Here is a 115,343-nt window from a genome sequence, read left to right on the forward strand (position 1 = left end):
TTAAACAAAAAATAAGGAGCCGATAAGCTCCTTATTTGTTTTTGCATTACCCCCGCTTGGGGGTTGTTTTGGGGGTTAACCTGGCGTAAAGCCCCTAAAATACGTGCGATAAGTGACCCCGGAGGGATTCGAACCCCCAACCGTTGGAGCCGAAATCCAATATTCTATCCAGTTGAACTACGGAGCCATTTCTATGAGTAATGAGTAATTATTTAATACGTAATCATTGCAAATTGCTCATTACCCATTATTCATATTTAGAACGTAATCTTCACACCTCCCAAAACCTGTGCACCGAGAACCTTATATCCTTTGTACGTCTGGTATTTCGAGCTCAGAAGATTATTTCCGAGTGCAAAAATACTAAAATTTTTGTGAACTTTATACTCTGCAGAAAAATTTATATCGGCATACCCCCCAACTTTGTCGTTGGTATCCTCGGCAGACCGGTACATCATCGGACTGCCAACTCCCTCAATCATAAAGGAATTCGTCGTTCTGTCGCTGGCAAAAAGCCCCTTGAAACCGAGCAATAATTTTTTATCCAGCATGGTATATTTTGCCCCGATTGTAGCTGTCAGCAACGGAACATTGTAAATATTTTCATAATTTTTAAGGTCGAACTTGGTAAATTTCACCTCTCCGTCCACGATTAAATTGGCTAAAGGGAAATATTGTAAGCTTCCTTTGATGTCACTGACATTCCCGTCATCGTATATGGCGGAAAAAGTGTTGGCATAATCATAGGCCGAACGGTTAAGGGTATAATTGTTATCGAAGAGGCTGTTGCCTTTAAAGAACATGATGTCCCGCATTTTTCCATAACCTGCCGCAACGTCGTATTTGAAAGTTTCATCGATATCCCCTCTTAACCCTACATAAAAGTGGTATTTGGTCTCCGTTGGCCTCAGGTACTGGTCAGACAGCAGAAACGGGTTCTGCTGCAGCAAATCGGCGTAGGTATTGATCTTCAGGCCGCCGTCTACCCCACCGTAAAATTTGAATTCTTCAGCAGCTGCAACCTGGAATTCCGCTTCCGGGAACCAGTAGGCTTTGTTGTTCTTCATCTGCTCCGCCATCAGGTCGTTGTTGTTCTTGCTGTTCAGGAATGAAAACTGAGAACCTAAACGTAAATACGAATCCCCTTTACGGAAAGTCACTTTCGGATTTAAATTGGTATTGAAAAAATTCGAGTTGTTCTTATCGCGGATGGCAAATTCGGTTTTCACTGTTTCCAATCCCACGCCCAGGTCAGCATTCAGGTCGATTCCCGATTTTCCGATCTCTACGCCATGCTTGGAAAAATTCGCCAATACGGAAGCCTGATTTTCCTGTGCATCGAAATGGTCTTTCAGGAAGGAAGATTTTACCCGTACGTCGTTTAAAATTTCATTGGAGTAGAAATCGTAGTATCCGTTTACCTTGAATTGGTTCACCCTCTGGTCAAGATCCACATCGCCTGGGCTCAAAGCATAAATGCCGTAGTAGTTGTAGCTGTTCAGCCCGTATTCCGCATTCAGATTAAATTTGCCCTTATCGCCGTAAGAATTCAGGTAAGCCCCCAAAGTCGTGGAACTTTGCTTGGAATCCCAGTCGTATTCTTTTTTCAGGCCCTGGGTCGAAAGGAAATGGGCATCAACGCCGACTTCAATTTTGTTTTCCAGTGTTTTCGAAATGTTTGCATCTCCCAGGATTTTCCCGTAGTTCCCCATTCCGAACTGAAGGTAATTGTTCTGCGCGGAGCCGTCAAACTTCGGCGTCACGTCCTGTCCCTGGATGGTGGAAGTCTTGAAATCCGAAACGGCCGGTACATCGGTAATCGTGTACTGTACCGGGTTTTGTGATTTCTCTTCCGGCGGATAGTTCTTGATGGTTTCCACCGAAGTTTTCTTTTTTTCGATCTTCCGTACTTCCGGCTCCCTTTTTTTATTGAGGATCAGCTTTTCTTCTTTGATCTGGGAAAACGCCACCGACGAAATTCCTAAAAATAACAGGGATAATATTTGAATTCTTTTGTTCATTTTTTTATAGGTATTAATGTATAATGTCGGATGTATCATGTATTGCTACATTTTACTTTTTACATTCTACGCTGTACATTTTATACTTTTACTTTTTAATCTGCTTTTTAACCTCCTTCGCTTCTGCTACGATCTCCGGGAAATCCTTATAATTCTCGATGATCTGGTCGCAGGTATAGCTTGCCTGGTAATTGTCTTTCAGGCCGATGTAGTTTTTCGCCATCAGCACCAGGGCTTTTGCGCCCCAGTATTCTTCGGAAGCATAATTGTTGGCGAGTTTAAAGATCGTTTCATTAGAGGATTTGTACGCTTTTCCTTTATTCTGGTAATACGCTTTCGCATACAGGGATTCCGCAGCTACCGAAGTATTGGAAGACTTTTCAAGCGCCGCATAAGCCGACTGTGCATCCTTATCCTTCCCTGAATTCATCAGGCTCCGGGCTTTGATGACTTTAGCCGTCTCAATAACCGCCGAAGCGTTTTTGCTGTTGGCAATTACTGCATCCGCCAGTTTTTCCGCCTGGGCGAAATTCTTTTCGTCTGCATAGATCTTCATCAGTTCCACATTCGCGTAGTTTTTGATATTCACATCCGATGAGCTGGTCAGGTTTTCAAGATACTTCTTCGCTTCCTGCTTATCATCCTGAGCGATGTAGATCTGGGCCAGACGGGTCTGGGCATCATCCTGGTAATCGTTCGGAACATTCGCTACCTCCTGTAAAACCAGCAGGGATTTTGTCGTGTTTTTGGTCTGGTAATAGCTTTCCCCCAGTTCGTATTTTGCCTGGTAAAGCCCCTCCCCGGTAGGATTCTGGGTTAAGTATTTCTCGTAATAGGAAATCGCGTTTTTGTAATCTTTTTTCGTGAAAAGCTGTTTCGCTGTCGACAGATTGATTTCATCAATTTCCGAAGCATCAATATTCACCCCGGCGTTCCGTGCAAAAGTCTCATAGCCCGAAACATCGCCGTTTTTCGTGAAAATCGGTTTTGCTGCCTGAACGATTTTCTCTGCGTAAGCCGTGTTCTTATACTGTTCGGCAAGCGATCTCAATTCAGATAATGCTTTATCGCCCTGGTTCTGGTCGATGTAATTCTGCGCCCTGTAAATAGATGCATTGGCAACGAGATCTTTATCGGCAGAGGTTTTAACGACTTTGTTAAAATAATCATTGGAATTGCTGAAATCGTCCTGTGCCGCATACGCGGTTCCGATTTCGTACTGGGCATCGTCGTAATAATCCGAATCGGGATATCTGGACAGCAGGTTTTTCAGGCTGGTGATTTTCGCCTGGGTATCGCCTTTGAATCCTAAAGCCATTCCTTTCTGGTATAAAGTATAATCCGTGGCATCTTCGTTTTTATCGTAGATCGCGATCGCTTCGTTCAGGTTGTTATTGGCGTAATTGATATCGCCCAGGCGGAGTTCCGCATCATTCCTGAATTCAGGTTTCGGATTGGCTAAATATTGCTTGAAATACTTTTCAGCTTCATCGAATTTTTTAGATTTAAAATAAGCATATCCGAGATCATACGGCAACTGCTGCTTCTCAGGGAAATTTTCGTTAAGCAGCTTTTCGTAGCGGGCAATGGCGGAAGGGTAATTCCCTTTCTGGTAATACACCTGCCCCAGCCAGTATAAAGCCCGGTTGCTGAATTCCTTATTGAGGTTGAAGCCTAAGCTTCTTAACAAATACTGTTCTGCCTGATCATAGTTCCCTTTGTTGAATTCTTCTGTACCCAACAGATAAGAAACTTCCTGGTCGATTTTATCGATTTCCGGAGTTGAATTCTGTAACCTGTCGATGGCATTCAGCGTCTCTTTGTAATTTCCGGAATACAGATAGGATTTTATCAGAAGCGCTCTCATTTCAGGTGCATTCGATTCATTCTGATTATCGTTGATGTAATTCTGGATAACGGTGGACGCGCTTTCAAACGGGTTTCCGATGTCGTAGCTTAATTTGGCATACTGCTCATGCGCCAGCTTCTTTACCTTCTTGTCATAATTCATCTGATAGGCCGAACGGAATGCCGATAAGGCTTCCTGTTTCTTACCTACTGCCAGGTAAGCATTTCCAAGCTGATAATAGGCATTCTGGGCCAGGGCCGAACTGCTGTTCAGCAGCTGGTTGTAATAAGAAACCGCTTCGTCGTATTTTTTGAGCTGTGCTGCGACAAATCCCATTTCATAAAGATCGTTCTCCGATGGGTTCTGCTGGACGCTCAGGTAATCTTTAAGATGCGGATAAGCTGAAGTGTAATCATTTTTCATGAAATAGCTTTCCCCGATGATCTTATGGACTTCCGCTTTATAGGCCTCGGAAATATCTTCATTCAGAAGGGCTGTTCCTTCGGTAATGGCTTTATCGTAATCCTTATCGTTATAATACATCTGCACATAATAAGGACGGACCAGTTTTGAATATTTCGCCTCCTCCTTTATCGAATCGAAATACTGGAAAGCCTTGTCATTCTGCCGGTTTGAATAATACAAATGGCCCAACATATAGGCAATATCCCCTCTCTGCGACTGGTCTGCTGTTTTGTAGGCTTCCTCCAGTGCGTCGGTCGCTCCTTTGGAATCACCCATCATAAATTTGGCGTACCCCAGTTTCAGGATGTATTGGGTATTTTCTTCTTTTGAAAGCTGGTACTGGTTTACTTTTTTCAGGGTTTCCAATGCTTTTTCAAAATCTTTTTTAGCCAGATAATAATCCGCCAGCGGTAAGCTTGCCTGCGCAAAATAAGCTGAATTCGGGTATTCTTTCATAAAAGCTGCCAGCCCTTCTTCCGCATGGTTTTTCTGAAGGATGACGCCGATCACGTTATCAAAAAACTGCGCTGCCTCCTTTTTCGAACGCGACAGATGCTCGTTGTAGAAATACTGTCGGGCATATTCGTATTGGGAAGCGTTGTATATTTTGGTCTGGTAAAGGTTTTCAGCTAAATTGAACCGGTAGTTTTCTTTTTGGGTAAAGTACTGAGACTGTTGCGCATCGGAGATCCCGAAATACATTACAGCAGCCGCTAAAAGTATTTTTCTAGATTTCATTAATTTTAAATTTTAACATGGAAAAGCCTGATATTCAGGTTCAAATATTTAAAATTACGGGAATTTTTATCCACAATTTATCAACGAAAATATTGAAAAGAAATTGTATAAACAAGCCTTTTAACACATTGTTAATAACTGAATATTTTTTTAAGACTTCTTAACTTTCTTGGGAAGAAACCTTAAGAAAATAAAAATTATTTCGGAGAAATAATTACATTTGCTTTTCTTGAATCAAATATAGAATTGAATGAATCAACTTTTTAGAAGGAAAAACTATTCAGATACCGATACATCCACTCATTTACTGAGGGTATTGGGCGTCTGGGACATCGTATTTTTTGGTATTGCGGCAATTATAGGAGCAGGAAGTTTCAGCAGTTTGGGAGAGGCCGTTTTCAGAGGAGGTCCCGGCGTGATCTTACTATATTTGATCTGCGGATTTGCCTGCGGGTTTACGGCCCTTTGCTATGCGGAGTTCGCGAGCAGGATCCCGACGGCCGGTTCCGCTTATACCTATGCTTATGCCAGTTTCGGGGAACTGATTGCCTGGATCATCGGCTGGGCCCTGATCATGGAATATTCTTTCGGAAATATTTACGTTGCCTTCTCCTGGTCCGATTATTTTACCAGCTTTCTTCACCGGTTGGGTATGCATATTCCGGATTACCTGACCTGCAGTTATACCGAAGCGAAAAAAGCCTTTATGAACGGCTCTGAAAATAAAGAACTGATTAATGCCTGGACCAACGCACCGTTGATCGGAAGCCTGAAATTTATTGTGGATGTTCCCGCCCTGGTTATTAACGGCCTGATTACCTGGCTGTGTTATGTTGGGGTAAAGGAAAGCAAGAATTTCAATAATGCTTTGGTAATTCTTAAACTGGCTGTGATTATTCTTGTCATCCTGGTGGGTTTTGCTTACATCAATACCGATAACTGGACCCCGGTAAATCCTGAAACCCAGGTTTCATCATTTATGCCGAACGGTTTTGCAGGTGTGATGAGTGCTGTTTCGGGGGTTTTCTTTGCCTATATCGGGTTTGATGCCTTAAGCGTGCTGTCCGAAGAAACAAAAGACCCTCAGAAAACGCTGCCGAAAGGAATGATTATTTCTTTGGTGCTGTGTACCTTTATTTATATTGCCTTAACCCTGGTTTTAACGGGAATGGTAGATTACAGGAAATTCGACGGTGTCGGAGATCCGCTTTCCTTTATTTTTGAAAGATCCAATGCCAATGTAGCCTGGATGGAGCTGGTGGTTTCTTTCGTAGCCATTGTAGCGATTACCACGGTCCTTTTGGTTTTCCAGATGGGGCAGCCGAGAATATGGTACGCCATGAGCCGCGACGGGCTGATGCCGCAGAAATTCCAGGAAGTGCATCCGAAATATAAAACGCCGGCTTTTGCTACCGTTGTTACAGGAATTGTAGTGGGAATTCCGATCCTGTTTACCGATAAAAGCTTCATCCTGGATTTTACAAGTATCGGGACGATTTTCGCCTTCGTGCTGGTATGTGCAGGGGTTCTGATGCTTCCGGCCAAAGAAAAGATCAAAGGCAGGTTCCACCTTCCTTATATTAACGGTAAATTTATTTTTCCGTTTATCTTCATCGGAGGAATTGTTTTCTTCTACTTCTGGCAGCCGGACTTCTTCCATACGCTGATGGACTGGAAAGATCCGAAAGAAGGTGAATTCAGGGCTTCCATATTCTTTTTTATCCTGATTAATATCGTTTTGTGTGCAGTAGCTTTTATTAAAAACCTGTCGCTGATCCCACTGATCGGGCTTAGTTCGTGCCTTTATCTTTTAACGGGAATGAGCCATGACAACTGGTTCTGGTTTGGACTGTGGTTTGCTGTAGGTTTAGTCATCTATTTCTGCTACGGATACCGGAACAGCAAGCTTAGAAATGCTTAACTATTGATGAAATATTTTTGGTTTTGTCTGTTGCTTCTAATCTTCAGCTGTAAAAAGACAACCGGGCATGCTTCGGGACCGGGTCCGGAAGAAAAGAGATTAACTTATAAAGAGCTTTTAAAATCAATCGGTGAAAAGAACAGAAGCCAGAGGAGCAATTATTTTTTCAGATTCATTAATAATGACGTACCTGAATACTGGCACGGTACGCCGTGGTCTTTCACAGGAACGTCACGGGAACCGAAGAAGGGAAGCATTGCCTGCGGCTACTTTGTAACCAACACCCTCTCTGATTACGGTTTCGACCTTAACCGGACGTTTCTTGCCCAACAGGCATCTTCGGTGATGATCAAAAAGCTGTGCACGGACATCCGGTATTTTACCAAAAGGCAGGAACTGGAGAAATATATTCTAGGAAAAAAGAAAAACCAGGCATATATCGTTGGATTGGATTTTCATACAGGATATATCACCCGCGAGAATAAAGACATTTATTTTATTCATTCCAATTACCTTCAACATCAAGGGGTAACCAGGGAACTGACTAAAAATTCAAAGGCATTGAATGCATCAAAGACTTTTATGATCGGAACTTTAAATTACAGATAATCATGGCTGAAAGAATAAAAACATTTAACGAATTTTATCGGTTTTATTTAACCGAGCACAGTAAAACAGGAACCCGGATTTTGCATTTTATCGGAACGTTGCTGGTCTTTTTTGTGATCGGCTACGTGATTGCTTCGGGAAAAGAGCGGTTCCTCTGGTATGTGCCTATATTCGGCTACGGGTTTGCCTGGTTCAGCCATGCGGTGGTTGAAAGGAATAAACCGGCCACTTTCAGATATCCTTTATGGTCTCTGATCTCGGATTTCCGGCTGTTCTTTGAACTTCTGACCGGAAAACAGAAATTCAGGGGAATTCCGGCACCGAAAGCTCAGGAGAAATCTGATGAATAGGCGGGAGAAGGAAGCTGGAGGATGGACATTTCTTAATTGACCGTTTTCATGAAATACTACAGGCTTCAATAAATGTACTATTTCTAAATTTAAAGTAAGCAGATAAAAATTTCGGCTGGTTTGCAAGCAAACCAGCCGAAATTTTGTTTTTACAATCGGATATCAGCGATCATTAATATTAAAAGATTCTTTTTCTTTCATTCAAACTTTCATCATTCGGACAAAAAAATTTAATCAGTCAGTAGCGAAGTGAATTTCAAACTTTCCCATCATCCCGATCCTTACTTTAATCATTCTGCTTTCCCTATTTAAACTTTTTCTTAAAGCTGTACTTCAGCATATTCATAAATCCGGGTTCAATAATATCGATCCCCAATCCGAAATTGCTGTCGGCAATGGTATGGTGATCGGCCCTGAACTTCTCAAATGCTTCTTCCGGGATCTCAAGATTGACCAGCGGCTTGAATTCGATGTTTACGGCAGCTCCGTTCTTAGTTACTTTTTTACGGCTTGAAAAATCAAAGTACGGATTATGAATCGTACTTTCCTGGGTGGTGTATTTCTCTTCGGTATCGATTTTCTGGTCCGTATACAGGCTGATCTCATACTTTTCGCTGTCGAAATTATGCCAGAACGGAAGGTCTTTGTGAATAAAATCCCGTGCACTGGCCTTCACCACGTTCCTGTCGAAGTACATCAGGAAACGGTCTCCCTTCGGATCGGTATAATACGGGTTATTGACGGAGGCTTTGTACTGTATTTTAAACTCATTCAGCTTCCGGTCGTCGCTGACCATATCGATGGCTGCATCCGTAAAGACATTCCGGACATCCGTTCCGTTGCGGTCGCCGGAATAATTCAGGCTATAGAACAGGAAATTGTTCCAGCTGTCGATCACTTCCCGCTTGTTGGTATTTTTGAAATACCTTCTCATGGCATTGGCGCGGTTGCCTTTATAAGTCGTCGTAAGCACCAGCTTCCCGGTTTTGTCCTGTACGTTGAAGTCTACTTTTTCATCGATGCAGAAATATGGGTATTTATACGGCTTTCTCTGCTTCAGTTCCTGGTCAGTTTTCACTTCAAGATAATGCATAAAGTAAATAAACCCCCGATTTTCCAGCAGCCCGAATTCATCGCGTACCGTCGCATCGATGAAATACTCCTCCCCTTTATGATTGATCTTTACAATCGCATGGTTGAACGTCAGCAGTGAAGGCAGGTAATATTTGATATAAAAATCGGTATGAAAATTCACGAGCACAATAGAGGAATCCACGCCGATATAATCCAGGATCACTTTCAGCAAAACGGATTTTGCCTTGCAGTCGCCCTGTTTGTTTTCATAGGTAACCGCAGGTGCCTGCGGCTTATGGCCGTTCATCTCATCGGCATTAAAGATATAGTAGATGTTGTTCTGTACATATTCGATGGCAAACTGGATCTTTTCATCCGGGTCTGCAATGGCATCCACCTTTTCGATAAGGTTTGGGGCAAAATCCCGTAAAGATGCCTGACTGAATATTTCGCCGTAGATCGGCGCAACGTAGTTGGAAAGCTCCTTCCAATTGCTGTCCGTTGCAAAATCGATGTACGGAAAAATCTCACGGCTGGCATCCACCGGATTGATGTAGTTTTCTAATTTAAAAACAAATTCTTCCCCTTTATTCAGGTAATGGGTTTCCGGAGCCAGGACGGTTCCCGCTTCATCACGGAAGAATGTTTTTTTACAGGCTATCCTCTGTTCGCGGTCGTTGATGAAGGTAAAGGTATAGCTTCCGTAAGCCCAATAGTTATCCGGGCTTACCCAGACGTATTTCGCAAATTCCTTTCTCAGGAAATCCCGTTCTTTAAATACCTTCACTCTGGAATCTTCCATGATGAGGATATCATTGAGCCTGAGGTCTTTTATGGTAATATTGATTTTTTTATTGCTGCTCAGGATGCCGCCGCTGCTCTGGTTCTCACTGTCGAGTACCTTTATTTTGGTATCGGAAATTTTATCGATCAGTATACCGTCTCTCACGACGCTGATGCGGTGGATATGGTAGACTTCGTTTTCTTCCACAACGATATCGGAAACCGATGCCCTTTCAAGATTAGCCGGCTCATTCAATGTGTAGGCCATACAGACATACTCACTGTTCTCAGTATTGCCGGTGCGGTATTTTTTATCTAAAAAGTAGCAGAAATCCTTTCCCTGATCAATCTGATGTTTGGCGAATTCAGATTCCCTGATCCGTTCCATAAGCTCATGATCCTCCATATTTCCTGCCCATGCTTCCGACTTTCCGATCCTGTAATTTTCAATTTCAAGTTGATTATTCATATTCTTATTGCTGATTATACACTTTGGTATTTTTAAAAAGGAAGATCAAATTAGGGATTAAATCGCAAAAAAACAAGAGTAAAAAACTGAAGATATTTTTTATGCCTTATTGTCTTTTATAACAGAAAAAATCCTTTCCAGCATGCTGAAAAGGATCAATTCGTTATTCACAGACAACAGTTTACCATATTGTTCTAACGGATGCCATTCGGTTTTATCATTAATTAACCATTGATTTCCAGGCCTGTTTCATCATGAGAACGATTTAAAAATCTTTCTTCTTTGCCGGGTCAGTTACCGGGACATATTCGTCCATTTTCTGGGTCGCAGCCATGGAAACCACAAGATCATTCAGCATGGAACTGGCTGCGGTAGGCGAATTGGGAAGAAGCACAAGGTTGCTCCTGTTGTTGGCTCCTATAGCACTTAACGTGTCGTAATGCTGGGTTACAACAATCAGTGCCGACGCTTCCTGAGCGTTGATATTGGCGGCATTCAGCATTTTCACCGATTCTTCCAGCCCTTTCGCAATTTCCCTTCTCTGGTCGGCAATTCCCTGTCCCTGCAGCTTCTTGGATTCCGCTTCGGCTTTGGCTACGGCAACAATCCGTATTCTCTGGGCTTCCGATTCATATTCGGCCGCTGTTTTTTCCCTTTCGGCAGCATTGATCCGGTTCATGGCATGTTTCACCTGCTCATCAGGATCGATATCGGTGACCAAAGCTTTAATGATGTCATATCCGTAACTCTGCATGGCATCCTGCAGCTCGCTTTTTACAGCAATGGCGATGTCGTCTTTCCTTACGAATACATCATCCAGCCTTGTTTTCGGCACCTCGGCGCGCACCACATCAAATACATAAGAAGTAATCTGGTTTTCCGGATTTTCCAGCCGGTAATAAGCATCCCTTACATTTTCCCGGATCACCTGGTACTGTACGGAAACTTTCATTTTGATAAACACATTGTCCAAAGTCTTGGTATCAATAATAACATCCAGCTGCTGGATCCTGAGGTTCAGCCGTTTGGCAATCTGATCCAGAAAAGGGATTTTCAGATGCAGCCCTGCATGGCTTACTTTTAAAAATTTCCCTAACCGCTCTACGATAGCGGCCGATTCCTGTTTTACGGTAAAAAATGAAGCAAATAAAGTAATAAGACCGATAAAGGCTAATATTCCTGCGTACACCATAATGTTTTCTTTTATTGGTTTGCTGTAAGATAGGGATTTATCGTCTAAAAATCAAATAAAAGGCTGGTTTTACAGGGATCGCGAATAGTGAATCCGCTGCGCTTGTCAATTTTTAGGCTGTTTGTTTGCTTAACGCAAGGGCTTTTCTGATAACATTGAGAATATTTTCATTCGCAAGGGCTGAACTACGTTCCTGAACTTTCGGTTTATAGGCAGCAAATGATAGGTCTGGATATATAGATTAAAAATGATTCCTTATTTTCAAAATCATAAGCATTCAAAAGCTTAGCGTCTTTGCGCATTCCAACATGAGCCGCAATTTAAGATTGATCGTTCACCATTCAGTTGCGGAGCAAAATTCACCTATCGCAGGACCACCCTGTCAAAAATTCTTTCAGAATTTTCGCCAACCCTCCAAAATTCGGAGGGAAATTGCGGTAAAGGTAGTAGCTTCGGGCTTTTGATGGTTGTGGTCTTGTCGGGAGGCAAATGCAAGATTGACCATTGACCATTCACTTGCCAAGAAAAATTCACCATTGACCTTTTACACGGTCATCCCGATATCGATACCTTTGATTTTACGGTACAGATCGGTGGCGTAATTGTCTGTCATTCCGGAAACGAAATCGATCACGCCCAGTACTTTCTGGTAGTCGGTTCCGTTGTCGTAAATAAACTGCTTAGGAATCAGCTTTAATGCTTTGGTATCATAGGATTTTCTTTCTTCTTTTGATTTGAGAATGGATGGAATAAAGTGGTCGAGCAATTCATACATCACATTATAGCCTGCATTTTCAATTTCCACGACGGCTTTGTGGTTGTATATTTTTTCAATGGAAAAACTTTCGATATCCTGAAGGGCTTTGTTTTCATCTTTATAAAGATCCAGAAGGGCTTTGTCCAGGTTTCCGCTCAGGATCTTTTCAAAATCCTTCTTGTACCTTTCCATCGAGGTGTTGATCAGGGCATTGATGACCTTGGCCCGCAGGTAAGAAATCTGCTCGTTTTCGTTGGATATGGAATTCAGCTTGCTCTCAATTCTTTTTACATCGTCCGTTTCGGATTTTACCAATTCAAAAAACAGGTTTTTACAGTCGGCTGTGGAAACGATTCCCAGACGGTGGGCATCTTCCATATCGATGATGTTGTAGCAGATGTCGTCCGCTGCTTCTACAAGCCATACAAACGGATGCCTTTTGAAGATATGCGGTTCCTCGCTTTCTGGAATCAGTTGAGTTGCTTTTGCAATTTCCAGGAAAATATCCTTTTCGTTCTGGAAAAAGCCGAATTTTTTCCGGTGCACCACACCCTTTGTTTTGGCAATGGCTTCACACGGATATTTGGCAATACTGGCAAGGGTGGAAAACGTAAGCTGGATGCCTCCCGCATCCTTCCCCTGCTGCTGCTGGGCCAGCACCCGGATCGCATTGGCATTTCCTTCAAAGTTCACCAGATCGGCCCACTCTTTTTCATTGAATTTCGGTTTCAGATCCGGTTCGTTCCTTTCGAAATAGCTGGCAATGGCATCTTCGCCGGAATGTCCGAAAGCGGGGTTTCCGACATCATGGCACAGGCATCCTGCCGCAATGACGTTTCCCAGGTTGTGAAGGTAAAAGCTTTTTGCCTCTTCGGTTAAGTCGTTTTTAAACTGGTCGTGGATGAACTCCCCCATCACGCTTCCCAGGCTTCGTCCCACCGATGAAACTTCCAGCGAATGTGTCAGGCGGTTGTGCACGAATACACTTCCGGGAAGCGGAAAAACCTGCGTCTTGTTCTGCAGCCTTCTGAAAGCCGATGAAAATATAATTCGGTCGAAGTCTCTCTGGAAATCCGTTCTGGAAGCTTTGGTGTGCGGATTGTTGCCTGTACGCTGATTCGTGAAAATCTGGTTTAAGTTCATCATGCTTCAAAAATACTTTAAATTTTATTTTCTTCTGATAAAATATTCGAATATTAAGTGAATTTTCAGTGCCGGAAGACCAAGCGTACATACTTTTTTAATTATTGACTGCTTTAAGTTTCACACAGCTGCTTCGGCAAGTTTCAGCATAACTTTTTTCATTTATAAAAGACAACAGGAATTACGAGTTACAATAATTATAATTAGAAGAGTTTACAGCTTAAAAAAATTTCAGTAGTATTGTTTCAAATTTCCATCCATGAAAAGTCTTCTCGTATTGCTGTTTCCGGTATATCTGTTTTCTCAGGAAAACTGTTTCGATGATGGCCAGAAACATTATTCCGCTAAAGGGAAACTCTCCTATTACACCCAAATGACAGAATTTATCCTGCTGAATAATCCAAAACATATTAAGTACAGAGAAAACAGGGCAAACCTGAGTTATGAAGAAGATGAAAGGATGGATGAATATTCAGGCATGGCTTATGAACAGAGGATGTCGGAGGATTATAAAAAGTTTGAGATTTTCTACAAATATTTTAACCATCAATTCCATTATATCAGGCTTCAGAAAGCAGGAAATTCCTTATATGCGGTTGCTGAAAATCAATTCGGACACTGGCTGTTGGAAATAAAGGGACGGAAGCCAAAAGCCTATTATATCGGATTCAGTAAAAACACCTATATCAACAGAAGACAAAAGGACGGATTTATCAGGAACAATACCCTTTTCCTCGACGGCAGCTTTATCAGCATCAAAAAGGGAATACGGTTTGATGAATGGACAGCCGTAAAAGATTTCCTGACCTTTGAAATCAATCTTGATGATATAAAAAAGGATTCCGATGGTGACGGGTACAATGATCTCTTTGAAAACCTTATTTTCCTGAATCCTGATTCCCGCGATACCGATGGGGACGGAATTTCAGACTTTGAGGATTTAAATCCGCTTCACACTTCGGAAAGAAACAGGTTCACCGAACTCTTTAAAAGCATTATCGAGTCAGACCTGGGCGAAAATGAAGATGCAACCCGGGATTATTATTCCTTTGAAATCTATGAGTCCGACTGTAATTTTTTTCAGCGGATTCATCCTAAGGATACAAGAATACTGGTGCTCTCCGGTTCGCAGGCTTATCAGCTGGAAAATAATTCCCGGTCTTCGCCGTTCGGTACTTTTTACGGAAGAATCAAAAAAGGTCCGGATGAAAAAACATTTTACATCCCTTACTTCAAAAGTTCGAGCGGTGGCAGAATAATTGCTGAGTACAAGAACGAAAAATGGTCTGTTCTTGAAGACCAGGAATATAAAACATAAAGCTATGCCCGAAGGTCCTCCGGTTGTTCTGATGAAAGAAGACCTGCAAAAGTTTGCAGGCGAAAAGGTAATTGATGTCAAAGGAAGTTCCATCACGGAAATCTCAGATATCAAAGGCCATATTTTACGGGAAATAAGGACCCACGGGAAACAGACCTTTCTTCTGTTCGACAAGGAAAATATCCGGATCCACCTGCTGATGTTCGGTTCTTACAGCCTGAAGGAGAATAAAGCCCAGGCCCATACTTTAAAGCTCGGACTGGAATTCAAAAGCGGAGGCATGTATTTTTATACCTGCAATGTAAAGTTGGTAGACCCGGAATTTATCTCCGGTCTCGACTGGCAAGCCGATGTGATGAGCGATGCCTGGGATCCTGAAAAAGCGGAAAAGAAGCTGAAAGCCAATCCTGAATTGATGGTTTGCGATGCGCTGATGGACCAGGAAATTTTCGCCGGAGTCGGCAACATCATTAAAAATGAGGCCCTTTTCAGGGTCGGCATCCATCCGGAAACATTAACCGGCCATCTTCCGCCAGACAGGCTGAAAGCCATGATCGCTGAAGCCCGCATCTACAGCTTTGATTTCAAAAAGTGGAGAAAGGAAAATATACTGCGGAAACGCTTTGAGGTCTACCAGCAGAAAAAATGCCCGAAATGCGGCGAAGAAATCATTAAAAAAGAAACCGGACACGGGAAACGCACCAGCTTCTTCTGCAAAAACGACCAGAAACTTTACTGAAACTAACCTAACCATGAAACTAAATTATTTATTGCCATTTATTTTTACACTTACCTCCTGTATCACCGACCGGAAAGAAGATGCCTGTTTTGAAAATGATAAAAAAGAAAAGACAGCGTACCATGAATTCAGAATTGATACCCCACAGGAAATTCTACGGGCCAACCCTTCTCATGTAAAATTTACTGTCGATAACCAGCAGCTAAAGACTTATAAAGAAGAAACGGAAGATGGCCGGAAATTGTATTCAGAAGCAGAAGATAAAAAACGCCTCAAAGCTTATAAAGATACGTATGTGGAACTCATCAAAAATTTCGGTGACCAGTTTTACTATATCAATACAGAAAAAACCCATGGAGTCGTTTATGGAATCGGCGAAAATATTTTCGGCTACTGGTTTTTGGAAGTAAAAAATAATATTCCCGATGCCTATTATCTGGGACTAAGCCGATTCACCCATCTCAGCAAAGAACAGCCGGAACATTTCATTTCGGGAAACAAGCTCACAGCGTACGGCAGCTTCATACGGATCCGTGAAAGCTGGGGTTATCCTTTCGGTCCGCAAGAAGAAGCTGTAAAAGACCGGCTGATGTTTGAAATTGATCTTAAAGCCGTAAGGAAGGATTCGGATAAGGACCGGTTCAACGACCTGTTCGAAAAGCTGGTTTTGTTAAATCCCAATTCGGCGGACACCGATCAGGATGATATACCGGATTTCACCGACCGTAACCCGCTGTACCGGTCGGAAAAATCGAAATTCACGGATCTTTACACAATGATCATCGATCGTGAATACGGGCAGAATGATTTTGCAAAAGCGAATTATTTTTTTGCCGGTTATTTTTCAGACTGTGAGTATTTCCATCACATGAATCCCATCCAGATAAAAGTCCTTATTTATCCTGAGAACAAAAGTTCCGAGCTTCAATCCGATTACCGGCTGGGCATGTTTCCTGAACACATCGGAAAAATCAGGAAAGATAAAGACAAAAACAGATTTTATATCGATTACGGAAGCGGGTCCGGCGGTGGTTTTATTGAAGCGCTTTTCAAAAACGGGCAATGGACCTTATCGAAACAATCTACTTATAGTATATAATCATTTCTTTCTATTTATAAGGTTTTTGTATAGTATAAGATATGTTCTTACAATTTTCGGCAACCTAATGCACTGTCTGATCATGTACAGTTTTTAAACATTAAAAATCACCAATCTCCGATTAACAGGAGAATTTGATTAATGAAATGTCTTATCTTTTTTTAATCATTTTTACTTATCCTTTCAATAAGGCTGCCACCCCTCTGAGACAGTTTTAATAAAAAACACAGTCTATAAACAACTGATTTATAGCTTAAAAATTATATTTTAAAATAAAACATTTACCAGATTTATCCGGATTCCCTGTTGTTATCATTGGAACGACGATCGTAAAAAGGCATCTTCAAACAGCCCAATAATAAGTTTTTGTAACATTCAATATCCATACAAGTCAAAAATAAGTGATATAATATTGTCTCAAAAGATGTTATTATGTATTGCATTTTTTCTTTTTTGGATTATCAACTTTTAAATGCAAGCGCAGAAATGATTAACAGATCAATAATTTTTTACACAAAACACAACAAAAGCCTTTATAAATTTTTAATTTTATATTAAATTAATGTAAACTATTTTTATCCAAAACGTAAACAAAAACCACTTAAAACACTGATATACATCATGATTATTTGTTTTGGAACCTCATCTGAAAGTCGTAATATTGCAAATGTAAAATCGACAATAATAAATCAAATAATTAAAAATTCAACAAAATGATCACTTACATCGGAATCGCAACATGTTTAGTAGTTTTTGCTTCTTATTTTGCAACTGTGAAGAGAGAACAGGGAAACTAATGAGATTTTCCGGAACTGATTATCAGTTTACGGAAAAACACAAATGAATGACATTGTATATGTTTTCAATCCGTCAGAAAGATTGACTGCTCTTTTGCCCATGCGGGTAAAAGGGCACCGAAAACATAGCAAAGATTTTACACTAAGGAAGACAACTTTTAATTTTTATAATAGCCGATAGAGTCGAACAGATATTGTTCGGCTTTTTTGTTGGATAAGCTTTATCTTTGCTGCCATAAATTGAAAGCAATGAACCTGTACAACCTCATTATCCAGGACAAGGAAGAAATAACGCTTGACGATGTATTCCTGTCGCCCCACAACAAAGAACAGTTTGTACAGCTCATCAAAGAAAACACCTACGCGAAGGAACTGCAGGAATACGGTCTCCCGGTCAACAACAAGGTGCTTCTGGAAGGAAGTTCCGGCTGCGGAAAAACCATGACGGCTAAAGCCGTTGCCCATGCCTTAGGCAAAAACATCATCATCCTTAATCTGAGCAACATCGTGTCTTCGCGGATCGGCGAAACGTCCCAGAATATCAAAATGATCTTCGACAAGGCCGCACGGGAACGGTCGGTCCTTTTCCTGGATGAACTCGACCAGATCGGGAAAGCCCGGGGCAGCGACGATAAAGATGTGGGCGAAATGAGGAGGCTCGTGAATACCCTGCTCCAGCTCATCGACTATTATCCCGAAAACGCCCTGCTGCTCTGCGCCACCAACCATCCGGAAATTATCGATACCGCTTTGATCAGACGGTTCCAGCTGAAAGTTAAGTATGAAATGCCTTCAAAAGAATTCCTTGACACCTTCTACAATCAGATTCTGGAAGCATTCCCGGAAGATCTCTGCAACATCGAACGGGAATACGGCATTTCCTTTGCCGAAGCGAAAGACCATGCTTTTACGGTAATGAAAGGGAAGTTGATTAAGAAGCTGGAAGAAAATGCTCTGAAAATATAATTCAGCTTTATGAAATCGAAGCTTTTAGTAATTCTTCTCACCATTTTATTTTCCTGCTCCCAAAAATATACGGGAGAAATTGTCTTTAAAAACTGCAAAGTGGATTATCCGTTGCATAATGAGGAAAAAGAAATAGAAACATACTATGGAGCCGTTACCAATCAATGGGAATACGAATCTGCTTTGCGAGAATTGGCCCTTTGTCTGTGCGACCGGTACGATAAGAAACCTGACGAAGAAATTAAAAATAAAATTATCGAAATCGCTCAATACAAATTTGAGTTTTACCCTAGAGATGCGTCATTTAAAAAAGTAAATTTCGATTCTATTTTAATGAAGAGAAAAGAAATCTTTGATCCTACGATTATTATTGATTAAAAGATATTGTTTTATATTTGAAACTAATTTCAAACAAAACATTAACCTTATGAAAACCAAAAGCCTGTTTGTTGCTTTATCATTATTTACGTTCAGTTCAGTATTTTCCCAAAAAATCTTTAATGCTATTGAAAGCCGGGATTTTGAAAAGGTCAATAAATTACTGGAGAAAGGCGAAAATATAAATCAGAAATCAAAAGAAGGCATAACGCCATTATATTCGGCAGTCGGAACAGGAAATGTAAAGTTGGTTGAACTTCTTATACAGAAAGGTGCCGACGTCAATATGCCTTTGGAAAGCACCGCTACTCCACTGAATTATGCATCACAAGAAGGATTTGTAAAAATTGTTGAATTACTTTTAAATCATCAGGCCAATCCGAATTTTCAGGATGTTAACGGATGGGCCGCTTTACGGTTCGCTACAAGAAATAATAAAATAGAGGTTGTAAAGCTTCTTGTGGAGAATAAAGCTAAAGTAGATACGAGAGCAAACGATCTTGCAACCCCTTTTGCAAGCGCTATTGGGAAAGGTTATCTGAATATCGCAGAATACCTCATCAAAAATGGTGCTGACATTAACAATATTGATAGTGATCATGAAACACCGATTATGTACTGCTCGCAAGGTGGAAATGTAGAAACCGTAAAATTCTTACTTCAATATAAGCCTGATTTAACGGTTAAAAACAAAGACGGAAAAACCGCCATGGACTTGGCTGAAGAAAAAAACAATACGGAGATCGTAAAGCTTTTACAGTCATCTTAATCCGTAGATGATTGAATATAATAGTTTGTTGAATATTAATTAATATAAGATGAAAATTGGTCGGGAAATAGTTGAGAGTTACCGGATGATATTGTTTCTACTACAGCCCTGTGACGCACACGGTGGCTGAGGCACTCGAAGCCACGTCTTGATAGGTGAAAACCTGTGGGAGACTTTTCTGGAAGCACAAACGCGAATCTCTCCATACGATATCTTAATACTATGTCGGGATCCCTACGGGATGACAAAACGGAGTGCTGAAATCTTTTCGGTCGTTAGTTTTTATACTGAGCAATTTAAATAAATAGTCATCCCGGTGGCTGAGGCACTCGAAGCCACTCCTGTCTTTGAGAGACTTTAATTTAACGGTAATATTTTGTAATCCTAAATCATTAATACGAGAAGGATATTTTATTCCCAAAGAAATTTTTATCCTCATCCATATTTTTTTATCTTTACTCTTAATTTTTCTAACACTCAAACGTAAGGCGGCAAATGGAACAGAAAATACATCAGGGACGGAATGTAAAACGGTTCAGGGAAATGTTGGGCATCAAACAGGAAGCCCTGGCTTTTGACCTCGGCGAAGACTGGAACCAGAAGAAAATTTCGGTGCTGGAACAGAAAGAAGTCATAGAAGAATCGTTACTGCAGAAAATATCCGGAGTCCTGAAAATCCCGGTAGAAGCCTTCCGTAATTTCGATGAGGAACAAGCCATTAATATTATTGCTAATACTTTTCAAGATGATGCAGTAGCTTATGCTGAACAATATAAATGCACAATAAATCCTCTTGATAAAATCATCCAGTTACACGATCAAAAAATAGCTCTTTACGAAAGAATGCTGAAGGAAAAGGACGATATGATGACGAGATTGGAGAACCTGATCAGGTCTAAATAAAAACTCAGATAAAACTTCTATTAAATTCAGGGTATAATTTCTATCCTGGTGAGCCACGGGTGTGACGCCCGCGGCAGCACTGAAAGAAATACCATAACCGAAAATAAAAACTAATACCATAAAAACAGACAGCCAAAATATCCCCGTACGGAATGCCGGAATAGTCCTGTTAAGCCCATTCATTCCCCGGTTGCTTGAACGCCTGAACTTCACTGCTGACGGTCACTTTACCCATCAGCAAAACCGGGAAAAGGCAGCCTTGTTTCTGCAGTATGTGGTAACAGGAAAGCAAAGCACAACAAATTCTGAATTAGCCTTAAACAAGATCATCTGCGGCCTTTCTCCTGAAGCCATATTATCCGAAAATATCGAAATTACCACCGAGGACACAGCTTTCAGCGATCAGGTTTTAAACGCCTTAATTTCTAATTGGCGTGCGCTCGGCAGCACTTCCATAGGAGGACTAAAAGGAAATTTTCTGATAAGAGAAGGCCTTCTTTCTGAATCCCCGGAACACTGGAAACTGAACATAGAACGAAAAGCTTTTGATGTTCTGCTTAATCAATGCCCGTTTTCCTTTTCTCTTATTAAATATCCGTGGATGGAGAAACCGCTTGTGGTGGAGTGGGGTTCTTAATAAAAACAAAATATGAAACTATTTCAATTATGACAAAGAAACCTGCACTCATTTTAATATATATTTTTTTAATCTTCAATTCTTGCCAAAAGAAATCAGAACAAAATAAATCTTCCGAAAATGTTATTATTTTCAGAGATAAATTGGGACATAGCCTATCAAAGAATGATTTACAAAACACAACGGGACAAGTAAATTATGAAATTATGGACAATCAAAATATAAATGCAGCTGCTGATCAATTACACAAGGAAGCCAGACAGTTGGGCCAGTCAGGAAAATATGATTTGGCAATTGCTAAACTCCAAGAAGCTATAAAAATCCAACCGGATTGGGCATATCCTACCTATGATTTAGCTTTTACCTACCTCCTGAAAGGAGATTTCGAAAATGCCTTAAAGTTTTATAAAAAAACAGATGAATTAGCTCCGAAAGGATTTTTTACAACTAAAGTCGCCCTTTATACTTTAGAAGGAGAACAGACTGGAAAATTTCCAAAAGGTTTATATCTTGCCTATCTACAAATTGAATGGACAGATAATAAAGAACAGAAGTTAGAGATCGCAAAAACTTTAACGGATAAAGTTCCCGATTTCGCGCCTGCCTGGAAAGAACTTTCGAATCTTTTAAATGGTGATGCAGAAAGACTTGAAGCTATCGAACAGGGTCTTTTAAAAAATCCTGATGCCGACACTGCCGGAATGTTAAAAATAAATAAAGCAATACTTTTGAACAATGCGGGAAAAGGTGAAGAAGCTAAAAACCTTTTAGGAAATCTTATTTTTTCAGCGGATTCCACTACAGGTACTATTGAAATGGCAAAATTTGCTTTAAAATCGATCTCGTAAAATAAATTTAATTAAATCCTTTTAACTCGTATTTAACCTGAATCATTAAAAATTCCAGGAATCAATCTGACGTATTTCGCCGAATTGAATAAAGCAATAAGATTATCTGAATATTATCAACAAAATAGAAATCTTAACAAAAAAATCCCTCTCAGTCACGAGAGGGATTCATATTATAGATCAGATTGAATTACATATAAGCTTCAATTGGCTCGCAGGTACAAACTAGGTTTCTATCTCCGTAAGCTTCGTCTACTCTGGAAACGGTTGCGAAGAACTTGTGGTCTCTTACCCACTCCAATGGATAAGCGGCTTTTTCTCTGCTGTATGGTTTATCCCATGAATCGGAGATCACCACCTGCTCGGTGTGCGGCGCATTTTTTAATACGTTATTGGCAGCATCAGCTTCACCGTTGGCGATTTCATCGATCTCATGTTTGATGGCGATTAAGGCTTCTGCGAAACGGTCGATTTCAGCTTTGCTTTCGGATTCGGTCGGCTCGATCATTAACGTTCCGGCTACCGGGAAAGAAACGGTTGGGGCGTGGAATCCGTAGTCCATCAATCGTTTGGCCACATCAGCTACTTCAATTCCTAGAGACTTGAACTGTCTGAAATCGACGATACATTCGTGAGCTACTTTTCCGTTTTCGTTGGAATATAAGATCGGGAAATGTTCCGCTAAGATTTCTTTCAGGTAGTTGGCGTTTAGGATCGCATGTTCCGTTGCTTTCTTCAATCCAGAAGTTCCCAGCATCTTGATGTAAGCGTAAGAAATGTTCAGGATCAGTCCGGAACCGTAAGGCGCTGCCGAAATCCCGTCGATCGACTCATTCCCTCCTACTTTGATGTTCGCGTTGGAAGGCAGGAAAGGAACCAGGTGTTTCGCCACACAGATCGGGCCTACTCCAGGACCTCCTCCACCGTGAGGAATCGCGAAAGTCTTGTGAAGGTTCAGGTGACAAACGTCTGCCCCGATATTTCCAGGACTGGTATACCCCACCTGAGCGTTCATGTTGGCTCCGTCCATGTATACCTGACCGCCATGTTCGTGAATCAGAGACGTGATTTCTTTAATGTTGGCATCGAAGAATCCGTAAGTAGACGGATACGTGATCATCACACACGAAAGGTTTTCGGAATGCTGTTCGGCTTTGGCTTTCAGGTCCTCGAAATCGATTTCCCCGTTCTCCAGGTTTTTCACGACAACGATCTTCATTCCGGCCATGGCAGCAGAAGCCGGGTTGGTTCCGTGCGCCGACTGTGGAATCAATACCACGTTTCGGTGACCTTCGCCTCTTGCGATATGATATTCCCTGATCACCATCAGTCCTGCATATTCTCCCTGGGCCCCTGAATTCGGCTGAAGGGAAGTTCCTGCAAAACCGGTAATTTCCGCTAAGTCTTTTTCCAGCTCACGGATCATTTCCTGATATCCTCCGGCCTGGTCTACCGGTACAAACGGGTGGATGGCACCCCAGTTGTCCCATGAAAGCGGAAGCATCTGGGTAGCGGCGTTCAGCTTCATCGTACATGATCCCAAAGAAATCATGGAATGCGTCAGCGATAAATCTTTTCTTTCAAGACGCTTGATGTAACGCATCAATTCGGTTTCCGTATGGTATTTGTTGAATACTTCTTCGGTAAGGATTTCGTCTTTTCTTAAATTCTCTTCCGGAATGCTGTATCCTTCTTTGATTTCCAGTTTGAAAGTCTGCTTGTCCTTGAACTGGGCGAAAGAAGCCATCAGGTAGTTCAGCTTCTCCAGAGTCGTACTTTCGTTGATCGCAATGCTTACCACCCCTTCCGTGAAATAGTTCAGGTTCAGCTTGTGGTCCAGCATCATTCTCATCAGCCTTTTCTTATCCTCTTCATTGATCGTGATTTTTACCGTATCGAAGATCGGCTCTTCCACGATTTCGTAACCTAATGCTTTCAGTCCGCCTTTTAAAGCGTTTGCTTTGAAGTGGATCTGGTCAGCGATATAATTTAATCCTTTCGGACCGTGGTAAACGGCATACATTCCGGCCATTACCGCCAGAAGAACCTGAGCCGTACAGATATTGGACGTTGCCCTTTCTCTTTTGATGTGCTGCTCTCTGGTCTGCAACGCCATTCTCAGGGCACGCTTTCCGTAAGCATCCTGGGAAACCCCGATGATTCTTCCCGGAATATCCCTTTTGTAATCTTCCTTACAGGAGAAAAATGCCGCGTGAGGCCCTCCGTAACCCAAAGGAATCCCGAATCTCTGCGTCGTTCCTACGGCACAGTCGGCGCCCATGGATGCAGGAGATTTCAATTTCACCAAAGCCATCGGGTCGCAGGCAACCACCACCTGAAGGTCTGATTTTTTATATTCGGCAATATCTTCTGTATAATCCAGAACAATCCCGTTTTTCCCCGGATACTGCAACAGTACCCCGAAGTAAGAACCGTCAAGCTCATGCGTTTTGTGATCCCCTTCTACGATCTCGATTTCAAGACCTTCCGCCTTTGTTTTCAGTACGGAAACCGTCTGAGGCAATACCAGATCCGAAACGAAGAACTTGTTGGCCCCTCCTTTCTTCTGGTCTTTCGTCCGGTTGTTGAAGAACATGTGCATGGCTTCCGCAGCTGCCGTAGATTCATCAAGCAATGAAGCGTTGGCCAAGGCAAAACCGGTAAGGTCGCACACCACCGTCTGGAAATTAAGAAGCGCCTCCAGTCTTCCCTGGGCGATTTCCGCCTGGTAAGGCGTATAAGCCGTATACCAGCTCGGGTTCTCGAAAATGTTTCTCTGAATAGCTGACGGCAACAGGGTATTGTGATATCCGAAACCGATGTAGCTGGTGTAATCCGTATTCTTGGACGCCAATTCCTTGGAGTGGTTCATCATCTCATACTCGGAAAGCGGGGCTGAGATGTTGAGATCCTTTTCTAAACGGATAGAGGAAGGGATGGTTTGAGAGATAAGCTCTTCGACACTTGAAACGCCAATTTTTTCCAGCATCGCCTGTTTATCGGCTTCGTTCATGGAAATGTGACGGCTCACAAACTGTTCTGTATTCATTTTTATTTATTAGATTTTGTTTGTAAAAAAGATGGGTAAAATTACGATTTTTTGGAAAATTGTACAACTAAATCGAAATCATAAATAAATAACGCAAAGTATTCTATCTTATTTAAAATTAAGCCGTTTTTATTGCTATTTTAAGTATAAATTAATCCAAAACCGGTTTTATCATCAAAAATAATTCACAATCCGCATTTGAAAAATTCACAAAATCGACTATTCATTTTTTCTATACGGGAGAATACTAAAAACGGTTAATGTTTTTTATGAGAGTTCACAAAAGCACGGAAAATGATAACGTAAACAATTAAGTGTTAAAAGAATAAATATTTTCAGATTTTATTATCTGTATTTATTCTAAATTAATATATTTGCATCATGAATATGATCGTTCCTTTCAAAGTACCGCCGTTGGCTCCTGCTTTCTCAATGAATACCGAAGAAATTTATTGCGGCGAAAAGAAATCCTGCTGCAAGAAATTCAAAAAAGGGAAAAGATGCAAAAAGTGTCCGGGAAATAAGAAACTGGCTTGATTGTAAGAGGGAAGCTGGTGGCTGGAAGTTCTATGCAGCAATACTGCCGTTAGTGTCCGAAACTTTTAATCAGAAAGTAGACGGCCACGATCAGCATCACAATTCCTACGATAAGTCTCGCTATCTTAGGCTGCCCGGTTGGATTGGCAACTGTCCGGGGCTGGGATTTGAATAATTCTTCCGCTTTGTCTTTGAATTTTTCCGTATTGGTTTCAAAAACCTCGGTGATGGTAATACCCTGAACCGCCGTTTTATGCAGCAGCGAATTGGTAGCATGAAGCAGGATCTGGAATTTCCCGTCCTTAAATTCTGTAATTTTAAAGGCCCTTTCTCCATACGCTTTTTCCAGGCCGAAAGGCAATACCTTTACCACATCCGCATTCTGGGTCTGCCAGGTAATGATGATCTCCTCCCCTTTTTTCGCATGGACCTTATTGGCCGAAAAGGTCTTGATGGAAGGCGGAACCGTATACCGGAAACTTTTCTGATGGCTCTCTAAATTCTGGTCGTACGTATACCGGCTGCTTTTATCGCTCAACGTTTCGTACGCTTCCTGGATTTCCCGGAAACGGTCTGCGAAGAATGCGTCGTTTTCATTTTTGTCCGGATGGTATTTTAAAGACAGTTTCCGATATGCCTTTTTGATGTCTTCTTCCGAAGCATCGTTTGAAATCCCGAGAAAATAGTAGTAATCTTTCATTGAGCCTTACAAAAATAAGGATTTATTTTCTTTGCCGGTAAATTTTTAACGCAACGATCGCCAGGATTTTCTGTAAACATTGAGAATATTCTTCGTCCGCTAGGGCGCTTCACTCAGCAATGATAGCAGAGTATCTTTTTTAATAAAACAAATGACTACCCGGTGGCTGAGCGAAGCCGAAGTCACATTATCATCTAAGAACATCTATGTCAATCTTTGGGAAAATTTTATCCTTTTAAAGAAATCAAAGTCCACAATTTTCGATATTGATCGCCGATACTATATTGAGATTGCCTGCGGCAATGACAAAACGCGGTATTGAACTTGTGATTCATAATATATATATGACCAACGACCCGGTGGCTGAGGCTACTCGAAGCCACATTGCAGCCCCTGAGTTGATAAAAGCCCAAGCTTAAAGCTGCGTGAGACAACATACAAAAAAGTTGGGTTCGGAAAACTTTGCTTTCCAAACCCAACCCAACAATTTCAATTTAGCTGCTTTTATTTTACGCTTCGGCGGTCGGTTCTTTCTCAAACCTTCTGTGGCCGCATTTGGAAGCGAATTCTTTTTTGAATTTCCCTTTCAGTTCCTGATAGTCCTCCTCGTTCATTTCACGGATTTTATCAGCGAGTCCGAACGGCGATTTTTCCCTGATCCCGTATTCCTCAAAAATACCTTTGACGAATCTTTTCCGCTGAATGGCTTTTTTGGCAATCATGGCGATGCCTGCCACGGCTAAGGCTCCGAGAGCCCCTCTTACTACTGAATTTTTCATTTTCTTAAATTTTAAATTTTACTACTTCTTTTTATAAAGACGAACACCCCTAAACTTTACTTTACTACTTCTTAAAATTTCGGCTATCCGTTTGTTTTTCTGTTTCTGCTGAAAAAACCGTTTTCACATCTGCTTCTCCAGACTTCTTTAAACTTTTCCCGCTCTTCCGGAGACAGGTTCATCATCTTTTCCCTCATTTTCCGCTCCTTGAAATCCCGCATTCCTTTTCCGAAATGGAAACCCCCGAAAAGGATCTTGCATAAAATCAGGATTCCCATTGCCTGCCAGTAGTTGACGGTCTTTACGCCTAAAATCTCAGGCAGCAGGCAGTTCCAGAGCGCCATCACGATCCAGGTGACGCCTAAAAAAATCAATGGCGGACAAAGTATTAAAAAAAACCAGCCCTTTTTATGTTTATGATTCATAATCTTATTTTTACTAACTGTTTAAATCTTCGTATAATCTTCTCAATCGGTTCCTTAAGTGCTTTACCGCATAATTTTTACGGCTGATGATGGTTTTGATATTTTCCCCATGCTCATCGGCAATTTCCTGAAGGGTCTTGTCATTAAGCTCATTTTCAACATAGACCAGCCGCTGCTTTTCCGGAAGTTCGTCCAGTGCTTCAAACAGCTTTTTCCAGATTTCGTCCTGAAACATTTTTACTTCCGGCCCGGCACTTTCATCCATCAGCAGGATGTCTTTAATGGAAAAGCTTCCGTCTTCATCTTCGTAAACAAAATCTTCCAGGTTCTCGGTTTTCTTTTTGCGGTACTTATCGGTGATTTTATTGGCCGTCACCCGGTAGAGCCACCCGCCGACATTCACAATTTCGGAGAGATTGGTCAGGCTGCTGAACTGATACCATACTTCCTGCAGGATATCTTCGGCATCTTCCGTATTCTTCACTTTCGGGCGAATGTAAGACATCAGCTTTCCTCCGTACTTTGAAACGGTCTGTGAGATGACATTATCTTTCTCCTTCTGTGGCATTGTTATTTCTTCGGCAACCTCCATACCTCTATGACGGTTGGAAATTTTGTTTTACTTTAATAAATTTAAAATATTTTTCGGGAAGGTAAAAATCTCCTACAGATTACATCGATTTTCACAGATGATAACGTGGCTTCGAGTGGCCTCAGCCCCCTTGAATCACCATTCCTGCTTCTTGAATTATACAATCAAAGATTTTCTTAAAATTTTTGTGCCCGTGTCAAAATATAGTATTCAGCTTAACGCCATAAGATTATCTTCTGTTAAACTTTGTGGTTAAATAAAAAGCTTTAGTACCTTAAATAAAAAACGGAAAGCCAAAGTGACTTTCCGTTGATTCATTATAAAAAGATATTGCTTTTACTTATTAAAATTCTGGGCAAAGAAACCGAGCATGGTTTTATAAAACTCGATGCGGTTCTGCTCTTTGCCGAAGCCGTGGCCTTCATCGTATTTTACCATGTACGGCACTTCAAAACCTTTGGCCCGTAATGCTTTTACGATCTGGTCGGATTCATTAATGTTTACCCTTGGATCATTGGCTCCCTGAACCACGAACAGCGGCTTTTTAATTTTATCGATCTGGAATACCGGCGAAACTTCCTTTGCGATCTTCGCTTCTTCGGGATTATCCAGGTCGTACCAGATCTGCTTTACCATTTCTTTATACGGCTTCCAGTATTCCGGGAAGGAACCGAAGAAAGTGAAAATATTGGAGACGCCTACATAATCGACCCCGCATGAGTACAGATCCGGGGTTTTGATCAGCCCCATCAGCGTCGCATAACCGCCGTGGCTTCCGCCATAGATCGCTACTTTGTCTTTATCGATCCAGCCTTGCGAAATGGCATATTTTACACCGTCTTCCACATCGTCCATGGCTTTCCTGCCGATCTGCTTATAACCGGATTTCTGGAATTCTTTGCCGTAGCCTCCTGAAATCCTGAAATTCACCTGCAAAGTCGCATAGCCGCGGCTTGCAAAAAGCTGCGTTTCGGGATTAAAACCCCAGTCGTCACGGATTCCCTGTGGCCCGCCGTGAGGATTTACAATCAGTGGTACTTTCTTACCCTGAACAGCCTCTTTCGGCAAGGTAATATAACCGTGAATGGTTACCCCGTCCCTGCTTTTGAATTCGATCGGGCGCATTTCCGCCATGTCTTCTTCTTTCAGCTGAGGCATCAGGTCGAAAAGAAGCTTGGTCGTATTCGCTTTGGTATCGTATTCGTAATATTTTCCATAGAGTTTATCACTGTCGACCACCACCAGCAGTTTCTCGTCTTTGTCATCGGAAGAAACAACGGAAAATTGTTTATCGCCGAATTCGGAAGCCAGCTTGTCATGAACTTCCTTATAATATCTGCTTACCGGAATGGTTTCATTCTTAATCCCGTTATAGCTGATGTAATCCAGTTCGTAATTCCTGTTCTTTCCCGCCAGACTGATGGAATTGACATCAAAATCCGGATGGGAATACACTTCTTTAATGGGTTGGTCTTTTTTTAAATCATAAAGAACGATTCTCGATTTATCACCGTTAAGGTCGGTCGCCACATAGGCTTCATCTTTATTGCCTGAATTTTCATTGAAACTGATGATCTGGAAACTGTCTTTCCAGTCGGTGGTTTTCAGCAGGTTGAATTTGCCGGTCTGCAGGTCTTTGTAATACAGTTTTGAAGTAAGGCCGTTTTCCAGGATGGTATATCCTCTCAGATTTCCCTGCTTGTCAAAAATATAATTGTCGATCGGGCTGTTTACATCCTTATTCTCATACAGCCGGGTCATTTCCCCGGTGTTGAAATCGATTTTATAAGGTTCGAAAATCTGCCTGTTGTTTTTGTTCATCGTAACGATCACGAACGGCGTATCCTTAATAATCCTTACGCTGTTTAACGTAATTCCTTCAAAAGGCGTAAGGTCTTTCAGGTTTTTTCCGTCAATGTCCGCAGCATACAGATGAATGTTTTCATTTCCGCCGCGGTCCTGGGTGTAAAACAGACGTTTTTTATCCAGCCAGCCGTAGCTTTTGATCAGATCATTTTTTTCTTCCAGGGCCCTGGTAATTTTTCCTGTGGTAAGGTCTTTTACGTAGACATGGTTTTTGCTGTCCTTGTCTTTTTCTTTGTAGGACAGGTACTTTCCGTCGGGCGAAATCTTAAACTGGGAAGCTTTCGGCCTTGCAAAATAATCTTCTACTCTGTATGTAAAATTTCCTTTATCGTAAGAAATCAGATTTTCGAAAGTCGCTTTTGTAGAAACCAGGGACGGATCTCCCGGCAGTTTGGTAGTGTTGGTCTGGGCGTTCATCATAATAGCGGATATGATCACTTGGGTTATCCCGAAAAATTTGGTGTTGATATTCATAATCTCATGGTTTGTGAAACGTATCTTTACCATAAGACGCTTTTAGCGGGCAGTTTGTTACATGCCCACTGCTAAAATTTAGTCTAAAAACAAAAAGAGAGTGGTATTTCCCTTGATTAGTTCAGGTAAATTCCGAAATACCAGGTCCATGCAATTAAGATCACCTGCATCGGAATTCTTTCTTTATACAGGTAAGCCATTCCCGGTCCTGTAAAATCGGCTTTGAAAATATTGATGTTTTTCCGGGATGAGTTGATGTTGGCAATAAAAACCAATAGGTAGAAAACAATTAACAAGACCGCTGTCAGCTCACGGATAGAAGGAATCATTACTCCGATCCCCGCAGCAATTTCCAGAACACCGGTGAAATAGACCCAGAACATTTTGCCGGGAATCCATTCAGGGATCATCATGGCCATTCCTTTCTGGAATTTAAAATGTGCCAATCCGGTAAAAATAATAAAGGCCGCCATTCCGAGATTTCCGGAAAATAAAAAATTCCAGTCTCCCTGAAAAATTTTTGTGCCCAGTAAACCTAAGATAAAGGTGACGAAGAGAATCGTTAATAGTTTCATATTTTATTTTTAATCACACAATGGTATGCATGTTATCGAAATTAAGCAAAACAAAGCAGCATTCGTACAGATAACAGAACAGAAAGTATTTAGATCATAACTTTTTTGCAAGCGACTTAATCCTCAGGCACATTTACTTTAAGCGGCGAAATCAGATGAAATTTTAATCACTTCCTGAAAAGATTATGATGTTTACTTTTTTGAACATTCTATCACATCATTTGTAAAAACAATTTTTACTTAACAACAGAAAACGGACTTACGCCGAGGTATGTATCCGTTTAATTTAGTTAAACAAGATAACACCCGGGTAAATCCGTGTTAATTTGTGATTCGTTATTTACAATGTGCTTTCGGCAAGGTTCTTTACGATTTCCAATCCTTTGGTAAATCCGGTATTGAGATCGTCCTCCCATTCTTTTTCGGTCTGGACCTCTGTATGGAGTTTGGTTTTCCCGTCATAATCAATAAGAATGTATTTTTCGAAACATCCGCTCCACTGTTTTACTTCCATGCTTTCGGCATCTTCATTACCGTCTTTATCCACCATTCCCAGATGTTTGAAAATAATCTGATCAGGTTCTTCAAGACTGTCGATAGTCGACACCATCCCTGCTCCTTCTGCATTGACAAAATACGTTTTGCCACCGACTTCCCAATCGGATTTCATTACGTTTCCGGGATTGAAAAACTGCGTCCATTGACTGTATGTCTTTTCGTTCCATAATACATCCCAGACTTTTTGTTTCGGGGCATCGATCACAATTTCATAAGATAAGGTTTCCATGTTTTATTGGTTGGGTTTGATTAGTATTCTATAACTGATTTTCGGAAAGATGTTTCACATTGGAAAGGGCATCCGGAAATTTTTCCTCAAAAAAAGATCTGAATTCTTCGGTAGTCTGAATTTCAACCTCCAAGTGGGTAATGTTCTCGTCTTCACTCAACAGATACCGTTCGGTAGCTTCTCCCAAATCCCGCGGTGTTTCCACGCCTTCATAGATTTCCCCGAGATGTAAAAATATGATTTCCTCATTCGGAACCAGCTTTGTAATTTTGCTGTACATCCCGTTGTTTTTGGGATCCAGGAATTTAATGGTGGCGCCTTCCTGCAGATCCCCCTGATAAAAAGAACCTTCGGTGAATGCGGAAGTCCACTGTCTGAAAGAAAAATCATCCCACAACACACTCCAAACCTTTATTGCTTCAGCTTTAATCTGAACATCAAAATGTAATTTTTCCATAAAAATTTATAAACTAGCTGTTAATTTCTGTGTCTACTCTTTACCCGCCTACAAAATCCCCGCCATTAATGTGGATAATTTCACCGGTTATAAAACTTGAATCCTGTGAAGCCAGAAATACGTAAGCCGGAGCGACTTCCGAAGGCTGTCCTGCCCTTTTCATCGGATTGTCTTTTCCGAAATCCGAAACATCATCGAATGTTTCCTTCACCAGAGGCGTCCAGATCGGGCCCGGTGCTACCCCGTTCACCAGAATATTCTTTTCTGCAATATTGGTGGCCAAAGAACGGATAAAGGTGGCGATTGCTCCTTTGGTGGATGAATAGTCTATTAAATGGTCGCTGCCGCGATAGGCCGTCACGGAAGTGGTACAGATCACCCGCGAACCGCTGTCCATGAGCTGCAGGCAGTCTCTCGTAAAAGAAATCATGGAGATAATATTGGTATTGAATGTCTCATGAATCTGTTCATCAGAAATGCTTTCCAGATCGTCTTTGGGAAACTGGATGCCTGCATTGTTCACAAGGATATCCAGTGACTGCCATTCGTTTTTGATTTTCTCCGTACATTGTTTCCGGAAATCTTTATCAGAAATATCCCCTTTCAGTAAAAGGCAGTTTTTCCCTTCTTTTTCCACCAGTCTTTGGGTTTCCTTAGCATCGTCGTCGCTTTCCTTATAAATAATGGCTACATCAGCGCCTTCACGGGCATAATGCACCGCTACGGCCTGGCCGATCCCGCTGTCGCCCCCGGAGATCAGCGCCTTTTTACCATGAAGCTTGTCGCTTCCTTTATAATTTTCACGGATGATTTCCGGATAAAGGCCCTCCTCAGGAACCTGCGATTTGGAATCTGATTGGTTCTTTGTTTTCATATTTAAATATTTTGTGGTGAATTAAATATCAAACGACAAGCCGAAGGAGGAAAAAGTATGGTACATAAAAGGAAACTTACGAATGATAAACCTTTTCTAAATCTTCGATGACAATCTTCTGCATGGTCATCATGGCCTGGACAACTTTCTGCGCTTTTTCCGGATCATGGTCGCTCATCAGCTGAATCAGCCTTTTCGGAACAATCTGCCAGCTGAAGCCGAACGGATCTTTGAGCCAGCCGCACATGCTTGCCCTTCCTCCATCGGCAGTCAGAGCATTCCAATACTTATCCGTCTGCTCCTGTGTATCCGTCATGACGACCATGGAAATCCCTTCGTTGAAATCAAATGCATGATCGTAAGAGTTATCCATACAGAAGAGGCTGTAGCCGTCAATTTCAAACTGTGCCTGCTGAATGTTGTCTTCCGGTTCCTGCATCGGATGGCCTTCACTGCCCTGACCGTATTTCAGAACATTCCCGATTTTAGAATTGGGAAAAGTACGGATATACAGTTCCATGGCCTGCATGGCTTTTCCATTGTTTCCGTGAATGAACATGAGGGCCGGAACCATCTTCTGGTCTCCGGATTTATCACCAAGATAGATCTGCCAGGTTACGCCGTACCGATCCTGTACCCAACCGTATTTTCTGCTCCACGGATAGGAATCCAGCGGCATCAGGACCATACCGTCTTCCGAAATCGGGTCCCAGTATTGCAGAACCTCGTCTTCCGTCTCGCAGATCACCATAAAAGATACCGAAGCATTCTTTCTGAAATGCGGGCCGCCGTTCAGCAGCATCAGTTTCTGGCCGAACAGATCAATATTCATCACCATGGGCGTATCGGCTGTAATTTTGCCGTTGAAAACTTTACAGTAAAATTCTGCAGATTCTTTAGCATCACCATCGTACCAGAGGCACGGGAAAATATCGTTATTCATAATTTTAGTATAGTCTAGTTGTTATCATTATCTTTCGACCACAGGTCTGTACGGATTTGACAGATGATGAGGTGGCTTCGGCTCCGCTCAGCCACCGATTATAATTTTATGTCTCTATTGATGTTTCAGAAAAATCATGTTCATTTTCCGTGAATGAAAAGTGATTTTCATTCATGTGACTTTTCAGTTTTTTCATGCTGACTTCTCCGAAACCCCGCATCTGCCGGATTTCATTTTCCGAATAGCCGGATAATTTTTCAAGGGAATCGATCTTCTCTTTTTCCAATGCTCTTCTTGCTGCCACAGCAATAATTCCCTGCAGAAAGCATCCTTCCGAGGTATGGTTTACCACGCAGACTGATTTCAGGCATTTCGCCATTATCACCAGATTGATCATGCTCCTGAAAAGTGTATTTAATTGTTTTCGGCGTACTTATGAAAATTATTCAGAATGGCGTACCATCCTTCCCGCTGCATTTCCACCGGGTTCTGCTTTTCCGGATCGAAGGTAATCTCTACCTTCGTGGCGGCAGCATCGATTTCATGAAACAGGATTTCAACCTTCCTTCCGTCTTCCAGGTGATACCGGATCTTTCTGTTGGGAATGATTTCGTCATACGTCCCTTCAAAATCGAAACCGAAACTGCCGTCCCGGGCTTCCATTCTGGTTTTGAGCCTTCCTCCAGGACGCATATCGTTTTCAGCCACCGGACAATGCCAGGTTTCATTCGCAAAATTCCATTGGACAATGTGTTCCGGACCGTTGTAATATTCCCAGACTTTTGTGACGGGCACCAACAGGGTAATGTCTATTTTAATAGGTTCCATAATTTATCATTTTGTGATGGGGTAAAAGGGCAACTTCATCAGCTGCCCATAACATATATAATGAAGTTTAAAGATAGGACTATTTCGGATATTCTTCATTATAATTCACCATCCAATGAGTACCGTATTTATCCCTGAAGCTTCCGAAATAATCGCCCCAAAACTGGTCTTCGATCGGCATTTCAATGTCCCCGCCTTCCGAAAGCCCTTTAAAAAGCCGGTCGGCCTCTTCTCTTGATTCCGGGAAAATTGAAACGTAGTTGTTGTTTCCAACCGTAAGCGTCTGTCCGAAGCCCGGAACAATATCGGAAGCCATCAGAAGGTCTTTTCCAACCGGAAGGGCAATATGCATCACCCGTTTCTTTTCTTCATCAGACAGATGTTCGGTTCCGGGAGCATTTCCCATTCTGTAAATTTCTCCCAGGAATTCACCACCGAAAACCGATCTGTAAAAGTTGAACGCTTCTTCTGCCTGCCCGTCAAAATTTAAGTAAGAATTTAATTTAGCCATGTGTTTGATGTTATGATTGATAAAGTATATGTGAATATGTAAAGAAAATATTTATATCACTTTCCTACGGTCAGCTGATAACTGAAAAGTCCCTGAATAAATATTCCGGTTCACTATAAAAATAAATACCTACTTTTATTCATTTATACCAGTGACTGATTCAGCTGCAATCTTTTAATTGACCCGCAGAATTTTAAAGATGTTCGGGCATTTGAGTAGGATCAGCAAAAATAACATTCCATCCATGCCCGTTGATGTCCCAGAAAGAATTCTGATACATCCAGCCATGATCCTGCGGCTCTTCATGCTGCGTTGCGCCGTTTTCAATTGCTGCATTCACTACCTGATCCACTTCTTCACGGCTGTTCAGGCCGACGGCAACCAATACCTGCGTGGTATCGCCTTTCGGAACCGGCCTTTCGGAAAAGGTCTGAAAATAATCTTCGGTAAGGAACATTACATAGATATGGTCTCCCATGATAATGCATACGGCATTTTCATCCGAGATCTGATCATTGGCAGAAAATCCGATATTCGTCCAGAATGTTCTGGTCTGCTCAATATTTTTTACGGGAAGATTTACATAGATCCGGTTCGCTTTCATAGGATCATTTTTAAGGTTACAATTTTAACCAAAATTACCGTATTGTCATGAAAGCCTGCTTGCCATAAGACAAGAATTCCTATTCTGGATGCGAAACAAGTTCCTTCCGGATCCGGCTTAAAGAGGTATCCGTTACGCCCAGGTAGGAAGCAATCTGCTTCAGGGGTGCCCACCTTACCACCTGGGGTTTCTGCTCCAGAAGATTTAGGTATCGTCTAGTCGCAGAAAGGGTAAACATTTCGGCCGAACGCTGCTTGTAAGCGAAAAGCTGCTGCGACATCCATGCCCTTCCCCACTCCCTGAGGTTCGGAATCTTATGGAAAAGCTCCTGAAAATTGTCAAAGCTTAGCTTCATGCACTCGCAATCGGTGATGCAGACAATATTTTCCTGTGTGGGAATCCGCTGAAATAAGGAGGACACTTCAATAACGATCTCGTTGTCTGCAAAAAAGTGGGTGGTTACTTCGTTACCGTTGAAGTCAGTGACAAATGAGCGGGCCAGCCCTTTTTCGAGGATGTAATATTCGTTGGCAGTCTTTCCCTCCTGTAAAATAATATCTCCTTTCCGGAAGCTTACTTTTTCATGGGCCTCGAATATCTCGTCAAGTTCTTCTTTCAGAAAGAACGGAAAATCATAGCAGATTTCCAGGGATGTCTTGCTCATCGGTCAGTGGTTTTCAGGTTTTAAAAATAAAATTTTATTTTAACATACTGAAAGTTTTTTTAACGCCAGGTATAGGATTAATGATCGCATAAAAATTATGGAGATCACGAAGTTTGTTATCTGATTTAAATTTTTAAAAGCAATCCTAAAATAAAGAAAGCTGGATCGGTTTGGGAGGTGATGGTTTCTGCGCATCCCCGAAAACAGTTTTTCCACCGAAGCGCCAGGAGTTCTGCCGCTCTTCTTCAATCACCTCCTGGATATCGAAATCCGGGGTAAAATCTTTTTCCGTTGCTTCAATGATCTGGTGAAGCTTGTTTAGGGTTCTCAGTTTATCCGAATTCCCCAATTTGGATTTTTCAATTCCGGACCTGATGATCTGCAGGCTTTCGTCATACACTTTTGTAGGAACCGGAAAAGGGTGACCGTCTTTGCCGCCGTGTGCAAAGGAAAACCTTGCCGGATCTTTAAATCTTGAGGGCGCACCGTGAATCACTTCACTCACCAAAGCCAGCGACTGCATGGTGCGCGGTCCTACCCCTTTCAGCATCAGCAGGTCTTCGAAGTTTTGCGGCTGCTGCTCCCGGGTGACATATAAAAGTGCTCCGAGACGCTTCAGATCCACATCCGAAGCCCGGACCTCATGGTGGTTGGGAAGAATCAGCCTTGAGAAATCGCTCATGATTTCTGCAGAATCGGTATGGGAAATTTCCAGGATGCCTTTACGGTTATCCGAAGCTTCAGCATCGGTTAAATTAAGGATTTTTCCTCTTGAAATCCCATTGATTCCGGTATGAGGTTCTTTCACAAAAGAAGTAATATTTTCAGAATGCCAGTGGTAACGCCTGGCGGTGCCGTCGGATTCATGCATGCCCTGCTGCACCACGCTCCAGTTTCCGTTGTCCGAAAGAATAAAGTTGTGAAGGTACAGCTGGTAGCCATCCTGAATAGCGGTATTATCCACCTTTGCAGAAAGCTTGCTGGCTTTTACCAGCTTGTTTCCGTCCAGTCCGGTTTTATCGGCAATCTGAAGCAGCTCGGAAGGCGTTTCGCGTGAAAATTTCCCTTTTCCACCACAAATATACAATCCCAGAGACTGCGAATTGGGATTGATCGAACGTTTCAAAGCTCCCATCACGGAAGTGGTAATTCCCGAAGAATGCCAGTCCATCCCCATTACTGCACCGAAGCTCTGGAACCAGAACGGATCTGCCAGCCGGCGGAGCACTTCGTCCTTACCGTAATCCATCAAAATCACTTCCACAATAGAAAGCCCGAGCACCGACATGCGTTCGTACAGCCACGGCGGTACTTTGCCATAGTGAAGCGGTAAATCTGCAGTTCCGGAACGTTTCATCCGGTAAAGGTAAGGGGAATCTTTGTATTTTTTATTGCTTTGAATCAGCATGTCGCGTTCAAAACTTTTTTATTAACAAATATGTATCTTATAATTAAACGGAGCTCCCGGAAACTGTATTAAAGTTTTTAGCACATAAGAAATCAGGAAGAGGCTATTATTGAAAACAGGAAGAACACATGAGAATAAAAATCGAAGATTTTTAATAGGTACAATCATCTGTGAAAATCTGCGTCAATCTGTGGTATAAAATTAACCAGGATCCCGGTGACTGAGCGGAGCCGAAGCCACGCAATCAGCCGTGCGATCCGTAGTTTAAAATCTAACTCTAATTATTAAATACAAAGCGTAAAAAAGCCCTGCAAAATTATTTACAGGGCTCCTAACTTTTATTATTGAATTATCTTACAGCAGATAATGCCGCTTCGTAATTAGGCTGGTCTGCAATTTCGGAAACCTGCTGCGTGTACACCACTTTGTTGTTTTCATCCGCTACGATCACCGCACGGCTAAGAAGTCCTTTAAATACGGAATCCGCGATGGTCACTTCATAATCGTCTCCGAAGCTGCCTCTGAAATCCGAAAGCGTCTCTACGTTATCCAGCCCTTCAGCTGCACAGAATCTTCCCAATGCAAATGGAAGATCTTTAGAAACATTGATGACCACCGTATTGTCCAAAGCAGATGCTTTTTCGTTAAACTCTCTTGCAGAAGCTGCACACACCGGGGTATCAACACTCGGGAAAATATTGAAAATTTTCTTTTTGCCTTCAAAATTTTCAAGCGTCTTTACATTCAGTCCGGAATCAACCAGCGCAAAATCCCTGATGGTTGTACCTACTGCCGGAAGCGTTCCTATGGTATGTACTTCATTTCCTTTTAAAGTGATTGTCGTTGCCATAAATTTATTTTTTTAATGTTTCAAATTTAGTTAAAATATAAAAGATAATTTCATATTTCTCAACTTATATAACCAGACACAATGGGATTTATTTAATAATTAACATTGCTCATTAAACTTAAGAATAAATTAAACCATTGTCAATTAATCCTGACTTAAAACAACAAAATTTAAAACAAAAAATCTTTTTCTTAAAAGGAAATTATCTATATTCGCAGACCTAAAAAAATTGTTTAACCATGAAAAAGAAAATTACTTTGCTTTTGTTCGGGGTTCCTTTCTTCGGATTTGCACAGTCAGCGATCGGGAGCATCAATTCCGGGGCGGTTTCTGCAAACGGCTTTAGCCATTCGGTGGGAGAAATTTATGTAATCCCTACAGATCCCGATCAGACGAGTTCCGGTACGATGGGAATGTTTTACCAGTCCGTTCTTCAGGTGTTGGGCGTTTCCGAACTTGAGAAGGACAACGTTAAGATCTATCCGAATCCAACCGCTGATTTTATTTACGTTAAATTAAGCTCAAAATCCAAGATTGAAGGCGCTGAAATCTATGACCTGTCCGGAAAACTGGTTCTCAGAACCAAACTGGAATCCGAACAGCTGGACCTAAGATCGCTCCCGCAGGGCGTTTATATGATCGTCTTCAAAAATTCCGACCTCAAACCCATTAAAATTATCAAAAAACCTTAAAAAACTAATTACATGAAAAAATTATACGCTACGATCGGATTATTCCTTGCTTCTTTAGTGAGCGCGCAGGTGCCACAGGCTTTCAGCTACCAGACCATTGCTTTCAATGCTGCCGGAGCGCCGATTGCCAACGGAAATGTATCTTTCAGAATCAGCATTCTGGATAACTCTGCAACAGGAACCGTTTTATATACCGAAACACAAACCAAAACCACCAATGCCAAAGGATTGGTGAATTTAAATATTGGCCAGGGAACCGCTGCTACCGGAAACTTCGGGGGCATCAACTGGGGAACCAATACCAAATTCGTTAAAGTCGAAATGGATCCGGCAGGAGGTTCCAATTATACCAATGTTGGGGTGAATCAACTGATGAGTGTGCCTTACTCACAGGTGAGTAAGACGGTGGTGACCGGCGCAGGACAGGGAATTACTCTTACCGCCCCAAATGGGACGGCCTATACTTTGGGCGTTGATAATTCAGGAGCTTTAAGCTTGCCAACGACTTCAGGATCCGGCAGTTCAATTCCGGTTAATTTATATTTTTACGGTTCTTATAATAATTTCAATGCCAGCGGAGCAGAATTACTGAGAAATATTTCAGGGAATATAAAAATGGGTTATAAATATCTCCCTGCTAATACACAATTCAAATTTATTGCAGCACAGAATTCATCTGCACAGGTATATGGATCAGGAACTCAAAGTACGGTGATAGCTAACGGAGCCAATCTGAATATTTCTTCTAACGGATTTTACAGAATTCATGTTGCTGATTATGGGACATCTGTTAATGTATTTACTGTAAATATTAATCCATCTATCAATTTAAATTATAGCGGTAACAGTAGCAGTAATCTTCCACAAATCTCTGCTACAATGTATAATGCATCAACCAATAAATTTACAATCAATTTAACTGGTGTAACTTCTGCAAATTTTTCAGGATTTAAAATAGACTTACCTAGTGGTAATAGTAGTAACAACTATCCGGAAACATTAGGTGATAACTTAAGTGATGCCAGTTTTGATATAGATGGAGCTAACATTATGATACCAAATTTAACTTCTACTCCAAAAAATTTCAAGATTGAGTTTAGTATTAATTTTGATGCATCCGGGACGTATACGATTACCCAGATCTAAATCTAAGAGGCACCCGCCTCTTTTTTTATGCAAAATATCCAAATAAACAATCATAATCACTAAATTTGTGTGTCTTAAAAAAATCAAATAATAAATAACAGTATAATGTCAGACAAATCAAAAATCTATTACACCCTTACGGATGAAGCTCCAATGTTGGCTACGCACTCGTTTTTACCGATTGTAAAAGCTTTTACCAAATCAGCAGACATTGAGATCGCGGTTCCGGATATTTCTTTGGCCGGAAGGATTCTTGCTAATTTCCCGGAATTTTTGAAAGACAATCAGAAAATCGGTGATGCTTTGGCTGAACTGGGGCAACTGGCCACTCAACCTGACGCAAATATTATCAAATTACCTAATATTTCGGCATCTGCTCCCCAATTGGATGCAGCGATTGCCGAATTGCAGGCGAAAGGATTTGCCGTTCCAGATTACCCGGCAGAACCTAAAAGTGAAGATGAAAAGCTGATCAAAGCCAAATACGCCAAAGTATTGGGAAGCGCCGTAAATCCGGTGTTAAGAGAAGGGAATTCTGACAGACGTGCTCCAAAAGCCGTTAAAAACTATGCCAAAGCAAACCCTCACCGCATGGGCGACTGGGCAGCTGACAGCAAAACTGACGTAGCACACATGGAAAGCGGGGACTTCTACGGAACCGAAACTTCCATGACGTTGGAGAACGCTGCAAAATACAAGATCGTTTTCAAAGGAAACGACGGTACCGAAAGCTTGCTGAAAGATTTCGCCGGCCTTCAGGCAGGAGAAGTAATCGATTCTTCGGTATTGAATTTAAATGCCTTGAAAGCTTTTGTCCAACAAGCAATCGACGAAGCAAAAAACAGAAACGTTCTTCTTTCCGCTCACCTGAAAGCGACGATGATGAAAATCTCCGATCCTATTATCTTCGGGGCGATCGTAGAAACATTCTTCAAAGAGGTTTTTGCCAAGTATGCAGAGACTTTTAAATCTCTGGACATCAACCCGAATAACGGACTGGCCGACCTTTTTGAAAAAATCAGAGGAAACGAGCAGGAAGCAAATATCAAAGGGGATATCGAAGCTTCTTTGGTGAATGGGCCGAGAGTGGCGATGGTGAACTCCGACAAAGGCATTACCAATTTCCACGTTCCTTCCGATATCATTGTTGATGCATCAATGGCCGCCCTGGTAAGAGGCGGAGGAAAAATGTGGAACGCGGAAGGAAAAGAGGAAGACACGGTTTGTATCATCCCGGACCGTTCTTATGCAGGTTTCTATCAGTCGGTGATCGATGATATGAAAGCACATGGAAAGCTGGATCCTACGACGATGGGTTCTGTGCCGAATGTCGGTTTAATGGCTCAGAAAGCGGAGGAATACGGTTCTCACGACAAGACCTTCCAGGCTTCTGCTGAAGGAACGATTGAAGTTCAGGACGAAAACGGAAATGTTCTTCTTTCCCAGAAAGTAGAAAAAGGAGACATCTTCAGAATGTGCCAGACCAAAGATGCACCGATTCAGGACTGGGTGAAATTAGCGATAAACCGTTCAAGACTATCCGATACACCGGCTATTTTCTGGCTGGATAAAGGAAGAGCCCACGACAGGGAGATCATCAAAAAAGTTGAAAAATATTTAGCGGATCATGACACGACAGGATTGGATATTAAAATCCTTGACGTAAAAGATGCCATGACCGAAACGCTGAGAAGAGCAAGAGAAGGAAAAGATACGATTTCCGTTTCCGGAAACGTACTGAGAGATTACCTGACCGACCTTTTCCCGATCCTTGAGCTGGGAACTTCAGCAAAAATGCTTTCGATCGTTCCATTAATGAACGGAGGCGGTTTGTTTGAAACCGGTGCGGGAGGTTCTGCTCCGAAACACGTTGAGCAGTTCATCGAAGAAGGCTATTTGAGATGGGATTCTTTAGGGGAATTCCTGGCTTTACAGGCTTCCCTGGAACACCTGGCACAAACCCAGAACAATACAAAAGCTCAGGTTCTGGCCGATGCTTTGGACGAAGCCAACGCTAAATTCCTGGCAACCGATAAATCTCCGGCAAGAAAAGTCGGACAGATCGACAACAGAGGTTCCCACTTCTATCTGGCGATGTATTGGGCAGAAGCTCTGGCTAACCAGACCGCTGATGCGGAACTGGCGGCTCAGTTTGCTCCGGTTGCCCAGGCTATGCAGGAAAACGAAGAGGTCATCAATGCCGAACTGATCGGCGCGCAGGGTAAACCTCAGGAAATCAACGGCTACTTTAAGCCAGATACGTATAAAACGTATGAAGCCATGAGACCAAGTACTGTTTTAAACGAAATCATCGACGGAATCTAGTTTCCTGTTCTTGTTATAAATAGAAGCTCCTTTTTAAGGGGCTTTTTTGTTTGTTTCGGCAAAGTGCTTTTATTTGAAATGTCTTTATTAAATTTTAAATGAGCAGCTTACTCATTATCATTCTAGCAGCCAATTACACATTCTGTTTTGTCGTTCCTTCAGGGAATCCAATATAGTTTAACAATAAGTCCGGAATCCGCGTCTGGATTCTTATGAACCGCAGAGGTTTCCCGTATATGATGATTTGGCTTCGACTCCGCTCAGCCACCAAATTACAACATAGAGTTTATCATTAATTGAGTTGAATCTACAATTTCCCAAACAAACCCAAACATAATATGGGAAATTCAGCCCGGATGAGAAATAACAATTCCGTATGTAAAGTAAAATCCGATTCCATCCGTCTTCATAAAAACAGATATCAACTTTTCAATTACTTATGCAATAAATCCTCCCGTCATAGGAGGATTTATTATTGAAAATGATATAGAAAATTTAAATAATCAAAGTTGAAATACAGGCTGAAGATAAATCATCATACTAAACATGGGCCTTTCTCCATTTAATCATGGTTAGGATAAACAGTCCTAACAATCCCAGCACGAAGTATCCTTCCGCCACCTGCAGCTGGATTTGGGGCCGGATTACCGCTACAATACCGTAGCTTAGGGCAGAAGTAATGATAAAGGCAACCCCACCCGTAAGACCGCCGGCAATTCCGGCAGAATTCGGGAATCTACCGATGCAGTACGAGAAATAATTATTGAAAATAAATCCGGCCGTAACATGAATTAAGAAGGCAAAGGCCACCAGGCTGTAAATATTGTTGGAAAAATAAGACGCAATGAACATAACAATAATTAAAAACAGCTGGATAAAATTGGCATTGCGGATTTTCGGCAGAAAAGCTTTATTAATTAATGCTTTTCCTAAAAAACCGCCCGTCATCCAGGCAAACCCGAGGATCAGGGAAACATAGCCCGCCACGACTTCGGAATACCCCATCTTGTGCTCAATGATAAAAGATCCGCACAGGTTGAAAAACATAATCATCGAATAGCTCAGTCCGCACATGATCATCCCGTAGAAAAAATCTTTGGCTTTGAACATAGAATTATACTCTTTGAGGAGGAATTCAAAGTGAAACGGATTGCGTTTCTTCAATGTTTCGCCTGAAAATACAAACTCCAAAATCAAAAGCAACAGGCTGTAGCCGGCCAGCATATAAAAATTCGACTGCCATCCGAAGCTTTTCTGAAGGTATCCTCCGATAAAAGGTGCAATAATAGGTCCTACCGACCAGACGATCGTCATGATGCTCAGGTAATGCTTACGCTCCTCCCCTTCATAGACATCCACGAAAAAAGCCCTTTTGGCGACCACGGCAAAGCCCGATAAAACACCCTGCAATATCCGCATTGCGTAGATCACAAAAATATTCTGGGTTGTTGCCGTAATCAGGAAAGAAGCCACGAACAAAGCCAGTGAAACCATCGAAATCCGGTACCTTCCGAATGAATCCACAATGCTTCCCGCAAAAAACTGCGTCAGTCCATAGCTGATTAAAAATATGGATAATGTAAGCTGGATGTTGCTTTCCGGCTGATGGAGTTCCGTGGCCATGCTCGGCATGGAAGGCAGGTAGATGTCCGTCGCAAGCCCGGACATCGGAATTACGGCAAAGGCCAGGATTGTCGCAATAAATTTATTTTTTTCTTTAAGTGTAACCATTGCTGTTGCTGAAAATTTTTATGGGAACTTCTAATCCCGGAAAAAGATCCGGGAACAGGTAAAATATTGTTTTAATTGTTAACCAACCGCATGGAACCCTCGCTGTATCTTTCTCCTACATTCGGGTATTTTTTCAGGATGGCATCGATGGTTTCCAGATCGGATGAGGAAAGTCCGATGTCTGCAGCCGCAATATTCTCTTCCAGATACTGGATGCGCTTGGTTCCGGGAATCGGAATAATGTCTTCACCCTGATTCAGCACCCAGGCCAAGGCAAGCTGTGTTCCTTTTATACCCTTGGAAGCAGCAAATTCATTGATTTCTTTTGCTAAATTCCGGTTGTTTTCGAGATATGCTTCCTGGTAGCGTGGCAGCGACTTTCTGAAATCTTCATCCCCGAAATTCTGGGCTTCATTGATATTGGAAAATAATCCTCTTGCCAATGGGGAATAAGGAACCAGCGTAATCCCTAATTCCCTGACGGTCGGTAAAATCTGCTGTTCGACATCTCTTGTCAGTAAAGAATATTCTGACTGTAATGCGGTAATCGGATGGATTTCGTTTGCCTTGCGGATAGATTCTGCGGAGGCTTCGGACAATCCCAGATATTTTACTTTTCCGGCCTGTACCAGGTCTGCCATTGCACCGACCGTTTCTTCAACCGGAATGTCGGGATCTATCCGATGCGCGTAATACAGGTCGATCTCATCAATGTTAAGCCGTTGCAGACTGAAGTCGACTGCCTTTTTGATCCATTCCGGCGACCCGTCAAAATAGGTTCCCGGAGCCCCGCTGTGCCCGGCTCTTCCGTCCTTGAACCTGAACCCGAATTTGGTGGCGATAAAGATTTTGTCGCGGTTCGGAACCAGTACCTTTGAAATCAGCTTTTCGTTTTCTCCGTTGGCGTACATGTCCGCCGTATCCCAGAAATTAATACCCAGATCCAGGGCTTTATGCAGGGTTTTGGTACTCTCCTGCTCGTCGGCAGGCCCATATGCAAAACTCATCCCCATACAGCCTAATCCGATGGCTGATAATTGTTTTCCTGTGTTTCCTAATGTTCTGAATTTCATAATCGCTTGTGATTTTAAATTGATGGTACAAAATTAGAACAGCCATCCATCAGTTTCAATATAGAATTCAAACAAAGAATTATAAAATTCAAACAACCGCCATTCTTACGGCATTAGGCGTCATTCCGGTCTGTTTTTTAAAATAATTGGTAAAATAAGCCGGCTCTTCGAAGCCCAGTCCGTAAGCAATTTCGGAAACGCTCCAGTCGGTATGCTTCAGCAATGCACGGGCTTCGTGAATAATCCTTGCCGCAATCTGCTGGCTGGTGGTTTTCCCGGTGATTTCTTTCACGGAACGGTTCAGCGAATTTACGTGAATCGAAAGATTTTCTGCATAATCCACAGGGCTTTTTAATTTTAAAAACCGCTCCGGGCTGTCAATCGGGAATTGTCTTTCCAGCAATTCCATGAATAAAGAGGCGATTCTCTGTGAAGCATTCTGATAAGGCTCAAAGCTTTCCGCAGGATGCATTTTCATTGTTTCGTGGATCAGCAGGTGAAGATATGCCCGGAGCATATCGTATTTATGCAGGTAATCCGACTGAATTTCGGTCATCATTTTCATAAAAATCTCAGAAACGGTTTTCTGCTGTTCTTCAGTAATAAAGAAAACCGGTGTTCCGCCGATTTTAAAAAGCTGTGAATCCTGAAGATTGCCCGGGCGGCTGCCTTCATACACGAACTGATCGGTAAAAAGACAGAAAAACCCTTTCTGATCGCTGTTCTCCGCTTCCCATGAATACGGTACAACGGGATTGGAGAACAGCAGCGCAGGCTGGTCTACATAAATCCATTTATCTGCATAGTGCAGCTTTCCTTTCCCGATAATCAGCGAAATTTTATAATAATCCCTCCTGCTGTACGGCGTAACGAGCGAACAGCTTTCCCGGGAAAAAACATTGAAATGCCCGACACCCGGCGTTTTGATACACTCCAGGCCGACACGCCGGTAAAAACCTTTTACTGTTTCATTGGATTCCATCATCCAAAATTATAAAATTCAAACAGAATAAAATATAAATCCTTTAAAAAATTAAAATAAAAACGGCTGATCTTACGACCAGCCGCTACTAATTTGCACTAATATCAAATATTTCTTTTAATGATGTCCGTTTCCGTGTTTTCCTTTATGCATCTTCATTTTTTTATCCATGTGCTTATAACGTTTGTCATTATTCTTATTGCGGTTATATACGGCCACCGGGTTCCGGCCTTTGTAATACTTGTTTTTGAACTTCATGTATTTTTCCCGGCCCATGATTCTTTCCAGCTCACCGTAACGGTCGGTTCTCCAACGATCCGGGTTATTGTTATAAGTCCTGTCCCAGGTATTGTAATCCCGGTAGCGGTCATTCAAAGCATAAATCTGGTTAGCCTGGGTGGCGGATAAAACCAGATCCGAAACCACACTTTGCCAGTTGACATCGGTAATACTTCTTTGGTAATCACTGTAATAGTCGGTCTGTGCATTCGACAATCCGAATGTTCCGATCAGCATTGCTGCTATTATTAACTTTTTCATAATCATCAAATTTAAATACCTTAGTATTTTCAATTAAAATGCCATATTATTCTAAATATTTTAAATTTCTGTTAAAATATGTGAAATCTCAGCCATCTGCAGTAAATTTCAGCAAAAATAACATTCATCTACAGTCTTTGAGTTTTTCTGAGGGTTAAAAATATTTTTCGACTATTAACTATCATTCTGTGTCTAATGTATAAGAAATACATCCGCTTGTTAAAATATATGCGAAAACTGTAAAGTTTTCATTTTTAATTTGTAATTTTAAAAAAGCTTCAGATCGTTTTTTTTAATCAACAAAATCTCAATAATATGGAAAATATAAAATTTGAAATAGCTCCGTATCAGGATGAACTGCAGATATTGATTGATGATAAAAAAGCGGGTTATATGTCCGTCAAAATAGACGGAAGATTATTAGCCGTTTATTATACCAAACTCGATGAACAACATGAAGGAAAGGGCTATGCCAAGATGCTTCTGGATGAGCTGGTACGGTATGCCGAGGAAAAAGATATGATGATCGATCCCGAATGCGATTTCGTAAGACAGCAGTTTGAGAATCATCCCGCACGCTACAGAGATATCTGGCACGCCTGAATTAATCTTCCCACCAGGCTTTAAAGGCATGATTGGCTTCGGATAAATCTAACTGTTCACCGATCATCGGGGTGAGAACGGTAAGATTTTCTGCTTTGCCGAGAGTTGTGACTTTCTGCAGCGGCTCATTCCAGGCATGAAGGGCCAGGGCGAATTTGGAAGAGTGAACCGGAATGATATTTTTGGCATTTACATCGATGCTCGCCTGAATCACATCTTCCGGCAGGGCGTGAATGTATTTCCACGCTTCATTGTACTGTCCGTTTTCAATAATCGCATAATCAAACGGACCGTATTTTTCGCCGATCATTTTGAAATGGGTATCGTAACCGCTGTCGCCGCCTAAAAACAGTCTCCTGGTCGGGGTTTCCAGGACATAAGAAGTCCAGAGTGTTCCGTTTCTTTTCACTTTCCGCCCCGAAAAATGCCGGGCCGGCGTAAAGATGATTCTGAGATTGTTTTTTAAGCCTGCTTCACCGCCCCAGTCTTCTTCGATCAGCTGTTCCGGCCGGTAGCCCCATCTTTCCAGATGTGCCCCGACCCCCAAAGGCAGGATGACTTTTGAAACTTTATCTCTGATCGCTTTTACCGTAGGATAATCCAGATGGTCGTAATGATCGTGGGTAATCACCAGATAATCCAGTGCAGGAATATCTTCCGGCTTAAAAATATCGGCTCCGGTAAAGGCTTTGTTGAAAAATTTAAACGGCGAGCCGTAAGCACTTAAAACCGGATCAATCAGAAACGAGACTCCATCCGTCTGAATATAATAGGAAGAATGCCCCAGCCAGACAAAGATATCCTGATCTTTAGGAAGGGATTTCAGATCGGTATGAATGGACGGAACATTTTTCAACGGTTTCAGCAGCGGATTTTTCTTTGTGAAAAAGAAATCGTACATCACCTTAGGCATGGAATATCCTTCGGCCAAAGAAGGCGTATCGCTGAGATTCTGAAACTGATGATTTTTATAATGTCCGGATTGCTGCATTCTCTTCAGCCGCTCTCCTTTTGCCTCCGAACCGAAAACTTCCTGTCCGGTGATAACAAAATAGAGAATAATGACTGAAACAAGGACTGCGATGATTATATATATCATTTTTAATATTGTAATGAATGAATTTATATTCTTGTGACGGTTCAGAAAAGGAATACCTTTATTTCTGATAAAAATTTTTCCCCCGATTTTACAAATTTATCCGGAACCGTATTCATTAATTGCTGTAAACTATTAAATTAGCTTTCAAAAAAAATTCAAAGTGCATTTAAAAAATTATTTTATTATCCTTGTCTTTGCCATGACCTCCTGTGTTTCGGTAAAGAAATATAATGAGCAGCAAAAAGTATGCATTCCTCCTGAAAAGCTGAAGGCGGACGTGGATTTTGCCTATTCCAGACTGAAGGAAACCCATCCTCAGCTGTATTGGTATATTTCAGAAAAGGATCTTGATTATAAATTTGACAGCCTTAAGCAGACTCTTACCGAACCCCTTACCCCGCTTCAGTTTTACTTTAAGCTGCAGCCGGTGATTGCAGATATCCGCGAGGGCCATCTGGCTCTGAGAATTCCTTCAAAGCGGATCAGCAAGAAAGAAATCAGGAACCTGGAAAACAAAAAAGGGATGTTCAGCCGTTTCGGATATTATGTGAAAGGCGACCGGCTTTACATCACAGAAAATAAAGATTCCATCCAGAATATACAGCCCGGAACCGAAATCCTGTCCATCGATCATGTTCCCGTTTCAGACTACATCAGAAAATACAGGAAGCTGATCAGCAGCGACGGTTTCAATACGACTTTTCATCCGTATTACCTGAAAGACGTATTCTTCGGTTATTATGTAGCGGAAAAAGGCTATGAAGACCGCGCTACACTGGAAACGATTTATAAAGGGCAGAAAAAGACCTACGAACTGACGCGGGAATCGAAATCCGAAGATGATCTCAAAAAAGAAAAAGAAAACGGAAAAAGAACCGAAGAGAAAAAAATAAACGATTATATTGCTTTCAGTGATTCCTACAACAGGAACTTTAAATTTCTGGACCGGGACAGTACAACTGCCTACATTAAGGTGAAAAGTTTTTCAAGTGATTATTCGGCTAAGTTTTACAAGGAAACTTTCGGGAAAATCAGAAAAGCAGGCTCGTCATATCTCATTATCGACATCCGGAATAATTACGGCGGTTCCCTGCAGGAGATTAACAACCTGTATTCTTACCTCAGTCCGGAACCTTATACGCTGATTAAACCTTCACAGGTGACTTCAGCAATATCGCCCCTGAAAACAAATTATTTCAGGAAGACGGGCTTCTTACCGTATGTTCTGAAGACCCTTGCCTATCCTGCCTTTTTCTTTGGACAGACTTTCAGCACTTATAAGAAAGACGGCCGGTTTTATTATAAAAACAAAGCCGACAAGCTATCAAAGCCCAACACAGATGTTTTTACGGGAAAAGTTTTTGTGCTGATCAACGGCAGCAGCTTTTCGGCCTCCTCGATCCTGACGGCCAAAATGAAAAATGATAAACGGGCGGTTCTTGTAGGTGAAGAAACCGGTGGAGCAAATGACGGAACAGTAGCCGGATTTTATTCCTATCAGACCCTCCCGAATTCAAAAATCGACCTGCCGATCGGCGTTCTTCTGGTACAGCCCAATATTGATTTTACCGGTACTCAAAGAGGGGTCGTGCCGGATGTAAAAATCTCTGAAACGCTGCAGGATATCCTGGATAAAAAAGACCCCGAAATGGATTGGGTGATGAAGGAAATTGAAAATGAAAAAACCGGAAAACAGCAGCACTGATTATATGGGCAGAAAATTTTTCAGATTTTTCAAAATCTTTGTTGCTTTCCTTCTGTTATGGTTTACCGCTCACTCCATGTACCTTATTGCAGACGGTATTTCCGATGAAGGCAAGAATGCGGATCTTGCCGTTATCTTAGGAAATAAAGTAAATGAAGACGGCACTTTATCGACGAGACTGGAAAAACCGCTGGAAAGCGGCATTCAGCTTTATAAAAGCCACCGTGTCCGGAAGATCCTGGTAAGCGGCGGACTGGGAAAAGAAGGCTTTTATGAAGGCGATAAAATGAAAGAATTCCTGGTTTCAAAAGGCATTCCCGATTCAGATATTATCATTGACAACAAAGGCGACAATACCCGGAAAACGGCTGAAAATACTTTGGAATTAAGATCTAAATATCATTTCCACAGCCTGATTGCCGTTTCCCAGTATTTTCATGTGACACGGACTAAAAAACTCTTCAGGGATAAAGGATTTCAGGAGGTAAGTTAAGTAAGCCCGGATTATTTTGAATGGAGAGACCTGTATGCTTTGGTCAGGGAATTTCCGGCTTATTATATACAGTAAGTATTCGGCGGGCCTTTGGCCCGCCGAATACTTACTGATTCAGCGCTTTAACAAGATGTTCAATCTGCTGAATGTATTTTCCATAAAACACCCGGAACCACCATCTGCAGATCACCAGCAGCAGAGGCATCGTCATAACCAGCGTCAGGATAAGGACAAATGCAATCTGAAAATCGGAAAGCGGTACCGGACGGGGGATGAATTCCAGCACAATAATCAGTTCACAGACCAGGAACGGGACAAAGGATAGATAAAAAGAAAAGTAATACTGCTTATTCAGATCAAACTGGTGCAGTAGATCCTTTAATCCGTCCAAGGTTTTCATTGCCGGATCTCCCATATTCCGGTACAGTTTGAAGAACTGGTTGTAGAAGAAAAAAGTAACGAAGACCATCGAACCAATAAGGATCGAGAGGTAAAATTTAAACTTAAAACTTCCTTCATACAAAGCAATTAACGCAAAAACAAAAACAAAAAAGCCTATTGTAGACCATAATTCGATCCGCATGTTCTTCCGGAGCTTCTCCAACGGAAGATTGATTTTATTTTTCTGTTCGATGCTGATTTCCGGTGTTCCCTCAAAGGAATCGTCCTCATTCCAGGCATTCTTCAGTTCGTCTATATTCATGATAAATAATTTAAAAGTTAGTATTATGGTTTTTGTAAGATATCTTTCAGTTTATTTTTGGCACGGTTCATTTTTACCCGCACGTTTCCTTCGGAAATACCCATCTGTTCGGCGATTTCCTTTCCGGAGAAATCTTCCAAGTAGTAGAAAATAAAAGCTTTATCAATGGGATTCAGCTGATGGATGGCTTTGTACATGGCATTCAGCTTTTCTTCCTTTTCATGATCGGGTTCTTCCTGAACGATTTTATAATTGGTAAAATCTTCGTTCCCGATAAAGCTCCTCCTTTTTTCATTTTTCAGGAAAATGATCGCCGTGTTGAGGGCAATCCGGTACAGCCAGGTCGAAAATTCACTTTCGCCTTTGAATCTGGGATAAGACTTCCATACCTGATAAGTGATCTCCTGAAAAAGATCGTCACGGTCGTCCTTGTCGTCCATGTACATTTTAGAAATCTTGAAAATGATTCCTTTATGCTTTTCGATCTTTTGTAAAAATTCCTGTTCTGTTGAAGCCATGATTTGTACTCTCTGTAGAGTTAGTTGCTTACTGAAAAAAATGTTACACGTTTTTTTGAAAAATAATATTTTTTTCAGGAACTATTTGAATTTAATGTGAATTAAAAGAGAATCAGGGCTGACGGGCTGGGAGAAGGAAGCCGGATGCTGGAGGTTCCAGTAAGTATCAGAATCAACCAGGTTAACCATCAAACGGTAATTTTTACCGGCTGCTGAAAAATTATTGTTACATGGGCAGATTAGACAAACTAATGACGAGGTTTAAATTTTAGTCGGTTTTGAAAACTAAATTTAACATGAATCCGATAATATTTATTCATTCTTCAGGGGCTTAAAGCAAACAGGGAAATAAAAATGATTAGGAATCTTAATAAAGTTTTCCTTTGTTCAATACAAAAAAATTGCTTTAATATTCAATACTTTTAGAAGTTTTGATGGGAAGGACTTCCAGCCTCCGGCTTCCCCCCTGCTGCCTTTCAATCTGGTTTCTGCTTCGAGTTCACGTTAAATTTAATCATGAAGCAGAATTAAGTTTCATAAAGGCTGTCTCAAAAATGATGTTGGTTTATTTTCTTCAGCTACCATATTATGGCTCAATATTTGAAATCCATGTTGTACACCAAAAATATCACTATGCCTTACATTACAAAACAGGACGACCGGAACGTCCAGCTTTACTACGAAGATTTCGGATCAGGACAGCCCATTATTCTTATTCACGGATGGCCGCTCAGCGGAAAGTCATGGGAGATGCAGATTCCTGTATTATTAAATTTAGGTTACCGCGTTATTACCTATGACCGAAAAGGCTTCGGAAAATCGTCCCCTACTGTGGATGGATATGATTATGACGGACTGACAAAAGACCTTCACGAATTGATTTCCCAATTGGATCTGAAAAACGTGATCCTGTTCGGTTTCTCTATGGGAGGAGGGGAAGTAGTACGTTATCTTACGAATTACGGATCTGAAAATGTAGATAAGATCGCTCTGATTTCATCGATCATTCCTGTTGTTAAGCAGAAAGAAGATAATCCTGACGGCGTTCCGCAGGAAAAACTGGATGAAATCCTGAATTCTCTGAAAACGGATCGAATCACCTTCCTTGAATCTTTCCATAAAGATTTTTATAATTATGGGATGCTGTCTAAGCCGGTAAGCCAGAAACAGCTGGATTACGATTGGGCCATTGCTTCCTTTGCCAACCCGATTGCCACCATTAAGTGTGCGGAAAGCTGGGCCAATACCGATTTCCGTCCTGAACTTCCGAACGTTAATGTGCGAACGCTTATCGTTCATGGGGATTCCGACAATGTCGTTCCTATTGATACGGCAGGAAAACAGGCAGCACAGGGAATTGCCGACAACGAATTTTTTATTATTGATGGTGCACCGCATGGCCTTAACGTAACGCATGCCGATGAGCTGAACAGTATTATCAGCAGGTTCCTGACGCAAAAGTAACTTTTCCACCAATATATGTCTTTTTGATTTTTACCAATCAAAAATCCGCAGCCTCAGTGAGGTTGCGGATTTTATTTTTGGCTTTCTCCACAGATTCCGGAACCTTCATCAGATCTTTCCCGAATGACGCAGATTTTACAGAGATCCCGGTGGCTTCGAGTAACTTCAGCCACCGGGATGGTTATTACTATAAACGTCCGGCCAAAAATCTCAGATTTTTGAAAACTTTTGTGCACTTGTGCAGATTCCAGCATTTAGCTTTTTATGCAGTATCAATATTTTTTGATCCTTTTGTGGTAAAATCTCCCACCGATTTTCACACTTTAAAACCAATGGCTTCGAGTGCCTCAGCCACCGGTGTGCAGGACTTTTCAGAACATAACAGTACATAAAGATCTCTGATTTTTTAATCTGATGTGATCTGAAATATGCGCAAAACCTACTCTTTAAATTTCATGTGACTCATGTGTTACAATCCGCTCAATTCCTAAGCTTTATAAATTTTAAAAAATATAATCGGTGCTCAGGAAATTGGAATCGTGATCCCGTACAATTGTATTAAGGAGGTTTTTATTGGAATCCGTTATTTTTGCGGCGACCAGGGATCTGATGGAGAATGACCGGAGCGCATCAAAAACGGAAAGTGTTCCTTCCGCACTGTCTTTTCTTCCGGTAAAAGGGAATACATCCGGGCCGCGCTGTGCCTGGCAGTTGATGTTGACGCGGCTCACCAGATTCACAAACGGATCGATCAGTTTTGAAACTTCCATTGCGTCTTCACTGAAAATACTCACCTGCATTCCGTGGGAAGCATGCACCTGGTAATCGATCGGCTCTTCGATATCTTCAAAAGGAACCACCGGAATCACCGGACCGAACTGTTCTTCATGGTAAAGCTTCATATCGCTGTTTACCGGATAAACGACTGCCGGGAAAACAAAAGATTCTTCGGTGAAACCGCCGTGCTCATTCAAAACTTTCGCGCCTTTGGCCAATGCATCCTCAATACATTCTTTAAGATAAGGCGGCTTGTTGACTTCCGGAAGCGGCGTAATCTTGACATCCTTTTCCCATGGAAGCCCGGGTTTCAGGGCAGAAACCGCAGCCGTCAGTTTCTGTGTAAATTCTTCGGCAATCTCTTTCTGAACGAAAATCAGCTTCAGTGCCGTACATCTTTGTCCGTTAAAGGAAAGTGCGCCTAAAATACATTCGCTTACGGCCACATCAAGATTGGCATGTTTGGTCACGATGGCCGCATTTTTTGCATCCAAACTTAAGATGGCCCTCAGACGGTTAACTTTCGGATGCAGTTTTTTAAGACCGTTGGCTACTTTACTCGAACCGATGAAGGCTAAGACATTCACTTTCCCGCTTTCCATAATCGGGGTGATGATTTCCGAGCCTTTTCCATACAGCGTGTTAACCGTTCCGGCAGGAAATGCTTCCTTGAATGCTTTCAGTAAAGGATAGTGGGCTAAAACTCCATGCTTCGGAAGCTTAAACAGGATGGTATTTCCCATGATCAGTGCAGGAATCAACGTGGTAAAGATTTCGTTTAGCGGATAATTGAAAGGACCCATGCTGAGCACGACGCCAAGCGGTGCCCTTCTGATCTGGGCAATGGTTCCTTCCGCCTGCTGGAAACGGGACGATTCCCGGTCCAGGTCTTTCAGTGCATCAATGGTCTGATTGATATAATCTACGGTCCTGTCGAATTCTTTGGTGGAATCAGCCAGTGTTTTTCCGATTTCCCACATCAGCAGTTTAATCACCAGATCCCGCTGCTGGATCATGACATACACAAACTTCTGCATACATTTGATCCTTCCTTCTACCGACATCGTCGGCCATGCTCCCAACCCGTTGTCATACGCTTTTACGCAGGCATCAAGCACCTTCATCGCTTCATCAGGCCCGATATCCGGAATGCTTCCCAGTAATTTTCTTTCCAGGCCGTTTTCCGTACGGATGCAGACCGGTGAATAAACTTCCTGTACGTTGCCGTTCCACGCTACCAGTTCACCGTTCAGTAGATATTCCCGCTGGTGGATTTCGGGAACTTTGTATTCTTCGGGAATGTCGTTTTCGGATTTGAATATTTCTTGAAAAGAATGGTTGTTTTCTGAGTTCATAATTTTTTACTTTTAATAGTCTGACTGGATTTGAATATTAAAGGTAATCCTAAATTCTGACTTTAAAAAGTACGGCGTCATAGATTTGTTCTATTTAAAAAAAGTTTAACATGACGGAACCGGAAAAACAATAATTTTGCTTAAAAATAATTTATGTATTCAAAATTCGCTTTCGGCGTTCTTCTACTTCTTTCGGCATTTGTTTTTGCCCAGAATTCTAAAGCGGCCAATACGGTGATGGCCGGTGGGAAACCGGTCCATACGTATGCCCAATTGCCGGCGGTAAACAAACAGGCTCCTGCGTTTACCCTGACGGACGTGGCCATGAAAGACCAGACGCTGGACTCCTACAAAGGAAAATACCTGATCCTGAATATTTTTCCGAGCGTTGATACCGGGGTTTGCTCGGCTTCGGTACGCCATTTTAATGAAGACGCTGCCAATCTTCCGAACACCGTGGTGCTTTGCATCTCCAAAGATCTGCCGTTTGCCCAGAAAAGATTCTGCGGAGCCGAAGGAATTAAAAATGTGGTGATGCTCTCTGATTTCCGTTCGGATTTCGGGAAAAAGTATGGAGTTGAACTGATGGATTCTGCCATGAAAGGGCTGTTGAGCAGAGCGGTTGTCGTTATTGATCCTTCAGGAAAGATCGTTTATGAAGAGCAGGTAGCGGATATTTCCCATGAGCCGAATTATGACGCGGCCATTGCTGCTTTGAAAAAATAAAAACATCTACACATCATACCAAAGACCGTTTTACAAACGGTCTTTTTAGGTCTGAATCAATCACCGTCTCCGCCTATTCCATTAAATTCTTTGGTAGAATAATGCAGGAACATCAGAACCAGTAAATCATCCGTAAGTTCATCTGCTTCTATATGAAAAACGGAATCCTTAAACCACCGCCTTTCTTCTCTGATCTCAATAAGAAGTCTGCCTTTTTCAGACAGGCGGTTTGTTTTCTTTAAATCAAAATGATAGATCCTCACCGCTTCACCGGATCTGATAATCCGCTCTTTCGCCAGATCGGTAAAATAAATAACCCCTTTGCTGTTGAACAGCTCCAGGTCATTTTTCATAAATCCCACATTCCGGATGTCATAACTCCGGCAGTTATAAATGATATAATGTCTTAAACTGAAAAGCGTGCTGTTATCAACGATTCTTCCGACTTCATGATGGTGTTCATCAAGCATCACAAACTGTTTCCGGTGACGACAGGCAGTATATTTTTTCAAGATTACCTTAATTTCTTTTTGTTTTTTTCTTTTTCGTCGTTACCAAAATTACTCCATTCATTCCTTTTGTGCCATATAAAGCGGTTGCCTTTTCATCTTTTAAAATATTTAAAGTTTCTATGGATTCAGGATCCGTTTTCTGCAATTCTTCCAAGGTAATTACCCGGCCATCCAAAACGGTCAGAGGTTTTTGATCTTCACGTAGAGAAGCATGGGCACCTCCGATCCGCAGCTGCTTTTCCGAATGGTTTTTCAAGGCAGGTTTTCCCACGACCCCCTGCAATGCTGACAATGCTTCTTTTTCTTTTTGAGTAGTGGTTGACTGATCATCACGGATCAAAGTCCCTCCGCCTGTTACTGAATTATCTTTTTTTGTGTGAAATCCTGTCAGCACCAACTCCTCGATCTTTTCTGATTTCAGCGTATCTGCTACATGCTGTTGCGCTTGTAAAGAAACAAAACCTCCGGCCGTCAGCATAAAACCGACGGCAAACTTTGTAAAAAGGGAATTGATGTAAGAATATCTTAAATCCCGGTTCAACTGGGATTCCCTTAAATTGCCGCAGATATTTTCCGGAGGGTCTGAAAAAGCACGGATCATTTCATCATCGGATGCATCGGTAAAATCCCTTACGGTTTTGGAGCATACGGAACAGAATCTTCCTTTTTCATTCGGAGTCATGGTATTCCAGTTTTCGTTACAGGGTGTCGGTATGGTTATTTTCATAATATCGCTTTTATTGATAAAGATGCATCATGCATCGAAAAGGTTGGAAAGGAGCAGATATATTTTTAAATCCGGATACTTCCCGGTCTGAAAAAATTCCCGATATTTCGGAAATCAAAACAACCCTGTGAACTTTTAAAGCAGCATGAAAGAAGAAAGCATCGACCGACTGAATAATTTGTTTTATAATTTAAAGACCGAAGAAGAGAAACTGCAGCACCGCCTGGCTAAGAAAAAGAGCGAAGAAGAACTTTTTCTGGAAGGGTTCAGGATGCTTTGCAAAAACTTTATCGATCCGAAAATGCAGGAGTTCCGGAGAATGCTGAGGGAAAATAAATTCGGCAGCAAGATCTCCATCGCCGAAGAAACGGCGAACGGATCGGGAATTCTTGCGCAGCCCCACATCAAACTCCAGATTTCAAGAAATGTGGATTCCAATTTTTATGCGAACGATAAATTTCCGCACGTGATGTTTGCAGCGGATAAAAACTTAAAAAGAATCGGGATCCATGTGGATACCATTTTCCAGAACGGTACGGGAACAGCTGCTCTAAAGCCTGATTTTTACACTTTGGAAACATTGGATGAGGATGCCATTGAAAAGGAAATTATTGAAGGGCTCGAAAAGATTCTGGTTAACCGTTAGTATTTACAGGCTGGAAGAGGGAAGCTGGATGCTTGAAGTTGTCCATATTAGTGACATCACCTCTATTTAATGATAAATCAATCCGGTCTAAAAATTTTGAAATAATCAATTTGCCTTTGACGCAAAGTTTCTTTTACTGCTGCATAATGCAAGGAGGCAGAGAATTGATCAGCAGGCTGATCTGATAAAGCGTCCGTCTGATCCATCCGCTTTATTGGTGGCTTTGCCAATCTACTTTGCTCCCTTTAAAATGTGCGCAATGATCATTAGGCTTTGCGTTAATTTATGCTATTTATCTTCGTGCAGACTGAAATCCAAACCGTTGACAACAGCAACGAAAGGCAGGTAATGCAAAGACCTGCTTTATAAAGGTCGTATGGAATAATCTCCGTTTTATAGGCAATAGAAAGAGCCAGGATCCCGAATTCCCCGGTCTGCGAAAGCAGGGCACCGCCGTACCAGCTCTCTTCCCAGTTGTATTTCAGTACTCTGAAAACCAGGGCGGACATCAGGCTGTTGCTGATCAGCACGAAAAAAGTGCCTAATAGAATGATCTCATAATGCTCATATATATATTCCAGGTCCAGCCTCAATCCTACCGATACGAAAAAGAGCGTAATAAAAAATACCTTGAAAGGAATCAAGGCGTGCTCAAGCCAGTTCAGCAGTTTTAATCTTCCGACCATAACGCCGGCAATAAAGCTTCCCAGCGCACTGCTCAACCCGATCAGTTCCGCCAGCAGACCGAATCCGAGACAGATGAGCAGTCCCGTGAATACCTGCAGGTCATGGTCGTCTTCAATATTCCGGAACAGCGGCGGCAATCTGATTTCCTGGACATTCCTTATTTTTTTGAACAGTAAAAATACGGCCATGCTGAAAAGAACAGGCAGCACGAGGTTCCGCAGATCCGACTGTTCCCCGCTCCAGGCTTTCAGCAGGGTAAGCACGGGCGCCAGCAGCAGGTCCTGAACAATCAGGATATTGAGCAGCGTGATTCCGAAAGCAGTATGAAGCGTTCTGTGCTTTTTAAGGAATTCGCTGACGACCGCGGTACTGTTGAAGGTAAACAGAATGGCAATCAGGATCGTGCTCCTGAAATCCAGACCGATGAAATACCCGATCAGAAAGGCAAAGCCAAGACTGAGCAGGATCTTGATGCCCTGCGCCACCAGCGGTTTGACGATAAGGCTGTGGTGGTTCGGGATATTGATTTCCATTCCCAGGAAAAACATCAGCAGGAGAATCCCCATCTCCCCGATCACTTCAATTTCATGGATTCCGGTAAATACTTTCAGAACATAAGGCCCCAGAAGAATTCCTGCGGCGATGTAAGCAATGAGATAAGGCTGCTTCAGTTTTTTCAGCACGAAAATAAGCCCTGTGGTAACCAGGCACAGAATGCAAATCGATAAAAGCAACGTATTCATGACGCACTGTTATTTAAATCTACATAAAAAAGAGCTGACAGAAATATTGGATTAGATTTCGTATGAGGCACCAATAACCGGTAACAACAATTGGTTTTCCTCAGGAAAACCAATTGCTTAAACTGTATTGAATTACTGAATCTCGATCAGTCTCGGTGCCTGCCGTTTGGCTTTTTCCGTTTTCGGAATCGTCAGTTTCAGAACCCCATTGTCGTATCGCGCCTCAATATGTTCTTCATCCACCACATCCTTGGCCAGCTCAAAGCTCCGCTGGAACGACTGGTAGCTGAATTCACGCCGCGTGTAATTGGACTTGGATTCTTCGGTTTCATTTTTCCTGGATGACAAAATGGTAAGCAGGTTGTTGTCCAGGGTAATCCTGAAATCCTCTTTTTCCATTCCCGGTGCCGCTACTTCCACTTCAAAGCTTTCATCGTTTTCCCGGATGTTCACCGAAGGAACGGTGGTTAATGTGGAAGAAAAATTGGTGTTGCCCCAATTAAAAAGTTCGCGGCTGAAAAAGTCATCGAACAGGGCCCGTGGGTTGGCAGGCAGTAAGCTGCCGTTGTTTCTTTTTACGATTGACATAACAAACGAATTTTTAAGGTTAAACATTAATTTTAATGAACACACTTCAACATTTTCAAAGCCTGTGCCAGGGCTATACGGCTGAAATCTTGTCACTTGAAATGAAAATTTGTCATTTCGGGAGGTTAAAATTGTCAGATTTTAAGAAACCGTTTCTTACAGTTTGCCCCTATTTTTGATATAACCTTCATTAAGAAACAAATCCAACTATCAATTAATAATAACTTTAATATAATGGACTTATCTGAACCTCATCTTGAAGAATTGCGCCAGGCCATGGAAATCCTGGAAAATCCGGGGATCGTTGCCAAAATTACCAACGTTATCGGTCAGCCACTGGAAAAAGCCCTTGAGTTTCTTCCCAAAAACCTGCATGAAAAAGTAGGAACCATTACGGAAGCCGCTTTGCTAAAAGCAGCAGATACGGCTATTTTTACGATGAAAGATACTCCGAACATACAGCCTTCCAACTGGTGGCATAAAATCGGCGTCGCGGCTTCCGGAGCGGTCGGCGGTTTTTTCGGACTGCCGGCGCTCGCGGTTGAACTGCCGGTATCCACCACCATCATGCTGCGCTCCGTTATCGATATTGCACGCAGCCAGGGAGAATCGGTGAAGGATCCCGATGTTAAGCTGGCCTGCCTGGAAGTATTTGCCCTCGGCGGCAAAAGTGAAGCCGACGATGCCAGCGAAAGCGGATATTTCGCTACCCGGATCGCCCTTGCCCAGACCATGTCTGAGGCGGCCAGACAATTTACCTCCAGGACCCTCGCCGACGAAGGCGCTTCGATGATCGTCAAACTGATCTCAAAAGTAGCCGCCCGGTTCAGCGTACAGGTTTCTGAAAAAGTAACCGCCCAGGCTGTTCCCGCCATCGGAGCGGCCGGCGGTGCCATCATCAATACGTTATTCATCAATCATTTCCAGGATATGGCAAAAGGCCATTTTATCGTCAGGAGACTGGAAAGAGTCTATGGTGAAGGAACCGTCAGGACAGCTTATGAGGAAATGCTGAGCAATTAAAGACTTTGTTAAAGCTAAAGTCTTTGACAAAGTTTTTACCGGTGAAAATACTGCGGATCGGGATACTGAAACTTAAAGTTCAGCTCTGAGATCATTTTTTCCGGGGAGATAATCCTTCCTGTATCAGTCCGGGTTCCGGAATACGGCAGGCCTTTCTGGGCATTGATGACTTCTTCCTTATTTGGATGAACGGGAGCAATAACATTATACACTTTCGATACCGAACGACTGTCTAACATCTTTTCAATCACTGAGCAGATGTCTGCATAATGGATATGGTTGACCAGCTGGTCCAGGTTGGAGATGTTGTAATTTTTCAGCAGCCGATCACCGCCCATCAGGCCTCCTAATCTCAGGATATTGGCCTGCGGAAATTTTTCAAGGATAAAGCTTTCGCTTTCCACTTGTTCCGCCGGCTGATCGTCCTCCGTAAATTCTTTTTCGGTATCCGGGTAAATTCCTGTTGAACTTGTATAAAAAAGCTGACCTTTAAAATCCCCGATAAACCGGAGCAGGTTCTGCCTTTTTCCCGTCATCGGAATTTTTGTTCCCCGCAATCCGGAAAAAGGAACAGCGATGATGATCGCATCCAGACCGGAAGCTACCTCCCACTGCTCCATTTCCGCATGGGGTTCGTCCGGAAATTTCACCAAAAAGGCTTGATATCCTTTGGATTTCAGACCGTCCAGTTTGGCTTCCGTCGTAGTCGTTGCAAAAATTTCATACCGGTCCGACAAATGTTCTGCGATATGCTTTCCCAACCAGCCGCAGCCGATGATTCCCAGTTTTTTCATATGTATTTTTTAGATTGTATTTGAATATTATGGCTGTAAAGATTTGTAATTTTCTTCGGGATCCTGATAATTCTGGATAATCCTGATGATTTTTAAGACCTCATCTTCTACACTGTAGACAAGTGTATTGTGTTTCGTAATTAAAATTTTATGATAGTCGCTGTCTTCATATTTTTGGAATACAACCTTTCCGTTACAGATAATTTGTACCTTTTCATCCAGTCTTATGAGAAAATCTTCTAGCACCCGGTCATTCCAATTCCTGAGAAGGTATTCTTCTATATTCAGCAAATCAGAAAGCGATTCATCAGAGAATTTTATTTTCATTTCTGTATTTTTCTAAACGTAATTTCGCCGCTTTCATCACTTCCTGATAATCGTGGACTCTTCCGTTTTTAAAATCCTCCTCAGAACGCTTCAAAGATTCCAGAATTTCCTCTTTCGTTTCATTGCGCCACTCTTTTACCTCTATGGTTTTTGAGATCACCAACAGTTCTTCCGGCGTAAACCTTTTTTCTTTCAGCTTCTTAAAAAACGTCGGCTTTTTAATTCCCGATTTCTCAATAATGTAAGACATCTTGAAAGGCGAATTTTTCAGGATCTCATCAATATTATTCCGGATCTCGATAAATTTCTCTATTTCAGCTATCATAATTTTATGTTTTTAAATATCGGTTTATGAGACAAATATAATAATTATTTATAAGGAGATCATTATGAAATATATTGTGTAAAAATCAAATAAAAGATTAACAGATATAATCCTCCGCTAGCGCGAGCTTCCAAGCTCGTGCTTTAAATAAACTCCGTACATTCCCCTTGCCCAATCCCACAATATTTTCTAAATTTACCCTTTACTAAATAAAACACCGGTCATGGAACAAAAAGTACATCAGGGACGCAACGTAAAAAGATTCAGGGAAATGTTGGGCATCAAGCAGGAAACACTGGCGTTTGATCTTGACATCAGCCAGCAGAAAATTTCGTTGCTTGAACAGAAAGAAAATATAGAAAGCGACATGCTGGAAAAGATCGCTGAACTGATGAAAATTCCGGTGGAAGCTTTTCAGAATTTTGATGAAGAACAGGCGATTAATATTATATCAAATACAATTACAAATCATGAAGGTTCCACGGGAATTGCATATAATTTTCACCCAACATTTAATCCCATTGATAAAGTAATTCAATTATACGATGAAAAAATTGCATTGTATGAACGTCTTTTAAAAGAAAAAGATGAAATGATGTTGAGGCTTGAAAAGCTTTTACAGAATAAATAATCTAAACCTGCCTTATGGCAGGTTTTCTTTTGAAACTTTGTCAAAGATTTTCAACTTTGGCAAAGTGTGGATAGCATGAGTATAGGAAGTACGGGAATTCCCCTCCTTCGGAGGGGTGGCAGAAATTCTCTGAATTTCTGACGGGGTGGTTTTATGGCGAAAGATAAGTTTCTGTAAGGGTTTTTCTTAAAAAGTAAAGTGTGGGATTTAAAGTTGTGTATCATTTTAAACCACCCCGTCAAAATTTTTTTAAAATTTTGCCACCCCTCCACAGGAGGGGAATTTCTATTGGGGCTAAATTTCCCTTTACACGAGTTTTAATGTTTATAATTAAAATAAACTCTAAAAAATAATTAAGCTGTACGAAAGAACGCTTCCACAGCAGAAAGAAATGATCGAGAAGCTTGAGAAACTTTTACAAATAAATAACTAAAACCTGCCTTGCTGCAGGTTTTCTTCTTTTTAAAACTTTGTCAAAGATTTTAACTTTGACAAAGTGATTGCCCAATCCCCCAATATTTTCTAAATTTACCCTTTACTAAATAAAAAACACCGGTCATGGAACAAAAAGTACATCAGGGACGCAACGTAAAAAGATTCAGGGAAATGTTGGGCATTAAGCAGGAAACACTGGCCTTTGATCTTAACATCAGCCAGCAGAAAATTTCTTTGGAGGAACAGAAGGAAATCATAGATAAAGATCTGTTGGAAAAAATAGCTGCAATTATGAAAATTCCTGTAGAGGCGTTTCAGAATTTCGATGAAGAAGCAGTAATCAATATTATTTCCAACACATTTAATAACCATGACCATGCAAGTCCCCAATTTGCCAGTGTGATTAATAATTCTCCATCATTTCATCCATTAGACAAAATGGTTGAGCTGTATGAAAGAATGCTTCAACAGCAGAAGGAAATGATCGAGAAGCTTGAGCAACTTTTACAGAATAAATAATCTACCACCTGCCTTAAGGCGGGTTTCTTTTTTGAAAACTTTGTCAAAGATTTCAAAGTTGACAAAGTGTGCGTATCATGAGTACAGTAAGTACGGGAATTCCCCTCCTCCGGAGGGGTGGCAGAAATTCTCTGAATTTCTGACTGGGTGTTTTTATGGCGAAAGATAAAGTTTATGTAAGGGTTTTTCTTAAAAGTAAAGTGAGGGGTTTAAAGTTGCGTATCATTTTACACCACGCCGTCAAAATTTTTTAAAAATTTCGCCACCCCTCCGTGGGAGGGGAATTTTTATCGGGGTTAAATTTTCCCTGCTACACGAGTTTTAATGTTTCTAATTAAAATAAACTTTAAAAAATAATTAAGCTGTACGAAAAAATGCTTCAACAGCAGAGAGAAATGATCGAGAAGCTTGAGCAACTTTTACAAATAAATAACTAAAACCTGCCTTGCTGCAGGTTTTCTTCTTTTTAAAACTTTGTCAAAGATTTTAACTTTGACAAAGTGATTGCCCAATCCCACAATATTTTCTAAATTTACCCTTTACTAAATAAAACACCGGTCATGGAACAAAAAGTACATCAGGGACGCAACGTAAAAAGATTTCGGGAGATGCTTGGCATCAAGCAGGAAGCACTGGCTTTTGATCTGGGTGAAGAATGGAATCAGAAGAAAGTATCAATACTAGAACAGAAAGAGGTCGTAGAAGAAACTTTGCTGCAAAAGATCTCCGAAGTTATGAAAATACCTGTAGAGGCTTTTCAGAATTTTGATGAAGAAGCAGCCATAAATATTATTTCAAATACATTTAATAACCACGACCATTCAAGTCCACAATTTGCCAGCATCATTAATAATTCTCCATCGTTTAATCCATTAGATAAAATGGTTGAGCTGTATGAAAGAATGCTTCAACAGCAGAAAGAAATGATCGAAAAGCTTGAGAAGTTGATACAAGATAAATAAAAACCTGCCTTAAAGCAGGTTTTGTTATTTTAGAACATCATTACGGATAACCGTAATTATTAAAACTTTTTGTTTTTTACATTTGAAAAATTAAATTCTAAGTCGTGCAAAAAACATTACTATTAATTCTATGTCTTTCGTCTCTTGTAAACTGTAAAAAAACCAATTCAGATATAAGTAATAATTTAAAAATTTCAAAAGTTGATTCACTAGAATTTGAAGAATACAATTCCGATTCGGAAGTTGTTTATGAGATAAAAGGTGAAAATATTTTTCTTAGAGACGGACCTGGAAAAAATTATAAAAAACTAGTTAATATAAAGGCCACTGATATACTTGGAGAAACTCATTATATGCAAGTAGATTACACTTGCACTGTTTCTATTGATGAAGAAAAAAATGGTTGGGCTAAAATAAGTGTTCTTGATCCTTCTCATTTATCAGCAACCCATCATGGATGGATTCCATTAAAAAGCATTATAAAAGATACAAGTCAAATTCCTGCTGTTAATTTAGCTAAATTAAATTATGATATCATTTCTATAACTGAAAATAATATCAGCAAGAACTATAATATATATCTTAATATAAATAATTTATCAAAAGATGAAATATCGAGTTTCATAAAACAATTTAGAGAAAAAAATTGTTCCACTTGTACAATAAGTATTTTTGACACAAAATCGATAAAAGATCTTATGGAGGTATATCCTTTAAGTAAAAGTGAATATTTAAATTTTGCAGATCATTTTGTTGCTTGGTCAACATTTGATGCTCCAAAAATGGTTAGTTTTTATCCTTTTCAGGATTCAAAATACAGAGAATATGGTGGTAAAAACTTTAAAGAACAAAAAATAGACTAGAGTTTTTAAAATAAAAAAGCCTACTTCAAAGTAGGTAATTTCCGTAGAAATACGTAAAAATATATAGTGGTAGTCTTGTATATTTGAAAATAGAATTATATTAAAAAATTTATGGCAAAAACATTAAGCATTTTTAATAATAAAGGAGGTGTAGGTAAAACAACCTATATGTATCATATTGCTCATTTATTAGCTAGAAGAGGAAGAAAAATATTAATGGTTGATTGTGACAGTCAGTGTAACTTGACTTCTTATTCTATTAGTATTGAAAATACTGAGATTGCTTGGCAACCTGATGGAAATAGTATATTTAGAATAATTGAACCAGTGTATGAAGGTATTGGAGACTTCAATCGACGTTCACCAATAGAAATTGAAAATAACTTATTTCTTACTCCAGGAGATTTAAATTTATCATTATTCGAAGATAAATTAGGTGATACTTGGAATAGTGCAAAAGGTGGAAGTAGGCCGGATCTTAGAATTCAAACAGTAATTTACAGATATATTGATTGGTGCATAAATCATTTAAATTTAGATTTGGTATTGATTGATTTAGGACCTAACCTTGGAGCACTAAATAGAGCTGTATTAGGAGGAAGTGATTTCTTTATAATACCAATTGCGGCTGATTTATTCTCACTAAGGGGAACAGATAATCTTGGAAATAAGCTTGTAATTTGGGCTGATGAATGGCGACAAATTAAAGAATCAAATGAAAGGAATGGGTTATTAATTCCAAATGGTAAACCTATATTTTTAGGTTATGTTGTTCAACAGCATAATATTAGAAATAATGCTGAAGGTATGACTCGTGGATGGCAGATTTTTGGCAATCAAATTAATCCTATTGTCAATCAGAATATCATTGATAGATTACAACCTATAGGACAAGTTATTGAAAGAGATAATTATAATTTAGGTCAGATCCCTAATTTTCACAGTCTTATTCCGTATTCCTTAAATGCACTCAAACCAGTTTTTGATTGTACTCATAGAGAAGGGCTTAATGGAGCTCATATAACTACAGCTAGAGAAAGTGTTAACCATTTTACTGAAATAGTAGATACAATTGAAGGTGTAATATAGAACATTAGAAAATAAAGCACTATTAAAGGTCTATGATCTGTGATATAACTCGATCTCGCGGATTTGCAATCCGTGAGCAAACACAATAAAGCACAGATTATAAATCCGCGCTATCATAAATATAAACCTGCCTCACGGCAGGCTTTTCAATATCTAAAAGTTTTTAAAACAAACCCTCATCCACAAAATTCGGCAGTGTAACTTTCAGATTCGGTTCTGCTTCCATGGCTCTTTTAATCGCAAAAACGGCACCTTCATTCCGGGCCCAGCTTCGTCGGGAGATTCCGTTGTTCACATCCCAGAACAGCATGGATTTTAATCTTCGGTCGGCATCGTCGCTTCCGTCGAGCAGCATCCCGAAACCACCGTTGATGACTTCGCCCCAGCCAACGCCGCCGCCGTTGTGAATGGAAACCCAGGTGGCCCCACGGAAACTGTCGCCGATCACGTTGTGGATGGCCATATCTGCGGTAAATCTCGAACCGTCATAAATATTGGAAGTCTCACGGTACGGCGAATCGGTTCCTGAAACATCGTGGTGGTCACGGCCCAGCACAACCGGTCCGATCTCCCCGTTTCGGATGGCTTTGTTGAAGGCTTCGGCAATCTTCATTCTTCCTTCGGCATCGGCATACAGGATCCTCGCTTGTGAGCCTACAACCAGTTTATTTTCCTGCGCCCCTTTGATCCACTGGATGTTGTCTTTCATCTGCTGCTGGATTTCTTCAGGGGAATTCTGCTGGATTTCCTCCAATACTGCACAGGCAATAGCATCGGTTTTCTGCAGGTCTTCCGGATTTCCGCTGGCACATACCCAGCGGAACGGCCCGAATCCGTAATCGAAGCACATCGGCCCCATGATATCCTGAACGTAAGAAGGGAATTTGAATTCTCTCCCTAATGTCGGATGATCGGCCATCACATCCGCCCCGGCCCGGGAAGCTTCCAGTAAAAATGCGTTTCCATAGTCGAAGAAATAAGTTCCTTTCTCTGTATGCTTATTGATGGCTTCGGCATGTCTTCTCAGGCTTTCCTGGACTTTCTCTTTGAACAGTTCCGGATCTTCCGCCATCATCCGGTTGGACTCCTCAAAGCTCTGCCCGGCAGGATAATAACCTCCTGCCCACGGGTTATGCAGCGAAGTCTGATCCGAACCGATATCGATTCTTAAATTTTCCTGATCGAATTTCTCCCAGACCTCAACGATATTTCCAAGATACGCCAGGGAAACGGTTTCCTTATTTTCCTGCGCGGTTTTTACCCGGGTAACCAGTTCATCCAGGTTTTCGTGGATCTCGTTCACCCATTTCTGTTCATGGCGGATTCTGGTAATCTTCGGGTTTACTTCTGCACAAACCGTTACGCAGCCGGCAATATTCCCGGCTTTCGGCTGAGCACCGGACATTCCGCCCAACCCTGAAGTAACGAACAATCCGCCCTTCGGTTCTTTATTGATTTTCCTGAACGCATTCAGCACGGTGATGGTTGTTCCGTGCACGATGCCCTGCGGACCGATGTACATATAGCTTCCCGCCGTCATCTGCCCGTACTGCGTCACGCCCAGGGCATTGAATTTTTCCCAGTCGTCCGGCTTGGAGTAATTCGGGATCATCATCCCGTTGGTCACCACGACCCTCGGTGCGTCTTTATGCGACGGGAACAATCCCATCGGGTGGCCGGAATACATTACGAGCGTCTGCTCATCGGTCATTTCCGACAGGTATTTCATGGTTAAAAGATACTGGGCCCAGTTGGAGAACACCGCGCCGTTTCCACCGTAAGTAATCAGTTCGTGGGGATGCTGCGCTACGGCATAATCCAGGTTGTTCTGGATCATCAGCATAATCGCTTTGGCCTGCCCGGATTTTCCCGGATATTCAGAAATCGGCCTGGCCTTCATTTCATAATCCGGACGGAAACGGTACATGTAGATCCTTCCGTACTGTTCCAGCTCTTCCCTGAATTCGGGCAGCAGTTCCGCATGAAACTGAGGCTCGAAATAACGCAGCGCATTTTTCAGCGCTAATTTTTTCTCTTCTTCCCCTAAAATCTCCTTCCGCTTCGGCGCATGGTTAATCTGCGCTTCGTAAGGTTTCGGCTGCGGCAGCTCGCCCGGAATGCCCTGCTGTATCTGTTCCTGGAATGTCATATCGTTTTGATCGTTGTTTATATCTGATAAATTTTTGTGGTTTTAAAGATATTCAAAATAAAAAATACGAAGCAAATTACGGATAAAGGAATTAAGAATCTATTTTCGGCATTCACTGAAAGTAAAATAAAATTGATGGCAAACATGATGAAATGTATTACGGAATAGTGAAAGTCCGTTATCCTTCTGATTAAAAAAACAACAGAATAACCCAGGAAATATCCTGTATAAGTTAAAATAAAGGCAGAAGCATTATAGACCGGATTTCCAAAAACCTCATCCATTAAGCCAAATTTTATTGTCCGGTTCCATCCGTACGATCCGGCACCCGTTCCGGAAGAAGAGAAAATAAAAAGTATTAAAACAATAAAAACCGGAAAAATAAATAGCAGAAACAGATACCGGGTAAACAGTTTTTTCATGAGTGCCATGCTGATTGAGCTGTAAATGTATTCATTTAGAAGGAGAATATAAAAAATTATCTATCCAAATAACAAATGTAGATTAAACTTCAGCACGACAAAAATTCCCCTCCGGGCCGGAGGGTTGGCAAAAATTCATAGAACTTTTGACGGGCGGTTTTGGGTTTTGCCTGGTTTCACCGTATTGTTTCCGGGTAAATATCCAAGCTTCGGCCTTTGGCCGAAGCCCCCTCTGATGAGGGAAATGGTGGTTAAAAATAAAAAAAGCAGCATGAATAAGAAACTTTTCTATGTTCTTCAAAAATAATTTTGCTGTAATTATTGCCTTTTTTTCAAAACAAAAACCCCACTGATCATTCAATGAGGTTTTATAAAGATCTGCTGTATCCGATTTAATTGTTGTTTTTTACCAGGATCCAGCCGGTAAAGGTTCTTCCGTCCGGAAGCGTAATGACGTACCAATAGCTGGAAGTCGGGATCGCCCTGCCTTTGAGGGTTCCGTCCCAGAAAAATTCGGTATTGGAACTCTGTTCAAAAATTAACGTCTGGTAGCGGTCGAATATTTTAACGTTTGACCTTCTGTTTCCGAATACGTTAAGATTTTTAACGATCCACTGGTCATTCATTCCGTCTCCGTTCGGGGTGATGGCATTTTTTATATCCAGCACAACGCCCTGCTGTTTTACGATACAGTCGCTGCCCGTATATTTCACATAGAAGGTGGTGATGCCCGTTGGCAGGTTGTAGAACATATTGGACGCCTGCCAGGTGATTCCGTCGATAGAATACTCGATCGGTTTTGTCCCTGTGGCATGTACCGTTACGTTGTTACCGTTGAATTCGAGGTTCTCGATCACCGGAACCTCATAATGTTTCACTTCAAAGGTATCCGTGTACGAACATCCGTTGCTGGCCGTCACCGTAAGGGTATACGTTCCTACTGCCTTGATTCCCGTGATGGTATCGGTCGTCGAGATCACCTGCCCCGAAGGATTCGTCCAGGTATAGCTTATGATCGTATATCCTTCCACTTTAACGGTGTAATCCAGGGAATCTTCCGGACAGAAATACAAAGTCGGAATATCGAATACCGGCGTATTTTTTAAAGATAGTTTTATTTCCGCCAAATTCGGGCATGAGCCGGGAACGCTTACTTTTACATAGACCGTACCGGAACCTGAACCCTGGGTATAGGTAAAATTAGCAGGTGTTGCGACAGCATTGGTTCCGGCATTAAGGTCTGCCAAAGACGGATAATAAGTAAAGGTAACATTAGCGCCGGTATAGATCTGAGCCTGGAACTGCGTCAGGTCTATATTCTCCGTACCATCGTTTCCGGTATCGCAGACGGCAAGCTGGAAGGGCCCGCTGTTCTGTAACGTAAGTTTGTTTCCAAAAACAAAGCTCACCGTAGCGATATCCTGGCAGCCCGGAATATTCTGAACCCTTACCCAGATCTGTGAAGGAAAAGGGTTTGCCGTAAAGTTGGAAGGATTGGCAATCGGGTTCGTATTATTCTGTGCGTCCTGCTGCGTCAGATAAAAGGTAAATACATTTGCCGGGTTTGGAAGATCCACCATCTGGCCGGTAAAGTTCAAGAGATTCACTTCATAGCTTCCATCTAAGTTTTCATCACATACCGTAACCGTAGAATTGATCGCTTTCGGCGGGAAATACGTATTCAGCTGAATCGGTGCTACCGAATAACAGCCGGTTGTTTTCGACTGGAACCTTGCCCATACCTGAACCGCAGAAACGTTGGCTGTAAAGGCATTCCCGATCTGGGCGGCAGGATTTCCGGCGTTGGCATCTGCAGAAGTATTGTAATACGTGATCGTCATATCAGACAATGCATATGTATTCTGTGATGCAGTAAACAGCTGCGGGACGGCATCATTCAGCGGAAAGGTTTCGCTAAGGTTGAAATCTGCATCACATCGGTTTAAAGTGGCATTATTCAGCACCACTGCAGGTAAAAAGGTCATGCTGATGTTCAGTTTCGATACCGAAAAGCATTCATTGCTGTTAAATTTAACCTTTACATAAACGGTTGCACTTCCTCCGGAAACTGCAAACTGGGTCGGGTTTGTAATTTCATTGGAAAAGGTTTGGGTAGCCGTGTTATAATTTAAATAATAGGTAAAGCTTACATTCGGACTGGATGAAATCTGGCTCTGCGCACTGGTCAGATTATAGTTTTCAGCACCGTCATTATTATTATCACAGATATTCGTTAAATTAATATTGACCGTAGGATTCACAACCGGAGTTGAGGTTAAGCTTACCGTAAACGGATACACCTGCTGGCAGTTGTAAGAATTGATTTTTACAAAAAACTGCCGGGTGCCGTTCAGGGTATAGGCATTTACCGGATTGGTACCGCTCGCCGCATCGGCAGCCGTCAGGTAAAAAGTTGTGGTGGCATTCTGATTTCCGATGATCGCCGGAGAAAACTGGGACAGCTGAATGTTTTCCGAATTGTTATTATTAAAATCACATACGGTAAAGCTGGACTGAACGATAACCGGGTGAACAAGATTTACATTAATCGCCCGTATCGTATAGCAGTCGTCCGAGTTTTCAAAACGCACATAGTAGGTCTGCGTTACAAAATTCCCGTTTGTCGTGATGGTCTGGTTCGGACTGATCGGGGCGGTTCCAAGGGTGGCCGCGGCAAAGGTGTTATAAAATTCTGTAACCGGAACGGTAGCCGGTGACAGCAGCATCCCGGTGGACAAGGTGTTTAAATTGATACTGATATCGTCGGTTCCGTTGAAACAGATGTACTCCGTTTTTTCATTAGCCAGGATTTTTGTAAAGGTGATGTTCATATTTACCGTCGCAACGGCAAAACAGCCGTTCGGGATCTGAACCCTCACATACACGGTATAGGTTCCTTCTTTAATGGTATTTAAAACCGTACCGGTCCCGTTGAACGCTTCATCATACGTAGCATAGGCTGCAAAAGTGGCACCCTGTGCCGTTGTGATCAGCGGCCCGATCGTCACCGGAAAATCGAAAGGTTGCTGGTTATCTGCGTTGATATCACAAACCGAATACGGAAAATTAATCGGTGAATTGATATTTGCCCCCGGCCTGAACTGGAAATTTACCGGACCTAAAATATAGGTACAGTTCCCGTTTACCAGCCTTACCCAGATCTGCGTATTTGCAGTAATGGTCGCGGTTGTAATGGGGCTGATGTTATTCTGCGCATTCGACTGCGTGGCAAAATAGGTAATCCCGGTAGTTCCGGAAGCAAAAAGTTCCGTATTTAACATGTTTAGATTGTAATTGGGCTCCGATCCGTCGTTGTTGGTATCGCAGACCTCTACCGTATTTTTCAGCAGGTTTTTTGTCAGGAGATTCAATGTAAGGACAGCCACCCGGTAACAGCCCGGAACATTCGGGTTCTGGATTCTGACGTATAATACCGTATTGGCATTTAACGTATAATTGTTCGGGAGCGCCCCGACATTATTCTGTGCATTCTGCAGACTGGTATGAAAGCTGAAAGTAAAATTGGCAGGATTCTGAGTGGTTATATTGGCCTGGAAGCTGTTTAACGTAAGGTTTACAGGCGTATTTCCGCAGAAATCCCGGGTGTGATTTTTAGCGGCAGGATACGTAGGATCAAAAGTCAGCGGAAAATCATCCGTTAAAGTAAGGTTGCTGGTTCCGCAGCTGTTGAAGGTGACATTTGCTGTAAAAACATCGCTCTGCGTCGGACATATCGTGGTCTGGATTCCCGTTCCTACCGTCTGCCCGGCAGAATTGGTCCAGGTTACCTGCGGCTGGATCACATTCCCAAGCGGATCGAACTTCCAGCCTTCCTGTAAAGCCTGCCAGGTGCCCGTATTTCTGCTGGCCGGGGAAACGCCCTGGCTTCCGTCGCTGTTGATTACTCCGATCAGGGCATTCGGAAATTTTCTTGTCGGGCACGGCGTATTTTTTTTATCCACAAATACTTCAATTACGTTTGTCGTTTCATGAAGAACGATCTGTGATGAAGAACGTTCGGTACATCCCGCTACCCTGCCTTCATAAAAACTGACGACAAATTTTCTGAAAGGAGCCGTACCGATCGTCGTATAATAAATCTCCGAAGGGTCATTCGCTGAAAAAACCATATCATGATAGACTCCAAAGATCGAATTTTTCGGTAAGCCGGCGTTTGGATTCTGCCACTGGATATTCGGGTAATTGATATTCCCTAGTTGATTAAGATTAAAGGTGACCATTCCGTTCGAACCAACAACCAGCGACTGGAAGTATTGATTATAGAAACAGAATTTAAAAGGCATATCCAGTTTTACAACAAAAAGATCGTCATAATTCGCATTTAGCGAAGTACCCTGGTTCATCGGAACCGGCGGACTGTAAGTTTCTGAAGATACTTCATATCCGGTCGTCTGCTTAATGACCGGATATTCTGCATGAAGCGTGACGCAGCCACTGGCATCAAGCCCCTGGGTACAGGTCACATTTAAACTCTCATTTCCTGAGCTATCTTTCACCCTGACGCTACCAGGTACTTGTGAAAATCCATAAACACTGATGAATACGGACAAAAAACGTAAAATCTTCTCCATAATGTACAAATGCTTTTTATTTTAAATATAAAATTAATACTTTTTATGATACATTCTTTAATCATAAGCATTTATTTATATAAAATTAATACCATAAAAATTTTATAAATTACATTTCAATAATTTAAATATTACGCATTGCATAAAAAAAACCTTACTTCGTAAAGTAAGGTTCACATTATTTTTGAAAAGAGTATGCTACGTTAAAACATCATCATTCTGTTCTTCATGATCGTCATCGTTATCACTTATGCTCCAATAGTTGTTTTCTTCATCCTCGGTGCCGATCTCTTCCATTTCGTCATCATCTTTAACTCCGGGAATATCGAGACCTTTATCTATCTTATCTTCATCGGTTTCCTCTTTTTCATTAAAGACCGGCTTTCCGTTGCCATCCAGAGGAATATGCTCCTCCTGATTGAAAATATCTTCACTGGGCATATAATCTTTCTGCTCCAGTCTTCTTTCCTGTTCTTGTTCGCTATTTTCAGATATCATACTGTTGTTGTTTAGTGTTGATAAACAAAAACAAAAATAATTCCAAGATTTCAAAAGATTAAGAATACACTTCCGGATTTACACAGGCCGGCATCGGTTCCCCTTTTGAAAAAGCGATCAGGTTTTCCGCCGCTACTTTTGCCATTCCGGTTCTTGCCTCAATAGTGGCCGACCCGATATGCGGCAAAACGCAGACGTTGGAAAGCTCAAGAATCGGATCTTCCTTAAAGATCGGTTCAGGATTCGTCACGTCCAGCCCGGCACCCCAGATTTTATGTTCCGCCAACGCATCGTACAGGTCTTTCTGATGATGGAATCCGCCTCTTGCGGTATTGATGAAAATGGCATTGCTCTTCATCTTTTCAAAAACAGAAGCATTGAAAAGTTCTTTCTGGTCCGCTTTAAAGTTGGCGTGAATACTAAGGACATCGGACTTTGCAATCAGCTCATCAAAAGAAACGTATTCCGCCTCCAATTCCTTTTCGGCTTCTTCGCTGTGGCTGCGGTTGTGGTAAATAATTTCCATTCCGAAAGCGGCCTTTGATTTTTTTGCCATTTCCATCCCGATCCTTCCCAATCCAAAAATCCCCAACGTCTTTCCGTACAGCTCCTGCCCCAGCGCATGAAGCGGATCAAAATCGCCCCAGTTGCCCGATTTCACTTTTTCAAAATTGTAGCTGGCCCTTCTTGCCACCGACTGCATCAGCAGAAAGGCGATATCGGAAGTCGCTTTGCTTAAAACGTCCGGGGTATTTCCTACCGGAACCTTTCTTGTAACAGCTTCTTTTACGTCTACATGATCAAAACCTACAGAATATAAGGCAATGGCTTTTACGTCCGGACATGCATTGAAAAAATCCTTATCATACCTGAATTCGCTGCCCACACTCAGGATCAGATCCGTGCTTGTGCAGTAATTCAGCCATTCTTCGTGTGATAAATTTTCGTGTTCGGGAATAAAAATTTCCAGCCCTGCCTCTTTCAGCATCCGGATTCCGTCTTCAGGGATTCTTTTGGTGATGAATACTTTCATTCTTTATTTTTATCTGGATTAGTTGATTTTATTATCATTTTCAGGCAACAAAAAGCAAACCATTCGATAAAGTTCCATTGATTTGAAACACGAGCCGTTCCGTATTTTGGGATCATTTATTCTTTTTCCATCAGATAGCCTGGCTTTTTAATATAGTATTCGGTTATACCGTTATTGACTTTTACAAAATTGAAAGTCTGTTTTGCCCTGTCGTCGTACATTAAGGTAAGCTTTCCGTTTTCTAGGGTATATTTTCCCGTAAGTTCTTCGTATTGTCCGAGATCGCCGTTGAGATCTACAAACCGGAAATCCCCGTTTCTGTTGAACCACATGGTTTTTTCTTTGTTTTTGCGATCCTTCCAGGTTCCCAATAGATTATTGATATTGGAAAGCGAGGGATCTTTTGTTACCATTTCTTTTCTGGAAGGCCGTTCAGTACCGGCCGGTTCAGTAGTAGTCTGTAAAAGCGAATCTTTTCTATTTAATTCCCTTTCTTTTAATTCCAGCTCCTTCTCCTTTAGTTCAAGTTCTTTCTTTTTGGCATCACAGGAAAATAGTGAAAAGGCCAGTACGGCCCCAATGAACATTTTATTCATGATTAAATTATTAGTTTTTCCAAATGTATAAAAATAAAATGTAAACCGGATGTTCTGACATACAAAACCCCGCTCCCTGATCAGGAATGAGGCTTTACTGAATATTTTTTAAATGTTATGTATTAAATTACTGATTGGTATTTCCCAGCATCGGAACAAATTTATAAGCTCCGAACTCCTCTTTCTCGAATTCGGTCTGGGAAGCTTTCGTAAAACGGTACAATACCTGCTCGTCGGCCGGTCCCAGAGGGATTACCATTTTACCCCCTACTTTCAGCTGCTTCAGCAATTCCGTCGGCAAGACGGAGGCTCCGCAGGTAACGATAATTTTATCGAAGGGAGCAAAGGTGGGAAGTCCCGCAAACCCGTCTCCGAAGCTCTGGAATTTAGGGTACAGGTTCATTTCTCGAAGCTTTTTCTTTGAGAAATCAAAAAGGTCCTTTTGCCGTTCAACTGTGTAGACATGGGCTTTCATTGCCAGTAAAACCGCGGTCTGGTATCCGCATCCGGTTCCTATTTCCAGTACTTTTTCGCCCGGTCTTACCTGCAGCAGCTCCGACTGTTCTGCTACCGTGGAAGGATGGGAAATCGTCTGGTGCGCCAGGATGGGAAAAGCCCGGTCTTCATAAGCAAAATCTTCAAAAATACTTTCGATAAAAAGGTGTCTCGGAACTTCATTCATCGCTGCCAGCACGTGCTCATCCGAGATTCCGATCCTGTTTCGCAGATAATCTACTAAAATCTTTCTTTTTCCTTTATGTACAAATGAATCCTGCATCATGGGCGCTGTTAGGTTTACGGAATAATTTTCGCAAAAATATAAAAACATTCACTACCTGTCAACCCCGAAAGCCCAGGGAGTATATTAAATTAATGTGTATGACCGGAACAAATTCGGTCTTGCTCATTCATTTGCAACGCAAAATTCACCATTGACCATTGACTATTCACTTCCGGATCCCGTTGCGATTTCCTAACAATATGCTTAAATATACGGTCAGAAGATTTTAAATGGTTATATTTTATTTCTCCGACCTAAAATCTATCATCCCGGCTGAACCCTTAAATTTATTATCTTTACCGAAATTTAATACAGCTATGTTAAAAGCAGGTTTGGTAGGTGCCGGACACTTGGGAAAGATCCATTTACGGCTTCTCAATCAGTCGGATAAATATGAATTTGTAGGGTTTCACGATAAAGATACAGAAAACGGAAGGAAACTGGAAGCCGAATTCGGATACCGGTATTTTGAAAATTTTGATGAACTGCTGGAGCAGATCGATATGCTGGATATCGTGACACCAACCGTTTACCATTATGATTATGCCTTAAAAGCCATCAAAAATGGCCTTCACTTTTTTATTGAGAAACCGGTAACCCAAACGCTGGAACAGGCTGAAGAAATCCTCATAAAATGTGAGGAAAAAGGCATCAAAGCACAGGTCGGACACGTTGAAAGGTACAATCCTGCCTTTATTGCAACCAAAGAATACATCAATAACCCGATGTTTATTGAAATCCACCGCCTGGCGGAGTTCAATCCGCGCGGAACGGACGTTTCGGTAGTTTTGGACCTGATGATCCATGATCTCGACATTTTATTGAGTATCGTAAAATCAAAAGTGAAAAACATCCATGCCAGCGGGGTCTGTGTCGTAAGCAAAACCCCGGATATTGCCAATGCGAGAATTGAATTTGAAAACGGCTGCGTGGCTAATTTGACGACTTCCAGAATTTCCATGAAAGCCATGAGAAAAAGCCGTTTCTTCCAGAAAGATGCATACATTTCGGTAGATTTCCTGGAGAAAAAAGCGGAAGTGATCCGGATGAAAGATGCGCCTGAAACCCCTACTCCATTCGATATGATCATTGAAAATGCGGAGGGCGAAAAAAATCAGATCCTGTTTGAATATCCGAATATCCAGCCGAACAATGCCATCTTAGATGAATTAAATTCTTTTGCGGATTCAATTACCGAAGACAAGCATGTGGAAGTTTCCATAGGGGATGGCACGGAAGCGTTGAAGGTAGCGCTGGAGATTATGAAATTAATCAGTTAGTAAAGAAAATTAAAATTTGAAAATAAAGCCTGCTTTTCACAGAAACCATTTTTCTTTCCTGCCACGAAGAGAAAAATGGCTGGGAAATAGATTGTGAATTTGAAAAAAGCAGGCTCCAAATGATGTCAGGTATGAAAACTACATCTGGACCATCTTTTCGCGGCCAGGTCAAGATTTTTCTCGGACAAGAAGAAGTTATCAACTTCTGAATCAGAATAATATAAAAACAGGAATCCTGTTTCCGTTCCATATCTTTCATTGCCGGATGACAGGTAACCAAGATTGTTATGAGAAAGGAACGAACAGGCTTATCCAGAAAAAATTTGGTGAAAACTGATCTTCCTTACGCTACATCGGTAACCAACAATTTGTAAAAGGCCATCCGGATGAAATTTTTCCCTACTCCGAATACGATATGACCGCAGGAATTTCTGATACATCTTCCGATGGTCAGTTTGATAAAATCCGCCGGCTGTATTCCTTGCAGTATCCTCCTGAAACCTATATTAAGAAACCATCCGGGAACAGTTCCTCAGCTTCATCTATTCTGACTAAAAAGGAGAAATCAAAGATTTATCGGTAGAAAGTAATTTTCAGAATAAAAAAAACAATATATTTGAAAAACAATTCAACAGACAATTGACAGATTTTGTTTTACATACAAAATGGATTCCTGCAAGAATCAATACCATCCATGCAGATGCTTACATGGATGTAAACATCAGTTACCATTAATAAATTATCCCTTAATATTTAAATAATTAAACCATTATGAAACGAGCCGTCCTATTATCCGCTTTTTTATTGTCTCAATTTGGGACATCACAGCTTTTAAAAACACAGGGTCAGAAAATTGTTAATGATAAAGGTGAAAATATACAGTTGAGAGGCCTGGGCCTTGGAGGTTGGATGCTGCAGGAAGGCTATATGCTGAAAACGGCCGATTTTGCCGGTCCGCAATACAAAATCAAGGAGAAAATTGCAGAACTGATCGGTGAAGCCGGAATGAATGAATTTTACAGAGCCTATCTGAAAAACGGCATTACCAGACAGGATATCGATTTCCTGAAAAAATCGGGATTCAATTCCATCAGGCTGCCTATGCACTATAATCTTTATACGCTACCGATTGAAAAAGAGCCGGTAAAAGGACAGAATACCTGGCTTAAAGAAGGTTTCGATATGACCGACAATCTTCTGAAATGGTGCGCTGATAATAAAATGTACCTGATCCTTGATCTTCATGCTGCCCCGGGCGGACAGGGAAATGATGTGAATATTTCCGACAATGACAAATCGAAGCCGTCGCTTTGGGAAAGCGAGGAAAACCAAAAGAAAACGATTGCGCTCTGGAAAAAACTGGCGGAACGGTATAAGGATGAGCCCTGGATCGGCGGTTATGACCTCATCAATGAGCCGAACATCAATTTTACCGGAAAAAACCCGAACGGAACGGATGAAATGTCCAATGCGCCGCTCTGGAAACTACAGAAGGAAATTACCGAAGCCATCCGAACGGTGGATAAAAAGCATCTCATTATCCTTGAAGGAAACGGCTGGGGTAATAATTATAACGGTTTAACACCGCTTTGGGACAACAATATGGTGTTCAGCTTCCATAAATACTGGACCTTTAACGATGATGCCGCTTTAAAACCAATCCTGGAGCTGAGAGAAAAACACAACGTGCCGATCTGGCTTGGAGAAACGGGAGAAAATTCCAATGTCTGGTTTACGGAACTGATCCGGCTGCTGGATAAACACAATATCGGTTACGCCTTCTGGCCGATGAAGAAGATCGACAACATTGCCGGCATTACCAACGTGAGAATTACGCCGGAATATGAAAAACTGCTGGAATACTGGAAAAACGGCGGTGAAAAACCTTCTAAAGAATTCGCTGAAAAAGCATTGATGCAGATTGCCGATAATTATAAGTTCAGCAATGTGGAGATTAAAAATGACGTGATTGATGCCATGTTCAGACAGACCACCGACGGCTCTACAAAACCTTTTAAAAAACTTCAGGCTCCCGGGAAAATCTCTGCTACGGATTATGACCTGGGCAGAATAGGCGCCGCCTATCTGGATCAGGATTTCATCAACCTGTGGGTAAGCGATCCGGCAAAAAGATCCGAATGGAATTCCGGAAACCAGCTGAGAAACGACGGCGTTGATATCTATAAAGGTAAAAACAATGAATACTACGTCGGAAAAACGGAAAGCGGGGAATGGCTTCAGTATACCGTTAACGCAAATTCCGGTAAAGCCTACACTTTCGGTATCAGCTATGCAAGCACAGGCCCTGCAAAGATTAAAATTACGGATGCTTCGGGAAAACAATTGGGCATTGTTACCCTGCAGCCGACGGGTGGAAATGAAGCCTGGAAAACAGCATCTCTGAAAGGGATTAACCTTAAAAAAGGGGAAAATAAAATCCGAATTTATTTTGAAAATGACGGGGTAAACCTGAAGAGTTTTGAAATGAAATAAGAAAAATCAAATTTGATAATCCCTTTTAATTTTTTAAGAGGGATTTATTTTTTAGAATTTATTAAATCTGTTTGTCTGTGGAAAGTAGCACCGGGTTTCACTTGGTGTTATTGTTCTTTCGTTTCTTCAGAGCTTAAGATTAAAGGAATTACAATCGGTCATACGTTCAAAACATAAAATTCATCTTTAAAGACTGAAAGAACAATAGATATATTTATGATTCACAACGATTTGAACAGCGTTATTTAAATACAATCATCTGTGAAAACCGGTGATATCTACAAAAAATTCCGGTGCTTCAATCATGACTACCGGCTGTTTAAGATTAAAAGCCTTATCTTTAAATTCAAATCTATTTAACAAAAAAATGAAAAAAACCATTCTTTTATGCCTTTTAATTTCAGTACTGGGTTTTGCGCAGCAGCAGAATCCGGATTCAAAGATCAATTCAATTATTCAGGATAAGAAAGCAACCGTCGGGATTTCGGTCCTGGGTTTTGAAAATGGTTTCAAGTATGATAAAAACGGGGATCAAAAGCTTCCGATGCAGAGTGTCTTTAAGTTTCATATTGCAGCGGCGGTTCTGGATTTTGTGGATCATGGAAAACTTTCCATGGATCAGAAAGTTTCTCTGAGTGCATCGAATTTACTGCCGGATACCTGGTCGCCGCTCCGGGACAAATATTCAACTGGCAGTGCGGCGGTTCCTTTAAGTGAGATTATTGAGTATACCGTAGCCAAAAGCGATAACAACGGCTGCGATATTCTTCTGAAACTGCTGGGCGGCACAAAAACCGTTCAGAAGTTTATGGATTCCAAAGGGGTAAAAGGTTTTCAGATTAAATACAACGAAGCGGAAATGCACCGGGACTGGAATGCCCAATATAAAAATTACAGTACCGCGGTTTCCGCCACCGAGGTCCTGAAAAAATTGTATGACGGAAAACTGCTTTCCAAAAAGTCAACTGAGTACCTGATGGATGTTATGCTCTCTACGTCCACGGGAATGAACAAACTGGTCGGACAGCTGCCGAAAGGCACTCCTGTGGCAAGAAAAACGGGAGCTTCCGGGAAGAATAATGCCGGATTAACAGGTGCTGAAAATGAAATTGCCATTGTCACCCTGCCCGATGGCAAGCATTATGCAATAGCTGTATTCGTCAGTAACTCAACGGAAACGCAGGAGGTGAACTGTAAAATGATCTCGGATATTTCAAAGTCGGTCTGGGATTATTTTAATAAGTAAAAATTTAAGCTTAATTTTAAAACCGTTAAAAATGAAAAAAGTATTAGCAACCATAGGATTATTCAGCTCGGTCTTATTTTTTGCCCAGAAAAGCGAAAACTATCTTCAGGTAGGATATGCCAGCGTGTGCTGCGGAACACCCTCCGATAAGCCGGTCATGGATTACCTGGCCCAGTTTAAAAATAAAAACAGAGTCAAGAATCTGGAAATTTACCAGCAGACGGGCCGTGGACGGGAAGGTGAATACAATCTGTATATCGGAACGGACGGATTATCCCGGACGCAGAAGTCTGCTTTTATCAAAGGCCTGAAAGCGACGGTTATCAGCCAGAACAAAACAAGGAAATCGGAAAGTACCGGTCTGGTGAACTTTGATGAGAACGAATCCGTAAAGAAAGCCGATCTGATGAACGCAAGGAATGTAACGCTGATATCAACGAATAAAATAATTAAAACTAAATAAGGAAAAATGATCAAAAACATTGTAGTTATCGGAGCAGGAACCATGGGAAATGGTATTGCACACACTTTTGCCCAAAGCGGATTTCAGGTAAATCTTGTGGATGTATCCCAGGAAGCTTTGGAAAGAGGACTGAAAACCATTACCACCAATCTTGACCGAATAATTGCAAAGGGAAACCTTACGGAAGAACAGAAATCGGAAACTCTAGGAAATATCTCCACTTTTACAGCGCTTCAGGATGCCGTGGGAAATGCCGATCTGATTGTGGAAGCAGCGACCGAAAATCAGGAACTGAAGCTTAAAATTTTCGGACAGATGGATGAATTCGCACCTGAAAACTGCATTCTCGCGACTAATACTTCTTCGATTTCCATTACAAAAATCGCAGCAGCTACCAAAAGAGCGGATAAAGTAATCGGAATGCATTTCATGAACCCGGTTCCGATCATGAAGCTGGTAGAAATCATTAAAGGTTACTCCACTTCCAAAGAGACTTTTGATGCAATTTACGAAATGAGCAAAACATTAGGAAAAGTGCCTGTGGAAGTGAACGATTATCCCGGTTTTGTAGCCAACCGAATCCTGATGCCGATGATCAACGAATCGATCGAGACGCTTTACAACGGCGTTGCTGGCGTTGAGGAAATCGATACGGTAATGAAGCTGGGAATGGCCCATCCGATGGGACCGCTTCAGCTGGCGGATTTTATCGGCCTTGATGTCTGCCTGGCGATTTTAAACGTGATGTACGACGGTTTCAAAAATCCTAAATATGCACCGAATCCATTGTTGGTTAACATGGTGATGGCCGGAAAGCTGGGTGTAAAATCAGGAGAAGGGTTTTATGATTACTCAGAAAGCAAAAAGGCGGAGAAAGTCGCCAAAATGTTTTCAAAATAAGGCATTGACGGGAAACAATGAATTGTGAGCCTCCGGAATTGACTGGCTTTGCAAAATTCATTACTTTTCCGCGATGAAAATTAAAGAAAAGAATATTCAGATATTACTGGTCATCATTACTTTAGTGATGACCATTTTTCGTTTTCTGCTTAATGAGAAAGGGCGGGTGAACCCGGATTCGATACGCTACATGCGTTTTGCGCATGTCTTACCAGCTATTGATAATACCACAACCCCTTTGGGGTATCCGGCGGCGATCAGGTTGTTTACCTGTTTCGGGCTTGATGAATTCTGGGGCAGCAAAGTGATCGGAATCCTGGCTTTTTTCTTCATTATTTTATTTACCTGCCAAAAGAAGTTTTTTTTCAGGGAATCTGTTGTCCTGTGTTCACTTTTCAGCTTTCTCTCTATTTTTTCTTTTACGATGAGCGAAACGCTGATTTTACCTTTTGTCTTCCTGTTTCTGTATGTTTCAGCATTGATTATTGAAGGCAGGCTGGAAAAAGGCAAAGCGGTGTTTTATCTTTCATTAAGTTTAATTGCACTGTACAATATCCGGTACAGTTCGCTCTTCATTATGGGTGGAACGGGACTTTTCGGATTGGTGTTTTTTAAAAGAACATATTCACCGGCGTTTATTATTTCCGGCATTATTGCCGGAGCCTTTGTGCTTTTGTATAAACTTCTGTTCATTGATTATTTTAATGAAAATTATGTCAAGCAAGCCCTTGAAATCGGCCTGCACCCTACTTCAAAACTGCTTGTTGAACTTTTCCAGGGATTGTGTACTGCTTTTAACCCGTTTATCCATATTTCGGATCCCGGCGGCGGAAAGATCAATTATGCGATTTACGGAATCGGGTTTCTGAATATAATTGCTATGGTTTATGTATTTGTAAAACATAAGCTTTCGGAAACCGGAGCTTTCTTTACCTTTGTAGGGGTTACCGGGATTGTCTGTTCGTATTTTATTCAGTATTTCTATTCGGTAAATCCAATTGATTACCGGCTCCTGGCCCCTTTCAGCATTCCCATCTGGCTCATCTACCTTAAAAAGCTGTTTCAGATCGCCGGCCTTAAAGCTTACGCCATCGGCTTCTTAAGCCTGGCTTCGGGAATGCTGTTTACCTGGCTTTCCAAAGGCAACTATCTGGAAAACAGAAAAGAAATGAAACAATTTCTGCAGTCTGAAAAGCTGGATCATGTTCCTCTGAAATTTTACCTTGAAACCACTGAAGATCTCGACAAGATTCAGGTTGCAGAACTGATAAGCACAGTAAATGCGAATGTATCCCTGACTTTCAGGCCGAAAGATACGCTCCAGAGAACTACGCTGACGAGGTATAAAGTTTTGCAAAAAATAAAGATTGACAGGAACAAATACCAATAATTTTATTATCTTTGATTTAAAGTTAAAACATTAAAAAAATGAAATTACCAAAGTTTTTATTAGCAGATAATTCGGAATTTCCAGAGGATTTGTTCGTAGTTCATACAGAATATCCAAGATTCATCCTTAACGTTGAGGAAGAAGAGGTTGAGTGGCTGGATGATCTGGAAGGTGATGATGAAGAAACCATGGCAGATGAGGCTACCAAAGTAGTGGAGGCTGCATTTAAATGGTGTGATGAAGAGTTGGCTAAGTACGACGAAGAAGAGGAAGAATAATAACGACCCGAATATAAAAAAAGGAACTCTGAAGAGTTCCTTTTTTGTTTTATTGTGCTTTATTGAATTTCAGGAGTAAAAGATTATCCTGGTACAACTCTAGTACATTTCCGGTAATCACATATTTGTTGGCTTTTGCCATCATATCCATGAAGTTCTTTTCCACGCTCATATTTTCACAAGCCATTTTTGTAGAACCCATCTGTCCGGCAGAGAAATTTCCGGTAGAAGGCTCTACCCTCGCTGTTCCGAAGTAGTTGTTGCACCCCGCATTCCCGTTTATTTTTTCGCCGTCGATATTCAGCGTAGGAATTTTGCCTTTCACATTATCGGCCAGTGCCCACTTCGTTCCGGAAAGTGCAGGCTGCGCCTTTCCTAATTTTGCAGAAGAACCTGCCGTTGCACCACAGGAAACCAAAACCGCTGCCATTCCTATACTTAAAAAAAGATTTTTCATTTTTTTCCTTTTTGATTTGAATCAAATTTACGAATTATTATGATGCAAACGGGCTTTCCCGGGATTTTATTGTCCTGAAAGTGGCTTCTATTACGGTAATTTACTGCAATTACCTGCAAATCCTGCCAGGGTTAAATTCCTGACAAGACTGTGCGCCGGACTGTTTTCTTTTCCTGAAACGTACTGACCGACAACCCAATTCAGGACAAAAAAAACGGACCGAAGTCCGTTCTTTGATATTTAAACTGATAAAGAATTATCCTCTCAATTCTGCATTAAATTCTTTCTGGAAAGATTTCACCAGAGAATCCATGACAGCAGCAATTTCTTTTTCTTCCAATGTTTTTTCCTCGTTTAAAAGCTCAAAGCTCATCGCGTAAGACTTTTTACCTTCGGGGAGATTTTTGCCCTCATAAACGTCAAATAAGTTGATGTTTTTGATGTAAGGCGATTTATTTTTTTTAGCGGTCTGATAAAGATCCTGATAATTTACACTCTTATCCAACAGCAAAGCCAAATCTCTTCTTATCTTATTGAATTTAGGAATGTCACTGAATTTAAGCTCATTTTTAGAACGCAGCTCCTGGGCAAATTCCAGTTCGATTTCGGCATAGAAACATTCCTGGTCGATATCAAAATCTTTAAGCATCTGAGGGGCTACTTTCCCGATTCTTACCAATGCTTTTCCATCCGCTTCATAAGCCAGCGCATCGGAGAATCTTTCGTCGGATAAAGCCACTTCGTTATAATCAACGGCCAGTTTTTCCAGCAACACTTTTACATAAGCTTTCAGATTGTAGAAGCTTGTGGCGGATTTCGGCTGCAGCCAGTTTTCAGATACTTCCCTTCCGGATACCAGGATGGCCAGTTGTTTTCTTTCCTCGTATTTTTCTCTTTTATGATAAATTTTTCCGAATTCGAAGAACTTGATGTCCTGGTTTTTTCTGTTGATGTTATAGATCGCGTTCTGTAAAAGCCCTTCCATTAGAGATTTTCTCATAAATGCCAGATCATTGCTCAGAGGATTCAGCAATTTTACGGCATCCGTTTCATCTTTTACGGAAGTTAATGAATTGTTCATCACTTCGTTGAAGCCTAAGCTTTGTAACGTTCGGGCCCAGTTGTTTTCCAGTTCGTCCTGATCCTGCGCACTGAGTTTCACCGGGGTAAATGATATCTTTTGCGGCGCATCGATCTTATTATAGCCATAGATTCTTAAAATCTCTTCAATGACGTCGATTTCCCGGGTCACATCGGCCCGGTATGCCGGAACAGAGATTTCATAACCGTTCTGAATTTCGTTCAGCACCTGGATTTCAAGGGCTTTCAAAATTTCTTTCACTTTTTCCCTGTGGATTTTTGTTCCTAAAATCTGTTCGATTCTTGAAAATCTGATGATAACATACTGATCTTCAATTTTCTTAGGATATTCCTCCAGCAGTTCACCGACCAGCTTTCCTTCTGCCAGTTCCTGAATCAGCTTAACCGCATGGGTAATGGCTGTTCTGGTGATATTCGGGTCTACGCCTCTTTCAAATCTGAACGAGGCATCGGTATTCAATCCGTGGAATTTTGCACCTTTCCGCACCGCTACCGGATTGAAGTAAGCACTTTCCAGGAATATGTTTTCAGTCTCTGCAGACACTCCGGAATCAGCACCGCCAAAAACTCCGGCAATACACATCGGCTGATCATTTCCGTCCTTGATAATGATCTCAGAACCGTTTAAAGTTCTTTCCACGCCATCCAGCGTCCTGAATTTTGTTCCTTCCTGTACGGTTCCTACCTTTACTTTTTTACCGGCAATCTTATCGGCATCAAAAGCGTGAAGCGGCTGTCCGTAGCCGTGAAGGATATAATTGGTAATATCGACCACGTTGTTGATCGGGCTTAAACCGATGGCTTTCAACCGGTCTTTCAGCCACGACGGAGAATCCGTAACTTTTACATTTTCAATAACCGCACCGATATACCTCGGGCATAGTTGTGCATCTTCCACTTCCAGCGTAAACTCATGAGAACCTTCATTATTTAAAACAAGAGAAGATACCTTTTCAAATTCTGAATTCTGCTTGTTGGTGGAAAGATAAGCGTGAAGGTCTCTCGCCACTCCGTAATGGGACATGGCGTCGGTTCTGTTCGGTGTTAATCCGATTTCCAGGACTTCATCGGTAGTCAGTTCAAAATAATCAGCAAAATTCTTTCCAACTTCATACTTCTCTTCATCCAGCACCATGATGCCCCCGTGATCGTCACCAAGACCCAGCTCGTTCTCCGCACAGATCATCCCCTGGGAAACTTCCCCTCTGATCTTGGCTTCCTTGATTTCAAAAAAGTTTCCGGTTTTATCATAGATTTTTGTTCCGACAACCGCCACCGGAACCGTCTGGCCGGCTTCCACATTCGGAGCCCCACAAACGATATGCAGCACTTTTCCGTTTGCTACCTCTACCGTTGTCTTTTTCAGCTTATCTGCATTCGGATGTTTTTCGCAGGTAAGAACCTTACCGACCACAATCCCCTGCAGGCTGCCTTTTATGCTTTCAAATTTTTCTATCCCTTCAACTTCCAGACCAATATCTGTAAGGAACTCACCGATTCTCTCCGTTTTCAATTCCGTTCTGATGTAGTCTTTAAGCCAGTTGTTTGATATTTTCATTGAATATATTTTGAATTTTTGTACAATTTTTACTGTACGGTTTTAAGCGTACAAATGTCGTGTTTTTTTGATAAATACAGAAATTTATAACAGATTTTAAGAGTTAAATTTTAACCCGAATATCTAGTTTTAACATTGATTATACCGGTATTTTTTTTAGATTAAGCATAAAAATTGGGAAGAAAATTAATGAAGTAAATCTGCATTCAATTCTGTGAGTATAAGGAGAAGTAAAGACATGTGAAAAGCTTTTAACGCTATCGACGAACAGACCCATTACATTCAGCAAATGACAGTTGTGAATATTATAAACCTTTCCAATTCAGATCAATTAAACTTTTTGTCTAATTTCTAAACTTTGTCACTGATCCTGGTTTTTCCGGCTTTTTAAATCCGTTGCATTAAAAAAGAGGCTTTGAAAATCAAAACCTCTCTCTGTATTTTATGCAAAATTGCTGTTACAATCCGATTACCGGCATCGACAGCATCAGGATGCTTTCATTATCTTCAAGACCGTCAAGAGGTTCAATGATTCCCGGTCTGTTTGGCTGGGACATCTTCATGGTAATATCGTCTGATCCGAGGATCGTCAGCATTTCCGTTAAAAATTTGGAGCTGAACCCGATGTTGATGTCTTCCCCATTGTAGTCGCAAGGAATCTGCATGTCCGCCTTGTTTGCATATTCCGTATCTTCTGCATGAAGATGAAGGATGTTTGCAGACAATTTAAACCTTACCTGGTTGGTCGATTTGTTTGACATGATCGATGCTCTTTTGATCGCGCCCAACAGAAGGTTTCTGTTGATTGTCAATACATTCGGGTTTTCTTTAGGAATTACTGCAGTATAGTTCGGGTATTTTCCGTCGATCAGCCGGCAGATCCAGACATGCTTACCGAAGGTAAATTTAGCCATGTTCTCATTGAATTCGATGGTTACGTCTTCATTTGAGCTTGCCAGTATATTTTTGAAAATGTTCAGCGGTTTTTTCGGCATGATGAATTCCATCGGCTCGGCGTTCATCAGATCCGTTCTTTTATATACCACAAGTCTGTGTGAGTCCGTAGACACAAAATTGGTTTCGTTTTCTCCGAACTGGAACAGGACTCCCGTCATTACAGGACGCAGGGAATCGTTGCTCGTTGCGAAAAGCGTATTCGTCAATGCTTCGGATAAAACCCCGGCAGACATGGTTACGCTCTGGGCAGCATCGAATTCCGGCAGTTCCGGATAATCATCTGCATTGTCCAGGGCCACGGCGAAGTTATCTTTTTCATCTAAAATCTCAAGCTGACTTCCCGTTCCTTCCGCATTATCCTTTACGACCAGCGTAAGCGGCTGTTCTCCGTAAGTCTTGATAAAATCCTGAAAAATCTTTGCAGGTACGGCAAATTTACCCGTATCATCAGATTTCCCCTCAAGAGAAGTCACCAGCGTTGTCTCGCCATCGGATGCAGTAATGGTAACCTGAGTTCCGTCTAATTCAAAAAGATAATTTTCTAAAATCGGTCTCGACTGAGAGCTTGATATTACGCCACTTACAGTTTGCAAAGCCTTCTGCAGTTCTCCACTTGAAATAATAAATTTCATAGATTTAAAAATAAGTTTTTACAAATATAATAAATAGAAAAGAGATGGAAAAGAATAATTCCGAGAGTTATTAACAACCATCAAAAGAATTTTACAACCATTTCTGTTTCCTGCCGATATCCCAAAGATATCTTTGCCGTACTAAGATAAGGATTTTCAACGATGAATTTAATTATATTTGCAGATAATCTTTCATTATGCGAAAACCACTTCTCCATCAAAGTTTCCTGAATGCTTTCCGTGGGATTTTCATGATGATAAAAAGTGAAAGGAATTTCCAGCTGGAGGTGGCCGCGTTTCTGATCAATCTGTTTTTAATTTTTTACCTGCATCTTTCAACACTTGATTCCCTACTGATCCTGATTGTCTCATCAGGTGTACTGGCAGCGGAAATTTTCAATACGGCTATTGAGAAAATCTGTGACATCATTCAGCCTGAATTTGATCAGCGGATCGGTTTCATCAAAGACATTTCTGCAGGCGCGGTTCTGCTGATGGCTCTGATTTCCGCTATTACAGGAATTTTGGTGTACTGGAAATACTTTTTTATTTAGGTTCTGGCTAACGCCCGACAGGATCATGTTCAGTAGAAACGGGCCAAAGCTGCTCCTATTGATCCCCTTACATATTTACCTGAACTGTTTTTAAGTCCTTTTTAAGACAGTGCCGTTTCAGAGATATTTTTCAATAATCTGAATCGCCATTTCTACCATGATTCCGTAGCCTTTTTCGTTGGGGTGGACGCCGTCTCTGGAAAGCAAAACCTCTTTATCGTCTACAAATCCGGAGTAAAAGTCCAGATAGTGCAAAGCATTTTCATCAGCAATTTCTTTCAGCACCAGATTGTATTTCAAAATATCCGCCGTGCTTCTCAATTTTCCGGATGCTACTTTAATACCATCTATTCTTTCGGCAACAGGAAGAATGCTGATCAGATAAATATCTTCCGCATATTGTTTTGCTTTCTGAACTGCCGTTAAAATATTTTCTTTAAAACGCTCCGGTTTTATGGCCTGCACTCCTTCCTTTATGGCCAGATCATTCGCTCCGTAACCGATGAATACTATATTTCCTTCCGAAGAATTACGTGCTTCCATTTCATTTGAAATTCTTTTGACAAGCCCTTCGGTTGTTTCACCTCCGATTCCCAGATTAAACACAATCAGCTCGTTACTTCCCTCATTGTATTTCTGCAAGGCATACCGCTTTAAAATATCCACCCATCCTCCGAATACGCCGTCGTACTCTCCATAGGTAATGCTGTCACCGAAAAATAATCCGTACTTCATTTATTGTTTGTATTAAATCAAGCCAAAATTAGCGTAATCTTTTGATGGGACTGTATAATTTCCACTAAAATTTCAAATAGGGTCTGCCCTTTCCCTGCCACCAGTTCATCCAGTTTATGCCGGATTAACATGACGTTAAACGGTTTTCCCTGTCTGATTTTGTTTTCATAAAACTCTTTAGTCAGATCGAATCCCAGCTCTTCCCTGGACTTCTGAGAATCTTTCCAGGTAATTTGCCCCTGAAATCCATACAGGATATCATCAAAACCGTCCAGCGTTCCGACTTTCCAGTCCTCGTCCTTCATCAGCAGCCGGGAAATCTCTTCATAGAATCCTTCCAGATCTGAAAAATGACGGCCGTTGATGACCGTCATAATGTGTTTGTTATTTTCTTTTTCCATTTTTGTTACCAAAAAGTACAACTTTTCGCTGGTTTTGATCAGTTTAAAGTTACAGCTTTCTTAATTTATAACAAATAATTCTATTGCTTAAAAATGGGGATGTATTGCAAATCACCAATATAAATAGGAGCACAGTTTCTATTTTAAATCTGTATTCCTCTCACCTTTAATCTGATGTTCAACTTTTTCATTGGGTTCAGAACGGATGCCCTGTACTGAATCCTTCACCGGTATTGCGGCAACGGTATCCTTTTCGGGTATATTTTGGTTAATTTGGTTGTGATTCAGTTTGGTAACGACCCGCCTTTCTTTTTCGTACTGTTCCACGTAAAGCCATACCAGACCTGCAATTGCAGCCACCAGCAGGACGGATAGAACAACGGTCGCAATTTTAAAAGGATCTGACCGGTCTTTATTTTCTTTTCGTTCGCGTTCATAATGGTAAAAATGATTTCCCGACTGTCTGAAAGATGCCGGTCTGGATGCCGGTCTCGGATCGGAAACCGTTGCCAGGTCAGGTATTTTTAAATCCCTGATATTTTCCGTAAAAACATTTTTATTTTCTTTATAAGCATTTCTGATGCTGTTTAAAGCCGAACTGTCTGCTGTTTTCAGCTGATGTAACAGTTCATCGATTTTCATCGAAAATGTCTGATAGACTTCATTGATCCGGGCCAGATTCTTTTCAGATTCTTCAATTTTTTCACCGTTTGCCGCGTGCTGCTGTTTATTTTTTTCAATTTTAGCTTTACAGTCTTCACGGGTTTGTTTTTCAGCATCTTTCAGCTTTATTTTTTCCTTTTCAAAGTCTTCAACGGCTTCCCGGATCTTCCGCTTCCTTTCTTCCGCCAGCCTACGGATTTCGTTTTCAAACCCGTCTTTCTGCACAAACTGGAATATGTTTTTCTGGTGGACGAGCTTTGCGACTTCCTGGTTCGACGTAAAATAAATCGTATCATACATATTGAGCAAATCGAGGGATCTTTTGAACATCGACTGTAATGCAGATGGATTTGTTTCACAATATACCATTAACTGTTTATTGGTTATTTCGGCAGAATCCAGCATATCGATTTTCTTCAGGTTGAATCTGACTTTATCAAAGTCGGAAAGTTTGCTTACTGAAAAGTTATCTGAATGATTAACGGAAAGCGTATCATTTTCCACATTTTTGCCGATCAGGTTTTCATGAAACTCATTCAGGCACCGGATGGTAATATTTTCCTCTGCAATTTCATCAATAAACAGGATGGCAGATCCGATAAAAGATCCTTCCCTTGCGGAAGTCGGTTCCTTCGCATAGGTATACACTGCGTAAGCAATCATAAACGAACCATCCCGGTATTCTTTCCTAATCGAATACAATGTACTTTCGGGATAGACCCGTATGGAACCTCTGATGTCAAAGGTTTTTACCAAAAGGGGATTTCCTGCAAAAAAGGTCTGGGTAAACCCGTTGGGGTTCCCGAATGTTCCGAAGGCGATTAAATTAACATTGCTCATCAATTGGTAAAGCTAAATTTTATACGTTCCCAAAAAGTCCCTTCATAGTACAGCGGATATCCTGAAATGCTTTCATAAAGCCATTCCGACAGCTTCTTGGCCCGGTCCAGATTCAATAAGGTCACTCTGTTGGTATCCTCATTTAGTTCGCCTACGGTATAGAATGTTTTCGCCAGGCTGTAGGTATCCATTGCAGTGGAAGTCATCGGAAGCCTCTCTCTGACGAATTCGTCCAGCTGTGTTGAATCCTCAACTTCTGTCCTACCGGATTTATCCCACTTGGAAATGACCAGAATAATATTGACGGATCTTAATCTCTTCTCGTATTTCTCGAGCTTATTTAAAAAAGTATTGATTAAAATATCATCTTTATGCGCACTTTCATAACTTGTTACAATAATGAAAGTAAGAGGCAAATGGGCTGAAAGATAAGTTTCTATACTGCTGTGATAGTTTCCTCCTCTCCTGATTTCGTTATGGTTTTCTCCCGAAGTTTCCAAAAAAGTAAGATTGATAGGATTTACTTTCTTCGATTTATTGTTCGGTTCAAAAACCAGGTCCAGTCTGGTTACCTGATCTTTAACCGTTCCTGCCGGCAAAATACCTTTGCTGATATTCTCAAAAAAATCGTACAGCAGACTTTCCGCCTCCGCTGTATTCGGCGTTCCTATTTTCGGCCTTATCACTCCCGCTGTTGAACGGAGGTAATACAGCATGGTAGCCAGTATCACCGACTTTCCGGAAGATGCCGTTCCGAAAAAGAAAACAAAATTGCTGTCCTTATTCTTAATTTCCGAGACATTTCCTTTAGCAATAGGTACAAAATGATCATCGGCGGTTTCTTTTTTATCATCAAATGACAACGGCCTTAGTGCATCGTCATCATCAAAATTCAGAGGTTTAAGTTCTTCATTGCCTTTATTAAAAGACAGTGGTTTCAGAGATTCGTTATTCCAATCCATGTTTTTCCCGTTTATCAGATTATTGTTTTTCCGCTGCGCCTGCTGTTAAAAATACTTTCATTCCGCCCTGTATTCCTGTTGTTTTCCGTCGGCATCAAAAGAATAATCAGCATGATCCCGAAATCCAGCAAAATGCATCCGGCAAGTACGACCAATGGGAACATTCCGAAATTTTTGATCGCATGGCTGAAGGCATATCCTATTTTCCCGACTTCCTGCGTTTCCGAATGTGCCGGTTCAAACTTCAGCTTGTCCCTTCCCAGAATCGATTCCGCTTTGCTGCCCAAACGGTTGTATTCCGTCAGGGAATTATCGATCTGGCCCTGCGCCATCCCATTGATCACATCCGGCGTCATCTGTAAAAGGCTCTGAATTTCTTTGTTCCATCGTAAGGAAGCATCATTGATGTCGCTCATCAGATTTTTCTCTTCGGGTGTCAGGTTGTATACCATCTGAACAACCTGTTCTTCCATCCGGTCTGCCAGATCGGCATATCCTTCCGGGGTTTCACTCACCGGGGTAAGCGGGGTTACTTTCTTACCGATCATCTTTTCGATTCTTGCCAGGATCTGTCTTGCCTCCGGGCCGATCCCCACGTTTTTGGGATCACTGATCTGGATTTTCAGAAGGTTCAGCTCGCTTCTTATGGCCTGCCGTACTTTAGCATCCGGTACCGAATAATTCAGCTTGGATTCAACATCAGTTTCCAGCCTGGTGAATTTTTCATTAACCTCCCGCAGCTCGGTCGTGTAAATATCGGTTTTCATGAAGCGGGTGTACAGCGCATTGAAATTTGCTACAAAGCAGAAGATGGCGAAGAAAAAATAAATCCATCCCAGGGATGATGCAGATCCTCCGCTGGTCTTCGCGCGCCTGATCTGCCAGAGAAGGAAAAGAAGAATCAGGGAAAGCACCAGGGCAACGATGAAGGAACTTCCTCCAAAGATCTGCTGCAGACCCATCCAGGTCTGATAAAAACTCACGCCGATCAGCATGACCGCCAGGATACCGAGAAACAGGTCGGTTACCGTAATCTTTGTATTCATAGTTAAAAGTTGTCTTGTTTTAGGTTCTTATTTAGGACGGCAAGGTATTGCGGTTTTCAGCATTTTCATTACGGTTTTCCGTAAAAACGGGAATATTTATGAGAATGAAAGTAAAGAAAAATGCCTCTGTTTTACAACAAAGGCATTCAGGGTATTTTATTTATCTGATTACTTATTTAAAGTATTCCACTCCATTTTTAAAGATGTTGTGGTAATTCGCCGTCGGGATGTTTTTCATCAATCCTTCTGCAAAACGTTCCGGGTGGCCCATTCTTCCGAAGATTTTTCCGTCCGGGCTGGTAACGCCTTCAATTCCGAATAATGAGTTGTTCGGATTGAACGGCATTCCGTGGGCGATTTTTCCTTCCAGATCCAGGTACTGCGTGGCAATCTGCCCGTTTTCATACAGCTTCTGGATTTCGGCTTCCGATGCCATGAAACGTCCTTCTCCGTGGGAAATCGGAATGGTGAATACCTGATCCTTCATTCCTTTCAGCCAAGGCGATTCATCGTTCACGACTTTTACGTTCACCATCTGGGAAATATGTCTTCTGATGGCGTTGTGAGCCAAAGTAGGAGAATTTTCATCCAGGTCCTTGATTCTTCCGTAAGGCAGCAGTCCTGATTTCACCAATGCCTGGAATCCGTTACAGATCCCGATGATCATCCCGTCTCTGTCTAACAATTCATGAACGGCCTTTCTCATTTTCTCGTTTTTCAAAACGTTTACAATGAATTTGGCAGAACCGTCCGGCTCGTCACCGGCAGAGAACCCTCCTGAGAACGCTAAAATCTGGGAAGAAGCGATTTCCTTTACCCATGCATCGATGCTTTCTTCCAGCAATTGGTGGTTGATGTTGATCAGCGGCAGACTGCTGATGGCTGCACCTTCTTTTGCAAAGGCATTCAGCGTATCATATTCACAGTTGGTTCCCGGAAATACCGGCGCGAATACTTTCGGCTGCGCAATTCCGTGGTTTTTGATGATGATATTTCTCGGATTGACGGAGTTTAATTTTTCATCCAGTTCAATCGTCAGTTTTTCTTTTTCAACCGTAGGGAAAAGGTTTTCAAAAGTATTGGTATTGGCTTCCGATAATTTCTCAATTGCAAATTCAGAATCATTGATTCTAATGCTGGCATCTTCCTTAACTTTCCCGATCAGCTGAAGATTAACGGAGCTCAGTTCTTCCGTAGATTCGATGATTAAGCTTCCGATGTTTTTAGATAACAGCGCTGCTTCATCAACCGTAATCTCGGCCCCTAACCGGTTTCCGAAGCTCATTTTCGCTAAAGCAACGGCTACTCCACCTTCTTTTACCGTTTTTACGGAAACAATTTTTCCGGCTTTGATGTTTTCAAAGATCAGTTCGAAAACAGTTTTTAAGGCATTGTAATCCGGCAGTCCGTTTTCCTGGGCGGTATGATTAAAGAAATAGATTTTATTTCCGGCTTTTTTAAATTCGGGAGAGATGATATTTTTCTTTTCTCCGTTGGCGCAGGCAAATGAAATCAGGGTTGGCGGCACATTCAGGTCCTGGTAGGTTCCGCTCATCGAGTCTTTTCCTCCGATCGCAGCCAGTCCAAGATTCATCTGAGCATCGTAAGCTCCCAATAATGAAGCCAACGGTTTACCCCATTTTTCAGGGTTTTGCCCTAATTTCTCAAAATATTCCTGGAAACTTAATCTGATGTTTTTATAATCACCGCCCATCGCTACGATTTTCGCCACACTTTCTACGACGGCATACGAAGCTCCCAGCAGTGAATTCTGCTTGGAAATTTCCGCATCGAATCCCCAACTTGCCAGAGAAACGGTTTCAATATCTTTTGCCCCGATGATTGGCAGCGTCTGAACACTTCCTTCCATCAGGGTCTGCTGGTATTTTCCGCCCAAAGGCATCGCTACGGTAGTCGCCCCGATGGAAGAGTCGAACATTTCCAGCAATCCTTTCTGGGACGCTACATTTTTATCACTTAGTGTTTTCAGGAAATTCTCTTCGCTGAAAACCTGAGTTTCTTCTTTTACTTCATTCAGGTGGGTAATTTTCACCTCCTGGGTTTTGGAACAACCGTTCGTATCTAAAAATGCTCTTGAAAGGTCTACAATTTTATCGCCTTTCCAGAACATCTGCATTCTTCCGGAATCGGTTACTTTCGCGACCTCAACCGCAACAATATTTTCTGCTTCACAGAATTTGACGAACTGTTCTTTATCTTTCGGATCTACCACAACCGCCATTCTTTCCTGAGATTCGGAAATGGCCAGTTCGGTTCCGTTTAATCCTTCATATTTCAAAGGCAGAACATCTAGATTGACTTCCAATGAATCGGCGATTTCACCGATGGCCACCGAAACACCTCCTGCGCCGAAGTCATTTGATTTTTTAATCAGCCTCGTTACTTCAGGATTTCTGAACAACCTCTGGATCTTACGTTCTTCCACCGCATTTCCTTTCTGAACCTCAGAACTCATGGTATGGATGGACGTTTCGTCCTGTTCTTTTGAACTTCCGCTTGCACCTCCAACGCCATCACGGCCCGTCGCGCCTCCAAGGATAATGACAGAATCTCCGGCTTCCGGCTTCTCTCTTCTCACCCAATCTACAGGAACGGCACCGGTTACGAAACCGACTTCCATTCTCTTGGCCTTGTAGCCTTCGTCATAAATTTCGGAAACCATGGTGGTTGCCAAACCGATCTGGTTCCCATACGAGGAATACCCGTTGGCTGCCTGTTTAGTGATGGTTTTCTGAGGCAGTTTTCCCGGTAAGGTCTGATCAACCGGTTCCAGAACGTCTGCCGCACCGGTTAACCTCATCGCCTGGAACACAAAAGAACGTCCGGACAAAGGATCCCTGATCGCTCCGCCCAGACAGGTTGAAGCCCCTCCGAACGGTTCGATTTCCGTCGGGTGGTTATGGGTTTCGTTTTTGAATAATAAATACCACGGTTCTTTCTTACCGTCGTATTCCGCTTCGATCTGAATGGTGCAGGCATTGATTTCATCGGAAACCACGAGGTTCTCCAGGTTGCCTGTTTTATGGAAATACCGGGCGCAGACGGTAGCCAGATCCATTAAGGAAATCGGCTTCAGCTCGCGGCCTAAGAATTTTCTTTTTTCGATATAGTCGTTGAAAATGGTTTCCAGCGTATGCTTGAACTGCCCTTCAAATTCAATATTTGAAAGCTCTGTTTCGAAAGTGGTGTGGCGGCAGTGGTCGCTCCAATAGGTATCGAGTACTTTCAGTTCGGTCTCCGTAGGGTTCCGCTGTTCGGATTTAAAGTATTCCTGAATGAATTTCAGGTCGTCCAGTCCTAAAGCAAATCCGTGGTTGTTGTAAAAGCTTTCCAGCTGGGCATCGTCAAAACTGATGAAATTTTCGTGGGTAATCACTTTCGACGGTGCTTCTTCTGCAGGAATATCCAAAACGGACAAATCTTTTTCCTGAGATTCCACTTTGTTGATCAGAAGGTCTTTGATTTTTGTAAGATCGTGTTCGGAAACCCCTTCAAATTCGATGAGCTTTCCACTTCTCACTTTGGATTTTTCATTTTCCGTGAGCAAAGCAATACACTGCTGGGCTGAATCGGCACGCTGATCGTACTGACCCGGCAAAAACTCCATGGCAAAATGGATGGACGCCGCCGGATTTTCTTCGTGCAGGATATCCGTTACCGGATCCACGAACGTACTGTTGACCGTTTTTTCAAATTCCCCGTCGTTCAGTCCGAAGATGTCGTACACATTGTACACTTTTACTTTCTGTATGGCAGGAACCACCGCTTTTACTTCATCAAAAATTTTTGGACTTTCCACATCGAAAATTCCTCTTTTTTCTACGAAAATTCTTTTGTTTTGAGACATTAGATGTCAGTTTTTATTTAGATTTATTTTTTATTTCGTCTTTATATCCGGCATTTGCCATTTGTGATTACAAAGATAGCATTCCTACGGAATGCATGTCCTATCCGATGCTATTTTTCTACACAGATTTCATTCCTACGGAATCATCATTAATGACTGCTTATTATCTGTAGAGTATTACCATTACAATATCGATAAAATTCAGCATCATTTCTGCATAGATTCCATTGTAGGAAATGAGTGAATGTTTCCCTTTTAATTAATTTATTTCTGTTTGATTATAATCTTTACAATATCCTATACTTATCCCGCAAATTTTAATTTTGCAAAATTTTGTTTATAGCTTTTACATAATATTTTTCAACTTCATCAGTTCCGTAGGAATTGTATCTGTGTAGCGAATGCGCTTATAACGGTAGGCATTCCGGAGGAATGCTACCTCCCTCTATCACGAAATTCAAAAGGATATTTATTTCTTAAATTCAATTTCAAAAACATTAATATCAAGAGACTCTATTCGTTTGAAAAATACTTCAATTTTACCATTTATTTAATTTATTCGGATTATCCGGATGTTCTTTCTGAAATTCTTCAGCCTGCTTGTACTGTTCTTTCAGCCATTTTGCAAAAGGAATTTTTTCATCATCAAATTCGAGGGCGAAAACTTCTCTTTTATCTGCTGAAACCAGAAATTTTAAACCGGACCATCCGGCTTCCGCTTTCCGGTAATCATAAGCATTCACCTGGTAAAACGGAAAATTTTCCTTTGGACGTTCAACGATTTCGAAATACAGTTTTTTATTTTCCTCCGATAATCTTTCATAATGATTGACGTAATAGATTTCCGAAAGCTTTTTATTCTGCTTATCAAAAAACTGAAGAACTTCTTTTTCTTTTTGGGTATAGGAAAAAGGATACGGATAATATTTTCCATCTATTTCAACCGTACTTCCTGGCTTCACTACAGGCTGAGTTACCTGACCTTTGAAATCCATGACTCCCCAGTTTCCGCCTGCGATCGCTTTATGTTCGTCTTCCGTTTTTTCCCAGTCGCAGCCGTCACAATAAGCTGCATAGCCATAATGAAAAGGTGAAGCAAAATCATATTTGGCTTCAATGATCATCATTCCATTTCTATCGACAAAGCCTACTTTCCCGTTCTTGACGAACCGCCTTACGCCTTCAGAGAAATAATCGGCTCCGTTGTCATAGAAAAATGGCCGGTACAGGAAATTTCCTTTCCGGTCATATACATAGCCCCAGGCATTTTTTTCTTTCGATTCGTCTTTTTTCGGTCCGTCAAAATAAATGGTTTCTCCTTTTACAGGTTCACCGTCTTTCAAAAAGGAAAATACTTCGAACTGTGCCGGAACGATGATCTGACCGTCTGAATTTTTAACACCAACCAGAGAATCCCCGGTTTTGAAATACATTAAAGCTTCCTTTTCCTGAGAAAACGAAAGCATGGGTATTAATAAAATGGCTGCAAATATTTTCTTCATGTGCTGACTCAGATAATCATTAAACTTTAAACCTCATCAAAATTTCATGACTTTGTCAAAGTAAATATGCAGCCCGGCAGGACTGCATATGGTGTTATACTTTAAGATCAGCTTCGAGCCCGATCAGGTCTTTGTTCTGATCGATGATCGGCTGTACTTCGTTTTTGATGAATTCTTCGGTCTGGATCGGGGCAAAACCGATGAAGTTTTTAGGATCGAGTACTTCTTTGAGTTTCGACTTATCGAATTTTAAGGAATCGTCGTTAAGGATTCGTTCGATCAGGTCGTTTTCTTTCCCTTCCATTTTTACCTGCTTGGAGGCTTCCATGGAGTGAACCCTGATGACTTCGTGAATTTCCTGACGGTCACCCCCGGCTTTCACTTCTTCCATGATGATGTATTCCGTTGCCATGAATGGAAGCTCGTCCATAATGTGTTTGTTGATCCTGTTCGGGTACACGACGATACCGTTCATGATGTTGTTCCAGATCAATAGAATCGCATCTACAGCTAAAAAGGCCTGTGGAATGGTTAATCGCTTGTTGGCAGAATCATCCAGTGTTCTTTCAAACCACTGGGTTGAAGCTACCATGGCAGAACTTGTCGTTAATGACATTACATATTTTGCCAAAGCACCGATTCTTTCGCTTCTCATCGGGTTACGCTTGTATGCCATAGCTGATGAACCGATCTGGTTTTTCTCAAACGGTTCCTCAATCTCTTTAAGGTTCTGAAGCAAACGTAAATCGTTGGTGAATTTATGTGCCGACTGGGCAATGTTTCCTAATAAAGCAACGACTTTTGCATCGATCTTACGGTCATAGGTCTGTCCGGAAACCCCGAAAACTTTTTCGAAACCGAATCTTTTGGATAATTCTTTATCTAAATGTTTTACTTTGGAATAATCTCCGTTAAAAAGCTCCAAGAAGCTTGCTGCCGTTCCGGTGGTTCCTTTTACGCCTCTGAATCTTAAGGTTTCTAAGAAGAAATCCAGTTCTTCAATGTCCAGCACCAGACTCTGTAACCAAAGGGTCGCTCTTTTTCCAACCGTGGTCAACTGAGCCGGCTGGAAGTGGGTAAATCCTAAGGTCGGAAGATCCTTGTATTCGATGGCAAAATCTGCCAGGTTTTTCATTACGTTAACCAGCTTTTTCTTTAAGATTAAAAGCCCGTCGCGGATCTGGATCAGATCGGTATTGTCTCCTACAAATGCGGAAGTCGCTCCTAGGTGGATAATTCCTTTGGCTGAAGGGGCCACATCGCCATAGGTATGAACGTGCGCCATCACATCATGACGGAACTTTTTCTCGTATTCTGCCGCTTTATCATAATCGATGTTATCGGCATTGGCTTTCAGTTCTGCAATCTGCTCTTCGGTGATGTCCAGGCCTAAATCTTTTTCGATTTCAGCCAATGCGATCCAAAGTTTTCTCCAGGTACGGAATTTATTGTTGTGTGAGAAGTTAAATAACATTTCTTCACTGGAGTAGCGCTCTTCCAATGGATTTTTGTAGGAATTCATTCTTTCTTTTACTTTTAGGTATGCAAAAATAAGATTTTTCGGCGAGAGTTGAAAATCCTGTTCTGCTGATTTATATTCCTGAACCTTATTTTACCGGCGGGTTTGATCTGCTTTAATTCCGGAAAAATCTTTGTTAATGAGAAAGATAAACCCACTCGGAAAAATTTTCAGCTTTTAAGCATTGCTGTTGTGAAGATAATACCTCCGGTGTGCAGCACCCGGAACATCTTTATATTTTCTACAGAGATCATATTCCTATGGAATAATTTTCTACACATTCCCATATATTCTGCAACTGCCTGTTGCAATCGGCTGCTACCGGAATCACGGTACTTAAAATGTTTTGTTTTACCTTTGCTGCTTCGTTTTTAAACAATAATGAAATAGAATGGGCAGTCTGAAGAAACTGGAGATTAAAAAGAATATTCAAAAAGAGGAAGACCGGAACCTGTCTTTCCGGGTCTTCGACCTGACGGAAGAATACCTGAAAGATTATATGCATCCTCATAAAAAAGATCATTTCCTGATAATTGTTATCGAAAGCGGAACCCTAAGCCTTCATATTGAATCGAAGATCCATCCCTTGAAAGCCGGCAAAATTTCGGTGGTCTTTCCGGAACAGGTTCATTTCATATCCGATCTAAGCTATGATATACAAGGAAAAATTATTCTTTTTGAGGAAATTTTATTCTGTTCCGATATTCTTAAGAATGAGTTGAGCACCTATAATGTACATCTTTCCACCCAGCTGAACTGCACGATTCTTTCGCCGGATGATTTTAAACAAAGTTATCAGCTGGTTCAGAACATTCAGGAGATTTACCAGAAGCCAAGCCTGATCAAAAAGGAACAGGCAAGATTCCAGATCAAGATTTTTCTTTTGGGCTTAATTGAATCCGTTCACGGCCTGCATCCGGTTTTACATAAGGAAACGGCTGATAAACCTTTGTATGTCCGGTTCAAGAAATTACTGAATGAACAGTATAAGCAGCAGCGGACGGTTCAGTATTATGCCGGAAAACTGGCCATCACCCCGAAAAAGCTGAATACCCTGACAAAAAAGCATTGCGGGGAAACCGCCATTCAGGCCATTCACAACAGGATATTGATGGAGATCAAGCGCCAGCTGATGTTTTCCGATCTTTCGCATAAGGAAATTGCTTTTGACCTGGGATTTAATTCTCCTTCCGCCCTCAATAAGTTTGTAAAGGCAAAACTCAAAGAAACGCCTACCGAGCTTCAGCAGGAACTGGCGCAAATGTATAACGCGTAGTCCTGTTTGTATAACACGACTCATTTCAGCCTGGCTAATTTTGCCCTGTCAAAAAATCAGAAAGAAAATGAGCAAATTATTTATTGCAGGAGAAGTTTTCCATGGTGCGGGAACTCTTGAAGAACTGAAAAATATCAAAGGTAAAAAAGCCGTTATTGTTACCGGCGGCAGCTCGATGAGAAAGAGCGGAACATTGGATAAGGCAATGGCTTACCTTACCGAAGCCGGTATTGAAACCCAGGTTTTCGAAGGGGTGGAAGAAGACCCGTCTTCTGCAACATGCCTGAAAGGTGCCGAAATGATGAAAAGCTTTGAGCCGGACTGGATCATCGGACTGGGAGGATGCTCGGCGATTGATGCCGCTAAGATCATGTGGGTGTTCTATGAGTATCCGGATGCGGATTTCGAGGCGATGATCAAACCTTTCACGGTTCCTGTCCTGAGAAATAAAGCCAAATTTATAGCGATTCCTTCAACAAGCGGAACCGGAACTGAAACCACAGGCCTTGCCGTGATCACCGACAGGGAGAAAGGGGTGAAATACCCGGTCGTTTCTTACGAACTGACTCCGGATATCGCCATTGTTGACGGAGAAATCTGTGCTTCGATGCCTGCACATGTTACGTCCAATACCGGACTTGATGCATTGACCCACTGTGTGGAAGCCTATGTTTCCAATATCGATAACAATATCGCCGATGCGCTTTCCAAAGGCGGTCTGGAGATTGTTTTTGATAATTTAAAAGAAGCGGTAAAAAATCCGGACAATATAGCAGCCCGTCAGAATATGCATGATGCCTCCTTTATGGCAGGTCTGGCATTCAACAACGCATGGTTGGGAATCGTTCATTCCCTTTCCCATCAGGTGGGAGCGCTGTACGGCATTCCTCACGGAGCATCCAATGCTATTTTCCTACCGAACGTGATCCGTTACAATGCGCAGGCTACCGAACGTTATCCGGATCTGGCCAGGGTAATCGGCAAAACAACGGCTGAAGATCTGGCACAGGCTATTGAAACCCTACGTTCTGAAGTGAACAACCAGGCTGCGATCAAAGATTTCGGAATTTCGAAAGCGGATTGGGACAAGAACCTTAATTATATTGCTGCCAATGCCCTTGCCGATCCTTGTACCGGATTCAACCCGAGAGTTCCTTCTCTTGAAGACCTGAAAGCCATTTACAATGCCTGTTATGAAGGGGTTGTGTACACTGAAGAGGTTGTTGTTGCAGGATAAACCTGAAATCAAAGCGTAAGAGGCTGGAAGTTATTTTACCGGCAACATTGCCAGAATTCCCAGTATTACCTTAATCTTTGATAAATACGTCCGGCAGGTTTTAATAACCTGCCGGTTTTTTGCAGTCTGCAGTTATTAGCCCCGATAGGAACGGCATCCTTTTTTGTTGCGGGCGAAGACCGTAACAAAAAAGATACAGTGGATAGCGGGAATAAGCTCCTGAAAAAATGGAGAATGGATGCCGGAGGATGGAAGTTATAGGATTGCGGAGAAGCGCGGAAAGGATGATTGAAAGAGATTGCTTGTCCCCTTTTGCTTTCCTGAAAATTGTGCTTCAGCAGAAGGCAGCTTCAATGTGTTGCTTGCCAGATATAAAAAAAGCCGCTCCTGTTGAGCGGCTTCTCTGGAATTTATTTGGTCCAGTTGATTTTTGAATGTTTTACGTCTGAAGAGTTGGTTCCGATCATGATATCGAATTCCCCCGGTTCCCAGTCGTATTTCAGGTCGCCGTTGTAGAACTTCAGGTTTTCCGGCGTAATGTCGAAGGTTACTTTTTTGGATTCCCCTTTTTTCAGCATGACTTTCTGAAAGCCTTTCAGCTCTTTTACCGGTCTGGTGATGCTCCCCACCATATCCCTGATGTACAGCTGCACCACTTCCGCCCCATCATAGTTTCCGGAATTGGTAACGGTTACAGAAGCCTGTACGGTCTGGTTTCCTTTCGGATTCGCATTGGAAACGGTAATATCGGAGTAATTGAATTTCGTGTAGCTTAATCCGTATCCGAACGGGTACAACGGCGTGTTGCACTCATCCATATAGTTGGAACGGAACCTCTGGTACTCGCATTTTTCCGTCAGTTTCTCATCCAGCGGACGGCCGGTATTTTTGGCGTTGTAATAGATCGGCACCTGTCCTAAGCTTCTCGGGAAGGTCATCGGCAGTTTTCCGGAAGGGTTTACTTTTCCGAAAAGGACATCAGCAATGGCGCTTCCAGCTTCAGATCCCGGAAACCAGGCATTCAGGATGGCATCGGGCGTATCTTTTACATTGGTTAAAGCCAGCGGCCGGCCGGTAAACAATACCATGGCAATCGGTTTTCCTGTTTTTTTCAGTTCGTTCAGCAGGTCTACCTGCGACTGCGGAATGGTAATTTCGGTTCTGGAAGAAGATTCACCGCTCATTTCAGCAGATTCCCCGATGGCCAGCACGATCACGTCTGCTTTGTTGGCAATGTCTACCGCTTCTTTCAGCAAGGCCTCTTTGGAACGGTTGTCCCGGTCGGTTTTCTTGCCGTGCGCAGCGTAGATTTCTTCCAGTTTGGCATCGTAGTCGATGTTGGCTCCTTTTGCCGAAAGGAATTTTACGTCTTTGCCGTAGCTTGCCTGAAGGCCCTGCATCAGGTTCACCGAAATGGCATGCTTGGTCGCTACGCTCCAGGTTCCGGCCATGTTCATCGAGTTGTTTACCAATGGTCCGATCACCGCTACGGTTCCTGATTTTTTCAACGGCAATACCTGATTGTCGTTTTTCATCAGTACCATTGACTGGGCGGCAACGTTTCTGGCGATGTTACGGTTTTCCATGCTGTAGACTTCTTTTGCAGCAAGTTTAGCATCACCATGTTTGTAAGGATTATCAAATAAGCCCAAATCGTATTTTGATTCGAGAACCCTTCTGGCCGCCATATCGATTTCCGCCTGGGTTACCTTTCCTTCAGCCAGGGATTTTTTCAGGGTGGTTAAAAAACCTTCCCCCACCATATCCATATCGACTCCAGCTTTCAATGCCAGTGCTGAAACCTGCTGAAGATCACCCATTCCGTGGTCTACCATTTCGTTGATCCCGGTATAATCGGTCACGACGAAACCTTTGAATTTCCATTGGTTTCTCAGCACTTCGGTCTGCAGCCATCGGCTTCCGGTAGCCGGAACGCCATCCACTTCATTGAAGGAAGCCATTACCGATGCTACCCCAGCGTCTACGGCTGCTTTGTATGGTGGGAAATATTCGTTGTACATTCTTACGTGGCTCATGTCCACCGTATTGTAATCCCTTCCGGCTTCTCCTGCTCCGTAAAGTGCAAAGTGTTTCACACAGGCCAGAATGTTGGTTCCGTTCGCAAGGTCTTTGCCCTGGTAACCGTACACCATATTTTTAGCGATCTCGCTTCCCAGGTACGGATCTTCCCCGGAACCTTCGGAAACCCTTCCCCATCTCGGCTCGCGGGAGATATCCACCATCGGCGAGAACGTCCAGTTGATTCCGTCGGCCGCCGCTTCTTTGGCCGCTACCCTTGCGGACTGCTGCACCAGATTCATATCCCATGAAGCAGCCAGTCCCAGAGGAATCGGGAAAGTGGTTTCGTACCCGTGGATCACGTCCATTCCGAAGATCAAAGGAATTTTCAACCGGCTGTTTTCCACCGCTACCTTCTGTACGGCTTTGATTTTATCCGCTCCTTTTATGTTGAACAATCCTCCGACTAATCCCTGCTCTACTTTTTTACCGATATCGGAGCTCTTTGCCAGTCCGGTGGTAAAATCACCCGAGCTCGGCAGGTTCAGCTGCCCGATTTTTTCATCCAGGGTCATTTTCGCCAGCAGGCTTTCGACAAAGGCTTTCTTTTTCGCCTGGTACTGCGCGGTCTGATACGCCTGTACAGGCTTCGTTACCATTTCCTGCGCCGAAAACACAGGAGCCAGTGCCAATGTGGCCATCACCATTAACTTTTTCATAAATCTATCTTCTTTAATTATAGTTTCTTTTTTGCTTTTTAAACCTTATATCCGCTAAAGTACGTCTAAATTATTGGGAATATTTTTTCGCAAAGGTACTTCGACAAGTTCAGTATAAACTATTCGCTCAGCAAATGATACAACGGTTTAATTTTATATTCTCATTATTTCCCTTTTCTTTTGGACAGCATCCACTGATATAATTCCGGATTGGAATAGGTAGAATCCCATGAATTGTGGTTGTCGTTCGGAAAAATGGTGAGTTCTGCCGAAGGATTTACCGGATGCAGTTTCTGGTAAAAATTGAAGGCATTTTCCGGCAGTACCACGTCATCCATTCCGCCGTGGAAAATTTTTATGTTGAGGTCTTTGTACTGATGGATATTGGCATACATCACCCGGTCCGTCGGAGCACATACCGAAACGACGGCGGCAAACATTTCCGGGTGTTCCATCGCCAGCTTCAGGGTTCCCCAACCGCCCATCGAAAGACCGGTAAGATAAATCCTGGAAGCATCCACTTTGTATCTGGACTGAATTTCTTTGATAAGATTATAGATGGTGACCGTATCCCACCAGGTATTTTCCGGACACTGCGGTGCTAAGATCGCTACCGGTTCCTTGATCAGGTTTTTGTAGGTAAACGGACTGTGTGCTTTTACCATTTCGAGATTATTTCCTCTTTCGCCCGAGCCGTGAAGAAAAACGATCAGCGGGACATTTCCTTTGGCGTTTTGCGGATAGTCCAGAATATAGGATATTTTTTCCGGCCTTTTAATTTCTTTATTAAGTTCTGCTTTTATTTCCTGAGCGTTGACGCTTAGTGAAAGAGGCAAAAGCAAGAGCGGCAGATGTTTCAGTTTCATTATCATTTTATTTCCTGTTTTGGCTGAAGCTATTTTTAATTTGTTCTTCTGTCCGTGCGTACTTCCTGTATTAAGGAAACGTGGATTATCTATTGTATTTTATAGCCCCGATTGCAGCGGCTACCCCACAGCGCGCCTGAAAGGTGAGCGAGGAGTAATAGCGGAAAGCGGGAAACAGCTTCAAATTACTAAAAATTATTTTAATGGTTACCTGATGTTGTATTTTTCAGACTTAAAACTCAGCTTTTTCAGTCCCTGTTGGATTTCCGGGGCATTCATAAAGAGTTTCCAGAGAAATCCGGTCCTGTAGTTTTCGATCATCGGGGCAATGGTTCCCTGGTCGATGGCTAAATATCTTGGGGTTGTCCAGTTGTCATAATGAATGGAATTGGCATCATAAGGACCAGCCGATCCGATGAATTCAGGTTTTTGGGTATACAAAAATTTCAGGAAGTCCATCGATTCTTTCGGGGTGTACGGGAAGCTGCTCAGTGCTGCGGTTGGCGTAATCACGCCACGGTCGTTTTGCGGGAAATGGGCATCGTAGCCAACACCTCCATCCTGGTTTCTTGAATAACCGGCGGTAAGGCCCCAATAGTTAGGTCCATAACCTTTCCAGTGTTTAGGATTCTCAACGCAGTATTTGTAATCGATGAGAACCTGGTTTTTATTTAAGTCAAAGTAATTTTTAATGAGTTTGTCAGACAGGTTGGTCGGATCCAGACCGATGTAGGAGTAATGGGCCCAGAACAGCGGACCGCCATATTCTTCGGCGCCGTTGTGTTTTACGTACATCGGGAGCCCGTATTTTTCTTTGTCTGAAAGGTAAGCCCCGTTTCTCGTCCAGCCTTTGTAATAGGTTTCGGCATCAATCGGATACGTAGGTGATGAAGCCGCCAGAATGTAAGTGATCAGGCATTCGTTATACCCCTGCAAAGGAAAATTCATTTCCCACTGGTAGTCCGGTGACCAGTGCCAGTAAAGGACTTTTTCTCCGCCTTTGGTGTACCAGTTCCATTGGATGCCTTTCCACAGTTCGTCACATTTTTTGGCTAACGCTTTTTCTTCGGCATTTCCGTTTTTAAAGTATTCGCGGACCATCAGGATTCCTGAAGTGAGGAATGCGGTTTCCACCAGGTCTCCGCCGTTGTCTTTCTTCCCGAAAGGCACTGTCTTTCCGGTCTCGCCGTTGATCCAGTGGGACCAGGCCCCTTTGTGACGGTCGGCTTTTGCCAGGAAATCCATCATGGTGGTCAATCGTTTCACTGCTTCCTTACGCGGCACAAATCCCCGTTCCACACCCACCAATACCGTAGCCAGCCCGAATCCGGAACCGCCGATGGTCACTACATGCTTATCGTTGTCCGGATAAATGTTGTCTTCATGATACCGTTCCCTGCCGAGCTTTGAGTTGGGTTCCGCATAGTCCCAGAAATATTTCAGGGATTCTCTCTGAACGAGGTCCATGAGCTGGGCGTCGGTGAGGCTGGTTTTTGCGGATTGGGTTTTGGAGGACGGTGTGCTTTGGAGTTGGGTGGTTTTGCAGGACATTATTGCTGCAGTTACCGCCAATGTAAAAACGATCTTCTTCATTATTAAAATTCTTGAAAAACTTTGTCAAAGCTTTGAACCTTGACAAAGTTTTTGGTTAATTAAAATCCATACTGTGTTGAATGGAAACCTAATTTGATGAGTCCCTGCTTAATATCCGGAGCGTTCATAAACAGCTGCCACAGGAACTGATTTTTATAATTTTCCACCATCGGGGCAATGGTTCCCTGGTCAATAGCGAGATACCTTGGAGTAACCCAGTTGTAATGGACGGAATAAGCATCATAAGGCCCGGCTACGCCCACATATTTATTGTAATTTTCATTATATAAGAACCTCAGCATATTCATACTTTCGGCAGGCGTGTACGGCATACTTGAAAGTGCCGCCGTAGGTGAGATTATGCCCAGATCATTATTCGGCTGATGCGCCGAATAGCCGGTAGAACCATCTGAATTTCTGGAATAACTTGCCGTAAGCCCCCAGCTTTTTGAATTGTACCCCTGCCATCCTTTGGGATTCGTAACACAATACTGGTACATGATTTTCGCGTGATTGGCCGTTGCATCGCCATAATTGACGTATTCATCCGATAAACCTCTCGGATCCAATCCTAAAAATGAATACTGTGACCAGAACATCGGACCAACCGTTCCATTGGCTCCGTTATGATTAACAATCAGAGGGTTTCCGTACTGGGATCCCGCGCTCTTAATGCCTCCGCTTCTTGCCCATCCCTGCTGGTAAACGGATTTATTGATGGAATAATTCGGTGAAGCAGCAGCCATTACGTAAGTCATCAGGGTTTCATCAAAACCTTTCAGTTGCATATTGATCTGGAAATTGTAGTTTGGAGACCAATGCCAGTACAAAACATTCTGACCCTGGGTATACCAGTTCCACTCTACGCCTTTCCAAAGTGCATCAGCTTTTTGGGAAAGCAATAGTTCCGAAGCATCGGAAGATGTTTTAAAATATTCCCTTACACAGATTAATCCCTGCGCCAGAAAAGCCGTCTCTACCAAATCCCCGCCGTTATCATACTGACTGAACGGAACCACCTGCCCATTCATCCCATTGATCCAGTGCGGCCAGGCTCCATGAAAACGACTGGCATTCTGCAGGAAATTGAGTGAAGTGGTAAGTCTTGAAACCGCTTCCGTTCTTGAAATATAACCATTTTTGATCCCTACGAGAATGGTCATCAATCCAAAGCCTGAACCTCCCGTCGTGACAATATTGGCATCCTGAGACGGATTATCGGTATGGTATCTTTCCCGCGCCAGTTTCGAATTGGTTTCTGCGTAGTCCCAGAAGTATTTCAAAGCATCTTTCTGAACCATTTCTACAAGCTGAGCATCTGAATAATTATTAGGTGTTTCGGTATTTCCATTATTCCCGCCCAGTGGTGTACCTGGTCCGGGTGATAAATCGTCGGATGAGCAACTGCTAATGATTAATCCTGATAGTACTATTGTTACAATTGTTTTTTTCATATTCAATTTGTAAAAAAAGGCCTATTTCTAGGCCTTTGAGATTATAATATTAATTGTCTTATTCTAGCTTGTTAAGCCTGTCATTATAGACACTTAATTATTTATTAATATCCAGAATTCTGTGTAGCTAATCCTTTTGCTTCAAGAATAAACTTATTTGGAACAGGGAAAACTTCATGAGTTCCAACTTTAAAAGTTTTTCCGTTCGCTGCCATAGCAGCTTGCGCCTGTCCCGTTCGAACCAAATCGAACCATCTATCATGCTCCATTGCCAATTCCAGTCTTCGCTCCTTATAAATTGCAGTTCTCATGTTTGCTTGTGTCGTTGCTGTAGTATTCGCAAGACCTGCGCGGTTTCGAACTTGATTTAAATAACTAGCAGCATTTGAAGTCTGTCCCAACTCATTCATCGCCTCAGCTTTCATCAACAGAACTTCAGAATATCTTAAATACCGGATATTGGCATCTGAATCACTGTCCCCCGTATAAGCAGAAGAATAAGCTTTATAATTATAATATGGATTTTCTACCGTTGCTGGCACTACTCTTCCATCATATAATGTGGAATTCCTAAAAATTATTGTAGCGTCTCTTCTTTCGGTATCTCCTTCCGCATTAAATGCATCAACTAAACTTTGAGAAGGCGTATTGAAACCCCATCCCCATCCTCCGGCGCCACGTGCACCTTGGATTTGGGAATATTGTTGAATACCAGGCTGACCAGCTCCTCCTTTACCTTGAATTTCAAATATAGATTCAGCATTATTTTCACCTGAAACTTTATAAATATCTTGGAAATTAGGCGTTAAAGAGTAACCAATAACCTGATCACAGTGATCGATAACTTGCTGCCATTTCTTTTCATAAAGAAATACTTTTGCAAGTAAAGCATGAGCTGCACCTTTCGATGCTCTACCTGCATTGCTTCCTGTATAGGCACTTTTATCAGGTAGTGCTGCAATCGCTGCCTGCAGATCACTTTCTATAAAAGCATAAATATCAGCTTTTGATCTTCTTGTAAAAACCATTGTACGATCTTCCTCTGAGTTTTCAAAAACTTTATCAACTAATGGTACATCACCATAACTTCTTACCAGTATAAAATATGAAAAAGCTCTTAAAAATTTAGCCTCACCTATTAGTCTATTTTTTAGAGAGGTATCTGCCTTATCTAATAACGGAATATATTTTAAAGCCTGATTGGCTCTGTTAATTGCCTGATAATGCCCTTCCCAGATTTCCTGAAATGACGGTGAAGTCGAAGAGAACGTTAAGGCATCCAAAACATCTTTATCAGAACCTGAATCACCCGGCGAAGACCCTTTATCTGCATCATCACTCGTAATACTGCTTACACCAACCCATGCAAAAGAACTTATATTCCAATCTAAATATTTTGCATAGACAGATGTTACAAAACTTTCAGCTCCTTGATTACTATTATACTCATTTAAAATATCTTGTAATGCAACTTGTTGAGTCGGTTCCGTATCAAGGTAATCATTACTACAACTCTGATTAATTAAAGTTAAAGATAATATGGATAATAATATAATATTTTTTTTCATGATAAATTCTTAATTATTAAAATTTAATATTGACGCCAAAAACAAATGAACGTAATGATGGATAAGCATCTAATTCTACACCAGTAAGACCATAAGGATCTCCGTTTCCATTCAATTCTGGACTAAATCCTGAAAACTTTTGGAAAATAAAGGGATTAATTGCACTAACGTAAAATCTTAATGAAGATATATATTCAACCGGTTTCTGTAAATTAAATCCTAATGTAATATTATTTATTCTAAAGAAATCACCGGATTCCAAGTAATATGTAGATGCAATCGGAACAGCGTTAAAAGGAGCAGGATTAGCAGCTCCTGTATTAGTAGGTGTCCAGAAGTTTGTAGCTATATCATATTCTATATTCTCGCCTGAAAAACGCTGAGCTTTTTTCCCATTATACACTTTGTGCCCAAATGCTCCAAAGCCATTAACTGCTAAGTCTATATTTTTATATCTTAGATCAATATTAAGCCCTAATGTAGATTTAGGAATATAAGAACCAAAGAATTTTCGGTCTTCTGCATCCTGAGATCCTGTTCTTCCATTCCCATTGGTATCAGCATAAGTAATATTTCCATTGGCGTCATAACCATTAGCTTCCCATAAATAGAAACTTCCTAATGGTTGACCAACAGCCTGTTCGCCAAAATATTTTGTCCACTGACCATTACCCAAGCTTCCTCCTTGCTTAATATTGACGTTGGAAAAAACTTTATCCAGATTATTTTTATTGTAAGAATAATTTGCGTTAACAGAATAACTGAAATCTTCACCTGCTTTATCCTGCCATCCTAAGCTAAATTCAACCCCTTTGTTAGATACTTGCCCTAAGTGAGAATATCCGGAGATCTCAATTCCTGAAGGAGATGGTGGCAGAGAAGCCAGAATAACATTTTTATTTATCTTATTGTAAACATCAACAGATCCACTAAGCCTCCTATTCAATAATACAAAGTCGATTCCTGCACTTGTTTCTTCAGTAATTTCCCAACCCAAATTAGGATCCAGCAACTGATTATTCGTTGTTCCGTTAGCATTTACAGCTCCTCCGAAAGAATAATTATAACTAGCACCGGAAGCCAGCGTCGGAACGTTTAAAGGTACATTTTGATTACCCAGTCTTCCCCAGCCACCTCGTAGTTTCAACATGTTGATAATGCTGCTGTCTTTTAAGAAACTTTCTTCAGAAATAATCCATCCGGCTCCAAATGACGGAAAGTTCCCCCATTTATTTCCCTCTGTAAACTGAGAAGATCCATCTCTCCTGATAGTTGCCGTTAATAAATATCTGTTTAACAATTTATACTGAGCTCTGGCAAAATAAGAAACCGTTCTGTTTTCATTAAAATCAATACTATTTAAATTAGTCAGACTACCATTTGCAAAATAATCAACACCATCTAAATTCCAATAGTTACTATTAACAGACAAATTTTGTCTAACCATAGAAATCCTATTAATTCCACTTCTATAACTAGTTTCAGTACCTAAAGTAGCTTCAATATCATGAATATCTGCAAAAGTTGTATTATATGTCAGGTAATTGGTTAATTGCCAGTTATAGTAGTCGTCCTTCTGATTAGTTAACTGATTATTAAAAGCAGGAGCAGACTGGCCTATTAACCGTACTCCATTGTCAAAATTATAACTCTTAAAATTATAATATTCTCCACTAAATTGAGAAGTAAATTTTAATCCTTTAAATAAATTTGCATCCAATTTTATACCTCCCTGCATTTGCATAGATTTCTGTTTTTCATTATTCAGCTCTAATTGTGCAAGAGGGTTACCTACATTATTGAATTGTGTATTACCTGTAGGCGAAGCAAATCCATCAGCACCTACAATTGGAACGCCATACTGGCCATCGGCAAAGCGCACGGGAACAATAGGTGACTGTTTATAAGCTGATGTAAATACACCAAGTGGTTTTGGAGTAATATTTGAAAATGCAACACTTAGATTTTGTGAAACAGTGATTCCTTTAGATATCTTAAATTCATTATTTGTTCTTACTGTCGCTCTATTATAATCTGTTCCTCTTAATATAGCCTTTTCATCATAATTATTTAAACTTAAAAAATATTTTGCTTTATCTGATGAACCTGATATGCTGATATTATGCTGATTATAAAGGCCGGTC

The 115,343-nt window shown here is 41.7% G+C and carries 98 protein-coding genes and 1 tRNA gene (1 of these 99 running past the window's edge); 37 read left to right on the top strand and 62 right to left on the bottom strand.

All coding sequences use genetic code 11. The annotated features are described in order from the left end of the window. Nucleotides 1-113: 113 nt before the first annotated feature. The 3 genes from FY557_RS09415 to FY557_RS09425 form a co-directional block, all read right to left on the bottom strand. Nucleotides 114-187 (bottom strand) — tRNA-Arg (locus FY557_RS09415). Nucleotides 188-257: 70 nt separating this feature from the next. Next, nucleotides 258-2,021, bottom strand: coding sequence for a TonB-dependent receptor (locus FY557_RS09420; protein ID WP_149247002.1), 1,764 nt, complete (start codon nucleotides 2,019-2,021; stop codon nucleotides 258-260). An 88-nt stretch (nucleotides 2,022-2,109) separates the two neighbouring features. After that, nucleotides 2,110-5,073, bottom strand: coding sequence for a tetratricopeptide repeat protein (locus tag FY557_RS09425; RefSeq protein ID WP_149247003.1), 2,964 nt, complete (start codon nucleotides 5,071-5,073; stop codon nucleotides 2,110-2,112). A 250-nt stretch (nucleotides 5,074-5,323) separates the two neighbouring features. On the opposite strand from FY557_RS09425, the gene FY557_RS09430 reads away from it, so the two are divergent. From FY557_RS09430 to FY557_RS09440, 3 genes are read left to right on the top strand one after another with little or no spacing between them, the layout of a single operon-like run. After that, the gene (locus FY557_RS09430; RefSeq protein ID WP_149247004.1) at nucleotides 5,324-6,994 is read left to right on the top strand and encodes an APC family permease; all 1,671 of its coding nucleotides are present in this window, start codon (nucleotides 5,324-5,326) and stop codon (nucleotides 6,992-6,994) included. Between the two features lie 6 nt (nucleotides 6,995-7,000). After that, complete coding sequence (locus FY557_RS09435; RefSeq protein WP_149247005.1) at nucleotides 7,001-7,603, top strand: hypothetical protein; 603 nt, start codon at nucleotides 7,001-7,003, stop codon at nucleotides 7,601-7,603. 2 nt (nucleotides 7,604-7,605) lie between these two features. Continuing rightward, complete coding sequence (locus FY557_RS09440) at nucleotides 7,606-7,953, top strand: DUF962 domain-containing protein (protein ID WP_149247006.1); 348 nt, start codon at nucleotides 7,606-7,608, stop codon at nucleotides 7,951-7,953. A gap of 304 nt (nucleotides 7,954-8,257) precedes the next feature. Here FY557_RS09440 and FY557_RS09445 read toward each other — a convergent pair whose 3' ends face one another. The 3 genes from FY557_RS09445 to dgt all read right to left on the bottom strand — a co-directional run bounded on the left by FY557_RS09445 (nucleotide 8,258) and on the right by dgt (nucleotide 13,371). Next, nucleotides 8,258-10,279: a DUF3857 domain-containing protein gene (locus FY557_RS09445; RefSeq protein ID WP_149247007.1), complete on the bottom strand. Its 2,022-nt coding sequence runs from the start codon at nucleotides 10,277-10,279 to the stop codon at nucleotides 8,258-8,260. Between the two features lie 265 nt (nucleotides 10,280-10,544). After that, entirely contained in the window at nucleotides 10,545-11,471 is a 927-nt protein-coding gene (locus FY557_RS09450) for an SPFH domain-containing protein (RefSeq protein ID WP_149247008.1), read from the bottom strand. 544 nt (nucleotides 11,472-12,015) lie between these two features. Further along, a complete protein-coding gene (gene dgt / locus FY557_RS09455) occupies nucleotides 12,016-13,371 on the bottom strand; it encodes a dGTP triphosphohydrolase (RefSeq protein WP_149247116.1) in 1,356 nt (451 codons plus the stop codon). 259 nt (nucleotides 13,372-13,630) lie between these two features. Between dgt and FY557_RS09460 the strand changes: the two genes are divergently transcribed. The 9 genes from FY557_RS09460 to FY557_RS09500 all read left to right on the top strand — a co-directional run bounded on the left by FY557_RS09460 (nucleotide 13,631) and on the right by FY557_RS09500 (nucleotide 21,825). Further along, nucleotides 13,631-14,689 (top strand): hypothetical protein, encoded by a 1,059-nt coding sequence (locus tag FY557_RS09460; protein WP_149247009.1) that lies wholly within the window; start codon nucleotides 13,631-13,633, stop codon nucleotides 14,687-14,689. A 4-nt stretch (nucleotides 14,690-14,693) separates the two neighbouring features. After that, the gene (locus tag FY557_RS09465) at nucleotides 14,694-15,428 is read left to right on the top strand and encodes a DNA-formamidopyrimidine glycosylase family protein (RefSeq protein ID WP_149247010.1); all 735 of its coding nucleotides are present in this window, start codon (nucleotides 14,694-14,696) and stop codon (nucleotides 15,426-15,428) included. Between the two features lie 13 nt (nucleotides 15,429-15,441). Beyond that, complete coding sequence (locus FY557_RS09470) at nucleotides 15,442-16,527, top strand: hypothetical protein (protein ID WP_149247011.1); 1,086 nt, start codon at nucleotides 15,442-15,444, stop codon at nucleotides 16,525-16,527. Between the two features lie 1,046 nt (nucleotides 16,528-17,573). After that, nucleotides 17,574-18,290, top strand: a complete 717-nt coding sequence (locus tag FY557_RS09475; RefSeq protein WP_149247012.1) for an AAA family ATPase — start codon at nucleotides 17,574-17,576, stop codon at nucleotides 18,288-18,290. Between the two features lie 9 nt (nucleotides 18,291-18,299). Beyond that, nucleotides 18,300-18,668, top strand: a complete 369-nt coding sequence (locus tag FY557_RS09480) for a hypothetical protein (RefSeq protein WP_149247013.1) — start codon at nucleotides 18,300-18,302, stop codon at nucleotides 18,666-18,668. A gap of 49 nt (nucleotides 18,669-18,717) precedes the next feature. Then, nucleotides 18,718-19,437 (top strand): ankyrin repeat domain-containing protein, encoded by a 720-nt coding sequence (locus tag FY557_RS09485; RefSeq protein WP_149247014.1) that lies wholly within the window; start codon nucleotides 18,718-18,720, stop codon nucleotides 19,435-19,437. A 495-nt stretch (nucleotides 19,438-19,932) separates the two neighbouring features. Continuing rightward, nucleotides 19,933-20,340 carry a helix-turn-helix domain-containing protein gene (locus tag FY557_RS09490; protein ID WP_149247015.1) on the top strand — a complete coding sequence of 136 codons (408 nt, stop codon included), beginning with the start codon at nucleotides 19,933-19,935 and terminating at the stop codon, nucleotides 20,338-20,340. 166 nt (nucleotides 20,341-20,506) lie between these two features. Continuing rightward, nucleotides 20,507-20,977 (top strand): contractile injection system tape measure protein, encoded by a 471-nt coding sequence (locus FY557_RS09495; protein ID WP_410495878.1) that lies wholly within the window; start codon nucleotides 20,507-20,509, stop codon nucleotides 20,975-20,977. Then, nucleotides 20,938-21,825 (top strand): tetratricopeptide repeat protein, encoded by an 888-nt coding sequence (locus FY557_RS09500; protein ID WP_228451756.1) that lies wholly within the window; start codon nucleotides 20,938-20,940, stop codon nucleotides 21,823-21,825. The genes FY557_RS09495 and FY557_RS09500 overlap by 40 nt, the downstream gene beginning before the upstream one ends. Before the next feature lie 190 nt (nucleotides 21,826-22,015). Here the strand turns inward: FY557_RS09500 and gcvP are convergent, their stop codons facing one another. The 18 genes from gcvP to tpx (FY557_RS09590) all read right to left on the bottom strand — a co-directional run bounded on the left by gcvP (nucleotide 22,016) and on the right by tpx (FY557_RS09590) (nucleotide 38,748). Then, on the bottom strand, nucleotides 22,016-24,874 hold the full coding sequence (gene gcvP / locus FY557_RS09505) for an aminomethyl-transferring glycine dehydrogenase (protein ID WP_149247017.1): 2,859 nt from the start codon (nucleotides 24,872-24,874) through the stop codon (nucleotides 22,016-22,018). Nucleotides 24,875-25,460: 586 nt separating this feature from the next. Continuing rightward, nucleotides 25,461-26,111: a J domain-containing protein gene (locus FY557_RS09510; protein WP_149247018.1), complete on the bottom strand. Its 651-nt coding sequence runs from the start codon at nucleotides 26,109-26,111 to the stop codon at nucleotides 25,461-25,463. Between the two features lie 509 nt (nucleotides 26,112-26,620). Next, nucleotides 26,621-26,890, bottom strand: a complete 270-nt coding sequence (locus FY557_RS09515) for a hypothetical protein (RefSeq protein WP_149247019.1) — start codon at nucleotides 26,888-26,890, stop codon at nucleotides 26,621-26,623. 83 nt (nucleotides 26,891-26,973) lie between these two features. Continuing rightward, on the bottom strand, nucleotides 26,974-27,315 hold the full coding sequence (locus tag FY557_RS09520) for a hypothetical protein (protein WP_149247020.1): 342 nt from the start codon (nucleotides 27,313-27,315) through the stop codon (nucleotides 26,974-26,976). 13 nt (nucleotides 27,316-27,328) lie between these two features. Further along, complete coding sequence (locus FY557_RS09525; RefSeq protein WP_149247021.1) at nucleotides 27,329-27,883, bottom strand: RNA polymerase sigma factor; 555 nt, start codon at nucleotides 27,881-27,883, stop codon at nucleotides 27,329-27,331. Nucleotides 27,884-28,243: 360 nt separating this feature from the next. Continuing rightward, the gene (locus tag FY557_RS09530) at nucleotides 28,244-30,247 is read right to left on the bottom strand and encodes a S9 family peptidase (protein WP_149247022.1); all 2,004 of its coding nucleotides are present in this window, start codon (nucleotides 30,245-30,247) and stop codon (nucleotides 28,244-28,246) included. Between the two features lie 116 nt (nucleotides 30,248-30,363). Then, entirely contained in the window at nucleotides 30,364-30,822 is a 459-nt protein-coding gene (locus FY557_RS09535) for a hypothetical protein (protein WP_149247023.1), read from the bottom strand. Between the two features lie 340 nt (nucleotides 30,823-31,162). Then, nucleotides 31,163-31,609, bottom strand: a complete 447-nt coding sequence (locus tag FY557_RS09540) for an SRPBCC family protein (RefSeq protein WP_149247024.1) — start codon at nucleotides 31,607-31,609, stop codon at nucleotides 31,163-31,165. 28 nt (nucleotides 31,610-31,637) lie between these two features. After that, a complete protein-coding gene (locus tag FY557_RS09545; protein WP_149247025.1) occupies nucleotides 31,638-32,066 on the bottom strand; it encodes an SRPBCC domain-containing protein in 429 nt (142 codons plus the stop codon). A gap of 40 nt (nucleotides 32,067-32,106) precedes the next feature. Then, nucleotides 32,107-32,940 (bottom strand): SDR family oxidoreductase, encoded by an 834-nt coding sequence (locus tag FY557_RS09550; protein ID WP_149247026.1) that lies wholly within the window; start codon nucleotides 32,938-32,940, stop codon nucleotides 32,107-32,109. Between the two features lie 76 nt (nucleotides 32,941-33,016). Further along, a complete protein-coding gene (locus FY557_RS09555) occupies nucleotides 33,017-33,883 on the bottom strand; it encodes a VOC family protein (RefSeq protein ID WP_149247027.1) in 867 nt (288 codons plus the stop codon). A gap of 106 nt (nucleotides 33,884-33,989) precedes the next feature. Beyond that, nucleotides 33,990-34,280, bottom strand: coding sequence for a hypothetical protein (locus tag FY557_RS09560; protein ID WP_149247028.1), 291 nt, complete (start codon nucleotides 34,278-34,280; stop codon nucleotides 33,990-33,992). A gap of 17 nt (nucleotides 34,281-34,297) precedes the next feature. Beyond that, entirely contained in the window at nucleotides 34,298-34,711 is a 414-nt protein-coding gene (locus tag FY557_RS09565) for an SRPBCC family protein (protein ID WP_149247029.1), read from the bottom strand. Between the two features lie 79 nt (nucleotides 34,712-34,790). Continuing rightward, nucleotides 34,791-35,222 (bottom strand): VOC family protein, encoded by a 432-nt coding sequence (locus FY557_RS09570; RefSeq protein ID WP_149247030.1) that lies wholly within the window; start codon nucleotides 35,220-35,222, stop codon nucleotides 34,791-34,793. Between the two features lie 193 nt (nucleotides 35,223-35,415). After that, entirely contained in the window at nucleotides 35,416-35,826 is a 411-nt protein-coding gene (locus tag FY557_RS09575) for a VOC family protein (protein WP_149247031.1), read from the bottom strand. Between the two features lie 79 nt (nucleotides 35,827-35,905). After that, nucleotides 35,906-36,490, bottom strand: coding sequence for a Crp/Fnr family transcriptional regulator (locus FY557_RS09580; RefSeq protein WP_149247032.1), 585 nt, complete (start codon nucleotides 36,488-36,490; stop codon nucleotides 35,906-35,908). 145 nt (nucleotides 36,491-36,635) lie between these two features. Then, on the bottom strand, nucleotides 36,636-37,847 hold the full coding sequence (locus FY557_RS09585) for a DUF763 domain-containing protein (protein ID WP_149247118.1): 1,212 nt from the start codon (nucleotides 37,845-37,847) through the stop codon (nucleotides 36,636-36,638). A 400-nt stretch (nucleotides 37,848-38,247) separates the two neighbouring features. Continuing rightward, nucleotides 38,248-38,748: a thiol peroxidase gene (gene tpx / locus FY557_RS09590; protein WP_149247033.1), complete on the bottom strand. Its 501-nt coding sequence runs from the start codon at nucleotides 38,746-38,748 to the stop codon at nucleotides 38,248-38,250. 239 nt (nucleotides 38,749-38,987) lie between these two features. Here tpx (FY557_RS09590) and FY557_RS09595 point away from each other — a divergent pair, with 239 nt between their 5' ends. The 3 genes from FY557_RS09595 to FY557_RS09605 all read left to right on the top strand — a co-directional run bounded on the left by FY557_RS09595 (nucleotide 38,988) and on the right by FY557_RS09605 (nucleotide 42,911). Beyond that, nucleotides 38,988-39,440, top strand: a complete 453-nt coding sequence (locus FY557_RS09595) for a T9SS type A sorting domain-containing protein (protein ID WP_149247034.1) — start codon at nucleotides 38,988-38,990, stop codon at nucleotides 39,438-39,440. Between the two features lie 12 nt (nucleotides 39,441-39,452). Beyond that, nucleotides 39,453-40,586, top strand: a complete 1,134-nt coding sequence (locus FY557_RS09600; protein ID WP_149247035.1) for a hypothetical protein — start codon at nucleotides 39,453-39,455, stop codon at nucleotides 40,584-40,586. Nucleotides 40,587-40,691: 105 nt separating this feature from the next. Next, complete coding sequence (locus FY557_RS09605) at nucleotides 40,692-42,911, top strand: NADP-dependent isocitrate dehydrogenase (RefSeq protein ID WP_149247036.1); 2,220 nt, start codon at nucleotides 40,692-40,694, stop codon at nucleotides 42,909-42,911. A gap of 540 nt (nucleotides 42,912-43,451) precedes the next feature. On the opposite strand, the gene FY557_RS09610 is transcribed toward FY557_RS09605, so the two are convergent. From FY557_RS09610 to FY557_RS09625, 4 genes are all read right to left on the bottom strand, one after another. After that, nucleotides 43,452-44,642: an MFS transporter gene (locus FY557_RS09610; RefSeq protein WP_149247037.1), complete on the bottom strand. Its 1,191-nt coding sequence runs from the start codon at nucleotides 44,640-44,642 to the stop codon at nucleotides 43,452-43,454. Nucleotides 44,643-44,713: 71 nt separating this feature from the next. Next, nucleotides 44,714-45,715, bottom strand: a complete 1,002-nt coding sequence (locus FY557_RS09615) for an aldo/keto reductase (protein WP_149247038.1) — start codon at nucleotides 45,713-45,715, stop codon at nucleotides 44,714-44,716. Nucleotides 45,716-45,803: 88 nt separating this feature from the next. Continuing rightward, entirely contained in the window at nucleotides 45,804-46,697 is an 894-nt protein-coding gene (locus FY557_RS09620) for a helix-turn-helix domain-containing protein (RefSeq protein ID WP_149247119.1), read from the bottom strand. Nucleotides 46,698-46,814: 117 nt separating this feature from the next. Next, nucleotides 46,815-47,237, bottom strand: a complete 423-nt coding sequence (locus FY557_RS09625; protein WP_149247039.1) for a hypothetical protein — start codon at nucleotides 47,235-47,237, stop codon at nucleotides 46,815-46,817. A 315-nt stretch (nucleotides 47,238-47,552) separates the two neighbouring features. On the opposite strand from FY557_RS09625, the gene FY557_RS09630 reads away from it, so the two are divergent. Beyond that, nucleotides 47,553-47,840, top strand: coding sequence for a GNAT family N-acetyltransferase (locus FY557_RS09630; protein WP_149247040.1), 288 nt, complete (start codon nucleotides 47,553-47,555; stop codon nucleotides 47,838-47,840). Nucleotide 47,841: 1 nt separating this feature from the next. Here the strand turns inward: FY557_RS09630 and FY557_RS09635 are convergent, their stop codons facing one another. Further along, nucleotides 47,842-48,939, bottom strand: a complete 1,098-nt coding sequence (locus FY557_RS09635; protein WP_149247041.1) for an MBL fold metallo-hydrolase — start codon at nucleotides 48,937-48,939, stop codon at nucleotides 47,842-47,844. Between the two features lie 160 nt (nucleotides 48,940-49,099). Here FY557_RS09635 and FY557_RS09640 point away from each other — a divergent pair, with 160 nt between their 5' ends. Together FY557_RS09640 and FY557_RS09645 are read left to right on the top strand one after the other, a co-directional pair. Beyond that, nucleotides 49,100-50,644, top strand: a complete 1,545-nt coding sequence (locus FY557_RS09640) for a S41 family peptidase (protein ID WP_228451760.1) — start codon at nucleotides 49,100-49,102, stop codon at nucleotides 50,642-50,644. 4 nt (nucleotides 50,645-50,648) lie between these two features. Then, nucleotides 50,649-51,137: a YdcF family protein gene (locus FY557_RS09645; protein ID WP_228451761.1), complete on the top strand. Its 489-nt coding sequence runs from the start codon at nucleotides 50,649-50,651 to the stop codon at nucleotides 51,135-51,137. A gap of 106 nt (nucleotides 51,138-51,243) precedes the next feature. Here FY557_RS09645 and FY557_RS09650 read toward each other — a convergent pair whose 3' ends face one another. Next, a complete protein-coding gene (locus FY557_RS09650; RefSeq protein WP_149247042.1) occupies nucleotides 51,244-51,840 on the bottom strand; it encodes a hypothetical protein in 597 nt (198 codons plus the stop codon). 23 nt (nucleotides 51,841-51,863) lie between these two features. Next, nucleotides 51,864-52,358 carry an RNA polymerase sigma factor gene (locus tag FY557_RS09655; RefSeq protein WP_149247043.1) on the bottom strand — a complete coding sequence of 165 codons (495 nt, stop codon included), beginning with the start codon at nucleotides 52,356-52,358 and terminating at the stop codon, nucleotides 51,864-51,866. A 633-nt stretch (nucleotides 52,359-52,991) separates the two neighbouring features. Here FY557_RS09655 and FY557_RS09660 point away from each other — a divergent pair. Further along, a complete protein-coding gene (locus FY557_RS09660) occupies nucleotides 52,992-53,822 on the top strand; it encodes an alpha/beta fold hydrolase (RefSeq protein ID WP_149247044.1) in 831 nt (276 codons plus the stop codon). Between the two features lie 503 nt (nucleotides 53,823-54,325). Here FY557_RS09660 and FY557_RS09665 read toward each other — a convergent pair. Then, the gene (locus tag FY557_RS09665) at nucleotides 54,326-55,954 is read right to left on the bottom strand and encodes an NADP-dependent glyceraldehyde-3-phosphate dehydrogenase (RefSeq protein WP_149247045.1); all 1,629 of its coding nucleotides are present in this window, start codon (nucleotides 55,952-55,954) and stop codon (nucleotides 54,326-54,328) included. A gap of 153 nt (nucleotides 55,955-56,107) precedes the next feature. On the opposite strand from FY557_RS09665, the gene tpx (FY557_RS09670) reads away from it, so the two are divergent. After that, nucleotides 56,108-56,680: a thiol peroxidase gene (gene tpx, locus FY557_RS09670; RefSeq protein ID WP_185151698.1), complete on the top strand. Its 573-nt coding sequence runs from the start codon at nucleotides 56,108-56,110 to the stop codon at nucleotides 56,678-56,680. 56 nt (nucleotides 56,681-56,736) lie between these two features. Here the strand turns inward: tpx (FY557_RS09670) and FY557_RS09675 are convergent, their stop codons facing one another. Together FY557_RS09675 and FY557_RS09680 are read right to left on the bottom strand one after the other, a co-directional pair. Further along, the gene (locus tag FY557_RS09675) at nucleotides 56,737-57,192 is read right to left on the bottom strand and encodes a hypothetical protein (protein WP_149247046.1); all 456 of its coding nucleotides are present in this window, start codon (nucleotides 57,190-57,192) and stop codon (nucleotides 56,737-56,739) included. Nucleotides 57,193-57,199: 7 nt separating this feature from the next. Continuing rightward, nucleotides 57,200-57,919, bottom strand: a complete 720-nt coding sequence (locus FY557_RS09680) for a TonB-dependent receptor plug domain-containing protein (RefSeq protein ID WP_149247047.1) — start codon at nucleotides 57,917-57,919, stop codon at nucleotides 57,200-57,202. 145 nt (nucleotides 57,920-58,064) lie between these two features. On the opposite strand from FY557_RS09680, the gene FY557_RS09685 reads away from it, so the two are divergent. Next, nucleotides 58,065-58,565, top strand: coding sequence for a hypothetical protein (locus FY557_RS09685; protein ID WP_149247048.1), 501 nt, complete (start codon nucleotides 58,065-58,067; stop codon nucleotides 58,563-58,565). A 278-nt stretch (nucleotides 58,566-58,843) separates the two neighbouring features. Here FY557_RS09685 and FY557_RS09690 read toward each other — a convergent pair whose 3' ends face one another. Continuing rightward, nucleotides 58,844-59,995, bottom strand: coding sequence for a cation:proton antiporter (locus FY557_RS09690; protein ID WP_228451762.1), 1,152 nt, complete (start codon nucleotides 59,993-59,995; stop codon nucleotides 58,844-58,846). A gap of 132 nt (nucleotides 59,996-60,127) precedes the next feature. Next, on the bottom strand, nucleotides 60,128-60,583 hold the full coding sequence (locus tag FY557_RS09695; protein ID WP_149247049.1) for an Hsp20/alpha crystallin family protein: 456 nt from the start codon (nucleotides 60,581-60,583) through the stop codon (nucleotides 60,128-60,130). Between the two features lie 234 nt (nucleotides 60,584-60,817). Between FY557_RS09695 and FY557_RS09700 the strand changes: the two genes are divergently transcribed. Further along, complete coding sequence (locus FY557_RS09700) at nucleotides 60,818-61,606, top strand: EcsC family protein (RefSeq protein ID WP_149247050.1); 789 nt, start codon at nucleotides 60,818-60,820, stop codon at nucleotides 61,604-61,606. 35 nt (nucleotides 61,607-61,641) lie between these two features. On the opposite strand, the gene FY557_RS09705 is transcribed toward FY557_RS09700, so the two are convergent. From FY557_RS09705 to FY557_RS09715, 3 genes are read right to left on the bottom strand one after another with little or no spacing between them, the layout of a single operon-like run. Beyond that, nucleotides 61,642-62,400, bottom strand: a complete 759-nt coding sequence (locus FY557_RS09705; RefSeq protein ID WP_149247051.1) for a hypothetical protein — start codon at nucleotides 62,398-62,400, stop codon at nucleotides 61,642-61,644. 27 nt (nucleotides 62,401-62,427) lie between these two features. Beyond that, entirely contained in the window at nucleotides 62,428-62,727 is a 300-nt protein-coding gene (locus tag FY557_RS09710; RefSeq protein WP_149247052.1) for a type II toxin-antitoxin system RelE/ParE family toxin, read from the bottom strand. After that, the gene (locus FY557_RS09715; protein ID WP_149247053.1) at nucleotides 62,708-63,052 is read right to left on the bottom strand and encodes a hypothetical protein; all 345 of its coding nucleotides are present in this window, start codon (nucleotides 63,050-63,052) and stop codon (nucleotides 62,708-62,710) included. Before FY557_RS09715 ends, FY557_RS09710 begins: the two co-directional genes overlap by 20 nt. A 223-nt stretch (nucleotides 63,053-63,275) precedes the next feature. Between FY557_RS09715 and FY557_RS09720 the strand changes: the two genes are divergently transcribed. The 5 genes from FY557_RS09720 (at nucleotide 63,276) to FY557_RS09740 (ending at nucleotide 67,551) form a co-directional block, all read left to right on the top strand. Next, nucleotides 63,276-63,683, top strand: coding sequence for a helix-turn-helix domain-containing protein (locus FY557_RS09720; RefSeq protein ID WP_149247054.1), 408 nt, complete (start codon nucleotides 63,276-63,278; stop codon nucleotides 63,681-63,683). 558 nt (nucleotides 63,684-64,241) lie between these two features. Continuing rightward, nucleotides 64,242-64,637: a helix-turn-helix domain-containing protein gene (locus FY557_RS09725; RefSeq protein WP_149247055.1), complete on the top strand. Its 396-nt coding sequence runs from the start codon at nucleotides 64,242-64,244 to the stop codon at nucleotides 64,635-64,637. Between the two features lie 560 nt (nucleotides 64,638-65,197). Then, nucleotides 65,198-65,599, top strand: a complete 402-nt coding sequence (locus FY557_RS09730) for a helix-turn-helix domain-containing protein (RefSeq protein WP_149247056.1) — start codon at nucleotides 65,198-65,200, stop codon at nucleotides 65,597-65,599. Nucleotides 65,600-65,703: 104 nt separating this feature from the next. Then, complete coding sequence (locus FY557_RS09735) at nucleotides 65,704-66,462, top strand: hypothetical protein (RefSeq protein ID WP_149247057.1); 759 nt, start codon at nucleotides 65,704-65,706, stop codon at nucleotides 66,460-66,462. 111 nt (nucleotides 66,463-66,573) lie between these two features. Then, on the top strand, nucleotides 66,574-67,551 hold the full coding sequence (locus FY557_RS09740; RefSeq protein ID WP_149247058.1) for a ParA family protein: 978 nt from the start codon (nucleotides 66,574-66,576) through the stop codon (nucleotides 67,549-67,551). A gap of 163 nt (nucleotides 67,552-67,714) precedes the next feature. Here the strand turns inward: FY557_RS09740 and FY557_RS09745 are convergent, their stop codons facing one another. The 6 genes from FY557_RS09745 to FY557_RS09770 form a co-directional block, all read right to left on the bottom strand. Continuing rightward, on the bottom strand, nucleotides 67,715-69,700 hold the full coding sequence (locus tag FY557_RS09745; protein WP_149247059.1) for a urocanate hydratase: 1,986 nt from the start codon (nucleotides 69,698-69,700) through the stop codon (nucleotides 67,715-67,717). An 814-nt stretch (nucleotides 69,701-70,514) separates the two neighbouring features. Next, nucleotides 70,515-74,714, bottom strand: coding sequence for a T9SS type B sorting domain-containing protein (locus FY557_RS09750; RefSeq protein ID WP_149247060.1), 4,200 nt, complete (start codon nucleotides 74,712-74,714; stop codon nucleotides 70,515-70,517). Between the two features lie 198 nt (nucleotides 74,715-74,912). After that, on the bottom strand, nucleotides 74,913-75,212 hold the full coding sequence (locus tag FY557_RS09755; protein WP_149247061.1) for a hypothetical protein: 300 nt from the start codon (nucleotides 75,210-75,212) through the stop codon (nucleotides 74,913-74,915). A gap of 58 nt (nucleotides 75,213-75,270) precedes the next feature. After that, nucleotides 75,271-76,245, bottom strand: a complete 975-nt coding sequence (locus FY557_RS09760) for a 2-hydroxyacid dehydrogenase (RefSeq protein ID WP_149247062.1) — start codon at nucleotides 76,243-76,245, stop codon at nucleotides 75,271-75,273. Nucleotides 76,246-76,361: 116 nt separating this feature from the next. Continuing rightward, entirely contained in the window at nucleotides 76,362-76,841 is a 480-nt protein-coding gene (locus FY557_RS09765) for a hypothetical protein (RefSeq protein WP_149247063.1), read from the bottom strand. A gap of 127 nt (nucleotides 76,842-76,968) precedes the next feature. Then, on the bottom strand, nucleotides 76,969-77,619 hold the full coding sequence (locus tag FY557_RS09770) for a protein-L-isoaspartate(D-aspartate) O-methyltransferase (RefSeq protein ID WP_149247123.1): 651 nt from the start codon (nucleotides 77,617-77,619) through the stop codon (nucleotides 76,969-76,971). Between the two features lie 320 nt (nucleotides 77,620-77,939). On the opposite strand from FY557_RS09770, the gene FY557_RS09775 reads away from it, so the two are divergent. From FY557_RS09775 to FY557_RS09805, 7 genes are all read left to right on the top strand, one after another. Then, nucleotides 77,940-78,902 (top strand): Gfo/Idh/MocA family protein, encoded by a 963-nt coding sequence (locus FY557_RS09775; protein WP_149247064.1) that lies wholly within the window; start codon nucleotides 77,940-77,942, stop codon nucleotides 78,900-78,902. 771 nt (nucleotides 78,903-79,673) lie between these two features. Continuing rightward, complete coding sequence (locus FY557_RS09780) at nucleotides 79,674-81,395, top strand: cellulase family glycosylhydrolase (RefSeq protein ID WP_149247065.1); 1,722 nt, start codon at nucleotides 79,674-79,676, stop codon at nucleotides 81,393-81,395. Nucleotides 81,396-81,762: 367 nt separating this feature from the next. Next, entirely contained in the window at nucleotides 81,763-82,641 is an 879-nt protein-coding gene (gene bla-A / locus FY557_RS09785) for a CGA/CIA family class A beta-lactamase (RefSeq protein WP_149247066.1), read from the top strand. A 31-nt stretch (nucleotides 82,642-82,672) separates the two neighbouring features. Next, on the top strand, nucleotides 82,673-83,104 hold the full coding sequence (locus tag FY557_RS09790; RefSeq protein ID WP_149247067.1) for a hypothetical protein: 432 nt from the start codon (nucleotides 82,673-82,675) through the stop codon (nucleotides 83,102-83,104). Between the two features lie 9 nt (nucleotides 83,105-83,113). Further along, nucleotides 83,114-84,004: a 3-hydroxybutyryl-CoA dehydrogenase gene (locus FY557_RS09795; protein ID WP_185151700.1), complete on the top strand. Its 891-nt coding sequence runs from the start codon at nucleotides 83,114-83,116 to the stop codon at nucleotides 84,002-84,004. A gap of 73 nt (nucleotides 84,005-84,077) precedes the next feature. Beyond that, the gene (locus FY557_RS09800) at nucleotides 84,078-85,394 is read left to right on the top strand and encodes a hypothetical protein (protein ID WP_149247069.1); all 1,317 of its coding nucleotides are present in this window, start codon (nucleotides 84,078-84,080) and stop codon (nucleotides 85,392-85,394) included. Nucleotides 85,395-85,432: 38 nt separating this feature from the next. Further along, nucleotides 85,433-85,672, top strand: a complete 240-nt coding sequence (locus tag FY557_RS09805; protein WP_007845674.1) for a hypothetical protein — start codon at nucleotides 85,433-85,435, stop codon at nucleotides 85,670-85,672. A gap of 49 nt (nucleotides 85,673-85,721) precedes the next feature. Here FY557_RS09805 and FY557_RS09810 read toward each other — a convergent pair whose 3' ends face one another. The 3 genes from FY557_RS09810 to dnaN all read right to left on the bottom strand — a co-directional run bounded on the left by FY557_RS09810 (nucleotide 85,722) and on the right by dnaN (nucleotide 90,377). Next, nucleotides 85,722-86,129 carry an META domain-containing protein gene (locus tag FY557_RS09810; RefSeq protein ID WP_149247070.1) on the bottom strand — a complete coding sequence of 136 codons (408 nt, stop codon included), beginning with the start codon at nucleotides 86,127-86,129 and terminating at the stop codon, nucleotides 85,722-85,724. A gap of 256 nt (nucleotides 86,130-86,385) precedes the next feature. Beyond that, entirely contained in the window at nucleotides 86,386-88,788 is a 2,403-nt protein-coding gene (pheT, locus tag FY557_RS09815) for a phenylalanine--tRNA ligase subunit beta (protein WP_149247071.1), read from the bottom strand. A 458-nt stretch (nucleotides 88,789-89,246) separates the two neighbouring features. Beyond that, nucleotides 89,247-90,377, bottom strand: a complete 1,131-nt coding sequence (gene dnaN / locus FY557_RS09820; RefSeq protein WP_149247072.1) for a DNA polymerase III subunit beta — start codon at nucleotides 90,375-90,377, stop codon at nucleotides 89,247-89,249. Between the two features lie 197 nt (nucleotides 90,378-90,574). On the opposite strand from dnaN, the gene FY557_RS09825 reads away from it, so the two are divergent. Beyond that, entirely contained in the window at nucleotides 90,575-90,931 is a 357-nt protein-coding gene (locus FY557_RS09825; RefSeq protein ID WP_149247073.1) for a diacylglycerol kinase, read from the top strand. A 117-nt stretch (nucleotides 90,932-91,048) separates the two neighbouring features. On the opposite strand, the gene FY557_RS09830 is transcribed toward FY557_RS09825, so the two are convergent. From FY557_RS09830 to purB, 8 genes are all read right to left on the bottom strand, one after another. Then, nucleotides 91,049-91,666 (bottom strand): SGNH/GDSL hydrolase family protein, encoded by a 618-nt coding sequence (locus FY557_RS09830; RefSeq protein ID WP_149247074.1) that lies wholly within the window; start codon nucleotides 91,664-91,666, stop codon nucleotides 91,049-91,051. Between the two features lie 17 nt (nucleotides 91,667-91,683). Next, the gene (locus tag FY557_RS09835) at nucleotides 91,684-92,067 is read right to left on the bottom strand and encodes a barstar family protein (protein WP_149247075.1); all 384 of its coding nucleotides are present in this window, start codon (nucleotides 92,065-92,067) and stop codon (nucleotides 91,684-91,686) included. A 138-nt stretch (nucleotides 92,068-92,205) separates the two neighbouring features. Continuing rightward, nucleotides 92,206-93,570, bottom strand: a complete 1,365-nt coding sequence (locus FY557_RS09840; protein ID WP_149247076.1) for a hypothetical protein — start codon at nucleotides 93,568-93,570, stop codon at nucleotides 92,206-92,208. Beyond that, complete coding sequence (locus FY557_RS09845; protein WP_149247077.1) at nucleotides 93,570-94,532, bottom strand: hypothetical protein; 963 nt, start codon at nucleotides 94,530-94,532, stop codon at nucleotides 93,570-93,572. Before FY557_RS09845 ends, FY557_RS09840 begins: the two co-directional genes overlap by 1 nt. 14 nt (nucleotides 94,533-94,546) lie before the next feature. Continuing rightward, complete coding sequence (locus FY557_RS09850) at nucleotides 94,547-95,578, bottom strand: hypothetical protein (protein ID WP_149247078.1); 1,032 nt, start codon at nucleotides 95,576-95,578, stop codon at nucleotides 94,547-94,549. 172 nt (nucleotides 95,579-95,750) lie between these two features. Continuing rightward, nucleotides 95,751-99,446 (bottom strand): phosphoribosylformylglycinamidine synthase, encoded by a 3,696-nt coding sequence (locus FY557_RS09855; RefSeq protein WP_149247079.1) that lies wholly within the window; start codon nucleotides 99,444-99,446, stop codon nucleotides 95,751-95,753. A 539-nt stretch (nucleotides 99,447-99,985) separates the two neighbouring features. Next, complete coding sequence (locus FY557_RS09860) at nucleotides 99,986-100,948, bottom strand: WG repeat-containing protein (RefSeq protein ID WP_149247080.1); 963 nt, start codon at nucleotides 100,946-100,948, stop codon at nucleotides 99,986-99,988. A 94-nt stretch (nucleotides 100,949-101,042) separates the two neighbouring features. Continuing rightward, nucleotides 101,043-102,470 carry an adenylosuccinate lyase gene (gene purB / locus FY557_RS09865; RefSeq protein WP_149247081.1) on the bottom strand — a complete coding sequence of 476 codons (1,428 nt, stop codon included), beginning with the start codon at nucleotides 102,468-102,470 and terminating at the stop codon, nucleotides 101,043-101,045. A gap of 388 nt (nucleotides 102,471-102,858) precedes the next feature. On the opposite strand from purB, the gene FY557_RS09870 reads away from it, so the two are divergent. After that, nucleotides 102,859-103,743, top strand: coding sequence for an AraC family transcriptional regulator (locus tag FY557_RS09870; protein WP_149247082.1), 885 nt, complete (start codon nucleotides 102,859-102,861; stop codon nucleotides 103,741-103,743). Nucleotides 103,744-103,810: 67 nt separating this feature from the next. Further along, entirely contained in the window at nucleotides 103,811-104,980 is a 1,170-nt protein-coding gene (locus tag FY557_RS09875; RefSeq protein ID WP_149247083.1) for an iron-containing alcohol dehydrogenase, read from the top strand. 410 nt (nucleotides 104,981-105,390) lie between these two features. Here FY557_RS09875 and bglX read toward each other — a convergent pair whose 3' ends face one another. The 6 genes from bglX to FY557_RS09905 form a co-directional block, all read right to left on the bottom strand. Then, nucleotides 105,391-107,718 (bottom strand): beta-glucosidase BglX, encoded by a 2,328-nt coding sequence (gene bglX, locus FY557_RS09880; RefSeq protein WP_149247084.1) that lies wholly within the window; start codon nucleotides 107,716-107,718, stop codon nucleotides 105,391-105,393. A gap of 164 nt (nucleotides 107,719-107,882) precedes the next feature. After that, on the bottom strand, nucleotides 107,883-108,584 hold the full coding sequence (locus tag FY557_RS09885; protein ID WP_228451764.1) for a prolyl oligopeptidase family serine peptidase: 702 nt from the start codon (nucleotides 108,582-108,584) through the stop codon (nucleotides 107,883-107,885). A gap of 207 nt (nucleotides 108,585-108,791) precedes the next feature. Further along, complete coding sequence (locus FY557_RS09890) at nucleotides 108,792-110,177, bottom strand: glucoamylase family protein (RefSeq protein WP_149247086.1); 1,386 nt, start codon at nucleotides 110,175-110,177, stop codon at nucleotides 108,792-108,794. Between the two features lie 59 nt (nucleotides 110,178-110,236). Continuing rightward, nucleotides 110,237-111,631, bottom strand: coding sequence for a glucoamylase family protein (locus FY557_RS09895; RefSeq protein WP_149247087.1), 1,395 nt, complete (start codon nucleotides 111,629-111,631; stop codon nucleotides 110,237-110,239). 104 nt (nucleotides 111,632-111,735) lie between these two features. Beyond that, on the bottom strand, nucleotides 111,736-113,199 hold the full coding sequence (locus FY557_RS09900) for a RagB/SusD family nutrient uptake outer membrane protein (RefSeq protein WP_149247088.1): 1,464 nt from the start codon (nucleotides 113,197-113,199) through the stop codon (nucleotides 111,736-111,738). A gap of 16 nt (nucleotides 113,200-113,215) precedes the next feature. Beyond that, nucleotides 113,216-115,343, bottom strand: the 3' portion of a protein-coding gene (locus FY557_RS09905; RefSeq protein ID WP_149247089.1) for a SusC/RagA family TonB-linked outer membrane protein. It continues 665 nt past the right edge of the window; 2,128 of the gene's 2,793 nt are visible here — the last part of the coding sequence; the start codon falls outside the window, past its right edge — the gene reads right to left on this strand; it ends in the stop codon at nucleotides 113,216-113,218.

Source organism: Chryseobacterium sp. SN22, from assembly GCF_008329705.1.
Lineage (GTDB): Bacteria > Bacteroidota > Bacteroidia > Flavobacteriales > Weeksellaceae > Chryseobacterium.

Coding starts and splice junctions, on each gene's coding strand:
- FY557_RS09420 (WP_149247002.1), bottom strand. CDS start 2,021: ATGAACAAAAGAATTCAAATATTATCCCTGTTATTTTTAGGAATTTCG.
- FY557_RS09425 (WP_149247003.1), bottom strand. CDS start 5,073: ATGAAATCTAGAAAAATACTTTTAGCGGCTGCTGTAATGTATTTCGGG.
- FY557_RS09430 (WP_149247004.1), top strand. CDS start 5,324: ATGAATCAACTTTTTAGAAGGAAAAACTATTCAGATACCGATACATCC.
- FY557_RS09435 (WP_149247005.1), top strand. CDS start 7,001: ATGAAATATTTTTGGTTTTGTCTGTTGCTTCTAATCTTCAGCTGTAAA.
- FY557_RS09440 (WP_149247006.1), top strand. CDS start 7,606: ATGGCTGAAAGAATAAAAACATTTAACGAATTTTATCGGTTTTATTTA.
- FY557_RS09445 (WP_149247007.1), bottom strand. CDS start 10,279: ATGAATAATCAACTTGAAATTGAAAATTACAGGATCGGAAAGTCGGAA.
- FY557_RS09450 (WP_149247008.1), bottom strand. CDS start 11,471: ATGGTGTACGCAGGAATATTAGCCTTTATCGGTCTTATTACTTTATTT.
- dgt (WP_149247116.1), bottom strand. CDS start 13,371: ATGAACTTAAACCAGATTTTCACGAATCAGCGTACAGGCAACAATCCG.
- FY557_RS09460 (WP_149247009.1), top strand. CDS start 13,631: ATGAAAAGTCTTCTCGTATTGCTGTTTCCGGTATATCTGTTTTCTCAG.
- FY557_RS09465 (WP_149247010.1), top strand. CDS start 14,694: ATGCCCGAAGGTCCTCCGGTTGTTCTGATGAAAGAAGACCTGCAAAAG.
- FY557_RS09470 (WP_149247011.1), top strand. CDS start 15,442: ATGAAACTAAATTATTTATTGCCATTTATTTTTACACTTACCTCCTGT.
- FY557_RS09475 (WP_149247012.1), top strand. CDS start 17,574: ATGAACCTGTACAACCTCATTATCCAGGACAAGGAAGAAATAACGCTT.
- FY557_RS09480 (WP_149247013.1), top strand. CDS start 18,300: ATGAAATCGAAGCTTTTAGTAATTCTTCTCACCATTTTATTTTCCTGC.
- FY557_RS09485 (WP_149247014.1), top strand. CDS start 18,718: ATGAAAACCAAAAGCCTGTTTGTTGCTTTATCATTATTTACGTTCAGT.
- FY557_RS09490 (WP_149247015.1), top strand. CDS start 19,933: ATGGAACAGAAAATACATCAGGGACGGAATGTAAAACGGTTCAGGGAA.
- gcvP (WP_149247017.1), bottom strand. CDS start 24,874: ATGAATACAGAACAGTTTGTGAGCCGTCACATTTCCATGAACGAAGCC.
- FY557_RS09510 (WP_149247018.1), bottom strand. CDS start 26,111: ATGAAAGATTACTACTATTTTCTCGGGATTTCAAACGATGCTTCGGAA.
- FY557_RS09515 (WP_149247019.1), bottom strand. CDS start 26,890: ATGAAAAATTCAGTAGTAAGAGGGGCTCTCGGAGCCTTAGCCGTGGCA.
- FY557_RS09520 (WP_149247020.1), bottom strand. CDS start 27,315: ATGAATCATAAACATAAAAAGGGCTGGTTTTTTTTAATACTTTGTCCG.
- FY557_RS09525 (WP_149247021.1), bottom strand. CDS start 27,883: ATGCCACAGAAGGAGAAAGATAATGTCATCTCACAGACCGTTTCAAAG.
- FY557_RS09530 (WP_149247022.1), bottom strand. CDS start 30,247: ATGAATATCAACACCAAATTTTTCGGGATAACCCAAGTGATCATATCC.
- FY557_RS09535 (WP_149247023.1), bottom strand. CDS start 30,822: ATGAAACTATTAACGATTCTCTTCGTCACCTTTATCTTAGGTTTACTG.
- FY557_RS09540 (WP_149247024.1), bottom strand. CDS start 31,609: ATGGAAACCTTATCTTATGAAATTGTGATCGATGCCCCGAAACAAAAA.
- FY557_RS09545 (WP_149247025.1), bottom strand. CDS start 32,066: ATGGAAAAATTACATTTTGATGTTCAGATTAAAGCTGAAGCAATAAAG.
- FY557_RS09550 (WP_149247026.1), bottom strand. CDS start 32,940: ATGAAAACAAAGAACCAATCAGATTCCAAATCGCAGGTTCCTGAGGAG.
- FY557_RS09555 (WP_149247027.1), bottom strand. CDS start 33,883: ATGAATAACGATATTTTCCCGTGCCTCTGGTACGATGGTGATGCTAAA.
- FY557_RS09560 (WP_149247028.1), bottom strand. CDS start 34,280: ATGATCAATCTGGTGATAATGGCGAAATGCCTGAAATCAGTCTGCGTG.
- FY557_RS09565 (WP_149247029.1), bottom strand. CDS start 34,711: ATGGAACCTATTAAAATAGACATTACCCTGTTGGTGCCCGTCACAAAA.
- FY557_RS09570 (WP_149247030.1), bottom strand. CDS start 35,222: ATGGCTAAATTAAATTCTTACTTAAATTTTGACGGGCAGGCAGAAGAA.
- FY557_RS09575 (WP_149247031.1), bottom strand. CDS start 35,826: ATGAAAGCGAACCGGATCTATGTAAATCTTCCCGTAAAAAATATTGAG.
- FY557_RS09580 (WP_149247032.1), bottom strand. CDS start 36,490: ATGAGCAAGACATCCCTGGAAATCTGCTATGATTTTCCGTTCTTTCTG.
- FY557_RS09585 (WP_149247118.1), bottom strand. CDS start 37,847: ATGAAACGTTCCGGAACTGCAGATTTACCGCTTCACTATGGCAAAGTA.
- tpx (WP_149247033.1), bottom strand. CDS start 38,748: ATGGCAACGACAATCACTTTAAAAGGAAATGAAGTACATACCATAGGA.
- FY557_RS09595 (WP_149247034.1), top strand. CDS start 38,988: ATGAAAAAGAAAATTACTTTGCTTTTGTTCGGGGTTCCTTTCTTCGGA.
- FY557_RS09600 (WP_149247035.1), top strand. CDS start 39,453: ATGAAAAAATTATACGCTACGATCGGATTATTCCTTGCTTCTTTAGTG.
- FY557_RS09605 (WP_149247036.1), top strand. CDS start 40,692: ATGTCAGACAAATCAAAAATCTATTACACCCTTACGGATGAAGCTCCA.
- FY557_RS09610 (WP_149247037.1), bottom strand. CDS start 44,642: ATGGTTACACTTAAAGAAAAAAATAAATTTATTGCGACAATCCTGGCC.
- FY557_RS09615 (WP_149247038.1), bottom strand. CDS start 45,715: ATGAAATTCAGAACATTAGGAAACACAGGAAAACAATTATCAGCCATC.
- FY557_RS09620 (WP_149247119.1), bottom strand. CDS start 46,697: ATGGAATCCAATGAAACAGTAAAAGGTTTTTACCGGCGTGTCGGCCTG.
- FY557_RS09625 (WP_149247039.1), bottom strand. CDS start 47,237: ATGAAAAAGTTAATAATAGCAGCAATGCTGATCGGAACATTCGGATTG.
- FY557_RS09630 (WP_149247040.1), top strand. CDS start 47,553: ATGGAAAATATAAAATTTGAAATAGCTCCGTATCAGGATGAACTGCAG.
- FY557_RS09635 (WP_149247041.1), bottom strand. CDS start 48,939: ATGATATATATAATCATCGCAGTCCTTGTTTCAGTCATTATTCTCTAT.
- FY557_RS09645 (WP_228451761.1), top strand. CDS start 50,649: ATGGGCAGAAAATTTTTCAGATTTTTCAAAATCTTTGTTGCTTTCCTT.
- FY557_RS09650 (WP_149247042.1), bottom strand. CDS start 51,840: ATGAATATAGACGAACTGAAGAATGCCTGGAATGAGGACGATTCCTTT.
- FY557_RS09655 (WP_149247043.1), bottom strand. CDS start 52,358: ATGGCTTCAACAGAACAGGAATTTTTACAAAAGATCGAAAAGCATAAA.
- FY557_RS09660 (WP_149247044.1), top strand. CDS start 52,992: ATGCCTTACATTACAAAACAGGACGACCGGAACGTCCAGCTTTACTAC.
- FY557_RS09665 (WP_149247045.1), bottom strand. CDS start 55,954: ATGAACTCAGAAAACAACCATTCTTTTCAAGAAATATTCAAATCCGAA.
- tpx (WP_185151698.1), top strand. CDS start 56,108: ATGTATTCAAAATTCGCTTTCGGCGTTCTTCTACTTCTTTCGGCATTT.
- FY557_RS09680 (WP_149247047.1), bottom strand. CDS start 57,919: ATGAAAATAACCATACCGACACCCTGTAACGAAAACTGGAATACCATG.
- FY557_RS09685 (WP_149247048.1), top strand. CDS start 58,065: ATGAAAGAAGAAAGCATCGACCGACTGAATAATTTGTTTTATAATTTA.
- FY557_RS09690 (WP_228451762.1), bottom strand. CDS start 59,995: ATGAATACGTTGCTTTTATCGATTTGCATTCTGTGCCTGGTTACCACA.
- FY557_RS09695 (WP_149247049.1), bottom strand. CDS start 60,583: ATGTCAATCGTAAAAAGAAACAACGGCAGCTTACTGCCTGCCAACCCA.
- FY557_RS09700 (WP_149247050.1), top strand. CDS start 60,818: ATGGACTTATCTGAACCTCATCTTGAAGAATTGCGCCAGGCCATGGAA.
- FY557_RS09705 (WP_149247051.1), bottom strand. CDS start 62,400: ATGAAAAAACTGGGAATCATCGGCTGCGGCTGGTTGGGAAAGCATATC.
- FY557_RS09710 (WP_149247052.1), bottom strand. CDS start 62,727: ATGAAAATAAAATTCTCTGATGAATCGCTTTCTGATTTGCTGAATATA.
- FY557_RS09715 (WP_149247053.1), bottom strand. CDS start 63,052: ATGATAGCTGAAATAGAGAAATTTATCGAGATCCGGAATAATATTGAT.
- FY557_RS09720 (WP_149247054.1), top strand. CDS start 63,276: ATGGAACAAAAAGTACATCAGGGACGCAACGTAAAAAGATTCAGGGAA.
- FY557_RS09725 (WP_149247055.1), top strand. CDS start 64,242: ATGGAACAAAAAGTACATCAGGGACGCAACGTAAAAAGATTCAGGGAA.
- FY557_RS09730 (WP_149247056.1), top strand. CDS start 65,198: ATGGAACAAAAAGTACATCAGGGACGCAACGTAAAAAGATTTCGGGAG.
- FY557_RS09740 (WP_149247058.1), top strand. CDS start 66,574: ATGGCAAAAACATTAAGCATTTTTAATAATAAAGGAGGTGTAGGTAAA.
- FY557_RS09745 (WP_149247059.1), bottom strand. CDS start 69,700: ATGACATTCCAGGAACAGATACAGCAGGGCATTCCGGGCGAGCTGCCG.
- FY557_RS09750 (WP_149247060.1), bottom strand. CDS start 74,714: ATGGAGAAGATTTTACGTTTTTTGTCCGTATTCATCAGTGTTTATGGA.
- FY557_RS09755 (WP_149247061.1), bottom strand. CDS start 75,212: ATGATATCTGAAAATAGCGAACAAGAACAGGAAAGAAGACTGGAGCAG.
- FY557_RS09760 (WP_149247062.1), bottom strand. CDS start 76,245: ATGAAAGTATTCATCACCAAAAGAATCCCTGAAGACGGAATCCGGATG.
- FY557_RS09765 (WP_149247063.1), bottom strand. CDS start 76,841: ATGAATAAAATGTTCATTGGGGCCGTACTGGCCTTTTCACTATTTTCC.
- FY557_RS09770 (WP_149247123.1), bottom strand. CDS start 77,619: ATGCAGGATTCATTTGTACATAAAGGAAAAAGAAAGATTTTAGTAGAT.
- FY557_RS09775 (WP_149247064.1), top strand. CDS start 77,940: ATGTTAAAAGCAGGTTTGGTAGGTGCCGGACACTTGGGAAAGATCCAT.
- FY557_RS09780 (WP_149247065.1), top strand. CDS start 79,674: ATGAAACGAGCCGTCCTATTATCCGCTTTTTTATTGTCTCAATTTGGG.
- bla-A (WP_149247066.1), top strand. CDS start 81,763: ATGAAAAAAACCATTCTTTTATGCCTTTTAATTTCAGTACTGGGTTTT.
- FY557_RS09790 (WP_149247067.1), top strand. CDS start 82,673: ATGAAAAAAGTATTAGCAACCATAGGATTATTCAGCTCGGTCTTATTT.
- FY557_RS09800 (WP_149247069.1), top strand. CDS start 84,078: ATGAAAATTAAAGAAAAGAATATTCAGATATTACTGGTCATCATTACT.
- FY557_RS09805 (WP_007845674.1), top strand. CDS start 85,433: ATGAAATTACCAAAGTTTTTATTAGCAGATAATTCGGAATTTCCAGAG.
- FY557_RS09810 (WP_149247070.1), bottom strand. CDS start 86,129: ATGAAAAATCTTTTTTTAAGTATAGGAATGGCAGCGGTTTTGGTTTCC.
- pheT (WP_149247071.1), bottom strand. CDS start 88,788: ATGAAAATATCAAACAACTGGCTTAAAGACTACATCAGAACGGAATTG.
- dnaN (WP_149247072.1), bottom strand. CDS start 90,377: ATGAAATTTATTATTTCAAGTGGAGAACTGCAGAAGGCTTTGCAAACT.
- FY557_RS09825 (WP_149247073.1), top strand. CDS start 90,575: ATGCGAAAACCACTTCTCCATCAAAGTTTCCTGAATGCTTTCCGTGGG.
- FY557_RS09830 (WP_149247074.1), bottom strand. CDS start 91,666: ATGAAGTACGGATTATTTTTCGGTGACAGCATTACCTATGGAGAGTAC.
- FY557_RS09835 (WP_149247075.1), bottom strand. CDS start 92,067: ATGGAAAAAGAAAATAACAAACACATTATGACGGTCATCAACGGCCGT.
- FY557_RS09840 (WP_149247076.1), bottom strand. CDS start 93,570: ATGAGCAATGTTAATTTAATCGCCTTCGGAACATTCGGGAACCCCAAC.
- FY557_RS09845 (WP_149247077.1), bottom strand. CDS start 94,532: ATGGATTGGAATAACGAATCTCTGAAACCACTGTCTTTTAATAAAGGC.
- FY557_RS09850 (WP_149247078.1), bottom strand. CDS start 95,578: ATGAATACAAAGATTACGGTAACCGACCTGTTTCTCGGTATCCTGGCG.
- FY557_RS09855 (WP_149247079.1), bottom strand. CDS start 99,446: ATGTCTCAAAACAAAAGAATTTTCGTAGAAAAAAGAGGAATTTTCGAT.
- FY557_RS09860 (WP_149247080.1), bottom strand. CDS start 100,948: ATGAAGAAAATATTTGCAGCCATTTTATTAATACCCATGCTTTCGTTT.
- purB (WP_149247081.1), bottom strand. CDS start 102,470: ATGAATTCCTACAAAAATCCATTGGAAGAGCGCTACTCCAGTGAAGAA.
- FY557_RS09870 (WP_149247082.1), top strand. CDS start 102,859: ATGGGCAGTCTGAAGAAACTGGAGATTAAAAAGAATATTCAAAAAGAG.
- FY557_RS09875 (WP_149247083.1), top strand. CDS start 103,811: ATGAGCAAATTATTTATTGCAGGAGAAGTTTTCCATGGTGCGGGAACT.
- bglX (WP_149247084.1), bottom strand. CDS start 107,718: ATGAAAAAGTTAATGGTGATGGCCACATTGGCACTGGCTCCTGTGTTT.
- FY557_RS09885 (WP_228451764.1), bottom strand. CDS start 108,584: ATGAAACTGAAACATCTGCCGCTCTTGCTTTTGCCTCTTTCACTAAGC.
- FY557_RS09890 (WP_149247086.1), bottom strand. CDS start 110,177: ATGAAGAAGATCGTTTTTACATTGGCGGTAACTGCAGCAATAATGTCC.
- FY557_RS09895 (WP_149247087.1), bottom strand. CDS start 111,631: ATGAAAAAAACAATTGTAACAATAGTACTATCAGGATTAATCATTAGC.
- FY557_RS09900 (WP_149247088.1), bottom strand. CDS start 113,199: ATGAAAAAAAATATTATATTATTATCCATATTATCTTTAACTTTAATT.